108 protein-coding genes, 3 tRNA genes and 2 pseudogenes (1 of these 113 running past the window's edge) are annotated in these 115,343 nt (G+C 55.6%); 69 read left to right on the forward strand and 44 right to left on the reverse strand.

The annotated features are described in order from the left end of the window. Nucleotides 1-260 precede the first annotated feature (260 nt). A pseudogene (locus DK510_RS09670) lies at nt 261-560 on the forward strand (DDE-type integrase/transposase/recombinase); the annotation flags it as partial. Between the two features lie 220 nt (nt 561-780). Here the strand turns inward: DK510_RS09670 and DK510_RS09675 are convergent. After that, a complete protein-coding gene (locus DK510_RS09675; protein WP_109311902.1) occupies nt 781-1,668 on the reverse strand; it encodes a LysR family transcriptional regulator in 888 nt (295 codons plus the stop codon). A gap of 122 nt (nt 1,669-1,790) precedes the next feature. Here DK510_RS09675 and DK510_RS09680 point away from each other — a divergent pair, with 122 nt between their 5' ends. Both DK510_RS09680 and DK510_RS09685 read left to right on the forward strand, forming a co-directional pair. Then, nucleotides 1,791-2,804 (forward strand): D-cysteine desulfhydrase, encoded by a 1,014-nt coding sequence (locus DK510_RS09680; protein WP_109311903.1) that lies wholly within the window; start codon nt 1,791-1,793, stop codon nt 2,802-2,804. 3 nt (nt 2,805-2,807) lie between these two features. After that, nucleotides 2,808-3,509, forward strand: a complete 702-nt coding sequence (locus tag DK510_RS09685; RefSeq protein WP_109311904.1) for an aspartate/glutamate racemase family protein — start codon at nt 2,808-2,810, stop codon at nt 3,507-3,509. Nucleotides 3,510-3,570: 61 nt separating this feature from the next. Here the strand turns inward: DK510_RS09685 and DK510_RS09690 are convergent, their stop codons facing one another. Beyond that, nucleotides 3,571-4,455 (reverse strand): LysR family transcriptional regulator, encoded by an 885-nt coding sequence (locus DK510_RS09690; RefSeq protein WP_109311905.1) that lies wholly within the window; start codon nt 4,453-4,455, stop codon nt 3,571-3,573. A gap of 269 nt (nt 4,456-4,724) precedes the next feature. Here DK510_RS09690 and DK510_RS09695 point away from each other — a divergent pair, with 269 nt between their 5' ends. From DK510_RS09695 to DK510_RS09735, 9 genes are all read left to right on the forward strand, one after another. Further along, complete coding sequence (locus DK510_RS09695; protein ID WP_200833228.1) at nt 4,725-5,690, forward strand: glycine betaine ABC transporter substrate-binding protein; 966 nt, start codon at nt 4,725-4,727, stop codon at nt 5,688-5,690. A gap of 68 nt (nt 5,691-5,758) precedes the next feature. Further along, nucleotides 5,759-6,814 (forward strand): glycine betaine/L-proline ABC transporter ATP-binding protein, encoded by a 1,056-nt coding sequence (locus tag DK510_RS09700; RefSeq protein ID WP_109312172.1) that lies wholly within the window; start codon nt 5,759-5,761, stop codon nt 6,812-6,814. Continuing rightward, nucleotides 6,811-8,352 carry a proline/glycine betaine ABC transporter permease gene (locus DK510_RS09705; protein WP_109311906.1) on the forward strand — a complete coding sequence of 514 codons (1,542 nt, stop codon included), beginning with the start codon at nt 6,811-6,813 and terminating at the stop codon, nt 8,350-8,352. Before DK510_RS09700 ends, DK510_RS09705 begins: the two co-directional genes overlap by 4 nt. After that, a complete protein-coding gene (locus DK510_RS09710; RefSeq protein ID WP_109311907.1) occupies nt 8,349-9,068 on the forward strand; it encodes an alpha/beta fold hydrolase in 720 nt (239 codons plus the stop codon). Before DK510_RS09705 ends, DK510_RS09710 begins: the two co-directional genes overlap by 4 nt. 295 nt (nt 9,069-9,363) lie before the next feature. Then, nucleotides 9,364-9,798, forward strand: coding sequence for a DDE-type integrase/transposase/recombinase (locus DK510_RS09715; RefSeq protein WP_370246288.1), 435 nt, complete (start codon nt 9,364-9,366; stop codon nt 9,796-9,798). Between the two features lie 102 nt (nt 9,799-9,900). Beyond that, nucleotides 9,901-10,878 carry a transporter gene (locus DK510_RS09720; RefSeq protein WP_160116493.1) on the forward strand — a complete coding sequence of 326 codons (978 nt, stop codon included), beginning with the start codon at nt 9,901-9,903 and terminating at the stop codon, nt 10,876-10,878. Then, a complete protein-coding gene (locus tag DK510_RS09725; RefSeq protein WP_234999011.1) occupies nt 10,878-11,642 on the forward strand; it encodes a hypothetical protein in 765 nt (254 codons plus the stop codon). The genes DK510_RS09720 and DK510_RS09725 overlap by 1 nt, the downstream gene beginning before the upstream one ends. Before the next feature lie 39 nt (nt 11,643-11,681). Then, the gene (locus tag DK510_RS09730; RefSeq protein ID WP_234999013.1) at nt 11,682-13,592 is read left to right on the forward strand and encodes a DUF3604 domain-containing protein; all 1,911 of its coding nucleotides are present in this window, start codon (nt 11,682-11,684) and stop codon (nt 13,590-13,592) included. Between the two features lie 5 nt (nt 13,593-13,597). Then, the gene (locus DK510_RS09735; protein ID WP_200833229.1) at nt 13,598-15,385 is read left to right on the forward strand and encodes a DUF3604 domain-containing protein; all 1,788 of its coding nucleotides are present in this window, start codon (nt 13,598-13,600) and stop codon (nt 15,383-15,385) included. 251 nt (nt 15,386-15,636) lie between these two features. Here the strand turns inward: DK510_RS09735 and DK510_RS23620 are convergent, their stop codons facing one another. From DK510_RS23620 to DK510_RS09760, 5 genes are all read right to left on the reverse strand, one after another. Continuing rightward, nucleotides 15,637-15,738 carry a DUF2474 family protein gene (locus DK510_RS23620; protein WP_109311912.1) on the reverse strand — a complete coding sequence of 34 codons (102 nt, stop codon included), beginning with the start codon at nt 15,736-15,738 and terminating at the stop codon, nt 15,637-15,639. After that, on the reverse strand, nt 15,735-16,736 hold the full coding sequence (cydB, locus tag DK510_RS09745; RefSeq protein ID WP_109311913.1) for a cytochrome d ubiquinol oxidase subunit II: 1,002 nt from the start codon (nt 16,734-16,736) through the stop codon (nt 15,735-15,737). The genes DK510_RS23620 and cydB overlap by 4 nt, the downstream gene beginning before the upstream one ends. After that, nucleotides 16,736-18,118 carry a cytochrome ubiquinol oxidase subunit I gene (locus DK510_RS09750; protein WP_109312173.1) on the reverse strand — a complete coding sequence of 461 codons (1,383 nt, stop codon included), beginning with the start codon at nt 18,116-18,118 and terminating at the stop codon, nt 16,736-16,738. Before DK510_RS09750 ends, cydB begins: the two co-directional genes overlap by 1 nt. 421 nt (nt 18,119-18,539) lie before the next feature. Next, on the reverse strand, nt 18,540-18,833 hold the full coding sequence (locus DK510_RS09755) for a glycine zipper domain-containing protein (RefSeq protein WP_145975873.1): 294 nt from the start codon (nt 18,831-18,833) through the stop codon (nt 18,540-18,542). A gap of 152 nt (nt 18,834-18,985) precedes the next feature. Further along, nucleotides 18,986-19,993: an AraC family transcriptional regulator gene (locus DK510_RS09760; RefSeq protein ID WP_109311915.1), complete on the reverse strand. Its 1,008-nt coding sequence runs from the start codon at nt 19,991-19,993 to the stop codon at nt 18,986-18,988. 137 nt (nt 19,994-20,130) lie between these two features. Between DK510_RS09760 and DK510_RS09765 the strand changes: the two genes are divergently transcribed. From DK510_RS09765 to DK510_RS23285, 5 genes and pseudogenes are all read left to right on the forward strand, one after another. Then, nucleotides 20,131-20,328, forward strand: coding sequence for a hypothetical protein (locus tag DK510_RS09765; protein WP_109311916.1), 198 nt, complete (start codon nt 20,131-20,133; stop codon nt 20,326-20,328). Between the two features lie 62 nt (nt 20,329-20,390). Continuing rightward, a complete protein-coding gene (locus tag DK510_RS09770) occupies nt 20,391-20,768 on the forward strand; it encodes a hypothetical protein (protein WP_058273728.1) in 378 nt (125 codons plus the stop codon). After that, entirely contained in the window at nt 20,768-21,985 is a 1,218-nt protein-coding gene (locus DK510_RS09775; RefSeq protein WP_109311917.1) for an HlyD family secretion protein, read from the forward strand. Before DK510_RS09770 ends, DK510_RS09775 begins: the two co-directional genes overlap by 1 nt. A gap of 415 nt (nt 21,986-22,400) precedes the next feature. Further along, on the forward strand, nt 22,401-24,296 hold the full coding sequence (locus DK510_RS09780; RefSeq protein WP_109312174.1) for an amidohydrolase: 1,896 nt from the start codon (nt 22,401-22,403) through the stop codon (nt 24,294-24,296). Nucleotides 24,297-24,501: 205 nt separating this feature from the next. After that, nucleotides 24,502-24,690 (forward strand): annotated as a pseudogene (locus tag DK510_RS23285) (hypothetical protein); the annotation flags it as partial. On the opposite strand, the gene DK510_RS09785 reads toward DK510_RS23285, so the two are convergent. The 9 genes from DK510_RS09785 to DK510_RS09825 all read right to left on the reverse strand — a co-directional run bounded on the left by DK510_RS09785 (nt 24,683) and on the right by DK510_RS09825 (nt 34,287). Then, a complete protein-coding gene (locus DK510_RS09785) occupies nt 24,683-25,798 on the reverse strand; it encodes a Gfo/Idh/MocA family protein (RefSeq protein WP_109311918.1) in 1,116 nt (371 codons plus the stop codon). The pseudogene DK510_RS23285 and the gene DK510_RS09785 sit on opposite strands and share 8 nt — an antisense overlap. Further along, nucleotides 25,795-26,871: a Gfo/Idh/MocA family protein gene (locus DK510_RS09790; RefSeq protein WP_109311919.1), complete on the reverse strand. Its 1,077-nt coding sequence runs from the start codon at nt 26,869-26,871 to the stop codon at nt 25,795-25,797. The genes DK510_RS09785 and DK510_RS09790 overlap by 4 nt, the downstream gene beginning before the upstream one ends. 12 nt (nt 26,872-26,883) lie before the next feature. Next, on the reverse strand, nt 26,884-27,891 hold the full coding sequence (locus tag DK510_RS09795; protein WP_109311920.1) for an ABC transporter permease: 1,008 nt from the start codon (nt 27,889-27,891) through the stop codon (nt 26,884-26,886). Further along, nucleotides 27,888-28,829 (reverse strand): ABC transporter permease, encoded by a 942-nt coding sequence (locus DK510_RS09800; protein ID WP_109311921.1) that lies wholly within the window; start codon nt 28,827-28,829, stop codon nt 27,888-27,890. The genes DK510_RS09795 and DK510_RS09800 overlap by 4 nt, the downstream gene beginning before the upstream one ends. Then, entirely contained in the window at nt 28,826-30,310 is a 1,485-nt protein-coding gene (locus DK510_RS09805; RefSeq protein WP_109311922.1) for a sugar ABC transporter ATP-binding protein, read from the reverse strand. The genes DK510_RS09800 and DK510_RS09805 overlap by 4 nt, the downstream gene beginning before the upstream one ends. Before the next feature lie 73 nt (nt 30,311-30,383). Continuing rightward, complete coding sequence (locus tag DK510_RS09810; protein ID WP_109311923.1) at nt 30,384-31,421, reverse strand: ABC transporter substrate-binding protein; 1,038 nt, start codon at nt 31,419-31,421, stop codon at nt 30,384-30,386. 45 nt (nt 31,422-31,466) lie between these two features. Next, nucleotides 31,467-32,381: a sugar phosphate isomerase/epimerase gene (locus DK510_RS09815; RefSeq protein ID WP_109311924.1), complete on the reverse strand. Its 915-nt coding sequence runs from the start codon at nt 32,379-32,381 to the stop codon at nt 31,467-31,469. Between the two features lie 10 nt (nt 32,382-32,391). After that, nucleotides 32,392-33,546, reverse strand: coding sequence for a Gfo/Idh/MocA family protein (locus DK510_RS09820; RefSeq protein WP_109311925.1), 1,155 nt, complete (start codon nt 33,544-33,546; stop codon nt 32,392-32,394). A 12-nt stretch (nt 33,547-33,558) separates the two neighbouring features. Continuing rightward, complete coding sequence (locus tag DK510_RS09825) at nt 33,559-34,287, reverse strand: SDR family NAD(P)-dependent oxidoreductase (RefSeq protein ID WP_109311926.1); 729 nt, start codon at nt 34,285-34,287, stop codon at nt 33,559-33,561. 177 nt (nt 34,288-34,464) lie between these two features. On the opposite strand from DK510_RS09825, the gene DK510_RS09835 reads away from it, so the two are divergent. The 20 genes from DK510_RS09835 (at nt 34,465) to DK510_RS09930 (ending at nt 56,133) form a co-directional block, all read left to right on the forward strand. Beyond that, complete coding sequence (locus DK510_RS09835; protein WP_109311928.1) at nt 34,465-35,493, forward strand: LacI family DNA-binding transcriptional regulator; 1,029 nt, start codon at nt 34,465-34,467, stop codon at nt 35,491-35,493. A gap of 63 nt (nt 35,494-35,556) precedes the next feature. Continuing rightward, a complete protein-coding gene (locus DK510_RS09840) occupies nt 35,557-36,732 on the forward strand; it encodes a fatty acid desaturase family protein (protein WP_234999015.1) in 1,176 nt (391 codons plus the stop codon). Next, nucleotides 36,732-37,043, forward strand: coding sequence for a MocE family 2Fe-2S type ferredoxin (locus DK510_RS09845; protein ID WP_109311930.1), 312 nt, complete (start codon nt 36,732-36,734; stop codon nt 37,041-37,043). The genes DK510_RS09840 and DK510_RS09845 overlap by 1 nt, the downstream gene beginning before the upstream one ends. A 22-nt stretch (nt 37,044-37,065) precedes the next feature. After that, nucleotides 37,066-38,115, forward strand: coding sequence for a hypothetical protein (locus DK510_RS09850; RefSeq protein ID WP_109311931.1), 1,050 nt, complete (start codon nt 37,066-37,068; stop codon nt 38,113-38,115). A 247-nt stretch (nt 38,116-38,362) separates the two neighbouring features. Further along, on the forward strand, nt 38,363-38,572 hold the full coding sequence (locus DK510_RS23625; protein ID WP_370246270.1) for a DDE-type integrase/transposase/recombinase: 210 nt from the start codon (nt 38,363-38,365) through the stop codon (nt 38,570-38,572). Nucleotides 38,573-39,380: 808 nt separating this feature from the next. Continuing rightward, nucleotides 39,381-40,727 carry a substrate-binding protein gene (locus tag DK510_RS09860; protein WP_058274871.1) on the forward strand — a complete coding sequence of 449 codons (1,347 nt, stop codon included), beginning with the start codon at nt 39,381-39,383 and terminating at the stop codon, nt 40,725-40,727. A 113-nt stretch (nt 40,728-40,840) separates the two neighbouring features. Next, nucleotides 40,841-41,872, forward strand: coding sequence for a branched-chain amino acid ABC transporter permease (locus DK510_RS09865; RefSeq protein ID WP_109311932.1), 1,032 nt, complete (start codon nt 40,841-40,843; stop codon nt 41,870-41,872). 3 nt (nt 41,873-41,875) lie between these two features. Further along, nucleotides 41,876-43,081, forward strand: coding sequence for a branched-chain amino acid ABC transporter permease (locus tag DK510_RS09870; protein ID WP_058274759.1), 1,206 nt, complete (start codon nt 41,876-41,878; stop codon nt 43,079-43,081). 10 nt (nt 43,082-43,091) lie between these two features. Then, nucleotides 43,092-43,847 (forward strand): ABC transporter ATP-binding protein, encoded by a 756-nt coding sequence (locus DK510_RS09875; protein WP_109311933.1) that lies wholly within the window; start codon nt 43,092-43,094, stop codon nt 43,845-43,847. A gap of 9 nt (nt 43,848-43,856) precedes the next feature. Beyond that, nucleotides 43,857-44,612 (forward strand): ABC transporter ATP-binding protein, encoded by a 756-nt coding sequence (locus DK510_RS09880; RefSeq protein ID WP_058274761.1) that lies wholly within the window; start codon nt 43,857-43,859, stop codon nt 44,610-44,612. Nucleotides 44,613-44,721: 109 nt separating this feature from the next. Further along, the gene (locus DK510_RS23290; RefSeq protein ID WP_234999017.1) at nt 44,722-44,937 is read left to right on the forward strand and encodes a Dabb family protein; all 216 of its coding nucleotides are present in this window, start codon (nt 44,722-44,724) and stop codon (nt 44,935-44,937) included. Nucleotides 44,938-45,367: 430 nt separating this feature from the next. Continuing rightward, the gene (locus DK510_RS09890; RefSeq protein ID WP_160116494.1) at nt 45,368-47,449 is read left to right on the forward strand and encodes a hypothetical protein; all 2,082 of its coding nucleotides are present in this window, start codon (nt 45,368-45,370) and stop codon (nt 47,447-47,449) included. A gap of 76 nt (nt 47,450-47,525) precedes the next feature. Further along, nucleotides 47,526-47,846: a hypothetical protein gene (locus DK510_RS09895; protein ID WP_109311935.1), complete on the forward strand. Its 321-nt coding sequence runs from the start codon at nt 47,526-47,528 to the stop codon at nt 47,844-47,846. Nucleotides 47,847-47,860: 14 nt separating this feature from the next. After that, a complete protein-coding gene (locus DK510_RS09900) occupies nt 47,861-48,934 on the forward strand; it encodes a hypothetical protein (protein WP_160116495.1) in 1,074 nt (357 codons plus the stop codon). Continuing rightward, a complete protein-coding gene (locus tag DK510_RS09905) occupies nt 48,931-50,997 on the forward strand; it encodes a glycosyltransferase (RefSeq protein ID WP_109311937.1) in 2,067 nt (688 codons plus the stop codon). The genes DK510_RS09900 and DK510_RS09905 overlap by 4 nt, the downstream gene beginning before the upstream one ends. Next, a complete protein-coding gene (locus DK510_RS09910; protein ID WP_058274767.1) occupies nt 50,994-51,428 on the forward strand; it encodes a hypothetical protein in 435 nt (144 codons plus the stop codon). The genes DK510_RS09905 and DK510_RS09910 overlap by 4 nt, the downstream gene beginning before the upstream one ends. Nucleotides 51,429-51,459: 31 nt before the next feature. Then, a complete protein-coding gene (locus tag DK510_RS09915; protein WP_160116496.1) occupies nt 51,460-51,930 on the forward strand; it encodes a putative molybdenum carrier protein in 471 nt (156 codons plus the stop codon). A gap of 96 nt (nt 51,931-52,026) precedes the next feature. Then, nucleotides 52,027-52,704 carry a response regulator transcription factor gene (locus DK510_RS09920; RefSeq protein ID WP_109311939.1) on the forward strand — a complete coding sequence of 226 codons (678 nt, stop codon included), beginning with the start codon at nt 52,027-52,029 and terminating at the stop codon, nt 52,702-52,704. Nucleotides 52,705-52,755: 51 nt separating this feature from the next. Further along, nucleotides 52,756-53,925, forward strand: a complete 1,170-nt coding sequence (locus DK510_RS09925; RefSeq protein WP_109311940.1) for an FIST N-terminal domain-containing protein — start codon at nt 52,756-52,758, stop codon at nt 53,923-53,925. Between the two features lie 3 nt (nt 53,926-53,928). Next, on the forward strand, nt 53,929-56,133 hold the full coding sequence (locus DK510_RS09930) for a PAS-domain containing protein (protein WP_109311941.1): 2,205 nt from the start codon (nt 53,929-53,931) through the stop codon (nt 56,131-56,133). A gap of 4 nt (nt 56,134-56,137) precedes the next feature. Here the strand turns inward: DK510_RS09930 and DK510_RS09935 are convergent, their stop codons facing one another. The 4 genes from DK510_RS09935 to DK510_RS09950 are packed head-to-tail and all read right to left on the reverse strand — an operon-like array spanning nt 56,138 to nt 60,103. Next, on the reverse strand, nt 56,138-56,917 hold the full coding sequence (locus DK510_RS09935) for an SDR family oxidoreductase (protein ID WP_109311942.1): 780 nt from the start codon (nt 56,915-56,917) through the stop codon (nt 56,138-56,140). After that, nucleotides 56,914-57,852, reverse strand: coding sequence for an SDR family oxidoreductase (locus tag DK510_RS09940; protein ID WP_109311943.1), 939 nt, complete (start codon nt 57,850-57,852; stop codon nt 56,914-56,916). Before DK510_RS09940 ends, DK510_RS09935 begins: the two co-directional genes overlap by 4 nt. Continuing rightward, a complete protein-coding gene (locus tag DK510_RS09945) occupies nt 57,837-58,751 on the reverse strand; it encodes a bile acid:sodium symporter family protein (protein ID WP_109311944.1) in 915 nt (304 codons plus the stop codon). Before DK510_RS09945 ends, DK510_RS09940 begins: the two co-directional genes overlap by 16 nt. Beyond that, nucleotides 58,748-60,103 (reverse strand): NAD(P)/FAD-dependent oxidoreductase, encoded by a 1,356-nt coding sequence (locus DK510_RS09950; RefSeq protein ID WP_109311945.1) that lies wholly within the window; start codon nt 60,101-60,103, stop codon nt 58,748-58,750. Before DK510_RS09950 ends, DK510_RS09945 begins: the two co-directional genes overlap by 4 nt. A 68-nt stretch (nt 60,104-60,171) precedes the next feature. Between DK510_RS09950 and DK510_RS09955 the strand changes: the two genes are divergently transcribed. From DK510_RS09955 to DK510_RS09965, 3 genes are all read left to right on the forward strand, one after another. Further along, nucleotides 60,172-60,840, forward strand: coding sequence for a TetR/AcrR family transcriptional regulator (locus DK510_RS09955; protein WP_109311946.1), 669 nt, complete (start codon nt 60,172-60,174; stop codon nt 60,838-60,840). Nucleotides 60,841-60,969: 129 nt separating this feature from the next. Beyond that, nucleotides 60,970-62,250, forward strand: a complete 1,281-nt coding sequence (locus DK510_RS09960; protein WP_109311947.1) for a hypothetical protein — start codon at nt 60,970-60,972, stop codon at nt 62,248-62,250. After that, complete coding sequence (locus tag DK510_RS09965) at nt 62,247-63,029, forward strand: hypothetical protein (RefSeq protein ID WP_160116497.1); 783 nt, start codon at nt 62,247-62,249, stop codon at nt 63,027-63,029. The genes DK510_RS09960 and DK510_RS09965 overlap by 4 nt, the downstream gene beginning before the upstream one ends. Before the next feature lie 30 nt (nt 63,030-63,059). Here DK510_RS09965 and DK510_RS09970 read toward each other — a convergent pair whose 3' ends face one another. Then, nucleotides 63,060-64,397 (reverse strand): serine hydrolase, encoded by a 1,338-nt coding sequence (locus DK510_RS09970; RefSeq protein ID WP_109311949.1) that lies wholly within the window; start codon nt 64,395-64,397, stop codon nt 63,060-63,062. A 291-nt stretch (nt 64,398-64,688) separates the two neighbouring features. Here DK510_RS09970 and DK510_RS09980 point away from each other — a divergent pair, with 291 nt between their 5' ends. Next, entirely contained in the window at nt 64,689-67,796 is a 3,108-nt protein-coding gene (locus tag DK510_RS09980; protein WP_109311951.1) for an adenylate/guanylate cyclase domain-containing protein, read from the forward strand. Between the two features lie 12 nt (nt 67,797-67,808). On the opposite strand, the gene DK510_RS09985 is transcribed toward DK510_RS09980, so the two are convergent. The 3 genes from DK510_RS09985 to DK510_RS09995 all read right to left on the reverse strand — a co-directional run bounded on the left by DK510_RS09985 (nt 67,809) and on the right by DK510_RS09995 (nt 71,636). Continuing rightward, nucleotides 67,809-68,810, reverse strand: coding sequence for a HupE/UreJ family protein (locus DK510_RS09985; RefSeq protein WP_109311952.1), 1,002 nt, complete (start codon nt 68,808-68,810; stop codon nt 67,809-67,811). Beyond that, nucleotides 68,807-69,637 carry a peptidyl-prolyl cis-trans isomerase gene (locus DK510_RS09990; RefSeq protein WP_109311953.1) on the reverse strand — a complete coding sequence of 277 codons (831 nt, stop codon included), beginning with the start codon at nt 69,635-69,637 and terminating at the stop codon, nt 68,807-68,809. The genes DK510_RS09985 and DK510_RS09990 overlap by 4 nt, the downstream gene beginning before the upstream one ends. Nucleotides 69,638-69,713: 76 nt before the next feature. Further along, complete coding sequence (locus DK510_RS09995; RefSeq protein ID WP_109311954.1) at nt 69,714-71,636, reverse strand: DUF3604 domain-containing protein; 1,923 nt, start codon at nt 71,634-71,636, stop codon at nt 69,714-69,716. Nucleotides 71,637-72,185: 549 nt separating this feature from the next. Between DK510_RS09995 and DK510_RS10000 the strand changes: the two genes are divergently transcribed. The 8 genes from DK510_RS10000 (at nt 72,186) to DK510_RS10035 (ending at nt 81,166) form a co-directional block, all read left to right on the forward strand. After that, nucleotides 72,186-73,589, forward strand: a complete 1,404-nt coding sequence (locus DK510_RS10000) for an MATE family efflux transporter (protein WP_234999019.1) — start codon at nt 72,186-72,188, stop codon at nt 73,587-73,589. Between the two features lie 190 nt (nt 73,590-73,779). Continuing rightward, on the forward strand, nt 73,780-75,141 hold the full coding sequence (locus DK510_RS10005) for a V-type ATP synthase subunit B (protein WP_109311955.1): 1,362 nt from the start codon (nt 73,780-73,782) through the stop codon (nt 75,139-75,141). Further along, complete coding sequence (locus tag DK510_RS10010) at nt 75,119-75,724, forward strand: V-type ATP synthase subunit D (protein WP_109312176.1); 606 nt, start codon at nt 75,119-75,121, stop codon at nt 75,722-75,724. The genes DK510_RS10005 and DK510_RS10010 overlap by 23 nt, the downstream gene beginning before the upstream one ends. After that, nucleotides 75,721-77,517 (forward strand): V-type ATP synthase subunit I, encoded by a 1,797-nt coding sequence (locus DK510_RS10015; RefSeq protein WP_109311956.1) that lies wholly within the window; start codon nt 75,721-75,723, stop codon nt 77,515-77,517. Before DK510_RS10010 ends, DK510_RS10015 begins: the two co-directional genes overlap by 4 nt. Next, nucleotides 77,514-77,957: an ATP synthase subunit C gene (locus DK510_RS10020; protein WP_108858997.1), complete on the forward strand. Its 444-nt coding sequence runs from the start codon at nt 77,514-77,516 to the stop codon at nt 77,955-77,957. Before DK510_RS10015 ends, DK510_RS10020 begins: the two co-directional genes overlap by 4 nt. Continuing rightward, complete coding sequence (locus tag DK510_RS10025) at nt 77,957-78,634, forward strand: hypothetical protein (protein WP_109311957.1); 678 nt, start codon at nt 77,957-77,959, stop codon at nt 78,632-78,634. The genes DK510_RS10020 and DK510_RS10025 overlap by 1 nt, the downstream gene beginning before the upstream one ends. A gap of 1 nt (nt 78,635) precedes the next feature. Then, nucleotides 78,636-79,328, forward strand: a complete 693-nt coding sequence (locus tag DK510_RS10030; RefSeq protein ID WP_109311958.1) for a hypothetical protein — start codon at nt 78,636-78,638, stop codon at nt 79,326-79,328. Further along, nucleotides 79,325-81,166 carry a V-type ATP synthase subunit A gene (locus tag DK510_RS10035; protein WP_109311959.1) on the forward strand — a complete coding sequence of 614 codons (1,842 nt, stop codon included), beginning with the start codon at nt 79,325-79,327 and terminating at the stop codon, nt 81,164-81,166. The genes DK510_RS10030 and DK510_RS10035 overlap by 4 nt, the downstream gene beginning before the upstream one ends. A 10-nt stretch (nt 81,167-81,176) precedes the next feature. On the opposite strand, the gene DK510_RS10040 is transcribed toward DK510_RS10035, so the two are convergent. The 6 genes from DK510_RS10040 to DK510_RS10065 form a co-directional block, all read right to left on the reverse strand. After that, nucleotides 81,177-81,251, reverse strand: a tRNA-Glu gene (locus DK510_RS10040). A gap of 24 nt (nt 81,252-81,275) precedes the next feature. Beyond that, nucleotides 81,276-81,350: transfer RNA gene (locus tag DK510_RS10045), tRNA-Glu, on the reverse strand. 98 nt (nt 81,351-81,448) lie between these two features. After that, nucleotides 81,449-83,191: a single-stranded-DNA-specific exonuclease RecJ gene (recJ, locus tag DK510_RS10050; RefSeq protein WP_109311960.1), complete on the reverse strand. Its 1,743-nt coding sequence runs from the start codon at nt 83,189-83,191 to the stop codon at nt 81,449-81,451. A gap of 89 nt (nt 83,192-83,280) precedes the next feature. Beyond that, on the reverse strand, nt 83,281-84,264 hold the full coding sequence (glpX, locus tag DK510_RS10055; protein WP_109311961.1) for a class II fructose-bisphosphatase: 984 nt from the start codon (nt 84,262-84,264) through the stop codon (nt 83,281-83,283). Between the two features lie 70 nt (nt 84,265-84,334). Continuing rightward, on the reverse strand, nt 84,335-85,621 hold the full coding sequence (locus tag DK510_RS10060) for a homoserine dehydrogenase (protein WP_109311962.1): 1,287 nt from the start codon (nt 85,619-85,621) through the stop codon (nt 84,335-84,337). A 127-nt stretch (nt 85,622-85,748) separates the two neighbouring features. Then, entirely contained in the window at nt 85,749-85,997 is a 249-nt protein-coding gene (locus tag DK510_RS10065; RefSeq protein ID WP_109311963.1) for a hypothetical protein, read from the reverse strand. 99 nt (nt 85,998-86,096) lie between these two features. Between DK510_RS10065 and DK510_RS10070 the strand changes: the two genes are divergently transcribed. After that, the gene (locus DK510_RS10070) at nt 86,097-86,684 is read left to right on the forward strand and encodes a TetR/AcrR family transcriptional regulator (RefSeq protein ID WP_109311964.1); all 588 of its coding nucleotides are present in this window, start codon (nt 86,097-86,099) and stop codon (nt 86,682-86,684) included. Nucleotides 86,685-86,698: 14 nt separating this feature from the next. On the opposite strand, the gene DK510_RS10075 is transcribed toward DK510_RS10070, so the two are convergent. Next, nucleotides 86,699-87,610, reverse strand: coding sequence for a pirin family protein (locus DK510_RS10075; protein WP_109311965.1), 912 nt, complete (start codon nt 87,608-87,610; stop codon nt 86,699-86,701). 158 nt (nt 87,611-87,768) lie between these two features. Between DK510_RS10075 and DK510_RS10080 the strand changes: the two genes are divergently transcribed. Next, entirely contained in the window at nt 87,769-88,260 is a 492-nt protein-coding gene (locus DK510_RS10080; RefSeq protein ID WP_109311966.1) for a hypothetical protein, read from the forward strand. Here DK510_RS10080 and DK510_RS10085 read toward each other — a convergent pair. From DK510_RS10085 to DK510_RS10095, 3 genes are read right to left on the reverse strand one after another with little or no spacing between them, the layout of a single operon-like run. Further along, the gene (locus DK510_RS10085) at nt 88,196-88,828 is read right to left on the reverse strand and encodes a TadE/TadG family type IV pilus assembly protein (RefSeq protein ID WP_109311967.1); all 633 of its coding nucleotides are present in this window, start codon (nt 88,826-88,828) and stop codon (nt 88,196-88,198) included. The two genes, DK510_RS10080 and DK510_RS10085, sit on opposite strands and share 65 nt — an antisense overlap. 1 nt (nt 88,829) lies before the next feature. Then, the gene (locus tag DK510_RS10090) at nt 88,830-89,363 is read right to left on the reverse strand and encodes a TadE/TadG family type IV pilus assembly protein (protein WP_109311968.1); all 534 of its coding nucleotides are present in this window, start codon (nt 89,361-89,363) and stop codon (nt 88,830-88,832) included. Continuing rightward, on the reverse strand, nt 89,360-91,141 hold the full coding sequence (locus DK510_RS10095; RefSeq protein WP_109311969.1) for a TadE/TadG family type IV pilus assembly protein: 1,782 nt from the start codon (nt 91,139-91,141) through the stop codon (nt 89,360-89,362). Before DK510_RS10095 ends, DK510_RS10090 begins: the two co-directional genes overlap by 4 nt. A gap of 325 nt (nt 91,142-91,466) precedes the next feature. Between DK510_RS10095 and DK510_RS10100 the strand changes: the two genes are divergently transcribed. The 4 genes from DK510_RS10100 to rpoD all read left to right on the forward strand — a co-directional run bounded on the left by DK510_RS10100 (nt 91,467) and on the right by rpoD (nt 97,480). Beyond that, entirely contained in the window at nt 91,467-92,897 is a 1,431-nt protein-coding gene (locus DK510_RS10100; RefSeq protein WP_109311970.1) for a Glu/Leu/Phe/Val dehydrogenase, read from the forward strand. Between the two features lie 153 nt (nt 92,898-93,050). Continuing rightward, the gene (locus DK510_RS10105) at nt 93,051-93,347 is read left to right on the forward strand and encodes a hypothetical protein (RefSeq protein ID WP_109311971.1); all 297 of its coding nucleotides are present in this window, start codon (nt 93,051-93,053) and stop codon (nt 93,345-93,347) included. Between the two features lie 80 nt (nt 93,348-93,427). Continuing rightward, a complete protein-coding gene (gene dnaG, locus DK510_RS10110; protein WP_109311972.1) occupies nt 93,428-95,377 on the forward strand; it encodes a DNA primase in 1,950 nt (649 codons plus the stop codon). 114 nt (nt 95,378-95,491) lie between these two features. Next, complete coding sequence (rpoD, locus tag DK510_RS10115; RefSeq protein WP_058277324.1) at nt 95,492-97,480, forward strand: RNA polymerase sigma factor RpoD; 1,989 nt, start codon at nt 95,492-95,494, stop codon at nt 97,478-97,480. Between the two features lie 193 nt (nt 97,481-97,673). Here rpoD and DK510_RS10120 read toward each other — a convergent pair whose 3' ends face one another. Continuing rightward, nucleotides 97,674-98,711, reverse strand: coding sequence for an AraC family transcriptional regulator (locus DK510_RS10120; RefSeq protein WP_234999021.1), 1,038 nt, complete (start codon nt 98,709-98,711; stop codon nt 97,674-97,676). Between the two features lie 264 nt (nt 98,712-98,975). Between DK510_RS10120 and DK510_RS10125 the strand changes: the two genes are divergently transcribed. From DK510_RS10125 to ribD, 6 genes are all read left to right on the forward strand, one after another. Beyond that, nucleotides 98,976-99,410 carry a thiol-disulfide oxidoreductase DCC family protein gene (locus DK510_RS10125; protein WP_109311973.1) on the forward strand — a complete coding sequence of 145 codons (435 nt, stop codon included), beginning with the start codon at nt 98,976-98,978 and terminating at the stop codon, nt 99,408-99,410. Beyond that, nucleotides 99,411-99,959, forward strand: a complete 549-nt coding sequence (locus tag DK510_RS10130; RefSeq protein WP_109311974.1) for a DUF4166 domain-containing protein — start codon at nt 99,411-99,413, stop codon at nt 99,957-99,959. A gap of 78 nt (nt 99,960-100,037) precedes the next feature. Beyond that, nucleotides 100,038-100,439, forward strand: a complete 402-nt coding sequence (locus DK510_RS10135; RefSeq protein ID WP_109312178.1) for a hypothetical protein — start codon at nt 100,038-100,040, stop codon at nt 100,437-100,439. An 18-nt stretch (nt 100,440-100,457) separates the two neighbouring features. Next, complete coding sequence (locus tag DK510_RS10140; RefSeq protein WP_109311975.1) at nt 100,458-100,871, forward strand: secondary thiamine-phosphate synthase enzyme YjbQ; 414 nt, start codon at nt 100,458-100,460, stop codon at nt 100,869-100,871. Between the two features lie 121 nt (nt 100,872-100,992). Further along, a complete protein-coding gene (gene nrdR, locus DK510_RS10145; protein WP_058274803.1) occupies nt 100,993-101,463 on the forward strand; it encodes a transcriptional regulator NrdR in 471 nt (156 codons plus the stop codon). After that, entirely contained in the window at nt 101,460-102,560 is a 1,101-nt protein-coding gene (gene ribD / locus DK510_RS10150) for a bifunctional diaminohydroxyphosphoribosylaminopyrimidine deaminase/5-amino-6-(5-phosphoribosylamino)uracil reductase RibD (protein ID WP_109311976.1), read from the forward strand. The genes nrdR and ribD overlap by 4 nt, the downstream gene beginning before the upstream one ends. Here the strand turns inward: ribD and DK510_RS10155 are convergent. From DK510_RS10155 to DK510_RS10165, 3 genes are all read right to left on the reverse strand, one after another. Then, complete coding sequence (locus DK510_RS10155; RefSeq protein ID WP_109311977.1) at nt 102,557-104,554, reverse strand: capsular polysaccharide biosynthesis protein; 1,998 nt, start codon at nt 104,552-104,554, stop codon at nt 102,557-102,559. The two genes, ribD and DK510_RS10155, sit on opposite strands and share 4 nt — an antisense overlap. Further along, nucleotides 104,554-105,705: a polysaccharide biosynthesis/export family protein gene (locus DK510_RS10160; RefSeq protein WP_109311978.1), complete on the reverse strand. Its 1,152-nt coding sequence runs from the start codon at nt 105,703-105,705 to the stop codon at nt 104,554-104,556. The genes DK510_RS10155 and DK510_RS10160 overlap by 1 nt, the downstream gene beginning before the upstream one ends. A gap of 80 nt (nt 105,706-105,785) precedes the next feature. Continuing rightward, nucleotides 105,786-107,084 carry a capsule biosynthesis protein gene (locus DK510_RS10165; RefSeq protein WP_109312179.1) on the reverse strand — a complete coding sequence of 433 codons (1,299 nt, stop codon included), beginning with the start codon at nt 107,082-107,084 and terminating at the stop codon, nt 105,786-105,788. Nucleotides 107,085-107,225: 141 nt separating this feature from the next. Here DK510_RS10165 and DK510_RS10170 point away from each other — a divergent pair, with 141 nt between their 5' ends. After that, the gene (locus DK510_RS10170; protein WP_109311979.1) at nt 107,226-107,828 is read left to right on the forward strand and encodes a riboflavin synthase; all 603 of its coding nucleotides are present in this window, start codon (nt 107,226-107,228) and stop codon (nt 107,826-107,828) included. On the opposite strand, the gene DK510_RS10175 is transcribed toward DK510_RS10170, so the two are convergent. Beyond that, nucleotides 107,821-108,897, reverse strand: coding sequence for a phosphatase PAP2 family protein (locus DK510_RS10175; protein ID WP_234999023.1), 1,077 nt, complete (start codon nt 108,895-108,897; stop codon nt 107,821-107,823). The genes DK510_RS10170 and DK510_RS10175 overlap by 8 nt on opposite strands. Nucleotides 108,898-109,157: 260 nt before the next feature. On the opposite strand from DK510_RS10175, the gene ribB reads away from it, so the two are divergent. From ribB to nusB, 3 genes are read left to right on the forward strand one after another with little or no spacing between them, the layout of a single operon-like run. Then, the gene (gene ribB / locus DK510_RS10180) at nt 109,158-110,279 is read left to right on the forward strand and encodes a 3,4-dihydroxy-2-butanone-4-phosphate synthase (protein WP_109311980.1); all 1,122 of its coding nucleotides are present in this window, start codon (nt 109,158-109,160) and stop codon (nt 110,277-110,279) included. Between the two features lie 2 nt (nt 110,280-110,281). Beyond that, entirely contained in the window at nt 110,282-110,833 is a 552-nt protein-coding gene (locus DK510_RS10185) for a 6,7-dimethyl-8-ribityllumazine synthase (RefSeq protein ID WP_109312181.1), read from the forward strand. After that, complete coding sequence (nusB, locus tag DK510_RS10190; RefSeq protein ID WP_108858974.1) at nt 110,830-111,312, forward strand: transcription antitermination factor NusB; 483 nt, start codon at nt 110,830-110,832, stop codon at nt 111,310-111,312. Before DK510_RS10185 ends, nusB begins: the two co-directional genes overlap by 4 nt. A gap of 154 nt (nt 111,313-111,466) precedes the next feature. On the opposite strand, the gene DK510_RS10195 is transcribed toward nusB, so the two are convergent. After that, nucleotides 111,467-112,246: a response regulator transcription factor gene (locus DK510_RS10195; protein WP_109311981.1), complete on the reverse strand. Its 780-nt coding sequence runs from the start codon at nt 112,244-112,246 to the stop codon at nt 111,467-111,469. 94 nt (nt 112,247-112,340) lie between these two features. Here DK510_RS10195 and DK510_RS10200 point away from each other — a divergent pair, with 94 nt between their 5' ends. Continuing rightward, nucleotides 112,341-112,637, forward strand: a complete 297-nt coding sequence (locus DK510_RS10200) for a hypothetical protein (RefSeq protein ID WP_109311982.1) — start codon at nt 112,341-112,343, stop codon at nt 112,635-112,637. Between the two features lie 255 nt (nt 112,638-112,892). Here the strand turns inward: DK510_RS10200 and DK510_RS10205 are convergent, their stop codons facing one another. Then, nucleotides 112,893-113,318: an SRPBCC domain-containing protein gene (locus DK510_RS10205; protein ID WP_058277311.1), complete on the reverse strand. Its 426-nt coding sequence runs from the start codon at nt 113,316-113,318 to the stop codon at nt 112,893-112,895. Continuing rightward, a complete protein-coding gene (locus DK510_RS10210; protein ID WP_109311983.1) occupies nt 113,315-113,635 on the reverse strand; it encodes a helix-turn-helix transcriptional regulator in 321 nt (106 codons plus the stop codon). The genes DK510_RS10205 and DK510_RS10210 overlap by 4 nt, the downstream gene beginning before the upstream one ends. A 116-nt stretch (nt 113,636-113,751) precedes the next feature. On the opposite strand from DK510_RS10210, the gene DK510_RS10215 reads away from it, so the two are divergent. After that, nucleotides 113,752-114,183, forward strand: coding sequence for an MmcB family DNA repair protein (locus tag DK510_RS10215; protein WP_058274815.1), 432 nt, complete (start codon nt 113,752-113,754; stop codon nt 114,181-114,183). A gap of 4 nt (nt 114,184-114,187) precedes the next feature. On the opposite strand, the gene DK510_RS10220 is transcribed toward DK510_RS10215, so the two are convergent. Further along, entirely contained in the window at nt 114,188-114,376 is a 189-nt protein-coding gene (locus tag DK510_RS10220) for a DUF6324 family protein (RefSeq protein ID WP_058274816.1), read from the reverse strand. A 77-nt stretch (nt 114,377-114,453) separates the two neighbouring features. Between DK510_RS10220 and DK510_RS10225 the strand changes: the two genes are divergently transcribed. Together DK510_RS10225 and DK510_RS10230 are read left to right on the forward strand one after the other, a co-directional pair. Next, the gene (locus DK510_RS10225) at nt 114,454-114,936 is read left to right on the forward strand and encodes a GNAT family N-acetyltransferase (protein WP_109311984.1); all 483 of its coding nucleotides are present in this window, start codon (nt 114,454-114,456) and stop codon (nt 114,934-114,936) included. Between the two features lie 47 nt (nt 114,937-114,983). Continuing rightward, nucleotides 114,984-115,060, forward strand: a tRNA-His gene (locus DK510_RS10230). A gap of 104 nt (nt 115,061-115,164) precedes the next feature. Here DK510_RS10230 and DK510_RS10235 read toward each other — a convergent pair. Further along, on the reverse strand, nt 115,165-115,343 hold the final stretch of the coding sequence (locus DK510_RS10235; RefSeq protein WP_109311985.1) for an ABC transporter permease. Its footprint extends 628 nt past the window's final position; only the last 179 of its 807 coding nucleotides appear in the window; the start codon falls outside the window, past its right edge — the gene reads right to left on this strand; it ends in the stop codon at nt 115,165-115,167.

A 115,343-nucleotide genomic window follows, 5' to 3' on the forward strand; every position in this document is an offset into this window, starting at 1 on the left:
TCGGTAGCACCGGGAGATCTCCTGCTAGAATGTCCTCGGAGCCAGTCTACCACAGTTCCTACACGTGAGGATGCCAGCCAAGTGTACAAACAAAGCTTCCTGATGCCTCAAAGCCCACTTTACGTTTTTTTGGGGGGGATGTTTCGAACGGTCTTGGCAGAAGACGTTGGGTTGATGTGAGCAGGGGGCTTTCCTAATCTCCGGGCATGAAAAATTGATCGCCGTTCAAGTACTTCAAAACCAGTCCCGAGAATGTCCTTTTGTCGGTGATGCTTTATGTTCGGTTCCCATTGTCGCCTCGAAATGTGGAAGACCTGCTACATGAGCGCGGTATCGAAGTAGGTCATGAATCTGTCCGCTATTGGCGGAACCGTTTCGGCCCGGTCTTCGCGTTGGAAATCCGGGGATAAAGGGTCCAGAAGTTGACGGCATACTCAAATTCCAAGTGGCATGTCGACGAGGTGTTTGTGAAGATTGATGGCATACGGCACTATCTCCGACGCGCCGCTGATCGCGAGGGCGAGGTGTTGGAAACCGTTGTTACCAAGGGTCGGACCAAATCCAAATCCGTGGATACATGATTTCCTAGTTCACCGATTCTAGTCGTCGACAGTCTGTCACTTTATGGTTTGCCAATACCTGGAATTCCACATCGCCGATCCTACCGACGTTAGTCGGTAGTTGTTCTGTTTTTCGCCCAACCGAACAGTGTGCAATGGAAGCAAAGTCCTTGTAATCACGTATGGCTTGCCATTTGGATTGGAGAGTGTTGCGGCGAAGCTAGAAAATGAAAATGTCTTCAAGCTTATTCCATATTTGCTCCGCATGATCTGACTGAGATTCTGCCAAGCGGACCACCCTGATTGCCAGAAGCTGTGTGGGCAGCACATCGTCAATGCACACAAGCGTGCCCTCTGAAAGGTGGGGCGCCACTAGAGAGTGGGGCAACCACGCGATGCCGATTTCATTCAAGGCGTATTGTAGTATGGCCAACGTAAGTGCGGTTTCAGCTCTGGGCACTGCGGTTTTACCTTCAGGTAATCGCGGCGCAATCGTCCTGGAATAGACCTGCCCGAGAAAGACTTCGGGTGGGTAGCTGATTGTAGGAATTACGGCTTCCGTCACTTGGGTGCGTATAGTAGGCGCACAGACTGGAACCAAAGTATCCATCCCGAGTGTTTTGGTTTCAAACGCGTTAACGGGTTCTTGAATACTGTCATCAGGCACCGCGTACATGATGGCAAAATCAACTTCTTTTGAAATCAGGTGCATCAGGCACTCGTCTTGATTTCCTGAACGCACGCGAACCGAGATTTCACCGCCTTCAGTTAAAACACGAACAATTTCGGGTGAGATTGTCGTGGTGAGCGCGTGTTGGCAAACAAAAGACAGCGATTTGCCTATCTGATCACTCGCAGTTTTTAAGGTGTGCCGAATCCTATGCAGCCGGGCGCTGAGTTCACGTAATTCAAATTCCAGTTCCCGCACCCCTGGCATCAAAGAGACTGGCTTTCGGCGACGGTCAAACAACGTGGCGCCAGTGTTTTCTTCGATAAGCCGCACCCGCCGTGTAAACGCGGATTGCGTCAGTAATCGCTTTTCAGCCGCGCGGGCGAGAGAGCCGCTATCAAGCACGGCCAATATATCGTCGATCCACTCAAGACGCATGGCGGATCGATAGTGCAGTTCGTGTCAATATGCAATTCCTGCAATTTATGTACCGAAGTTCGAATTAGGAAAGCGCTTCTGTGCACAGTAAGTTGACAAAAACAAATATTAGGAACCACGACATGCACCTTGCCCGTTTTCCCCGCCTGCATCTTGCCCATCTTCCAACGCCGCTTGAACCTATGACTCGAATGTCAAAAGAACTGGGGGTCGAAATATGGATCAAGCGCGATGATTGCACCGGTATGTCGACCGGTGGCAACAAGACCCGCAAGCTTGAATTTCTAATGGCTGAGGCCGAGGCGCAGGGCGCCGACTTCGTGATGACCCAAGGGGCCACGCAAACCAACCACGGTCGGCAGACGGCTGCATTTGCCGCCAAGCTGGGGCTTGATTGTCACATCCTTTTGGAGGATCGCACCGGTTACCAAAATGGAAACTACAATACGAACGGCAACGTCCTGCTAGATCATTTGCATGGTGCAACCACCGAGAAGTTCCCCGGCGGCCACGACATGTCGGGTGAGATGGAAAAGGCAGCTGAAAAGAAGCGCGCGGAAGGGCACAATGTCTATGTCATTCCTGGCGGCGGATCGAACCCGACCGGCGCACTTGGCTATGTTAACGCGGCCTTTGAACTGTTGACACAAGCAAACAACAATGGTTTGCAAATTGACAGATTGGTGCATGCAACCGGTTCTTCAGGAACGCAGGCCGGGTTGGTGACGGGCATGTGTGCGATGAATGCGCAGGTGCCCGTGCTGGGCATCGGCACAAGGGCGCCTCAGCCCAAGCAAGAACAGATGGTTTTTGACCTCGCCTGCAAAACCGCTGAAAAACTAGGCTGCGCAGGCGTGGTCAAGCGCGAAGACGTGAAGGCCAATACTGACTATGTCGGCGAGGGCTATGGCCTGCTAACGGCAAGTGGCATAGAGGCGATCCAGATGTTTGCAGAGCTCGAAGGCATCCTTCTCGATCCGTGCTATTCAGCCAAGGGCGCAGCCGGTCTGATTGATCTTGCCCGCAAAGGTGAGTTCAACGGCCAACGGATTGTGTTCCTGCACACCGGGGGTGCCGCAGCCCTTGGGGGGTATGATTTTGCCTTTGATCATCAAAATCGCTGGGTGACTGTCTGAGCCATGACACTGCGCCCGGTTGGAATTCTTGGCGGTATGGGCCCCGAAGCGACTATCCTCCTCCAGCGCAAGCTGGTGGCGGCAGTACCCGCAACTGGTGACCAAGACCACATACCTTTATTGATCGACATGAACCCGCAGGTGCCTTCGCGGGTTAGTCATCTACTCGAGGGCGTCGGCGAGGATCCGGGGCCGACGCTTGCCGCTATGGCGCGTCGGCTTGAAGATGCTGGAGCCTTAGCGCTGGCGATGCCGTGCAACACCGCCCATCACTATGCCAAGGCGATTACGGATTTCGTGGACATCCCCTTGCTGAACTTGATCGAACTGGCAGCTGAATATGCGGCTCGGACGCTTGGTTCAGGGGGATGTATCGGAATGCTTGCCTCGCCAGCCGTACAACGTACTTATCTATTCGAGACAAAGCTGCAAACGCGCGGGCTTTCGGTTGTTTGGCCGGCGGACGATGAAAAAATGCTTGCAGCGGTCCAAAAAATTAAGACTGACGGCCTGTGCAATGAAGGGCGCGAAACACTTAGAGTTGCCTCGAAAGAACTTGTCGCCGCAGGCGCTGACCTGCAGCTTGTGGCTTGCTCAGAGTTCTCGCTCATCGCTGATAGTGTTGCGGCCGAGGTCAATGCCATTGATACGATTGACCTGCTTGTCCAAGCGATTGTCGAATTTTCCCACGCAGGGCAAGCTTAGTCGGTTGAGTAAGTGCGCCACAGCGCTCTGAGGCAATCTGTAAGTCAACAGATACCTTTGTTCATAATTGATCCCAAAGCTGTTGCGCTGTCTGATCAAAGGTCGCCGGATTGGCAAAAGCGGAAATCGTCAAGGTGGCACACCACGCGTTATCGCCGATTGGCACCAGCAATCCTGCATCTAGCTCTGGCGAAATCGCGGTTTCGGGCATCCAGGCAAATCCGCTTCCGGTAATCAGGCGTCTCTTGATTGTCTCAACCAGACTATCAACATAAATCGTCTCGGCGTTCAGGGGTTCGCGGTCTATGGTATTTTCTACAACCATGCCCAAAAACGAAGAACGGTCATATGCCAGATAGGGGATGGGTAGTCCATCCTGCTCTGCGAGGTTCCAACCCATGGCACGCGCTGAATCAGCCTTAGCCACTGGCACCAGACGATCCTTTAACAGGTCTTTTCGCTCAAATGCGGTTTCATCAATCATCGGTGAAACGGAGTGGTGATTGTAACACAAGAGAATGTCCGCCGCGCCCTCTACCAACAGGTCACAGCAGGTGCTTAGGGAATCTGACAGTACACGAGTGCGCAGATCGGGGATCTTCATCTGCAACTCTTCGATGCGACTTGCCAAAAAATTAACCGCGATCGTATGAAGGACCGAAAACCGGATGAAACGGCTATCCCCACGGTCGGCATCCCGCAGCGATTGACGGGATTCTGACAGTTGTGAGATCGCCGCCAGAGCAACCGGCAGGAATTGTTGACCTGCTTCTGTCAATTGAACAGGATAGGTGGCGCGATTGACCAAAGGCAACCCGACCCAACTCTCCAACGCTTTGATTCTACGACTGAATGCGGATTGTGTGATGTTACGTTCATCGGACGACCGGGTGAAATTCAGTGTCCGGGCGAGGCATTCAAAATCACGCAACCAGTTCAAATCCATTGTGTGTACCTGCAGTTAAAAGAGAGCCTAGGTCGAGCATACCCAAAACTATGCAATACAGGAATAGTTTGATGAAATGTTCGAATTGGCCCTCAGAAAACCTCATACTCTAGACTTCAAGCTAGGGCCCGGCGGTTTGTCCCCTTTTCACCCTTCCGCCCGAAGTCACAGCCCGGGGCGACTTGGCACGACACAGCCGAGCGATGGGAAAGAGACTGACTAAAAAATACGACGCCAAAATACGGCGCAAATCAACAGAGGAGATTATCATGAGAAAGAAGCTGAAGGCATTTGGCATGGCGGCGGCGCTGGGTATCTACGCAATGCCCGCGATTGCAGCTGAAGAGGTCAAAATCGGTGTGCCGTCATGGACCGGGGCGCAGGCAATTGCTCATCTTCTGGGCGCAGTTGTCGAAACGCGTATCGGCGGCAAAGTTGAATATGTGCCCGGCAACAACGCCACGATTTTTCAGGCGATGGATCAGGGTAAGGGAGATATCGACGTGCACCCCGATGTTTGGCTGCCCAACCAAGAAAGCTTTACCAAGAAATATGTAGACGAAGCGGGCACAGTAACTCTGTCGTCGAACCCCTATGAAGGCAATCAGGGTTTCTGCGTTAGCAAGGATTTTGGTGAAGCAAACAACATAACCGATATTGCGGATTTAGGCCGCCCCGATGTTGCCGCGCTGATGGACAGTGATGGCAACGGAAAGGGTGAAATGTGGATCGGAGCGCCGGGTTGGGCTTCGGCCAATGTGAACGAAGTCAAAACCCGCGATTACGGTCTGCTTGATTTCATCGAACCGGTCCGCGCTGAGGAAAGCGTGAAGACCGCGCGGATCAAGGATAGCATCGCCAAAGGCGAAGGCTATGCCTTCTACTGCTACAAGCCACATGCGGTCTGGTACATGTTCGACGTGCAAATGCTGAGCGAGCCGACTTTCGACCCGGCAAAATACGTGATGGTTCAGCCCTCGGACGATCCGGATTGGTACAGCAAATCCAGCGTTGCGACCAAAGACGCGCTTAAGAACGTTCAGATCGCGTGGTCCAACACATTGCCGGACCGTTCTCCGGCAGTTGCTGACTTTTTTGCGAATTTCGCCCTGACGGCGGACGATGTTAGCGGTTTTGCCTATGAAATCAGTGGTAAAGGTCGTGATCCGGCAGAAGTTGCCCGCGAATGGGTCGAGGCGAACCCGGATCGCGTGGACGCCTGGCTGGGTCTCTGATCCCACTTCCAGAAAAAAGGGTGGCGCCAATTGGTGGCGCCACCCACGCACAGTTCTCTGGGGGGCACATGAGCGACGATACCGTTATTGAAATCTCGAATGTTTGGAAGATATTCGGGGGCAGGCCCGAGGTGGCGTTGCAGGCGATCCGCGACCGTGGGTTGGACAAGTCCCAAGTGCTGGCCGAATACAACTGTGTTGTCGGCGTCGCTGATGTCAGCCTTTCGGTAAACCGGGGTGAGATTTTTTGCATCATGGGTCTGTCAGGTAGCGGGAAATCCACTCTGGTCCGCCATTTCAACCGACTGCTGGAGCCCACTGCAGGTAAGATCGAAATCGAAGGCACCGATGTCATGGCCTTGGGGCCAAAAGAACTTCAGGAGTTTCGCAACAACAAAATCGGTATGGTGTTTCAGAACTTTGCACTGATGCCGCATCGGTCGGTGTTGGATAACGTGGCAATGCCACTGGAAATCCGGCAGGTCAGCAAGAATGAACGCATGCGTCAGGCTGCTGCTATTCTCGATATTGTCGAACTGGGTGCCTGGGGATCAAAGTTCGCACACGAGCTGTCCGGTGGCATGCAACAACGTGTGGGCCTGGCTCGCGCGCTGGCAGCCAACCCGGATGTTCTTTTGATGGACGAGCCGTTCTCGGCCCTTGATCCTTTGATCCGGCGGCAATTGCAGGATGAATTTATCCGCCTGAGCAAGATCCTGAAAAAGACCACGATCTTCATTACACACGACCTGGATGAGGCGGTCCGCATCGGCAATCGGATCGCGATCATGCGCGATGGAAAGGTGGTGCAGATCGGAACAGCCGAAGACATCGTCATGAACCCCGCTGATGACTATGTGGCTGATTTCGTTGCGGGTATTTCACGCCTCAAAGTGGTGCGCGCCCATGCGGTCATGCGGCCAATTCCAGAACATATAGCGGCCCATGGGCCGCTATCGGCGGATGCCCCGCGCGTGAATGAAGGCGAAAATCTGAGCACGCTGATAAATCTGGCGATCGACAACAGCAGCGCAATCCTTGTGGAGGACGGCGGCGTGGATGTTGGCGTCATAACCCGTGCCGATCTGTTGCGCACCGTGATCGAAGGGACCGAAGTGTCATGAGCCTTTCTGATGTGAACCCGTTGGAAGATACCGAAAGCGAAGCGGCCATTGCCTACGCCGAAGAGCGGCGTGAAAACATTCGCACCTTTGTGCGCACCAGCCCTGACTACTACATCCGTAATTTCGACAAGATTGGTGCGTCGTCCCGCTTTACGCCAACTTTCAATCTGATGGCCGGATTGTTTGGCCCGGTCTGGTTCGGCGCGCGGGGTCTGTGGTCATGGGCGTTACCATTTCTGATCCTCGAAACAATAGCATTTGTGCAGATTGCGCGAGGACTGTTCGGCGATCTGGCAGCCGAGGCAATGGAGCGTATTGCATCGATTGAAGGGACGCTTGAACTGCGTCGTCAGCAATTGGCGGCGGCTATCGAAAACAACTCGGACAAGATCGATGTCTATCAGCGAACGGTGGACTCGCTTGAAGAAAACATAGGGGGTATCCGTGCCGAGGCCGAGGCGATGGCCGCTGAAGGTCCTTACATCATTCTGACCGGCCTGATCATACTGATCATCGTCAAACTGATACAGTCTCAGGTGGCAAACTGGGCGCTTGAGGCACGTTTCTCGGAATGGTTATCAGACCGTTCGATACGCTCGGCCATGCCGGTGTCGCAGATCGTGTTCAGCGCGATCTTCATGGCGCTGATCGTCACCGCAGCGATGATGCACTACAGTTTCCCCGGGCGCTTTTCGCTGCTTAGCCATTTCCCGACAGACCCAAACATCCGCCTGACCAGTATCACGTGGGTGGAAGATTTCATCGCCTGGTGCGTACGCAACAGCGAGGCTTTTTTTGACGGGCTGACATTCGGCATCCGCACTTTGCTGGATGCGCTAGAAGTCATACTGGTCCAGACGCCATGGATCGTGATCGCGAGCCTGATCATTCTGCTGACCTGGCTGACCGCTGGCATTAGCACGGCGATCTATTCAGGCGCATTTCTGGCCTATATGGGCCTCTTGGGTTTCTGGGAAGGTGCCATGACCACGCTGGCCTTGTTGGGGACAGCGGCGTGTTTGTCTATTGTCATTGGAATTCCGCTTGGCATGTTTGCTGCCCGTCGCCCACGGTTCTACGCGTTTATCCAGCCGATCATGGATTTTATGCAAACCATGCCAGCCTTCGTCTTCATGGTACCCGTGATTGCGTTCTTCGGCGTTGGAAAGCCAGCGGCGGTTGTGGTCACGATGATTTTTGGCGGCACACCGGTGGTGCGATTGACCGTTCTTGGTCTGCGTGGTGTGCCAGAAAGCGTGCGCGAAGCAGCTATTAGTTTCGGTGCCAATAAGTGGTACTTGCTCACTAAGGTAGATCTTCCATTAGCAAGCCCATCGATCCGCGCGGGGATCAACCAGACGATTATGTTGTCGCTGGCGATGGTCGTCGTGGCCTCGCTGATCGGCGCCAAGGGGCTGGGTGAGGACGTTCTGGAAGCGTTGCAATACGCCAATGTGGGCCAAGGTATCCTCGCCGGGTTTGCGATCCTTTTCTGCGCTATGATCCTTGATCGCATTGTACAGGGTGGGCGCAAATGACACCTGTCGTATTCGTCCATGGATTTTTGGGCGGCAGTCGACAATGGTTAGGGCAAGTCGAAGCCCTGGCCGGTTTCAACGTCGTGGCCCTGGACTTACCGGGATTTGGAGAGAATGCGCATCTCAATGCCCCCGACAGCATCGCGGGCTTTGCCGAGTGGGCGCTGAGGGAATTAAGCGTGCGGGGAATTGAGCGATTTATCCTGATCGGCCATTCAATGGGTGGGATGATCGTTCAGGAAATGGTTGCCCGTGCGCCCGAACGTATCGACCGGTTGGTGCTTTACGGCACCGGAACAATTGGCATCTTACCCGGCCGGTTTGAGACAATCGGCACTTCAAAGCACCGGGCGAATATAGAAGGACCAAGAGCTACGGCCAGACGTATCGCGGCAACCTGGTTTCTCGATCGGGGAAATGCTGCGGCCTTTGAGGACTGTGCTGTGATTGCAGAACAATGCAGCCTGCAAACCATGCTAACTGGGCTCGACGCGATGGAAGGTTGGAGCGGCGCCAAACATTTGGCGGATATCAGGACCCGTACGTTGGTGATTTGGGGTGACCGGGATCGGACCTATCCATGGAGCCAAACCGAGCAATTGTGGCAATCAATTCCCGACGCCAACCTCGCCGTGATACCAGGATGTGCTCACGCGACGCATTTAGAGAAGCCGGAACTCTTTAGTTCGATTCTTCGAGATTTTTGTGCCACCTGACAGGTGGTCTGCAGCCAAAATGTTGGAACGGCCGCTGTCTTGACCATTACCGGTCTTTCCCGGAGAGTGTGGATTTTGCTGAGATTGAGTATGAACGGGCGGCGAACGCCTGTTTGCAACGCTGTATTCCAACAATCCGCTCGGGCGTCTTGTCAGATTAACTTTGCGTGAGCGGGGCAGGGCGGTTTCGTAGCGTTTTGGAATGACCAAACCTGCCTCCTTCTGGTACATTTTGGCTGCACTACCTGTGCGCACTGTCGATCAGGAGGGCGAGGTGTAAGAGGTGTAAGAAGCCATTGTCGCCAAACGTCGATACAAGCACGCAGCATTGAAATTCCTCAGGAAATTGATGAAGCGGCACGGTGTTGCGGACGAAGTTGTAACAGATCGATTCGCGTCATACCGTGCTGGGCTTAGAGATCTTGGAGCGACGGAAAAACAGAAGACGGGCAGGTGGCTCAATAACCGCGTTGAGAACTCGCATCTCCCATTTCGACAAAGAGAGTGTGCCATGCAGCGTTTCAGGCTCATGCGAAGTTTGCAAGAATTCGCCTTCTTTCATTCCTCCGTCTATTACCATTTCAACCAGGAGCGATCTCTCACCAGCCGACACACATTCAACATTCACGCCACAATCTGCATTTTCCAGATCAAAAGCCAGCGGCGCGCCTATTGCTCCAAGTCAAGGATTTGCCGCCAAGAGGGGCGGAATTTCTTTGATTTTGGGTAGTCGTCCAACAACTATCATTTTTTGCAATTTGTGCGTAGATTTCAGATCACAATATTTGAAAGCGTTCGAGCAGGCGCTCCGAATTTTTTTTGGAGAATGACATTGAAATCGATTCTAGGTCTAATCGCGCTATGTGTTTCGGCGCTCTTTTCTGCACACAGGGCGCAAGCAGTAGAGGGTGGTATCGAGACTTACCTGCTTGGTAGCCGCGACAGCATGTCAGGCGTTCTTCCGCCTCCAGGAATTTACCTGAACAATGATTTTGTGTTTTTCAACGGTACAGCTCCCAGCATGGCATCAGGCGGTGTGGTCGTTACCGACCCGGACATTGATGTTTTTACTTACAAGTTCAATTTCACTCATGTTTTTGACACCCAATGGGGCAGTGCGCGGTTGGGCCTCAACTTCAATCTGCCTTACGTTTCAGCGAACGGGCATTATTCCGGAGATCTAAGCTCGGGATTTTCGGGAACCTTGGAAGACGACGGTGAACACGCATTTGGTGACATCGTTTTTACGCCGCTCTTTAATTGGAGCAAGAACAAGCTGCACACCACTTTGGCTCTACAGTTCTTTTTGCCCACAGGCCACTATCAGACCACTCAAATAAACGTGGCAAACCGGTCGATTGACGCCCTGAATGCCGGAAAAAACCGATTTGCATTTGACCCAACCCTGTCGATGACCTGGTTCGATCCGACCACGGGATGGGAGTATTCAGGATCGTTCGGCGTCACCTTCAGCGCCGAGAACGACGCCACCGACTATCAGACCGCGCCCGAGGCGCATTTTGAAGGCACGGTCATGCGGCATTTACCCAACAAGCTTGCCCTTGGTGTGACCGGCTATGCGTATCATCAAATTGGCGATGACAGCGGCAGCGGGGCGGATGGGATCAAACAATTGCTTGGCGCTGATAGTTTGGAGGCCAGTGTTTATGGGCTGGGCCCGATCGTCACCTGGTCAACCCAGGTCGGCCAGACACCGATTTCAATCAAGGCAAAGTACATCAAGGAGTTTGGGGCCAAACGTAGATTTGAAAGCGACAAGGTCTGGATGACCGTTGGATTGGTGTTCTGATGAGGTGTGTTCCGTCTATTGTCCTGATGGCTGTCATTCCAGCCTCTGCGATTGCACAGCAGGACAATCAGACATTGGCCAGCCAAGCCAGCGACCCGACCGCGTCCTTGATGTCGTTTCAACTGCAGAATTTCTATTCACCTTCTTTGCACAATGCGAACGGGGCACTGAACGTTACCCAGTTTCGCGCCGCCATTCCGTTTCAGTTGGGGGGGATCAGTAACATTGCCCGCCTGACACTTCCCTCGGTTACATTTAACTCAAATGGCGACACCGGGATCGGCGAAGCCACCCTATTCAATCTGGCAGCCTTTGACCGTTCGTGGGGTCGTTACGGGATCGGTGTCGTGGCCCTGCTGCCAACGGCTGCTGATGGTGTCGGCGCCGAAAAATGGGGGTTGGGGCCAGCGCTTGGTTTCGTGGCGCGGCCGGGGTGGGGGCTTGCAGGGCTATTCAATCAGAACATTCTGACTGTTGCCGGCGACAACACGCGACCGGACGTTAACATTTCGACTCTGCAACCCATCGTCAGCTACACGCTTGATCAGGGCTGGTCGGTCGGCACATCTGACATGACTGTTGTATACGATTGGGACCGATCAGAATTCACCAGCCTGCCGATTGGGCTAAAAGTCTCGAAGTTGAGCAAACTCGGCGGTGTCCCGGTTCAGTGGCAGCTGAGCTATGAGCGTAATTTCTATGATGCCGGCACCGGGCCGCAAGACACGATTGGCCTGACAGCAAAGCTGTTGGTGCCGAAATGACGATGGGCGGATATTTGAACGAAAGGGTTTGAGATGACCATGCATTTGACTCTGGCAACTGCACTTGCGGTGTCACTTACGTTACCCGCGCTGGCGCAGGATACGGCCTCGGCTGACAATGCGGCTGGGGACCTCAAGGGGCAACCTTATTCTCCCAATGCCAACCGGGGATTTCCGACCAGGGTCCTGTTCGGTGATACGCATGTCCATTCGGCATTGTCCGCGGATGCAGGTGGCGGCGGCACGACTTTGATGCCGCGAGACATGTACCGGTTCGCCCGGGGCGAGCAGGTGACGTCGAACACGGGACAACCCGTCATGCTTGAGCGTCCTTTCGACTTTTACATGCTGACTGAACACACCGATGGCATGGGGGTGATTACCGACATCAAAAAAGGTGCGCCAAACATCATGGCGGATGCACAGGGCAAGAAGTTTCACGAGGCGTTCGCGAAGGGCGGTGACGACGCCAAACAGGCCAGCATCGACCTGATCGCGCAATTCAGTCAGGGCACGCTGAGCCAGGCGTTGCTGTATCAACCCGGGATGCCAGGCTATGACAATACCTGGCGCGATCTGGTACAGGCCGCAGAAGAATTCAACGACCCGCATGTCTTTACTGCGATGATTGCTTATGAATGGACCTCGTTGACCGAAGGCAACAACCTGCATCGCAATGTCATCTTTCGCGATGGACCTGAGAGGGCGTTGCAAGTGGTTCCATTCCTGATGGCACCACCAATGGGCAGCCCGGATCCTCGCGATCTGTGGAAATGGATGCAAAGCTATGAGGGCAAGACCGGAGGGGACGTGCTGGCGATTCCGCACAACCCGAACCTCAGCAACGGCATCATGTTTGCGCTGAATGACACGCTGAACAACAACGCGCCTTTTGACCGAGAGTATCTGCAAACCCGGCAGCAATGGGAAAAACTGGTTGAAATTGGCCAGACTAAAGGAGACAGCGAAACCCATCCGATGCTGTCCCCGACAGATGAGTTTGCAGAATACGAACGGTGGGATTGGGCCAATCTGGATGTCTCCGAAGCCAAAACTCCTGAGATGCTCGCCACGGAAATGGTGCGCAATACGCTAAAAAATGGCCTTGCTTTTGAGCAATCCGATGGGATCAACCCCTTCAAGCTGGGCTTTGTGGGTGGTTCGGATATCCACACCGGGCTGACCACGCAGCTCGACAACAACTTCTTTGGCGCGTTCACTTGGATGGAGCCGTCAAAAACCCGCGCCACCTCGGTGGCCAAAGGGAATGCGGATTTGGGAATTTCCTATAAGGGTTGGCAATATGCCACTCCGGGTCCGACGGCCGTCTGGGCCACTGAAAACACCCGAGCGGGTATCTTTGACGCGATGGAACGGCGCGAGGTCTATGCGACGACGGGCCCTCGCATCACAGTGCGGTTCTTCGGCGGAGACTTCGCGGCCGACGACATCAAACACCGCGAGTTGGCCCGGATCGGCTATTCCAAGGGTGTCCCGATGGGGGGCGATCTGGCGGGTACCGATGCACCGTCTTTCCTTGTTTACGCCTTGCGTGATCCGATTGGTGCTAACCTGGACCGCATCCAGGTTATCAAGGGCTGGGTTGATGCAAACGGCGAGACCCATGAAAAAATCCACGACGTGGTTTGGGCCGGTGATCGCACGCCCGGTGATGACGGTAAATTACCACCCGTCGGAAATACCGTCGATCTGAGCATTCCAAGCTGGACCAATGATATTGGCCGGGCTGAACTGGGTACCGTGTGGACTGATCCGGAGTTCGACCCCTCGCAGCACGCATTCTACTATGCTCGTGTTGTCGAAATACCGACGCCACGCTGGACCGCCTATGATGCGGTTCGCTTTGATATCGACATGCCCGATGAGGTCAAGATGATCACGCAAGAGCGCGCCTACACCTCGCCGATCTGGTACACACCTGAAGGATGAAGCCGATGAAAACACTTATTATTGCGACATCCATCTTGGCGCTTTCGACTATGGCGTCGGCGGAACCCAACCCAATGCGTAACGCGTACTTTGGCGAGACCCATATGCATACGGCACTGTCGCTGGATGCATATATAGGTGGTGCACGGCTGATGCCGTCTGACAGCCTGCGTTTTGCCAAGGGCAAGTCAGTCTTGGTAAATGGGCGTCACAAACAATTGTCGCGCCCGCTCGATTTTGCAGCGGTCAGCGATCACGTGGAATATCTGGGCGAGATGTATTCGACGATATTCCCCGAGGCACCAGGATACGAGCAGGAAGATCTGCAACAACTACGCAGCTTGGAAACGCTGAAGGACAAACAGGATTGGTTCTACAAGTACGTCATCGCCAACAATCGCGGTGAAAATCCTACCCACCCACCTTTCTATCAGGGGCCTGAGACCACCAAATCCGGTTGGCAGATCATCATCGATGCCGCCGAGGAACACAATGATCCGGGCAGTTTTACCGCCTTGATTGCCTTTGAATGGTCCGCAGCGCCAAACGGTGGCAACATGCATCGCAACGTGATCTTCCGCGATAGCGTGGTCCCAGAACTTCCGATGTCCAGCTATGATTCCAACAAGGTCGAAGACCTCTGGGACTGGCTGCAAAACGCACAAGACAACGGATCAACACTTTTGGCGATCCCGCATAATTCGAACGCGTCAAAGCAGCAGATGTTTCCCGAACTCAATAGTTTTGGCGAAGCTCCGGACAAGGACTGGGCCAGCACACGGCAAGCTTGGGAGCCGCTGATCGAAATGATGCAGATCAAGGGTAATTCTGAAGTACACGAAGCATTCTGGCAGGCGGATGAGTTCGCCGGTTTCGAAAACGCAAATTCCATCCAGAAGAACTCAAACCGGTATTTCCACAAGCGCGACTTTGTGCGCGAAGGGTTGAAATTAGGATTGGCCGCTCAGCAGGAGCTTGGTGTGAATCCCTATAAATACGGGTTCATCGGCGGTACAGACAATCACAACGGTCTGATGTCGGATGTGGCCGAAGACGACTTTATCGGTGGTCACGGTCCCGAAGATGGTAGTGTTGATCGACGTCGCAAGGGCGGGGTTGGCGGTTGGATCGACGGGATCGACCTTTCGATTGGTTCACTTGCTGGTGTCTGGGCCGAAGAAAACACCCGAGCCTCGATCTGGGACGCGATGAAACGGCGTGAAACTTTCGCTACATCCGGGCCTCGGGTCAAAGTGCGGATGTTCGGTGGCTCGGATCTTGCGGACAATCCGACCGATCCCGTTGCAATGGTGGAAGATGGCTATGAAAACGGCGTACCGATGGGTGATGACTTGATTGGAGACAAAGCGCCCACTTTTACCGTATATGCGCAAAAAGACCCGGACGGCGCCAATCTGGATCGCATCCAGATCATCAAGGGCTGGGTCGACTCAGCGGGGGAGATCCACGAAGAGATCATCGACGTGGCCTGGTCCGGTGATCGCGAGATCGCCGCAGATGGCAAACTTCCTTCGGTGGGCAATACTGTCGATCTGAAAACTGCACTGTATACGAACGACATTGGCGCCCCAACATTGATGGGCAGTTGGACTGACCCCGGTTTCGACCCAGAGCAAGGAGCGTTCTATTATGCACGTGCGATCGAGATTCCGACGCCTAGGTGGTCGACGTATGATGCCGTTCGTTCCGGCCTTCCTTTGTTGGAAGAAGTCCCTGCCACAATTCAGGAACGCGCCTGGGGCTCGCCGATCTGGTACACGCCCGCCGGGTAAAGGCGCTTCTTGAACCTCAGATAAATCCGCGTATGAAAATTGCGCAACAGGCGCAATGCACTGGTAAGTATATATCTTGAAGAAGTGGACCGGCGCTGAGGCAGACAACGTTCTTAGTTCGCAACTTACGGCAGCATTGTCCGGAGAGCTGTCATTCACGATATTCCGCTGATCGCCAGCACCGAGCCTAAAGTGGACTGCAGGGTAGGGTTGCGTTCAGAAAAGACGAAAATTTGACCCTAGGCGTGGCTTCAGGTGATGAACAACCTGATCACGTACGCGACAATGGCCAAGCACAAAACACTGCCGAACCAGATCGCGCCGAACCAGAAAACTTGTTTTAGCGTTTTCAATGGTAGTTCTCCTCCGGATCAATCTTCCCGCGGAAAACCCAGTAGGTGTAGGCGGTGTAAGCCAGGATCACCGGCAGCAGAATGACTGCTCCGACCAGAGCGAAAGCCAAACTGCTGTCTGGCGCGGCGGCTTCAGCAATCGTAAGGCTTGGAGGCAGCATATAGGGATAGAAGCTGATCCCGATACTAATGAAGCACACGACGAACAGGGCAATGGCGCAGACAAAGGGCTGATAGTCGCGCTGTTCCTTCAGGCCACGATCGAGCTTCCTTGCAATGGCAGTAACAAAAGCCGGCACAAGCACAGTGAAAACGACGCCGGGCCCCGAAAACCATCTGACCATATAGATCGGGTCTTGGAATGGGGTCAAAAGACTGACAAGACCGATTAGCCCGAGTGTCATAAGCATCAACGGACGGACACAGGAGCGCATCTGACGCTGAATCCTTCCAGTGGTTTTCATGTTGAGCCACGTCGCGCCCAGCAAGGCATACCCGATCACAAGGGCCACACCTGTCAGGACAGAGAACGGCGTCAGCCAATCCCACCATCCACCGGCATAATGCCGACCTTCGACCGGGATGCCCTGAACCAGCGCGCCAAGCGCGATGCCCTGGCAAAGCGCGGCCACGGTTGAACCACCGTGAAACGCAACATCCCAAAGCCAGCGCCCGCGTACCGTTCGCCATCGGTATTCGAAGGCAACACCACGAAAAACAAGCGCAAGAAGCATGATGATGACAGGCACATAAAGCGCGGGCATCACTACAGAATAGGCCAACGGGAAAACAGCAAACAAACCTCCGCCGCCCATGACCAGCCACGTCTCGTTTCCATCCCAAACCGGTGTGACCGAGTTCATCATGACATCACGGTCCTTTTCGGTTTTTGCGAATGGAAAGAGGATCCCAATTCCAAGATCGAAACCGTCCAGGATCACATAGGTCAGAACGGCAAAGGCAATGATGCCTGCCCAGATTGTCGAGAGTTCAAGCATCACGCTGCCTCCGCCAAGGTAAAGATTTCAATGAGTTTTTGAGCTTTCTGGAAGTCTTCGACAGGCGGTTTTCCCATGAGACGCAGCATGTAGAACGTGCCTGCTCCGAACACCGCGAAATACACGACGATGAAGGCAATCAGAGACGCCGCAACTGCAGGCGCATCCACTTGGGAAAGGGAGTCCGATGTCCGCATCAGCCCGTACACCGTGTAAGGTTGGCGCCCCACTTCGGTGGTGATCCAACCGGCCAGTACCGCCACAAATCCGCTGGGCGCCAACAGGACGGATGCGCGGTGCAACCAGCGATCTTCGTTGAGGCGGCCCCGAACCCGCTGAACAAGCGACCACAACCCGACGCCCAGCATGGCAAAGCCGATGGCAAGCATGACGCGGAAGCTGTAGAAAACGATCGCGACCGGGGGTTCTTCGTCGTCGGGAATGGTATCCAGCCCATCAAGCGGCGCGTTCAGATCATGCTTCAGGATCAGCGACGATAGTTTCGGAATTTCGATGGCATAGTCCACGCGCTTCTCATCCTCGTTTGGAATGCCAAACAGGATCAGTGGCGCGCCTTCGGGATGGCTATCGAAGTGACCCTCCATCGCCATCACTTTCTGCGGTTGATGTTCCAGCGTGTTCAAACCATGAAGGTCGCCGGCAACGATCTGCAGAGGAGTAACCAGAACGGCCATCCACATTGCCATCGAGAACATGCGCGTGACCTCGGCTGTGCGATTGCGGCGTAATAAGTGCCAAGCTGCAACCCCGGCCACCACAAAGGCAGTGGTGAGATATGCCGCCAGCACCATGTGTGTCAGGCGGTACGGGAAAGACGGGTTAAAGACGATCGACCACCAATCCACTGGGATGAATTGCCCCAGCTCGTTGACGTCAAATCCGGCCGGGGTCTGCATCCAGGAATTGACCGAAAGAATCCACGTGGCCGATATCAGAGTGCCAAGGGCAACCATCGCCGTGGCCATCATGTGCAAGCCGGGACCCACGCGTTCGCGACCGAAAAGCATGATGCCTAGGAAACCTGCCTCAAGGAAGAAGGCCGTCATCACCTCGTATGCCATCAAGGGCCCGATCACTGGCCCGGCGGTGTCCGAGAATGTGCTCCAATTCGTGCCAAATTGGTAAGACATCACGATGCCGGACACGACACCCATCGCGAAGCCGACAGCAAATATCTTTTTCCAGTAGTTGAAGAGATTGAGGTAAGCCTTGTCCTTGCGCCAAAGCCAAAGGCCATTGAGGACGGCCAGGAAGCTTGCCAGGCCGATGGAAAAGGCCGGGAAGATGATGTGGAACGACACAGTAAAGGCAAACTGGATGCGTGCCAGGGTCTCTGCGTCAAAGTTTGCTAGTAGGTTCATTGCCGTTTCCTTTGGCGTCGGATTGGAAAGAGCGGCAGTCACCTGGGTTGCCTCGGTTGCCAGCTCGTCGATGTTATTCAGATGAGCAGGATTTGGGGCGGAGCCCGTTTCAGTTCGTTTGGGTTCTGGACGGTTGTTTTTGGATTTTGGACAAAACCAAGTCGAGAAGGGCAAGAACGGAAGCGGAATTTGAAACGCGAAGTCGGGGAACGGCTGGTGTTCAAGCGCCCCAAACAAAGTTGCCACCCGGCTCTTTTGTGAGCCGGATGGCAACCTATCAGAAACTGTGCGAGTTCTGTTCGGGGTGGTCAGTCACGTTGCGTCTGGATGCTAACAGCGCAGGGCCGATGGTCCTTATGCTGACCGGTCAGTTTTGTTCGGCTGTGTTTCCTCCTTTTTTCGGCGCGTTTGGGATGGCCTTTCAGTCTTCGTTCCAGTCCTTATGGTCATCTTTGAAGTCGTCGCGGCGTTCTTGTGCCTCGTCCTGTGCGTCTTCGAAATTGTCTTTCTGGATCGCACCGCCCACGGCACCAACCGCAGCGCCGGCGGCCGCGCCGCCTACGATGCTTTCGCCGGCAATGCCCGCGACAGTAGCGCCGACAACTGCGCCTTTGATGGCTTTATCAGTGACATAATCAGCATGAGCTGTGGCTGCCATGGTGATCAGAAGTGCGCCGGAGATCGGGGCGATAAAGAATTTCTTCGAGGTTTTCATAGGGTTCATCCTTGTTCTGGGTCAGCAACCACCGCGGCTGCTGTGTGCCATTGAACTAGGTGACCCCATGGCCTGCTTTCTTTTGGGGACAGGACAAGGTTTTGTGGATCTTGGACATCTTACGGCCCCGCGCGCTGCAGCGGTCAGCAGACTTAGCGGCCAGCTTTACGAAACCTGGCTGGCGTTTCACCTGTCCATCGCTTGAATGCCACTGAAAAAGCCGCCTGATCCGCAAATCCAAGCATGAAGGCAACGCGGGCAACACCCTCACCACTACGAAGCATCCGTTTGGACAGGTCGCACAACACCCCCTCTAAAAGTGCTTTAAAGCTTGTTCCCTCGGCTGACAGGTGCCGGGTCATTGTGCGTCGCGTCAATCCAAGCTCTCCGGCTATTTGATCGCCGTTTGGAATTGGACCAGGAAGACGCTCCCCGAGCATGTCTACAATTCGATCGGACAGACTTCGGACCGCATCAGGTTGAGCCTTTAGCTGTTCTTCCCCATGCCGACGCAAATGCCCCAACAAAGTAGGGTCTGCAGTCGGGATCCGAAAACTCATACCGTTTGGGGGCAGAGCCAACGCGTATCCGGACTTGAACCCTTCTACGGTGCACCCGGCCAACTCGGCTAACAGCTTACAATGCTCGACGTCGTCCGTTTCCAACTCGATTGAGATAGGGGCAAATCCGCCCGAGGTGATCTGTTGAACGCGCTTATAGAGACCGAAAACCAGCATTTCGCGATGGCGAGGATATTGATGCGCCGGGATCACGCTACTTTCCAGCGTGATCTTGGGTTCATCTGGCGCCCCTACAACATCCAGATGCAGGTCAGGGTCTTGCATTGCATAAAAGCGCTGTGTCAATGCCAGTGCGTCTTCGACCGTTTCTGCTGCCCGCACAATGTAAGCCAAAAGCGTTCCGGGACCTTGCGCCGAAAGCCCCACCCGCGCGGCAAAGGTCTTGTCTTCCAAAACACGACACACAGTTTCAACGGCGCCCGCTTCATGAAGCAGTTCGACAGTGGCGTCTGGGCTGTTGACGATATCCGAAGGTGCCCCCGCCATTTCCAGAATTTCAGGAAACGGTATGCGCGCACCGGGCTCTTGCGAATAACGCAACCCGACACTTTGCAGTCTGTATGCACTGATCCGTGGCACTTTCGCTTCCTCCCCTGACGGGCACAAACGGCCCTGTAATTCCCGCAATTGTCCAAAAGCCAACAACAAATGTCCAGAACCCTAAGGATCGCGGGGGCGATGACGGTTAGGTCCCAATCATCAGAAAGGACAAGGCAATGATCTACTTCGCAAGGTACTACCGCGTTTTTAAGGCAATCAACGACTCTGCCAGACAGGAATTGTCCGGAGGCAACATTTACGGCCTGCATGCTTCGTCGCTTGGCGAGAAAACACCGAGCGGGCGTCGCTGGGATCCCCCCTACGCGCCGCCGGAACAACCCTCAGAACCATCACAACAACCAACCGAGAACTGACGTTCTCAAGACACCGAAAATCTTCACGCACCGCGTGACTGCGTAAATCAAGGACCTGAAACATGAAACCACCCGCGTTCCTGATGGCGCCTGTACTTGGCATCATCTCAACTCCTGCCTTCGCCGCCGGCGGCGACCCCAGATGGTGGGTCGCGCCCAATCAAACTGACACCTATGCTTGGGTCGGCCTGATTGTCCTCTTCCTTGCGATCCTACTGGTCGTACACCTCTATGCGCGCTTTGAACGCTATACGGAGCGCAAATCAATCGGCACTCCGCTGCGCACAACCATTCCGGTGATGCTTACCATAGCCTTGGCATACGAATTGATGCCCGCGCTCAGCCACTTCAGCATTCTGCTGCCAGGCGCGTTGATCCTGACTGCAATCGCCCGCGACTTCATGTTGTGGTGGCGGCCTTCGAAAGAGGAGTTGGTATAATGATCGAATTGCTCGTCACTTCTTTTCCGTTTGTCCTGCGCGTGATCTACCTTAAATGGCGCGGGATTCCAGTCACCCTCTACAACGTTCACCGGGCGCTATTCATGTGGTTCGTCCTGGCCCTGATCGTGTTCTTTGCTGTGTTCTATTACTACCCCAAATCCTACACGGGTCTTGTTCCCTTCAGAACCGTTCCTGTCGTCGCCGAGAACGGCGGAACAGTGACCGATATCTATGTAAAAGGTGGAGATCGTGTCGAACCGGGGGATCCTCTTTTTGCAGTTGAGAATTCGTCCGAACAAGCCGCTGTCAAATTCGCAACGAGAAAAGTCGAAGAGATTGAAAGCGCAAAACTTGCCGCTGAGCTGCAAGTCGAAACCGCCGAGGCTGTTCTGGATGCAGCGATAACATCAAGAGAGCAAGCTGAGCTCAGCCTGATGGATCATCGCGCACTTCAAGCCAAAAACTCTGCTGCGTTCCAAGTGAGCCAGCTGGAACGCGCACAGGCCACCCTGGATACCCGATCAGCAGAAGTTGAAGCCGCGGAAACTCAATTGGGTGTGGCCCAAGTTCAAGCGACTGCCGTATTGCCCGCGCAGCTTGCATCGGCGCGTGCGTCGCTGGAACAAGCGCAGGTGGAGTTGTCCAAGACTCTGACGCTAAGCTCCGTAGACGGAGTGGTAGAACAGGTCACTCTCAACGTCGGATCACGCGCCGCACAAGCTGCAATGAGCCCCGCAATGCTCATCGTGCCAGACAGGGAAGATGTTGAACGTGGACGTATCGTTGCCGGGTTCTCGCAGGTTTCACGAACGGAATTGTACGAGGGAATGGCGGCAGAAGTGGCATGCGAAAGCAATTTCAACATCTCGATGCGCAATACCGTTCTTCCCGCAAGGATCGTACGCATTCAGGAGTCGATTTCTTCCGGTCAGCTTGCGCCCAGCGGTCGCCTGATCGAGCCGAGTGAAAAGGCAAAACGGGGTCAGATCGTTGTTCATCTTGACCTGGTACACCCAGAGCACCGCGATCTTTTGGTACCAGGCAGTGGTTGCATCGTCCAATCCTACACCACCAATTTTGAAGGTGATATGGAAGGCACAATTGTCGCTCACGGGATCCAGGCCATGGGCATCATCAAGGCCGTTGGTCTGCGGGTGAAAGCTTGGTTCGGTCTGACTTCGGGTATCGGCTTGATCGGCGGTGGGCACGCCTGATATTCTAAATACCCTCATTTTCAATAACACGGCTTCCGGCAAAAGTTGGGAGCCGTTTCGAATTTTTTCGGACAGAGAACACACCAAATAAAATGAGATCTTTGTTGCAAATTTCCGCTTCACGGCAAAAGGATCGGTCGGTTCGCTCAAACAGCTTTTTCGCAAGAATATGACGAACACATGCTGTAGCCCTGAACGTCAGTTTTGTTTGCGAAGTAATCGTTGGATGGTATTTTATCCAATGTCCGCATTCATCCGGAAGCAGTAATTAAGAAAAACTTGTCGAAAGTCTCCTTCGCGGACTTGGCGGATGTTCGCAAAGAAGCAACTTCAGAATACAAACCTAATCGAAAACTTTTGGCTGCCGCCGCGTTTCTCCGGCATAGTGCAAAAAAATGACGTCAGGAGGTCAGAAATGCCTAGGATTAGCCGACGCGGATTTCTTAGATCAGGGCTTGCCGGTGCAACTGCCTTAACGCCACTCAGCACTGCGTTTGGACAGTCCGGTTCGCTCTCTGAATTGGGAACGGCAATCGTACCACTTCCTGAGGTGACGGTATATACGGCTAAGGAAATTGTTACACTTGATCCGGCAAGGCCCTCGGCTGACGCCGTCGCCGTCGTAGATGGCCGCATCCTTTTGGTTGGTAGTCTTGAAGACGTTGAAGGCATCCTGAAAGGGCAGCGCCATAAAGTCGATACAACATTTGCTGACCACGTCATTGTGCCTGGTTTTCTTGCCCAGCACGATCACCCGCTCTTGGCGGCTCTCACGATGTCTTCGGAAATCCTTTCGATTGAAGATTGGATTTTGCCCACGGGCACGATTCCTGCCGTAAAGGACAAAAAAGACTTCACCGACCGGCTAACAAAAGCAGTTGAACAACGCAGCGACCCATCTGAGCCAGTCGTTTCATGGGGGTATCACCCAGCATTTTATGGCCCGCTTACACGGGAGGATCTTGACGCCGTAAGTTCGACCCAACCAATACTGGTTTGGGCGCGGTCGTGTCATGAGATGATCCTGAACAGTGCCGCACTAGAAATGGGAAATGTCACGCAGGACGTCGTCAATGGGTTTGCAGCTACGGAGCAGGCACAGTCCAAATTTTCGGAGGGACGATTTTGGGAACAGGGATTGTTTGCGGTGCTGCCCTTCATCGCCTCAATTGCTGCAACCCCAGAGCGGTTGCAGTCCGGTTTGGAACTGGCTCGTGACTACATGCACACCAAGGGCATCACGTTTGGAAACGAACCCGGCGGCATTCTGGCCAAGCCGGTTCAGGACGGTATCAACGCGGTTATGTCCAGTCCTGACATGCCCTTCCGTTGGTCTTTCATGCCGGACGCCAAAACTTTGGTCGACACCTATTCCGATGATGCTCAGGTGATCGCCGAGACCGAAAAACTGGAAAGCTGGTATGGGGGCATGACCAGCCTAGCACCCAAGCAAGCCAAGCTGTTTGCGGATGGGGCAATCTACTCGTTGCTCATGCAAGTGCGCGATCCATATCTGGACGGCCACACAGGCGAATGGATGATGGACAAGAGCCTATTTGATAGAGCATTCCGCATTTACTGGGATGCTGGTTACCAAATTCATGTGCATGTGAACGGAGACGCTGGACTTGATCGCGTTCTGGACGCTCTTGAAATGAATCTGAGACGCAATCCGCGCTATGACCATCGGACCGTTCTGGTTCATTTCGCAGTCAGCGCGGAAGAACAGGTGCAGAGAATTTCGGAACTTGGAGCCATTGTCAGTGGCAATCCATACTACGTCACCGCCCTGTCAGACCAGTATTCCTTTGTCGGCCTCGGGCCAAACAGAGCGGATGCGATGGTACGTCTGGGCGATGTTTCAAGGGCGGGAATCTCCTGGTCATTGCATTCCGATATGCCAATGGCACCGGCCGACCCTCTTTTCCTGATGTGGTGTGCTGTAAACAGGGTGACCGCGTCAGGTCGCGTCGCGGGGCCGGATCAACGGGTCAGTGTAGAGGAAGCCCTTCGTGGAGTAACGATCGAAGCCGCTTACTCATTGAAACTTGAAAATGAGATCGGCAGCATCGAACCAGGTAAGCGTGCCAACTTTACTGTTCTCGACGACAACCCTCTTGCTGTGGACCCCGTGAAAATCAAAGATGTTAAAGTTTGGGGTACTGTGATGGAGGGGCAGGTTCTTCCTGTTGCGAAAGAAAATAGGAAAGCGTCGGTGACGCCTCCGATCGATGGAGTTGGCAACATAGATGCTGACTTTGCGCGAGCAACACTTGAGCATGCTCTCAAAGTTGTTCACACACATCTTTAGCATTTGTTTTTTCGTTATGAGTTTTAGGACGAGGTTGGTCGGCTTGGGCCTCGTTGCTGTCATCTGACTCTTTTTGTCGGATGACGGGGTCTCAGTGCTCAGCGGATATTGTGATGACAGATTCAACTTATATTGGCACCGTGATGCAAAGGCGGCAGGAAGATATTCCATGTCGCATCTGAACTAGTTCGACCACCAGTGCCTTAACCGCATCGAGCACCTGTTCCTGAAGCCGCTTGCCCGGCTGAAGGACTAGCGTCTTATTGCGCCCCACCATGACCGATGTGATAAACTGTTCCTGTCGGCAATCTGCATCGCCGCGACTGTCATCTTTTGGTCAGGAATCGAGACGCTAGACAGTATCGCCTTTGTTAATGAAGGCCGATTTAGATGATGGCAGCCCTAATGCTTCCAATCTCGACCTCTCTTTTGCGTTTAGACGAAGCAATCGCGGCAAGAACTATGGCCAAAGATTTTAGGTTGGTTCTTGCAGATGTTGAGGGCTCTCTGTCGTCTTCAATTGAACAAAGAAGCTCCCCCATGGCGCCACGAAACCCGTCGTTGAACCATTGTCCTTCGAGTGCAGGCCGCGCAATGCCATGCGCTGTCTCAAGTGTCACAGATTGCGTCGACAGATCCGACCCAACTGATGTCAGGCTACCGGTCCTACCTGCAACGTATGTTGTATCGCGAGGCCCATAGGGAACGCCCCCGTCAAAAACCAGGCTCGCTTGGCCGTGGTCCAAACGAACCAGCGCCTGCGACATCAGAGGCACTTTGTTGGCCTGGCCGCGTACAGATGTAGCGGTTGCAAAAACGCTTTCCGCCCTATCTCCGACAAGAGATGCAAGAAAGTCGAACCAATGCACGCCGAAATCGTAAAGTATCAGCTGGTCGATTTCGTCAAACGGGGTACCTGCAGTCCAGCTGTGATCCCAGTGAATTGAGATATGGGCCGACAGAACTTCACCGATTAATCCGGCTGAAACCGCCTCACGCATCCAGGACAGGTACGGGGCCCAACGACCGTTCTGGTTTACCGCTAGTTTAACGCCTTGATCATCCGCCAGCTTCACAAGGTCATTACCCAGATCGAGGTCGGTAACAAAAGGCTTCTGGCTGAGCACGTGTTTGCCCGATTGCAAGGCAGCCTTGATGATTGGCACACGATGTTCGGGGTGCAGCGTGACATCGACAACGTCGATCTCGCTATCGGCAAGAAGTGCCTCCCAGTCATCTTCGATGCGGGCAGACGGGCAGTATACAGCAGCTTTCTCCTCAGCCTTCACGCGCGTACGGTTCCAGATTGCGGCGACGTCCCAGCCTGCCGTTCGGTAGGCATCAAGATGGCTTGCAGAAATCCCGCCCGTACCAATAACCCCGATCCGGGGCTTATAGCGTCGAGGCATTGGTGGAAGATACTGCAAATCCGGCGCATCGCTATCGCGCAGCTGCGCAGATTTTAGTGCGTAATGGTCCGTATTGGCACTGTCTGCGGTCATGCGAGTAACGGAAGTGTTCGTTTTTCATGTGCCGAGCGGAGCGCGGTATCGACGATCCGTTGCGCTGTCAGGCAAAGTGCTGGATCCAGCGGCCCTTTGACCGGGATTTCTCTGGATATGCAGTCAAGGACGTACTCAATCGCATTTCGTTCACCCAACGGTAGCGCAGTCACTGGTATTTCGTGCCGGTCAGGTCGTGTGCGGGTTTGAACCGTTATGTGATCGGCATAATCGGGCGATGAAACGGTTCCATCTGTGCCCACAAAGACAAATCCGCATGTTGGTTGAGGTTGCGTTGTCCACGGGTCGGTGAAGGTGCCCCAGCGCGTTTCCATTTTTGAAAGCCCGGTTTCATAACGGCAAATGGCAATGGCATGTTGGTCGACTTCGATCCCCGGCGTCTCATCGACTGTGCATGTCACCTCAATTGGCTCCTTGCCCCCCAAAAACCAGGTTCCAAGCGTCGCTCCGTAGCCAAGGTAATCCAACAGTGACCCACCACCCGATGCCTGCTTATACCACCATGAGTTCAGTTTCTGACGCTTAACCTCGTCCGGGGTGACTTCGACCTTGTCGGCCAGATGGAACAGAGGCCCGCGATTCCCGTCATAGAAATGCACTTCGCGCAGGTCCCCGATCATCCCGTCATCAATCAACCGTTTGGCCGTCACATGGCTTTCGACCCATCGTAATGGCCAGTTGATGATCAACTGCTTGTCGGTTCTATTCATCGCAGTCATCATACGGCGCGCATCGTCAGCAGATGCAGCGAAGGGCTTTTCGACAAAAACATGCAGGTCGTAAGAGGCCAGACGTTCGGTATATTCCGCATGCTGAGCCGTTGCCACACAAAGAATAGCCATGTCGTAGGGTCCCGCAGCTATGCATGCGTCGAAATCGGTAAAGATCCGATCTTCGGGAATGCCGAATGTCGTTGCAGCAGCTTGCATCCTGTCCCGATCCGGATCGAATATCCCAGCGATTTCAGCGTTGGGATGATCGTGAACCATCCTAAGCAAATCACCCATATGCATGTGATCGAAACTGATGCCGACGATCCGGAATTTTGCCATTGGAAACCTCCCTTAGCGCGTGCCGGTAATTCTGACGTAGAGCGCGGTAACTGCGAGGATGATCAACCCAAACAGGGCCGTACGTGCACCTTCCGGCATCTGCATTAAGGTTAGCATAGTATCGAGTACACGCAGTATTAGCGCGCCCACAATCGCACCTGCGAAACTGCCACGACCTCCGAAGATTGATGTTCCGCCAATCACCGCAGCAGCGACAGAGGGTAACAATAAGGGGTTAGCAAGGCTCAGCGAGGTTTGGCGGATCATGCCGAGATAGAGCAAGCCAGCCAGCGCGGCGATCAAACTTGAAAGCACGTAGAGCCCCAGATAGACCTGCCAAGCTCGGACCCCGGACAGCTTAGCGGCCTGTTCATTGGAACCCAGGGCGAACAGCAGCCGACCAAATCCTGTATAGCGCGTGAGCCACAGGATAAAGAGGACAAACGGGATGAATACAAAAAGGCCGTTCGGCATACCGGCCGTACGGCCGGTTCCGAGCCAGGCAAGGAAGGCGGGAATTTCGGTGCCAGCATTGATGACGAGGCGTTGATAAACCTGCAGGCATCCGGTGGCGATTAACCCTGTTCCTAGGGTCATGATCAATGGATGGACCCGGACCAATCCCACGCCAATACCATTTACAACGCCCACAACTAGGCCAGCTGACAGCGCGATCAATACTGCAGGTGTCACGCCCCAAATTGCACTAAGTGTTGCGCAGACGAAGGCTGAAACAGTGGCAACTACCCCGACCGAGAGGTCAATTCCTGCAGTTAGCATTGTCAGCACCTGACAAGCCGCAAGCATCGCCAACGGAATCGCAAACTTGATCAGGTTGCCAACCCAAAAGGTTGAAATCAGCCCATCCCGACCTGCACGGAAAGGGGTGACGATACCCGGCCGCAATACTTCGAGCACAGTGATCATCAGGATAAGGAAAACCAATAGCGGGATGATCGGGTTGTCTCGCAGATAACGGCCAAAGCGGACCATCGGCGGATCTGTAGTGTCCATGCTCATCGGCGGGCTCCCTTTAATGAAGCCGCCGTGCCCAGCATAACGACGAGAACCATAATTGTGCCTTCGATAATCGTGGTCACGTTTGGATCGACGGCAAGCAATGTCAGGATCGTTCGAATTATCCGCAAAATCAACACCGCGATGATCGGCCCAAGCAAGCCGCCTTTGCCACCGCCCAGCACGACACCGCCCAGAACCACGGCCGCAACCGAGGCCATAAGATATGGCCCCGGAACCGGCTCTCCAATCCCGGTTAGCGCAGCGAGGCTTAGACCGCCCATGGCACAAAACAGCCCGCATAGTGCATAGGCCGTTATCTTTGTTCTTCCCACTGAAACGCCAGAGCGGAAGGCAGCAAGCTCGTCTGATCCGGTGGCGTAGATCGATAGTCCGAGTTTGGAGCGCCGGATTGGCATCCAGACTACAGCGATGCCCAAGGCAATGACAAGCAGTGCCTTGGGCAGCCCGGCGAATAGAAAGTGACCGCGTATTGCCTGTTCCAGCCAATCTGCAGTCGCGCCGCCCGGGGTCTCAAGGATCAACAGCGCGACGCCTTCCCAGACAAACAGCATGGCGAGTGTCACAACGATGTCAGGCACGCGCGTTACAACGATCAAAAGACCATTGATCAACCCCATCAAAAACCCGACCCCCAACACGATAAACAAGGCCGGTACACCGGCCATGCGCTCCATCAGAACGGCTGCAGTCACAGCACAGACCGCCATCATAGACGCAACAGACAGGTCGATACCGCCTACGATTACCACGATGGCCATTCCGGCGGTTGCGAAAGCAAAGGGCAGGGCGGCGCGGGCAATACTCTCCAGTCCGGACGCACCGAAAGTTGGCTGTATCAATTTTGTGATAGTCAAAAGGACCATGAGAAGAACCGCTAACCCCATGACCCATGCGTGTTTTCGGATGGCCACGCTCACGCCGCGCCCTCCGTCTCGGTCAGGCCATAGGCCGCACGCATCAGTGTTTGTTCATCCGCGTCAGCGGCATCAATCACATCAACCACGCGACCGTTGAAGATTACGACCGCGCGGTCACAGGCAAGTGGGATTTCTTCCAACTCGGACGTGTAGAATAGAACCGCCGCTCCTTGATCTGCCAACTCACGGACAAGCGGGTAAATCTGGCGTTTTGTGCGCACATCGATGCCACGGGTCGGATCGAATAGAAGCAGGGTTTCGACACCAGTCGCCAGCCAGCGACCAATGGTGACTTTCTGTTGGTTGCCACCTGAAAGCCTTTGCACCTCGCCCTGCGCGCGTGTGTCGATCTGCAGCTTCTCGACCGCATAAGCGACCCGATCGCGCTCATGCCGCAATTTTATTGGCCCCCAGTTCTTGAGCCGGGCTGAAAATGGCAGAGCGATGTTTTCTTTAACTGACCTTTGCGCCAGCAGAGCGTCTGAACGATCGCCCGGAACGAAGGTTATCCCGACTGCAATGGCGTCGGCGGGGTGGGCGAAGTTTACGGGCTTTCCATCAACTTCCATCGATCCTGAAGATGGGCGATCAAAGCCCGCCAGAACCTCAAACAGTTCATCTTGCCCCTGACCCTCAAGCGCGACCACGCCTAGGACCTCGCCGGGGAATAAGTCGAACGAAACATCCGAAAAACTGGGCTCAAAAGCCAGCGACTTAATGCTCAGGCGCGGTGTCTTAGCCCGTGGTTCATTTGCTTGAAGGATCTGACGTGTTCCAATGTCAATCTTCTGACCTAGCATCAATTCGACCACGCGTTCTTCTACGCCGGGTTCAATGTCAAGATCTCCGACAGACATGCCATCCCGCAACACAGTGGCCCGATCGCACAGTTCCGAAATCTCGGTGAAACGGTGAGAAACATAGATCACACCCATCCCGTCATTTGCTTTGCGCCTTACGGTCTTCAATACGCGTTCAACCAAATCCGTCGGCAGCGCTGCGGTCATTTCGTCCAGCAAGAGGACATCAGGTTCAACGGCCAAAGCGCGTGCCAGATCGAGGATGCGCAGCGTAGCAAGTGGCAGGTCGCCAATCATTGCCGATAGTTTCAGGCCTTCGATGCCAAGTTCTTTAACCCAGTTTTCAAACTGATCGACAGGTGTGTCTGTCAGCCGAAGATTGTCGGATACGTCGAGATCAGGAATGAGTGAGGGTTCTTGATAAACCGGCACCAAACCGGAACGGCGCGCCTCGGCGGGGCTTCCGACAAACGCTTGTTTGCCTCTGATCAATACCTGTCCAGCGTCGGGTTTAAGGGCACCGGTAATGATCTTGACGAAAGTGGACTTGCCAGCACCATTTGCGCCCATCAGGGCGACGATCTCGCCTTCGGCAACCGTGAGGTGCGCATTGGTCAACGCACGTACGGCGCCAAAAATTTTGGCCACGTCAGACGCGTCGAGAAGTGGTGTGCTGCTCATGAAAGTCCTTGAATGCCGAGTGGGTTGGATTTGCCTTCCGCCCAGCTAAAGGCGGAAGGCCAGTCAATTCGGATCATCCCTCGCCGGGTCCCTTACAGTCGATGATTTGTTCCATCGTGTAGTCGGTCCAACCGGGAACGGTCACTGAGACGGGCCACTCTGGGTCAAGGTTAGGATTCTGAGCCGCTGTGATTGTTTCACGGCCTGCGTCAGTTGCATTCTCCCAAAGCACAGGATCTACAAGAACGGTTTTGTTCTCAGGTGCGTTGCCGTTCAGAATGTCAACAGCCAGAGCAATGCCTGCGCCGCCAACTGAGCCAGGATTTGTCACTGCCGCGCCGTTCAATCCCTCAACCTCGGTCAAGTATTGGACAAATCCTGCGTTGTCTGCGCCGACGATCGGAACCAGGGGAGCGCCGGATTCAGTGAAAGCGTCGACGATTACATTGTCGATACCGCTGGTCCAGACACCGTCAAACGGGATTCCGGTGGCCAGGTAATCGAAGATCTGTTGCTTGCCCTGATCCTGCTGCCAGCCGGTGAAAACCTCGTGCACCACATTGATATCGGAGTGTTCAGCTAATGCTCGTTTGAAGCCGTTGTCGCGGTCAGTATCGGCTGAGACGCCAGCAATGCCTCGCATGTAGACAACGTCACCTTTGCCACCGAGCTGTTCAAATAACCATTTTGCACCGAGGTAGGCGTATTCTTCCTGATTGTTCGAAAGAATGTAGGCACCTTCAGCCGAAACGCCGGCATCCACGGCAACAACGACGATATCTTGCGCCATTGCTTTTTCCAGTGCTGAATTCAAAGCATCCGGGTTGGAGGGGTTCAGGACAATTGCGTCAACGCCTGCTTCGATGAGGTTGTTGATGTCTTCCAGTTGCCCGGCTGAATCGGTGTTGCGATGCGCGACGATCAGGTTTGTCACATCGGCTTCGACCAGAGCTTGGGCACGCATGGCGCAAATCATCTGTTCGCGCCAGCCATTACCTTGAACGGTATTGGACACTCCGATTGTGTATTGCTTGTGCCCGTCAGCCATCGCCACAGTTGAAAGAGACGCTGAAACTGCAAGAGCAGCAACACCATAAAGTAGGTTCTTCATTTTATCTTCCTCCCAGATTTAGTCATTTCAAATTTGATAGTTTCTTCACTTGATGAATGGTGACAGGACATCCCGGGCTAGCAGAAAACCCCGCTTGACCTTTTCGTCAGTCCCTTCAAACAATCTGTCTTCATGTTCGATAATGATCGGACCGTCGTATCCGACGCGGTACAGACCGGAAAAGAAATCGGACCAGTCCACATCACCCAGCCCGCAAAGCCGCGGGATCTGCCACCCCATTCCAGTCGACATCACCCCGTTTTCATAAAGTCCATCCTGATCGACCATCACGTCCTTGGCATGGACATGAGCCATGTGAGGGCCGAATTCCTTGATGAAACGTGTTTGATCGATGAATTGCCAAATCAAATGCGAGGGGTCGAAATTCATGCCGACCGCGTCACCCCATTTCTCAAAAATCCGTCGCCAGATTCTTGGTGAGTAGGCGATGTTGTGCCCCCCGGGCCATTCGTCATAGCTGAAGATCATCGGGCAGTTCTCAAAGCACAGACGCACACCAGAGTTTTGAGCGTGCTTCACGATCGGATCGAAAATTTCGGTGGCACGCTCCCAGTTCGCGTCGAGATGCAGAGTGCGATCTCCGCCGACGAATGTGTTGACAACTTTGATGCCCATCACGCCAGCGGCTGTGATTACCTTGTTAAGATGCCCAATGACTTCGGCCCGGTGCTCTGCATCGGCGTGGAGCGGGTTGGGATAGTACCCCAGACCCGAAATCTCGATACCCTGATCGCCGAGCTGCCCAACAATTTCAGTGCCCTGACCCGCAGAAAGGCCATCGACGTTGATGTGGCTGGTTCCCGCATAGCGCCGTTGTTCGCCACCTGACGATGGCCAGCAGGCGACCTCCATCGCCGAAAACCCATTGGAACCGGCCCAGGCCGCCACCTCAGTCAATTGAGAGTTTTCGAATGGGGCAGTCAGTAAGCCCAGTTTCATGTCATCGCCCTCAAATCTCGCTCAAATCGACCCAGCGGCTCTCACTCGCCGATTTCACGACGGCATCGCAGAACTGCATCTCGTAATGGCCATCCTCAAATGTGGCCCATGTGCTGCCTTGTTGCCGCCCACCTGCGATGACGTCGGCATAGACCGCCCGGAAAAAGTTGAAGAATGAATCTGCGAACCCTTCGACATGCCCGGGCGGCAATGTGGCGGCTGCGACCCCCGGACCGTTCATCAAGGTGAAGTCACGCATCAGGGTCTGGTTGGGCGCGTCACGATGCCCAATGAACAGGTGGTCGGGTGTTTCGCTGTCCCAAGCCACACTGGCATTTGCTCCGGCGATGTCCCATTGCAATGAGTTCTTTCGGCCCATGTTCACCTGAGATGTGCTCATCACGGCCCGCGCGCCGTTCTCATATCGGATAAGGATCATGGCAGCATCGTCGGTATCGATGTGCACAGTCTCGGTTTCGCCGGTTCCGCTGGTAAATGTCTCAACCGGGCCGAGGGGTTTCTGGCGTTCTGGGATGAAGGTTGTCAGCTCGGCAAGGACGGAGGTTGCTTTCAACCCGGTGACGAAGCTGGTCAGGTCAACCCAGTGCGTTCCGATGTCACCAACTGATCGCAGCGCGCCGCCCATTTCGCTTTCTAGCCGCCAGTTCCAGTCGCTAGGTTTGGCCAGCCAGTCCTGGTGGTAGTGCCCGGTAACAAAACGGATATCACCCAGATCCCCGGCCATGACCATGCCTCGGGCTTGTTGGTTCAGCGGATAAAAGCGAATATTGTAACAAACCGCTGCAATCTTGCCAGAAGCGTTGGCAAGGTCGACCATTTCGGCGCTTTCAGCGGATGTCATTGCAAGGGGTTTCTCGCAGATGACGTGTTTGCCCGCAGCCAGGATCGATTTCACCTGCGGATAATGTGCGTGATTAGGGGTCGTTACATGTACGACATCGACACTTTTATCCTCCAATAAGTCGTCCAGTGTGTTAAAGGCGCGTGGAACGCTCATTTCGCGCGCCCGTTCTCGGCCACGCTCTGGCGATGATCCAAGAAGACCTCTTACATCTACACCCAGACGCCGAAGGGCCTGAACATGCACCGTTCCTATGAATCCGGTCCCGATCACCGCAGCGCGGATTTTTGCGATGTCACTCACTGTGCGCTCCTGTCAAACAACCGAATACCCTCCGTCCACGATCACGCAGGCACCTGTCACAAAGGCTGCCGCATCGGATGCGAGAAACAAGGCTGTTCCAGCGATGTCTTCGGGATGACCCCAACGTGCCAATGGAGTGCGGTCTTCGATAGCAGTTGTGAAAATAGAATCTTCTCGAGCCCGGGCAGATTGCTCTGTCACGACAAACCCAGGCGCGATTGCATTCACCCGAATACCATCCTTGGCCCACGCAATCGCCAATGATTTCGTCAGTTGTTCTACACCGGCCTTTGACGCGCCATAGGCTGGGTTTCGTGGCGAACCAAAGCGCGCATACATTGAGGCCACATTGATGACGCGGCCTTTTGCGCCCGAAAGGGCAGGGTGCAGCGCTTCGGCGCAGCGAAAAGACCCTGTTAGATTTACGTCCAACACGTGGGAGAAGAATTCGGGCGCCATTTCCTTGCCACGCTGTGTGACCGCAGCGCAATTGACTAAAACGTCAATATGGTCGCGTGTGCTTGCGAAATTGTAGACTTCGTCGGTGTCGGTCACATCCAGTTGAATGTAGTCAAACCGGGCGGCGTCCTCTTCGACGCATTGCGGTTCCACACCGGTAATCTCCACTGTGGCACCCGAGTCCTGGAATTCTCTTGCAATAGCGGCACCAATGCCGGCTCGACTGGCGCCGATCACCAGGACCTTTGCCCCGGCAAAGTCGAATGTGACCTTCGAAACCATCAAAGAACCCGGCTTTTGTTGCGTTTGAATTCAGATGCCATCAGTTTCCCTCGTTTGGTGAAATCGTTACTGCAATCGATTACATTTTGAGAAAAACCCACTTTCCAAAAGGTGTAATCGATTACATAATCGGCATCACATGAGATTCGAGTCAAGCCAGAAATCGACTGCCAAGCAATGAGCAAGATACCCAAACCCGCCACTATACAGGACGTCGCACGTGTTTCGCAGGTGTCGACAGCCACTGTAAGTCGTGTTCTGTCCAATCCCGATCTGGTGTCAAAATCAACACGTGGTGCTGTTTTGGATGCTATTCGCGAGACGGGATATCGTGTTAATCAAGCTGCCCGAAACCTGCGGATGAAAAGGGCGGGGGCGGTACTGATCCTGGTTCCCAACCTCGGCAAACCTTTCTATTCGGGCATACTTGCCGGTATCAGCGAAGGGTTTGCGGGCTCGGACTATGCAGTTCTGATCGCCGATACCGAAAGTAATCCGCTGCAGGAAGAAACTCTTGCCGGGTACTTTCGGGACGGCCGGATAGATGGCGCAATCTCTTTGGATGGTGGCATTCCTTCGTCCGCGCTTCAGCAATGCGTCACATACGGCGCGGGCGACCGCATAGTATTTTTGTGTGAGTGGGTGGAAGGCGAGGCCTTTCCAGTGATTTCCAGCGACAACGCCGAAGGTGCGCGGTTGGCGATCAGGCACCTGAATGATTTGGGTCACAAAAAGATCGCGCATGTTACCGGTCCCGACGGGAATGTTCTGACGACCGCTCGGCGTGAGGGTGTGGTCGAAGAACGGACGCGCTTGGGGCTTCCGGCGCGGCCTGAGTGGATCATCAGGGGTGACTTCTCGCTGGAGTCCGGACATGAGGCCGCCAGACGAATACTCGAGATGGATGAGCGCCCAACGGCGGTGTTCTGCGCCGCGGATATGGTTGCTTTTGGATTGATTTCCGGGCTGGTCGCGGGTGGGTTGAGGGTTCCCGGTGATATTTCGGTTGTTGGTTTCGACGACATCGAAATGTCTGGGTCTTACGTTCCCGCGCTGACAACAATCCGACAGGACCGGCACCAACTGGGGCGCCGTGCGGCTGAGGTTTTGCTGGGCCAATTGGCGAACACTGGCAAATCGCTCTCAATGAAATCAGCGCTTCCCGTAGAGCTTGTAACGCGGGCGAGCTCTGCACCGCCCAATTAGCGAAGTCAAAATTCAGGCGCCTTTGCTATAGTCAACGAAGACGCGCGTGACGCGCTGTGAGCGATGGAGAAAGGGGAAATGAGTAAGTCGACCACACCCATTGGCTCTGAACTCACTGTTCGAGATTACTCCCTGACTGGTGCGAATACGCGTCAAGCGATAGAAAACGGTCTGTCGGCCGCAGAGTGGTACCACAGCGATGTTCCTCGTAAGAAGTTGAAATCGCTTATGAAGCGCAGGGATGCGCCGGCCATTCGTGACACAGTAATTTGGATCGCTCTGCACTTTGTTCTTGCGGCTGGTGGTCTGTACTTCTGGGGCAGCTGGCTTTGCGTGCCTTTCTGGTTTGCATACGGCGTCGTATATGGTTCTGCCTGCGACAGCCGTTGGCACGAATGCGGACACGGAACAGCCTTTCGAACCCGCTGGATGAACGACGTCGTGTACCACATCGCGTCCTTCCAGATCATGCGAAACCCGGTCAACTGGCGCTGGAGCCACGCACGGCATCACACAGATACACTCATTGTTGGCCGCGATCCGGAAATAGCGTGGATGCACCCGATCAGCCTCGTCCTGAAAGCGCTTGCGTTTGTGGGGATTGTTGAAACGTGGACTTCGCTCATAGTTCTGAGGCGAAATGCGATGGGAAACTTGTCGCAGGAAGAGCGGGATTACATTCCGGAAATCCAATGGTCCAAGGCGGTCTTTTGGGCGCAAGTTCACATTGCGATCTACACCGCTGTATTGCTGATTTCATTTGTATTATTTGTCTTTGGTGCGGCATGGATATCCCTGATCCCCATACTCTTGATAGGTGGGCCGCGGGTCTATGGTTGCTGGCATTTCGTAATGACGGGACTGCTTCAGCATGGAGGGCTTGCGGAGAATGTTCTTGATCACCGTTTGAATTCCCGAACGCTCTATATGAACCCGATCAGCCGATGGGTATACTGGAACATGAATTACCACATCGAACATCATATGTTCCCGATGGTTCCATACTATTCTCTTCCAGCGCTTCATGAACTGATCAAGGATGATCTGCCGCCGCCGAACACTTCGATTTGGGATGGCTACAGGGAAATGATGGGCTCCATCATGAAGCAGCGAGTAGATCCGAACCATGCCATTCGAAAGTCGCTCCCGCCGACGGCCCGCCCATATCGGGAACATTTGCACTTGGCAATTCCGGAGAGAAACACGGGTTTAGAAATCAGTGATCAAGGAGGAACGTAATGCCTTGGGTTGACGCATGCGCCGTAGACGATGTTGAGGAAGAAGATCTCATTCGTTGGGATCACGACGGTAGAACCTACGTGATTGTTCGTAGTTTGGACAATGAGTTCTATTGCGCCGATGGTCTCTGTACACACGAACAAGTGCACTTGTCGGACGGGTTGGTGATGGAAAATGAGATAGAGTGCCCCAAGCATAATGGGCTATTCGACTATCGCACGGGCAAAGCTTTGAGGGCGCCCGTATGTGAAGATCTCCGCACCTACGAAACCCGAGTAGGAAATGGTCGCATCATGGTATTGGTAGAATGATTTATTGGGTTAGGAGTGGTTTGTGATCGAACTGTCCGCAACGGGCATCCGGCTTTCATTCGATTTGCAGTTGGGGTTGATTGAGAGTTTCAGTGTGTACGACGGTGACGCTGAGATTTCACCACTGCATCGCGCCCCTTGGGTCGGCACAAACGAAGTTATGCCCGAAGGTATAGCACCTCATTTGGAAAAACTCGGCGGTGATTTCTTCTGCGCCCCATTCGGGTCAACTGAGGGGACATCGCCGTTGCATGGGTGGCCAGCTAACTCTCGTTGGAGACTAGAAGAAAAGACCGACAGCTATTTGCGCGCTGAGCTCGACAGAACGGTCTATGGAGCTAGGCTGCAAAAAGAGATTACACTGCATCCTGAGCATCCATTCGTCTACCAGCGTCACACTTTCATTGGTGGCGACGGCGTGGTACCAGTTGCAAATCACGCAAATGTATCCTTGCCCAATGGCGGGATCGTTCAAACCTCTCGAAAGCAGTGTTGGAGAACGCCGAAGGTCGCACAGGAAGTTGATCCGGCATTAGGCTATTCAGCGCTTAGATATCCGGCTGAAAGCCAAACGTTGGCGTCTTTTCCCGGGAAAGACGGCGAAGTGAATCTGTCAAACTACCCATGGTCTCCGCAGAGTGAAGACTTTGTTGTTGGATTGGATTCGCCTGAAGAGAAATTGGGGTGGACCGCGGTAACTCGCCCCGTGGAGGGCGACATGTTCCTATCGCTTAAATCGGCTCAGGCTTTGCCGGTGACGATGCTGTGGCATTCGAACGGTGGTCGATATTATGCTCCTTGGTCGAGCCGCCACTTCGCCTGCCTTGGGGTTGAGGAAGGGGCCGCGTCGTTCATCCTGGGAAATGTCGAAAACAGTTTCCCGAACGATCACGGCGTCATTCATCTAAACCCCGATCGCCAAGTTGAGGTTAAACATGTAATCGGGGCGCTTCGTTGGCGTAGTGGAGCCAGGGTGATTGCAATTGAAACTCTGGGAAACCAACTCTTGATCCGAAGTACAGAAAATCAGGAGTTTCTTGTGCCATTCGATCCGCAAGCCCTGAACATTTGAACGGGTGGTGCAGGGAAAATTGGCTTGAGACAGGCAGGGCAGTTTTGTAGCTTTGCTTGATGACAAAAACGCTCACTTTTTCACTGCTTCAAAACCAACCCTTAGATCATCCGTCTAGCAGTGATGGTGTACGTTCGATTCTGGTTGAGTAGGTTTGGCCATATCTGTGCCACAGAAAATGGCCGAAAACACATAAATAGGATGCGATGTTCCGCGAACTGGTAGCGGCATCTAAATAAGGTTGTTGTTGAAGATCAACAGCAAGCAATATTACTTGTGGCGGGCAGCCGACCATGAAGGCGAGGTGCTGGAAAGCTATGTCACGAAGCGCCGGGATCGTGTTGCGGCTCTTATACACTCGAAGAAAGCGATGAAAAGATACGGCCAGCCAGATTTCGTTGTCACTGACAAATTGCACTCTTACGCCGCGGCGATGAAAGTCATAGGTAATGCCTAAAGGCAAGAAACTGGCCGGTGGAAGAACAATCTTGCTGAGTATTCACATCTTCCGTCGGCGAAAAGAACGTGCGATGCTCTGCTTCCGGTAAATTTGATAATTGCAAAAGTTTGCCGCAGACGACTCATCCGTCCATAGTCACTTTAGTCATGAACAGCAGCTTTACTCACGCTACAAGTTCAAACTCAGTTGAACCGCCGCTCTTTCTGCGTGGAGCCAACTTAGTTCCGCCTTATTTCCGGCTTTCTGAAGTAGACTGAGGCTAGTTCTAATTTGTCTGACAGCACCGCCACTCGTACCCGCCTCAATTCAAATGTGTTTTCTGCCGCAACGCCTTACCCAAATATCGGGGCGCTCCAACTGCCACGTTTCGGGTGGCGGCAAAATCACTGCGGTTCGGTTTCGCGCAACCCATTCCCGTTTGCCGATTGGCTTGAGTGCCCAGTCTACATCAGGATCAATCGAAGCAGACAGCGAGCCGCATAGCATTGATGCAGTGCCGCAGGGTGGCCAGTTCCCAGTCTCATGCTCAGCTTGTACCCAACTGCTAGTGCGCTCCGGCTGCCATGTTGGAGGCACAAGATAAGTCCCCCACGATGATTTGCGCGTCAATTACGGAGCAGGGTTGGCAGTCACTTTCTTTACAGAAATTCCCGAATCTCGTGAAAAAATTTACAAAATTTTGTTTCAATACTAATAATTTATTGAGAAATTTTCTGTCCGATTTCCATTATTGGAATGCACAAAAGTGCGCTTTCGTCTGCTGGAAGAGGAGCCAAAGGACGAAAAATGGAAATGGGAGGAATACATGACTAAGAAAAATGTCACGCGCCGCGGCGTGCTAAAGTCTGGTGCCGTTGCAGGAACCGGTCTGGCCCTGCCTACGATCTTTACGGCTTCGTCAGCCGCTGCCTTTACGAATGAGCCGACAGGGTCATCCGTCACTCTGGGCTTCAATGTTCCGCAAACCGGACCTTATGCCGACGAAGGCAATGACGAATTGCTGGCGCAACAGCTGGCGGTTGAACATCTGAACGGCGAAGGCGACGGTGGTTGCTTGAACACATTCTCGTCGAAGGCGCTTCAGGGGAACGGTATCCTCGGCAAGAAGGTCGGGTTCGTCACCGGCGACACCCAGACCAAATCGGACGCAGCCCGCGCATCGGCCAAATCGATGATCGAAAAAGACGGCGCAATCATGATCAATGGTGGTTCGTCCTCGGGCGTGGCCGTTGCGGTTCAGGGCCTGTGCCAAGAGGCGGGAGTCATTTTCATGGCTGGCCTGACACATGCAAACGACACCACGGGCAAGGACAAGAAGGCCAACGGTTTCCGTCACTTCTTCAATGCCTACATGTCGGGTGCCGCTTTGGCGCCGGTGCTGGCGGCTGAGATGGGTAAAGAACGTCGCGCCTATCACCTGACGGCCGACTACAACTGGGGCTGGACCCAGGAAGAGTCGATCGTTGCCTCGACCGAAGCCCTGGGCTGGGAGACGGTCAACACAGTTAAGACGCCACTGGCGTCGACCGACTTCTCGTCCTACATCGCACCGGTTCTGAACTCTGGCGCGGACGTGCTGGTTCTGAACCACTATGGCGGGAACATGGTGAACTCGCTGACCAACGCGATCCAGTTCGGTCTGCTCGACAAGGTTGCAAACGGCAAGGACTTCAAGATCGTCGTGCCGCTGTATTCCGAGCTGATGGCCGCTGGTGCGGGCGAGAACATCAAAGGTGTGCTCGGGTCGATGAACTGGAACTGGCAGCTGCAGGATGAGGGCACAAAGGCCTTCGTTAAGTCCTTTGGTGAGAAATACGGTAAGCCGCCGTCCAACTCCGCACAGACCTGTTATGCACAAGTGCTGCTTTATGCGGATGCGTGCGAGCGTGCGGGCACCTTCAATCCCTGTGGTGTTGCCGAAGCTCTGGAAGACTTTGAGTTCGACGGGCTGGGCAATGGTCCCACCTGGTATCGCGGTGCCGATCACCAGTGCTTCAAGGACGTGCTGGTTGTACGTGGCAACGAGAACCCGACCAACGCGTATGACACGCTTGAAATCGTCGAGATCACGCCGCGTTCGCAGGTCGAGTACGATCCCGAGCACCCAATGTTCGCCGGTGGCGAACTGGGCAAGTGCAATCCGGGCGCGTAAGCCTTTTGGCGAATGTCTGACCGTCGTTCTCGGCGGTCAGACGACTTACGGCCAGGCCTGTGGGCCTGGTCCCAACCACTCAATCCACACTGACCAACCCTGAGGTGGGCCCAATGGACGCCATCCTACTGCAAATACTTAACGGTCTGGACAAGGGCTCGGCTTATGCGCTGATCGCGCTGGGTCTTACCCTGATCTTCGGGACGCTCGGCGTCGTGAACTTTGCCCACGGGGCTTTGTTCATGATTGGCGCGTTCTGCGCCGTTACTTTGCAAAAGCTGCTGAACCTGAGTTTCGTGACCCTGGATGAAACGCAAAAAGACTTTCTGGGTAATCCGCTGAAGGTCGAAACCCCTTACATCGAGGCCTGGTTCGGCCCCGAAGTCGGCGCAACGATTATCGACTGGTCCGTTCCGCTGGCCATCCTGTTTGCGATCCCGATCATGCTGCTGGTTGGCTATGTGATGGAACGCGGGCTGATCAAACATTTCTACAAGCGCCCGCATGCAGACCAGATCCTGGTGACCTTTGGTCTTGCGATCGTTCTGCAGGAAATCGTCAAGTATTTCTTCGGCGCCAACCCGATCCAGACCCCTCCGCCCGATGTGCTGAGCGGATCTGTCGATCTGGGTACCATGGTTGGTTTTGATCCCAATGCAATCATCTACCCGATTTGGCGATTGGTCTATTTTGGCTTTGCCGTAGGCATTATCGGCGCAGTGTTTTCCTTCCTGCAGTTCACCACCTTCGGGATGGTTGTTCGTGCTGGGATGGCTGACCGGGAAACGGTGGGCCTGCTGGGCATCAATATTGACCGCCGGTTTACCATTATGTTTGGCATTGCTGCCGGTGTCGCCGGACTGGCCGGTGTGATGTACGGGCCGCTCAACCCGCCGAACTACCACATGGGAATGGACTTTCTGGTCCTTAGCTTCGTCGTGGTTGTTGTTGGCGGAATGGGGTCATTGCCAGGCGCCGTTCTGGCAGGCTTTTTGCTGGGCATTCTGGAAAGCTTTGCCTCGACCACCTGGGCCACCACAACGATCCCAGGCATCAATCAGATCATCATCTACCTTGTCGCCATCATCGTGCTGCTGACGCGTCCGCGCGGGCTGATGGGGCGCAAAGGCGTGATGGAGGAATAATCAATGTTGGGACTGAATAAAAAAGACACCAGCCTGCTGATCGTCGTCGCACTCCTGACTTTGCTGGCGCCTTTCATCCTGAACCCGTTTCCAGAGGGCAGCGCCATGGCGCAGTTCAACGCGGGTTACCCGGATTTGATGCAGAGGTTCGTGATTTTCGGGATCTTTGCCATCGGGTTCAACATTCTGTTTGGCCTGACCGGGTACTTGTCCTTCGGTCACGCGGCCTTTCTGGGCGTAGGATCATACTCGGCAGTTTGGATGTTCAAACTGCTCAGCTACAATGTCATTCCAGCCATCGCGCTGAGTGTCGTCGTCGCGGGCCTGTTCTCGCTACTTATCGGGTTCATCAGCCTGCGGCGGTCGGGGATCTATTTCTCGATCCTGACGCTGGCCTTTGCACAAATGAGCTTTGCGCTGGCCTACTCGGTACTGTCAAATCCCAAGTTTAACCTGACGAACGGGGAAACCGGCCTGCAGGTCTATGCGGACGATCCGCAGATCCTGCAGGGCGCTAACGCGCCGGATCTACCGCATCTATTCGGATTGCCAATGCGCGCGACGTACACGATGGATGTGGGCGCGTGGAGCTTTGACTTCAACGCGGGTTACTACTTGTGCGCAATCATAATGATGGCCGTGTTCTACCTGTCTATCCGTATCTTCCGGTCGCCTTTTGGCATGATGCTGCGGGCGGTAAAATCGAACCAGCAGCGGATGAACTATACGGGTCTGAACTCCAAGCCATATACGCTCGCGGCCTTTGTGATCTCGGGCATGTATGCCGGTTTGGCCGGCGGCTTGATGGCCGCCATGGACCCATTGGCAGGTGCCGAGCGGATGCAATGGACCGCTTCAGGCGAGGTGGTTCTGATGACGATCCTCGGTGGCACGGGCACGTTGATCGGGCCGGTTCTGGGCGCAGGTTTCATCAAGTATTTCGAGAACATCTTCTCGAAGATCAACGACAACGTCCTGCATAGCTGGTTCGCATTCCTGCCTGATGGGTTGGAGGACGCCGTGGTGTTCGTGATCCATCCGTTCATCGGCAAAGGCTGGCACCTGACGCTGGGCATCCTGTTCATGCTGGTTGTCATCTATCTGCCGGGTGGTCTTGTCGAAGGTGGGCAACGTTTGCTCAAGCGCTTCAAGCGTAAGAAAAAAGACACCGACGATGCGCCGTCGGGAAAAACAGAACCGGCGGAATAAGGGGCGAGAAATGGCAATTCTAAGAGTCAAAGACGTCAGCAAACGCTTCGGTGGCCTCAAGGCGCTGACAGATGTGAACCTCAATATCGAAGAGAACTCGGTTCATGCGATCATCGGCCCCAATGGCGCGGGAAAATCGACGCTGCTGAACTGTCTGGTGGGCAAGCTGATGCCGGACACCGGATCGGTGTTGTTCAACAACAACTCGGTTCTGGGACTCGAGCCGTTCCAGATCAACCAGATGGGCATCAGCCGCGTGTTCCAAACGCCTGAGATCTTTGGCGAGCTGACCGTGATGGAGAACATGCTGATCCCGATCTTCGCGATGCGGGATGGGGCATTCCGGATGCATGCCTATGAGACCATCGCTAGCGAACGTGAGGTCGTCGAACAGGCCGAAGTCATGCTGGAAGAAATGAACATGGCCGACAAACGCGAAATGCACGCGGCATCGCTGTCTCGCGGCGACAAGCGGCGACTTGAGATTGGCATGTGCCTCAGTCAAAATCCGCGGCTGTTGTTGCTGGACGAACCTACGGCTGGCATGGCGCGGGCGGACACCAACAACACCATCGATTTACTAAAACAGATCAAGGATGATCGCGACATAACCATCGCCATTATCGAGCATGACATGCATGTGGTCTTCAGCCTTGCGGAACGCATCACAGTTCTGGCGCAAGGGACGCCGTTGGTCGAAGATACTCCAGAAAAAATCCGTGGACATCCCAAGGTTCGTGAAGCCTATCTGGGCGAGGCGGCGTAAGGAAAAGCTATGAACGAGAAACCCGACTTTTCGAAAAACGCCAATAGGGCAAGCACCGCGCCCGCGTTCTTGTCTGTATGGGACATGCATTCGTATTACGGAGAAAGCTATATCGTGCAGGGCGTCAGCTTTAACGTGCACGAAGGCGAGATTCTGGCCCTGCTTGGACGGAACGGCGCTGGCAAAACCTCGACACTCCGGTCGATTGCGCGGGTAGGCGATCCCGAAGTAAGGCACGGTGAAATCTGGCTGGATCATCAGCCGCTACACAATATGACAAGCTACGAAGCGGCGTCTGTTGGCCTTGGCCTTGTGCCGGAAGACAGACGAATTATCCCAGGGCTGACCGTTGAGGAAAACCTGCAGCTTGCCCAGATTGCCCCGCCTGTCGGATGGTCTCTGGAGCGGCTGTATGAGTTGTTCCCGCGCCTAGGCGAACGCAGAAAGCAAGAGGGGATTACCTTGTCGGGTGGCGAACAGCAAATGCTGTCAATCGCCAGAGCCCTTGCTCGGGATATCAAGGTCCTGCTTCTGGATGAGCCTTACGAAGGTCTGGCCCCGGTCATTGTCGACGAGATTGAAAAAACACTGGCTCATGTCAAGCAACAGGGCATGACCACGATCATCGTCGAACAGAACGCCGTCCGAGCATTGGAGTTAGCCGATCGCGCGATCATTCTGGACACCGGCACTATCGTATTTGATGGGACGGCGAACGAGGTGCTTCAAGACACCGGCCTTCGCGAGGAGTATTTGGCGATCTAGGGCAGGCTCGAAGTCTTAGGTACATTGTGGTTGCAAACGCCCTAGTTATGGTGACGCTCGAATTCTTCGGACGCTTGCGCTCTTACACTTATGATCAAGGTACCTGACTATGATCCGGCATATCGTTCTGGCAAAATTCCGGTCCGACGTGACCGAAGAGACCATCTGGAAGATTTACAGAGGCCTGTCGGACCTGACCGACGCCCTGCCGGGTGTAGGCGGGTTTACCGGTGGTCGCAGTGAAAGCCCTGGACAGATCGAACTCGGTTACAAGCATGGGTTTGTGATTGATTTCGATGATTGGGCCGCATTGGCCAGCTATTAAAACAACGAGAGGCACAAAGCGCTGGGCGCGCAGATAATGGAAAACACCGTGGGCGGCATCGACGGAATTCTGGCTCTAGATTTGCATGTCTTAGAAAGTGGGACTGGTTTAGACAAATCCCTAGGAACAGTCTGAATCCTTTGCGTTCACCCGTGTTTCTTGGTGCCGGGCTGAAAGGTTACCGAGTCGCGCAAGTGTCTATGCGGCCAGCGTCCCTGTGCTGTTCCTGTTCAACGAGATCCTGGCCAAAATGGAACTGTGGGAATGGATGAGCATGCACGACGGGGGCGTTTTGGGGACGTGTAGCTGCGTATTCTTCTGTTGTTGGAAAGGCTGAAAATGTAAGTCGGACGCCGGATTACTTGTCTTCCAAAGGTCAATTTTATATACTGTTTTGTAAATTGTTTCTTTATTCTTTTGACGTTCACGAGTGTATTTGGTTCGCCCGAGTCTCAACAGCGAAGAGCGTGTTCCGGCGACCAGTTCGGGGGTATTGATGACAAAGGCCAGTGATCCTAAAGCTCGCCCTAAAGCTGCCAAAAAAGACGCAGACGAAGTGTCGAATGTATATGATTTTTTGCAATCTTCTGAATGGCAGGAGATGCTTGAAAAAGCTCGGAAACAGAGGGCGATTAACCTCGCAGCCCGCAAGGCAAAGCGTGCTGCTTCGCAATTGTCTGATACTGACCCCAAAAAAGACATCCGCTCAACCGATGGTGATCGACTGAGACAAGCTTTAAACAAAGCGGCGGGGCGGCCTGAAACCGCTAGTAAGCCGACCCAGGCACCAAATTCTCACCAACCTTTTGAGTCGGTTCAAAAAGCAACTGCAGGGCGAGCTGATAGCCAAACCGTCAAAAATGACAGTCGTGCGGCCGAAAACGAGGCGCGCGATAAGCGAGTTGAAGCAAGCGTTGTGCCGCCTGATGGCGGGTCCGCGCAGGGTATCAATCCCGACGTGGTATCAGAGAATCCAATCGACCCGGAGCCTGGCCTAAAGCTACCCCAGGATCGGGTGGCGGATCGTATGCGTAATAGTCTTCTTGGACAGACGGATGATCAGAGCCGTTCTCGCCACAGTACGCGGCTGGGTTCGGTTGCAATAGGATGCGGCATCGGTTTTGTTGCGTCGTCTTCTGTTTTTTTGACCTTGTCTGGGCTGAACGCCTCCGGCCCAACACATAACGCGGGTTTAGTAAGCCAAGAGACCGTGGCTGCAATTGCGATCACGCAACAAGTTGGGGAATTGGCCGAGCGCTCGGTGCCGCCACCCAACGTTACAAGCGGCGGGGCGGACATGGCAGTAACTTCTACTTCCGTGTTTGATATGTCATCTGAATCGATCTCGGCTGTCGGTGACACAGACGCGTCACCTGATTTGGCGTTGCTGTCACCGCCTGAGTCGGATTCGTCCGAGCAATCGGGCGGTATCAAACCAGAATTGTCACGGTTGGCTCCCAGTGTTCGGTCTTTCGTGCCGACCCTTGTCCAACCACCACTACCGATAACCATGCTGAGCTATCGACCTCGGGAAGAGTTGAATCTGGGGTTCGTCCAGTTTCAATCGACACCCGAGATTTTCAGCACTTCTGTCGCCTTGCTCGAAACAACTGTGACAGTAGCAAAACCCGAGGAACTTTTGAAAGGTGTAACCGTAACGGGGACCCCAACAACAATGCGCCCGCCTGTGGTTCCGGTCCAGCCCGGCGCACTGGATCGCACGGTGCCTCAAGTGCCTTTGTCTTTTCTACTGACAGTGCCTGAGCCCGAGAGTGGGTATCAGCCGGAACAGGGTGCCCAGACAGGCAAAGCATCTGGTTCGGACCTTGCCGTGCGGCCGGAGGGCACAGGCCTTGCCGCCGAGATTGGGCAGCCGTTGCCATACAAACCCCTGCCAGAGCCAATCGAATTGGCGGCACAGCCAAACGCGCCGAAGCTATTCGATGCACCGGCCCCTTTGGTGACACCGTCCACCTACGAGACATCATTAGCTTTGCGGGCAAAAGCCCTTTCGGCGACACCAAGTTCGCTAGAAACACCAGTACCGCCTCGGATGCCGGCTCCTCCTAATGATGTAATCACCCTCCCGGAACCAGAGCCTGCCCCGACAAATGTGGTGGTTGCCTTCCGGCTCTTTTCACCAACCAACGTGCCTCAGAGCATTGTTGATTCTGTAGTGACCAACCTGACGTCGACTGGACATGAGCTTAGTGGGCAGGCGCGCGTGGGGTTAAAGATCACCCAGTCGAACGTTCGATTCTATCATAAACAGGACGAGGAAAGGGCAGCCGCTCTTGCCAGAGACTCCGGTGCTGTGTTGCGGGATTTCACGGGGTCCAACTCCAAAACTCCTATTGGAATCATTGAGCTATGGTTGGCCGGACAAAGCGGTGACATCGCTAGGGTCAAGCGGACCACCACGCGTTCTACGGCTACAGCCCTAGGCCCGAACCGCGTCAATCGCCTGAAAAGTCAGGTCCTGAGCAAACTTAAGAAAGCGACGACCCAATGACTGTATTTTTAAGCTATACTGAGAAGGACTGATTCAATTTTGTGTACTGTTAATAGTTTCCGACGAGGTATCCACAATGACGGATAGACGACTTATCGGCATCGTAACTGCTCTGCTATTTTTGTCGACGACCCAAAACGCGCGTGCCGAGATTACGCTTGAGCACCTGCTGGTCATCGACCAAATGCTGTCCACCAATGACATTCAGGCACTGTATTCCTACCTCGACAAAAACCCCCAGCTATTGAGCGGCGATGATGAACTGTCGCTGGAGCTGCGGAGCTTTCACGAGGTCGCCTCGGTTGGAGATCTGGATTTCAGCTATGCCTCCAGCGCACCGGCCAGCGACGAGAACCGTTCGACTGAGAGTGCATTCGCCGCGTCGCTGCAACACTGAGCCGGATGTCGGAAATGCTTGCCCTTGAGCGATCGAACATTCCTACGATCGCTTATGTCATCGAGCCGCGGTTTTCTGGCGGGACTTCTGCGGCTGTGGCCGCCGAATTGCCTGTGGCCGCCGAATTCGGGCAGGTGGTCGTCCACGCGATCACATCCAAAACATTTGGCACCAAGCAGCAAGTCTCGCCGGTTTTACGGCGGGTGCTGGACGAATTGAATATTCCGATCATTTGGGACGCGCCGCGGATCAGCGCGGATTTCGTATTTTTGCACAACCCGTCTTTTCTGAAATTTCAGGACACGCTTGGCACAAGGATCATTGCGCGCGAGCTGTACGTGATCACGCATGAGAATTTTCTGCGTCCAGGCGGGGCAGAGGGGTTTGATGTTTCAAACTGTCTAAGCCAGATCGAAGCCTCAACAATTTCTCTCAGGAAAACACTCGCACCGATATCACCGTATAACCGAAACGGTGTCGTTGACTGGTTGGCAACGTCTCGCGTGGCGCGGCAATGGGACGTTTTGGGCTCTGACTGGTTCAACATTTGCGAGACCGAGATGAGCGCCCCGTGTGAAACGCCACAGGACCGCCGTGGGCGTCATTCACGACCCGGATTCGAGAAGTTCCCGGTTATTGCTGATTTGGACAGCTGTTTTCCAAGCCACTCTCAGTGCAATGTAATTCTTGGAGCCGATGCCTTGTTGAATGCCCGTGTTCTTCGCGCGCATTGGACCTTGCTTCCCTTTGACGCCATAACTGTGCAAGAGTTCTTTGGAATGATTGACTTTTTTGTATATTTCACGGCACCGACCTGGCAAGAAAGTTTTGGTCGCGTTGTGGCCGAGGCGGTTGCCGCAGGTAAGGTTGTTCTGACCAACCCCGATACTGGTGCCACGTTCGGAAATGCCGTCTTGACTTGCCAGCCATCTCAGGTGGACACAATCATTGCCGACCTGATCGCCCAACCGCAAAAATACCATGATCAGGTGGCCAGATCGCAATCGGCGCTGCAGAACTACTCTGCAGGTAAATTCAAGGCGATGCTGTCGGGGGTTTTGTCCGCCGACAGCGAGGTGAATAAATGATCTATGTCGAAGTCGGCACACGCTCATTGCGGTCGTTTGACACGCAGTTGATCTTTGCCGAGCAGCTTGCCGCACGTGGCTTCAATGTGTGCATTGATGCCGATTATCTGCCCGAGGATGCAGGGCGTGGCAGGATTTACGAGGCAGCCAAGTTCCTTGTCGACCCGGGCGAGAACAAGGCGCAGACCGTATTCGTGCTGGGTGCCGAAGAGATCGACGATTTTCTTCTTGCTTCGCTGCGGAACAAACAGCTCGACCCGAGTGTTCCGGTTGTTGCGACGGGCCGCTTTTTGACCCAGCAAAGCTATATCGCGGCCAAGGCCCGGCTGGCCTATGCGCTTGGGCGCGAAGCCCACGTGATTGACCTGACAGATTTTCAACCGCGCCCGGTGTTGCCATCGACCTCAAGTCCTTTGGTGGCGGATGTTCGGCCCGTATTGCGGCGGTCTAAACGGGTGGTGCCGAACGTGACTCTTGTGTTGGGTTCGATGGAGTTGGACAACCCCGAGACGCTGTCTTGTTTTTCCCGGATGAGCAGCCAGAGTGGCTATAACCTGAAACTCATTGTCAGCGGCGCACAGAATGAGGCGATCAAGGCGTCGCCGTTTCACGATTTGCCGACCTACCTGTATACCGGACTGTCGCCGCTGACTTTGGCGATTTCGACGGATATTCTGGCGATGTTCGGCAATGGAATTGCCGGAGTTCGCATGGCTGCTTTTGCGGTTGAGCTGATTGCAACTGGCGGCGTTGCCATTGACTGTACCGACGATGAGGTTCTGATGTCCTCGGGCGCACCTGCATTGCTGGGGCCTAAGACTCCTTTCGCATTGGATGGGTATCTGATCGGCAATGTGATCGGGAACGTGCCGCAAATTGTCGAACAGGCCTCGAAATCTCAATGGTTGCACACAGTTGATATTTCTCGTCTGGAAACGGCTGCAGGTCTGAAGCCGAAACAGCGTCAGACAGAACAGGAAAAGCCTAAGACCCTGTTTTTCCCGACAAATGGGGTGGGGTTGGGCCACGCGCAGCGGTGTAGCATTATTGCCCGTGAAATGCCGGACTCCATGACAAAAATGTTCGCGGCCTTTCCCAGCTGCGTTCCGCTTGTTCGCCGTGAAAGTATCGACTGTATCCCGCTGGTTCAGCGCACCGATACAAAGACCAATTCAGATGGCAATGACGTGCTGACTTATCGGCGTCTTGGTGCCGTGCTTCAGGAAAACGACACGCTGGTTTTTGACGGCGGCTACGTGTTTGACTCCGTCTACCGGGTTATCCGTGAACGCAAGTTGTCGGCGGCTTGGATCCGGCGCGGGTTGTGGCCTGAAGGCCGGTCAAGGCAGACTATGCTGCGCCGCGAAAGCGTGTTTGACCGTGTCATCGTGCCTTCCGAGGCATTTGACGAGCTGAACGACGCCTACAGCTATGGTGATCATGTTCATTATGTCGGGCCAATCGTGCGTCAGGTGGAACAGTCCGCCGCGGAAAAAGAACAGCTCAGGACACGGCTGGCGGAACGTTTCGGGCGCGACTTCAAGCAACTGGTTGTCAGCATGCTGGGCGGCGGCGTCGCATCGGACAGGTCTGCGCAATTGCAGGCGATCTCGGGCATCCTTGAGGCGCGTGATGATTGCCTGCACCTTGTTGTAACATGGCCCGGAAGCACGGTTCAGCCTGCCACATTCGGTTGGAAAAACACCCGCGTGGTTCAGACACTGGAGGCGACCAAGCTTAGCCTCGCCGCAGACGTGGTCATATCTGCGGCCGGATACAACTCGGTCCTTGAGATGCTGTACCATCGCATCCCGGCGATATTTATTCCGCAGTCAGCCCCCTATCTGGACGATCAGGAACGGCGCGCCGCAGGTATGGCCGACCGAGACCTGTGCGCCGCCATCACCGAACGCGAATTCATGACGCTCGAGCGCACAGTGGCAGATTGGCTGGATCACGACGGAGCCGAATTTTACCGATCTGCATTGAATGGTTTTGAGCTGCCCAAAACGGGGGCAGTCAAGGCCGCCGAATTGCTAACCGAATTGGGGGCGCGGATATGACCAGTGATCTATGGTTCGAAATCCTCAGCAGAGCGTCGCCAAATCGACCCGAGCCGCTGGACGATCTGATCAATGAGGATCGTGACGCCAAGCCGCTTGGCAAGGTTATCTTTCCGAATATGCGGCTGGCCCCCTCGCTCATGCTGTGGGACCGGGAGCCCGGCGGCCCGGTGCATATCGGCGTGCGGGTGCATGAACCACCAGAAACGCCATATCGTATCGCAAGGCTGTTGGCCGCCGCCGCGATGGAGCGGGAGGTTTTTCCCGTCATTCTCAGCCGAGTGGACTATTGCGGGCTTGAACGGTTCGGGTTTCGGGTCGAACGCGTTCCCGAAGAGGCTGCTGCAGCCCAGGCCGCCGAGGAAGAAATCAGAAAATACTGGGATCTGGCGATTATCATTGACGGGCATGAAATCGGTCTGTTGGGCTAGCAAGGCGCTAATTTAGGGTAAGGAGCGTCTTGTGAAAATCATAACCGGCGGACAAACAGGCGTTGATATGGCGGCTTTCCAGTTCGCTTTGGAAAACGACATTCCCTATGGCGGCTGGGTTCCGAAAGGCCGCTTGAATGAGGCGGGCCGCATTCCGGATCGCTTCTTTGGTTTGAATGAAACACAGTCCGCGGATGTCGCCGAACGCACTAAGCTGAACGTTTTGGCCTGTGACGCTTTGCTGGTGTTTGTGGATGGATCGACCAGTCCGGGAACGCAGTTGACGATCGATTTTGCGCAAGAGATCGGAAAGCCTTATCTGGTCGTTGATCTAGGGCAGGGGCTTGAGGCGTGTGCGCGCCAAGTAAAGCAATGGGTCATGGCGAGGCCTAATACGATATTGAACATCGCTGGCCCCAGAGAAAGTGAAGCCCCCCAGATCGGAGCCAAAGTGACAGCGATCTTACGTCAATCGATTTTGCCCCAAAGCCCCGAGGCATAGCCAAACTTTGGTTCCGGCTATACGACGTTTCGCCAGTAGGCGAGGCACCCGACGGTTGCTAGGGTTGGGACAACCAGATTGCGAAGGCCAAGTTTCATGTTTGCAAAAACCGCCGGACAGATTGATTTTGACAAGGTCCTGATCGTCGATGACCATCCACTGTTTTGTGATGCTTTGTCGATGACGCTGCAAAGTGTCACTCGTATCGGTGAAATCCACACCGCAGATCGATTGGAAAACGCGATTGCTCTGATTGCCGGTGGGTTGCGACCAGATGCGGTCATACTGGACCTCAACCTGCCGGATGTGGACGGGCTTGAAGGTTTGGTGCGTGTCAAAGCGGCCACCGATGCACCGGTCATCGTGGTGTCGTCGATTTCAGAGAACCGCGTGATCAGTCAGGTGATCCGTGCGGGTGCCTCAGGTTATGTCCCCAAGCACAGCCAGCGAGACGTATTTCGTACAGCTTTCGAGACAGTTCATTCCGGAGACGTCTTCGTGCCAGACGGTTTTGCACTGATTGATGACGATGCGGATTCCGAACACAGCGACGCCGCCAATCGGCTTGCCACATTGACCAATCAGCAATCGCGCATTCTGCAGCTTATTTGTGAAGGCAAACTGAACAAGCAGATTGCGTTTGATCTGTCCATTGCCGAAACCACGGTCAAGGCGCATGTAACTGCAATCATGCGTAAACTCGGCGTGCAAAGCCGTACGCAGGCCGTACTGCTTGCCAAGAAGGCTTCTATTGCCAGCGTCTTGCAAGAATAAGCCCTCGCGCCATATCATATCAAAACGTTGCGCTTCAGGGAGGAGGGCAGGATGAACCAAGCAGTCGGGTGGACGACAGCTGCTGCCCGTGCGCCAGGTATCGTCAAAACGGGCTTTGTACATCGCAACACGGATCAGGCGATTGAAAAACTCGCGGGATCCTTAGGCGATGATCTTTTGTCCTTGGTTATTCTGTTCGTGAGCTCCGGCGCGGATGCGGCGGCGGTTATTTCCGAGGCAGTCGATGCTTTTGCGCCAACGCCTGTGATCGGATGCACCACAGCGGGCGAGCTTGCAGGTTGCGGCTATGGCGAAGATCAGATTGTCGCCATCGGATTACCGTCTTCGCATTTCGAGGTGCGCACCCTGTTGGTGCCCGACCTTGGGAATTTCTCAGCGCAGGACATCATCGACCAGATGATCCGCAACCGTAACGAAATGGCGGCGTCCGCACCGGATTGGAAACACGAGTTTTCCTTTTTGATGATCGACGGGTTGTCGACGAAAGAGGATGCGCTAACGTCGGAACTCGCCGTTGGACTGGGGCCGGTGCCCTTGTTTGGCGGGTCCGCAGGGGATGGAACCCATTTCGGCGCGACCTATGTGTTGACGGACGGTCAGGCCATGCAGAACGCGGCGATCCTGACGCAGGTTCGCACGCGCTGCCCGATCAAAGTGTTCAAGACGGATCACCTGTTGCCAACGGCGCGGCGTATGGTCGTCACCAAGGCCGATCCGGCAAACCGCATCGTGCAGGAAATCAACGCCGAGCCAGCCGCGCGCGAATATGCCCGTCTGCTTGGAAAAGACCCTGAGCAGCTGACGACCTTTACCTTCGCGGCCCACCCGCTGGTTGTGCAGATTGGCGGCCAGCATCATGTACGGGCCATCCAGCGCGTCGCGGGCAATGGTGATCTTGTGTTTTTTTCCGCGATTGATGAGGGGCTGGTGCTGACGCTGGCCGAACCTCGCGACATGGTTTCGCATCTCGAGGAAGAAATCGCTGCGCTGACACAGACCACCCATCCGGACACGATCCTGGGCTGCGATTGCATCCTGCGCCGGATGGAGGCACAGGAAAAGCAAAAGACGGGCGAGATTTCGCGACTGCTTGCTGAGAACCATGTCGTAGGGTTTTCGACCTATGGCGAGCAATTCAATTCGATCCATGTGAACCAGACGCTGACCGGCGTCGCGATTTACCCCCCGGAAGACGGGTAGGCGATGATTGAATCTCTGACCGACCCCAATGATCCGCTTGATCGGCAAAATGAAAAGCTGCTGAAAATCGTCGCGGCCCTGATGCGGCGGGTTGAAGAATCCACTGACGCCTCGGGCGCGGCTTACGCACAGTTTCAGCGGGCTGCCATGCTTGAACAGGAAGTGCGAGCGCGGACGGATGACCTTGAGCGGGCGTTGGACTTGCTCAACGACTCGAACGCGCGCCTCGCGCAGGCCAATCGGGAAACCGAAGCCGCCCGCGCAAACCTCGCCAATGCGATCGAGGCGGTGCAGGAAGGGTTTGCGCTGTTCAACCGGGATGAAGAAATGGTTCTGTGCAATAGCCGCTTTGGCCTGCATATGCCTGACATCCAAACCAAGCTGACACCGGGGCTGCGGTTCACCGATTATGTCGAGTTGGTCAGCCAGTCCAGGTTTCTGTCCCTGCCTGGAGTAGTTTCCCCAAAAGACTGGGTGCAACGGCGCATGGCGCGCCATGCTGAAGATCACGTTGTCTTTAACATCCGCCTTAGCGGCAACCGCTGGATGCAGGTGTCGGAACATCGGACGCCGGATGGCGGTACCGTTATTTTGCAGACGGATGTAACCGACATCATGCGGGTCGAACGGCAGGAGAGGGACCGTATCCTAGATGACAAGGCCCGGCTGATCCGCGCGACACTGGAACATATCGATCAGGGGGTCTGTATCTTTGATAGCAAGCTGCGTCTGGTCGGGTGGAACAACCGCGCCAGCGAGTTGTTGGCCATCCCCAACGCGCAATTTCAGATGGGGGCACCGTTCCAGGCGTTGTTTCACCGGTTAAGCGCGACCATCAGTTTTGAGGGCGGCGTGAGCGACGCTGACCTGCTGGCCTGGGTCAATCGCTCGACCGAGCGCCCGCCGTTGCAATTCCAGATGCACAGCGGTCGTGCCAAGATATTGTCAGTCTTCGCGCAGGAAATGCCGGATCGGGGTTTCGTGATTTCCTTCACCGATGTGACGGCTGAAAGAAAATCCGCACAAGCCCTGGTCGAGGCCAAGGAACTGTTGGAACAGCGCGTTGCATCGCGAACAATGGAGCTTGCTGACGCGCTGAACGAAGCAGAGCGTGCGAACGCATCAAAATCGCGCTTTGTCGCGGCCGCCAGCCATGATCTGCTGCAACCTCTGTCGGCTGCAAAACTCTACGTCTCGACATTGGGCAGTGGATTGGACAAGGCCGATGCGCGCGCTGTCGCGGTGAAAGCAGAGAGCGCCCTAAACAGTGTCGAACACATTCTTGACGCGCTGCTGGATATATCGAAACTGGATTCCGGACGGGCATCGGTTCACTTATCCTCGGTCCCGGTCGGTGAGCTTTTTTCCCAGATGGAGGACGCCTTTAGGCCCATGGCGCAAGCCAAGGGGCTTGGATTGCGATTTGTCGGTACCGATGCGGTTGTCAGAAGTGATGCCAGTTACCTGCGGCGTGTCCTGCAAAACCTGCTGTCAAATGCGATCCGGTACACGGAAACGGGTAGGGTTCTGGTTGGTGTAAGACGACTGGGGAAGACCGTTTCGATGCAGGTTTGGGATACAGGCATTGGGATCGCGCCTGACCAGAGAGACGTTGTTTTTCAAGAGTTTAAACGTGTTCATTCAGACGCCAGTGCGGCCGAAGGGATGGGTTTGGGCCTTGCCATTGTGGAACGCGCCTGTGGTTTGCTGAAACATCCGATAAATTTGCGGTCCGAACTGGGGCGCGGAACCGTTTTTTCAATCACGGTTCCATCAGCAGGCCAGGCACGCGATGCGCTGAATAGTGGTGAGCCGTCGATACAATCGCGCTCGGACGTGCTGCACAGGACGGTTGCCTTGCTGATTGAAAACGATGACAACCTGCGCGGGGCGCTGTGCATGACGATGGAAAACTGGGGCGTTCAGGTATTGGAAGCGGCCAGCAAAGATGAGGCGGCAAACCTGCTGCACGAGATCGGGATTTTACCGGATGTCATTGTCGCCGATTTTCAACTGGACGGCGGCAAGACCGGGACCGAAGCCATTGCCGAACTGACACGCGAATTCGGGCAACTGCCCGGTTGCATCATTTCCGCTGATCGTTCGACCGAATTGGCGGCCTCTTGCAAGACGGCAGGCTACCTTTTGCTGCACAAGCCGATTGATGCACAAAAGCTAAAATCAGCGTTAGAGGCTTCGGTCAGTTGACAGGTCAGGGCGTTGGTCGCTTGCCGACGGTGCGCATCATCTGACGGACGTAGAAATTTGGCGCCAGACGGTTCACCAAATTGGCGATCCGTGCGATCCGCCCGACTGGGATGTAGTCTTTACGTCGCCGATAACCTTGCAAAATCACCTGCGCCGCCGCTTCCGGCTCCATGTAGTCGATACCATCCGAGGCTGAGCCGGGACGAACGAACCCAGCGTCAGCAGTTTCGGGTCGCCCGATATTGGTCGCAACAAAGGATGGCGCGGCGATGGAAACGCGAACCCCGTGGGCGGATTCCTCGGCGCGAAGGGACTTAAAGAACCCCTCCATCGCGTGTTTGCTGGCTGCATAGGCGGTTCGATGGATGAGCGGTGCAAAACCCGCGACGGAAGAGATCGCAAGGTGCGTACCCTTGGCCTGCCTGATCGCATCCAGAAAATTCTGAGCGCAAGTAACTGCAGCGAAATAGTTGATTTCGAACATGTTTCGGTGTGAGGTCAAATCGCTGTCAGAAAAGGCAGAAATCTGCGAGACGCCCGCGTTGTAGATAACCAGATCTATGGAATCTCTTGCCGCAATGATCCGGGCGCAAGTGTCTTTGCACTGGTCCGCGTTGGTCAGATCACAGGCATAGGTGCTGACGTCATCCTGATTGGCAAGCGCGTCAAGTTCTTGCCCCGGTAAATCAATCAATGCGGTATGCCAACCGTCGGCCCTTAGCGCGGCGGACAACGCTCGGCCCAAGCCACCGGCGCCTCCGGTAATGACAGCGGTTCGTTTCATTGGGCAGCCTCCCACCAGCGATTGAACGCCTCGGCACTTGTGAATTTGGGGTTATAGCCGAATTCGCCTTTCAGCGCGGCATTGTTCAACACGGGGCGGTACAGAAGGAAACGCACTTGTTCTGGCCCATAGCGCGACAGACCCAGCGGGCGGGCAATAGACAGGGCAATTTTGACCACCGCAGGGGGCAACCAACGCACCGATTTGCCCATATGTGACGCGATCTGTGAGATGGTCAGCGCGCCGTCGCCGGCAACGTTGAAAACGCCGGCTGGCCCTTCTGTGGCCGCACGCACCAGTATATCGGCCAAGTCTTCATCCCAGATGAACACAAATGGGCTGTCGGACCCTTTCAAGCCCAGCAGACTGGGTTTGTGAAACAGAGCCGTTATCTGGTTTTCGACCTTGGGTCCCAGTACTGTGCCTACGCGCAGAACAACCTGTTCGAGGTCGGGCGTGGTTTGTCTGGCTTCGGCCAGCATTTCTTCGACCAGCCGCTTGTGCCAGGAATAGGCAAACTCCTGATTGCCTCGTATCGCATCCGTTTCGCGCAATGGAACCGGGTTATCGGCATGATACCCATAAGCGGCCCCCGAAGAGGTAACCACCAGACGCTTGACCCCGGCGGCAATCGCCGCATTCAGCACATTTCGGGTACCTTCGACATCAACCTGATATTCATGGTCTCGGGTCGAACTCGGACCGGGGGTCACGATGGATGCCAGATGAACGATGGTGTCCGGATCTTCAGCCAGAATGACGTTGAGAGGCGCGTTGCCGGTGACATCCATCCGTACGAACCGTGTATTTTTCGGCAAGTTGGCGGGCTCTTGAATATCGGTTGCGGTGATCGTGATGTCGGCACGACCGCCCAACCGATGCAGCAGGGCAGCTCCCACCGCGCCTGCGGCTCCGGTGATCAGGATGTGGCGCATTCGGGCACCTCTCGTCTTGCGAAGAAGGCGGCCAGAGCCAACCCCGAGATTGCGTGCCAGATGCCCCAAAGTGCGGCGGCCACCGCCATTCCGCCAAGCCCTCCGAAAAAGGCGAAAATCAGGATAAGGCCAAGGCCCGAGTTCTGTATCCCAGTTTCGATTGTGACAGACCGGCGGTCGCGTTCCGACAGATTAGCGGCCGTCGCGGTCAGATAACCGCCCATAAAAGCCAGCGCGTTATGCAGGATAACAATCCCGATGATCGCGGTCGCAAAATGCTGGAAAATTGCCCAGTTCGCGGCGAGCGCAACCATGATGAATGTGATGAAGATCGCCATCGAGAGCCACTGCATCGGGCGGCGGATTTTATCGGCGGCGGCTGTGAAGCGCGCATTGACCAGCATGCCAAGGATCAGGGGCAGGATCAGCATGAAACCGACCGTAATGGCCACTGCGACCGGGTCGATTTCTGTCCTTTGCAGGATTTCTCGTGTTGGGGTGTAAAAATTCCCCCACAGCGCAACATTAGCGGGCGTGATGATGATCGCGCCGACGGTCGCAAAGGCGGTCATCGACACCGAAAGCGCCACGTTTCCGCCAGCACGGTGCGTCATGAAATTCGAGATGTTCCCTCCCGGGCAGGCCGCTACAAGGATCAGCCCCATCGCGACCGACGGTAGTGGATTGACCACCAGCAGCATCAGAAACGTGATTGCGGGTAGAACCAAAAACTGGGACGCCAGCCCAATAAGCAACGGTTTCGGTCCGCGCAGGATCCGGCGAAAGTCATCCATCCTAAGATCCAGCGCGATTGAGAACATCACGACGGCAAGGATGACGTTCAGCAGCTTTAGGTTGCCTGCATCGAAGTTCAGCGCGACGTCGTCGATCCCGTTCATGACTGGGCCGCTTTCAACGCCGCGATCTGTCGGGTCACTTCACCGCGGTAGGTCGCTTTGTCGACGTAGTAAGCCATCCGGGGCAGGTCGATATAGTTCATGCCGCCGGTCGCACGTTCGAATTTTTCGGATTTCGTCGCGTGAATGGCCTTTGCGGCTGAGTTGCCGGATCTTAGCCCTGCGATATAGCGCGCCACCATTTCGGCCTGTTCGTGCCGTCCTTGCCACCCTAGGCCCGACGCCTCGATCATACCCAGGACGAACAGATCATCGCGGGTCGGGTGCATGCAGTTCAGGTACAAGTGCGGGGCGTCGCCCTGCCAGTTCAAGTGCGACTTGTCGATGAACGGGTAGTGCAACTTGTACCCGGTTGCGGCCAGAATCATGTCGTAGTCAGCACTGGTGCCATCACCGAAATGAACGGATTTGCCGTCAAATCTTTCAATGTCAGGGCGCACTTTCAAATCGCCATGCCCGGCGTGGAATAGGATCAGCGAATTGACGACGGGGTGGGACTCGTACAGGGCATAATCTGGCTTGGGAAAGCCATATTTCTGCGGATCACCCACGAACCATTTCAGGATTGCACCGTCGACTTTTCGTTTCAGCCACATGGGCAGTTTGATCTTCCCGCCCATCGTGTCGGCCGGAACACCGAAGACGTATTTGGGTACAAAATAGTACCCCCGGCGCATCGAGATATCGCAGGACTGCCCGTGGTGAATTGCGTCAACCGCGATATCGCAGCCCGAGTTTCCGGCCCCGATGACTAGAACCCGCTTGCCTGTGAATTGCGTCGGATAACGATAGTCCGAGGCGTGGATCAGCTCGCCTGAAAACTCTCCCTCAAACTTGGGTAGGTTGGGTTCGGACAAAGTGCCGTTGGCGATCAGGATACCCGCAAAGATCTGGCAGTGCTCAGTGCCTGCCTTGTCACGCCATTTCACCTCCCATCCGCCTGCGTCCAGCGGTGTGGTACTCAGGACCTCGGCACCAAAGAGATAGTGCTGGTACAGGTCAAATGCGTTTGCGAAATCGTGGAAATACGTCTTGAGCTCGCGATGTGATGGATACTCCGCCGTTTCTTCCTGCATAGGGAAGTCGGTGAATTCGGTCATCTTCTTTGACGATATGAGGTGGGCGGTCTCGTACATTGTAGACCGAGGGGCATCGATGTTCCACAGACCACCCACATCATCAGCCAGTTCAAATCCCTGAAATGGCACTCCCTGCTCGACAAGTGTCTTGGCCATTGCCAGACCCATGGGCCCAGCTCCGATCAGAGCAAAACACTCTTCCGGACGGGCCTTCACCGTGACCGGCTGGCCCGCTCCGACTTGCACCTGTTCCATCTGTATCTCCTCCTGCGACACTATTTATCTTGAACGAACGTTCGAAATAAGGCAAACTAGTTTTTGAAATGGCACAACACGCTATAAAAGAAAGAAAAAGGGCGCCCTCGCAGCGATCCATTGCGGCACGAGAACGTATTCTTGACGCCGCGGAACTGGTCTTTGCCGAGCAGGGATTCGACGGTGCCTCGATTCGCGACATCGCCGAACGGGCGCAGGTTCAGAAGGCCAACGTGAACTTTCACGGTGGTCCAAAGGACGAGCTTTTTGAACGCATCGTGACACGCCGCGCCAGCGAGCTATCGCAAGAGCGTCGTGAAGCCATCAGCCGATTGGAGGAGAGCGGCGATTGGGACGCCGCGGACCTGATGTCAGCCTTCATGAGGCCGCTGTTGACCCGCGCATTCAGCCATGACCCGCAGTGGCTGGCCTATGCGCGCATTGTGGCGATTGTTTCCGCTGATGCGCGCTGGCATACGCTGGCCAAAACCCATTTTGATCCCGTCGCCTCGCTGGTCGTTCAAAAGCTGTGCACAAAATACCCCAAGGCCGACCCGGCGAACGTTGCTGGGGCGCTGGTCTTTTCAGTGTCGTCCATGCTGGCGTTGTGCACGTCGGAATGGCGGATCGGGGCACTTTCCGACCCTGACCAAAAACGCGACGCCGAGGGCGCAATCTGGAACCTGTTGCAGTTCTGTCATGCTGGGCTCGCCGGTGTTTTGAATCCGTCAGGGTAATCCTGGAACGATCAAAAAACTTCGCCCCAACCCGCTCAACTTGAAGTTACGCATGGGACCATATCAAATGGTGCCGTGCGTTATTATCTAGTGATTAACCAAGATTAACGATTTGGAGCGTGGGCTGACATGACAGAGAAAAGGGACCGCCTGACTGCAGAGGAGGCGAGGGGGCTTCGGACGGCCAAAGAGCTTGAGGCGCATCTGGCTTGGTTGGACACGTTCACGCCCGCCGCTTTGGGTGTTTTGGCGATCGCTTCGGGAATTTACACTTACCTTGGTGTTTCGTCACTGTTGGAAGACAACGGCGCGGTGACCTTCTTCGCAGCGGTCGCATACTCGATCGCGGTGTCAGTCGGCATCTTTGTGTTCTGGAGCTATATGCTGCGCTTACTGCCGTCGATGCGCACGGCTAGCGGATTCATTGGCCTGACAATTTCGACGATTGTTGGATCCGTTGCAATCATCGCCATGTCCAGCTGGCTGAACGCCGCTGCCCTGGCCGGCGCGGCTGCGGTCGAACAGCACCTTGAAAACACTGTGCGCGACTACCAGGCGGCGCTTGAGCAAGCGCATGACATCGCACTCAGCGGACAGGCGCTGGGGCGCGAGGTCGAACGCGCGCGTCAAAGTTTCGAAGAACTGGCCGAGCTGGAGCAATCCGGTGATCTTTCGGGCACGGCAGGTCGCGGGGCTGTGTTTCGCGTGCTGACCCAAAAGGCCGAAGAGCTGCGCAATCTTGAAGAGCAGATCGCCAATCAACAGCCGCTGATCGAAGATGCGTTCCAGCAGGGCAACGAAATCCTTGCTCGAATGCGAGAGCTTACCGTTGCCCCGGGGCCGGTTGATCGCCGGTCAGTGCAGTTTTCCGAAGAAAGCGTCAAGCTGGCCGGCGTGATTTCGCGTCTGAACCAGTACAATGTGGCACCGCTTGTTGCGCGCGCAGCCGGAGATTTGCCGTCCTCGGTCGTGCTGCCCGAACTTGATGGGCGCAGTTCCGAGGTGCGCGATGCCCAGTCATCGACCATCAACTCGGTCCTGAACGCACTTGATCAGCGTGGCAAAACCCTTCGGACCGCCGCTGAAGAGGTTCTAGAGATCGAGCCGCCAATTGAGACGGCCTATAATCCCATTTCCAGTGCAGATGCGGTGATCAAGTATGCGCACAACTTTGTGCCGTCCTGGGCCGGAGCCATCGCAATCGACCTGCTGCCCGCCGTTCTTGTGTTCGTGTTGGCGATCACCCAGGCCGCTATCCGAAGCGGTAAGGACGGCATGAGCATTGAGGACACATTAACGCTGTCTGACCTTCGCGCGGCCATGAATGCGATGAAAGATGTCGAGGCGACGATGGGCGTCGCAGATGCCGCAATTCTTGATCGCGCCACACCGAAAAAAGACGGAACATGATGGGCTTCCTGTCCCGAATTGATGTGCGCAGGGGGCTGCGATACGTGCTGGTGTTCCAACTGGTGATCGCAGGTATTCTGATCATGTCCGACGTGGCCGACGTTGTCTCCAACCCATTCACGCCAAGGGTTGAACTGCCGACCGGCCCCATCTCACCTGGGGATCAGCGGCGCGAGTACCGCACCGATCGCACCGATCCGTCGCTGTTGCCGCAGGACCAACCGCTGGATGTGCCGTTGCCTCAGAACTTTCCCACGCGGTTGGAATTTACTGAAAAGCAAGCCGGTGATCTGGGGCGGGTCCTTCTGGTGAGTGGTCAGATCGAAACCGGCGATGCAGATCGGTTCGAAACCTATCTGACCGAAATGCAGGAACAACCCGACATGGTCGCGCTGCACAGCCCGGGCGGCCAAGTGTCCGAATCCTTGTTGATCGGCGCGCAGATACGCGAGGCCGGGTTGTCATCGGCCGTACTGCCCGGCGCGGTCTGCATGTCCGCCTGTCCGTATATACTGGCCGGTGGGGTCGCGCGGCTCGTGTCACTGCAGGGCATTGTCGGACTTCATCAGCATTACTATGACCAACCGCGCCTGATCCCCGTGGTCTTTGCCGTTGAAAGCATCCAAAAGGGGCAGGGCGAGACGATGCAGCATCTGATCGACATGGGCGTCGATCCTGCATTGATGTTGTATTCTCTGAACACGCCGCCGGATCAGATCTATGCCCTGGTAGAAGATGAGCTGACAAGCACCAGTATTGCAACGCAAATTCTGGAATGACAAAAGGACCCGACGCGCGGGCCCTTCTTATCAATTCTGCAAGGCAGAGATGAGCGCCTCGGCCAGCGGCAACGAGGAATAACCGTGTCGGGAGGGCGTCAGACCCAGCCGTACAACGACCAAGTCCTGGGTTGGAAACACGCCGATAAATTGCCCGTCATGCCCCTGAAGCCAGACGGCATCTGCATAGGGTGGTAACCCTCCCGGAGAATCCAGCCACAGATGACCTTTGGCGTACATTCCGTCAGATGCGGCAACGGGCTCAAACATCCAGTCCGTATAGCCCTCGGGCAGGATTTGTTGGTCGTTCCATTCGCCTTTCTGCAATAGCAGTTGCCCAAAGCGCGCCCAGTCACGTGCAGAGGCATACATATAGCTGGACCCGACAAACGTGTCTGCCGCGTCGGTCTCGAGTACGACGGATGTCATGCCCAATGGTTCGAACAGAGCCTTTTGCGGATAGGTCAGACTGCCATCCGGCAGCTTGTCCTGCCAGACGCGCGACAGGGCTGTGGTCGTCCCTGAAGAGTAGTTGAAATCCGCCCCAATCTCACTTTCCGCCGGGCGGCCCGAGACAAAACCTGCCATGTCATCATTGAGATACAGCATCTTGGTCACGTCCGAGACGTCGCCATATTCCTCATTCCATTGCAGGCCACTGGACATGGCCAGCATGTCCTTAAGGGTGATGTTTTTGCGTCCGTCCTGTGCCCAGTCCGGATAGCTGTCGGTCAGCGTATCCTCCAGCGACATCTGGCCGGATTTGATCAGGGTACCGATCAGGCCCGCAGTAACTGTCTTGGTCATCGACCACCCAAGCAAAGGCGTGTTTTCGTCAAACCCGTCCGCATAGGTCTCGCCAACGATACGCCCACCCCGCACGACAACCACGGCGCGGTATCCTTCGCCCAGAAGGGTGCTATCCGCCAGGATACGCGCGATTTCAGGGTCTTGTGACAGTTGTACTTCGTTACCGACGGGCCAGATTCCAGTGGGCCAGGGCTCAATCGCGGTCAGGGTCGCGTCGCTGAGCGTCGCGTTATGGACATTGGTGCAGCCAAGCCCCTCGCGATATTGCGAGGTCGCGGGGGCAAAGAACCGGAAAATCCGTGCCGTCACGGTTTGGGCTTCGGCGTCCACGTCGATCGAGATCTGCTTAAGCAGTGGATGCCCCGGGGCCTGAACATCGACGGTCAGAACTTCTTCCGCGTCGCGCCCGGCAATGAAGACGTTGGAACAGACGATCTTGGCCGAATAGTTCGTCCCAACCTTCAAGAGGTCAGGCGGGGCGATCAGCAGATAGCCCACAATAGCGACGACACCCAGAATAAGCGTGCCTGTGACGATTTTCAGCGCTTTGATGATCAATGGATTTTCGAACCGGTCGTACCGGCCCCCTCCCGTTTGTCTCCGGATGTCGTCCGAGTTAAGAGCGTATCGCCTTTGGTTGCCACCATTCCGTCGCGTTCGTTCTGCCCAATTTCGACTGTGGACCCGCCTTTTCGTTTCACTTGACCAAAGCCATGGGGTCGTCCTTGATGGTGACAAGCCCCGTCGGACACGCTGGCAACTGCACCGGCAAATCCGATTTTCTGGGCGCGATCAGGGAAGGTTCGCTTGAATGAGCCCTGTTTGGATGGACGCAAATGAAACGATTGCATGTCTGAAATCGAGATCTGGCTGGAAAAAAACGGCCTGTCAAAATACGCCGAGGCCTTCGCCCGTCATGAAATAGTGGTGGGTGATCTGCCTGAGCTGACAGAAGACGATCTTGTCGCAATTGGACTGCCGCTTGGGCCAAGGCGACGGTTTGCAAAAGCCTTGCGCGAACAATCCGGGGCTGGCGTTCCGTCGCTACATTCGACCCTCAGCCCGACAATCGTTGCCGAACGGCGGCAGTTGACTGTCATGTTCATCGACCTCGTCGGATCCACTGAGATCGCGCAGCGCTTGGACCCCGAGGATCTGGCCGAGGTTCTGCGCCTTTTCAAGGAATCCTGCGCGGCGGCTGTGGCTGCGTATGACGGCCATATCGCAAGTTATTACGGCGATGGCATTATGGTCTTTTTCGGCTTTCCGCATGCGCATGAGGATGACCCCGAACGCGCGATACGTGCGGGGCTGAGGATCATTCAGGAAATGCCGGAAGTTCGGACCCACGCAAAGCTCGAAGTGCGGATAGGGATCGCGACGGGGTTGGTCGTTGTCGGTGACCTGCGCGGTGAAAACATGTTCGAAGACGGCACCGCCATGGGCGAAACGCCAAACCTGGCAGCGCGCCTTCAGGCTATGGCCGATCCGGGCACTCTGATCGTCGCTCCGACCACGCACCAACTGGCAGGCGACGCGTTCGAGTATGTTTTGCGCGGTGCGTTCAAACTCAAAGGCTTCGCGAAAGAGGTCGAGGCCTGGCAGGTCACCGGAACACGAGAGACGATCAGCCGGTTCATGACGACGGACAGTACCGCGTTGCGCCCGTTGATTGGACGCGACCCGGAGTTTGACATTCTGCGCAGCAAATTGGCGCTGGCCCGGGCAGGCCAGGGGCAGGTCGCATTGGTATCCGGCGAAGCAGGTATCGGTAAATCCCGCTTAATCGAAGAACTGCGGTTGGGTGTTGCCAAGGCAGAAGCGTTGCAAGTGCGGTTTCAGTGCTCACCATATCATGAGACAAGTGCGCTCTACCCTGTGATCCGTCAGATTGAAAACGCTGCGGACCTGCGTGTTGAAGATACAGGAAGTGTCCGGCTCAGGAAAATTGCCAAACATCTGGAAGATCCGCCTGACCACAGTGTGAAGCTGGCAGCGGCGCTTCTGTCTGTTCCATTCGAAGACCAACTTGGTTCGCTTGATCTGACGCCACAGCAAGTCATGGATCAGACCTTGGACATGTTAGCCGGTCAGCTTATTGCACGGGCCGCGCGAAAGCCCATACTGTGCCTCATTGAAGACGCGCATTGGATTGATCCGACGACGAAAACCTTGCTTGACCGGATCGTGTACAGAATTCAGGAAGTACCGGTTCTGATCGTCATGACGTACCGGACGGCTTTTGATCCGGATTGGGCCGCCAAGCCCAACGTCACTCATGTCCCTCTCCGGCAGTTGGATTTCGCGCAGGTCCGCGAGATTGTTCATCAGGTGGCTGGGGATAAGCCGATCTCGCCCGAAATGTTCGGCGTGATCGCGGGGCGGACGAACGGTATTCCCCTCTATGTTGAAGAGGTGACAAAAGATTTGCTGGAATCCGGTCAATTGGCCGATCGGGCAGATGCACTTGGATTGGATGGCGCGCCCGGTCCTGCCCCTTTGGTCCCCAGCACGTTACAGGATGCGTTGATGGCGCGATTGGACCGTTTGAGTTCGGCGAAGGAAGTCGCACAAATCGGTTCCGTGATCGGTCCGCATTTCACCTATCAATTGATTTCCGGCGTGTCCGGGTTTGGGGATAAGGCGTTGCGCGCGGGTCTGGATCTGCTGGTCGACGCGGGCATTGTCACTGTGACGCAGAAAAAGGCAGAAGAGACATTTGCCTACCGTCACGCTCTTATTCGTGACACGGCCTATAACAGCCTCCTGAAAAGCGAACGCCGCGGGTTGCATGCGCGCGTAGCAGAGGCCTTGCATCACGGAACGCATAGTCACGCAGATGCAGGCCCCGAAGTTCTGGCGCACCACTACACCATGGCGAAAATGCCCCGCGAGGCCATCGAACAGTGGCACCTTGCAGGCCAACGCGCAGCCGAGCGCTCTGCGAATGTCGAAGCGGTGACCCAGCTGGGACATGCGATACAGCAGTTGCACGAATTGGAAAGCAGCGTTGAACGTGACCGCAAAGAGGTCGAGATACAAGTGCTTCGCGCGGGTGTGACCCGTTCGACGGCTGGCATTGCCGCCGACGAAACGGGCGCTGTCTATGCCCGAATTCGAAAGCTGTGCAATCGCTTGGACGAGACCGAGAACCTGTTTCCTGTTCTCAATGGCCTTTATTCGTTCCATTTGGTGCGGGCCGAATATGATTTGGCAAAGGACGCAGCGCGGCAAATCCTCGATCTGGCAGGTCAGTCTGACGAGGCGCATCATGTCATGATTGCCCATCGCGCGATGGGGGCGGTTTTGCTGCATATCGGTGATCTGGGCGCGGCGCATGAACACCTACAGTTGGCGCTGGACCTTTATCAACCCGACCTGCATGGACGGCTTGCTTATGTCTACGGATCCGACCACGCAGCGATAACGTCGTGTTTTTTAAGCATGGCGCTGTGGTTGAAAGGCGATCCTGACCGAGCCGTTGATATCCAGCGAAGGGCCGTCGATGCCGCCAAGGACCTAAAGCATGCCCACAGTATCGCCCAGGCGCTGACCTATCTTTGCATGTTGCATACTTTGCGTCGTGAACCGGATCATGTTTTGAAAGCCGCTCAACAGCTTGAAGAGGTGTCCGAGAGGCACTCGTTTACCTTCATGACTGTTACTGCCAATCTGTGGCGCAGTTGGGCGACTGCTTATGATGTGCCGACCTTTAACAACATCAGCGCGGTACGTCAGGCGGCCGAGGCCTGGTGGGACAGCGGTGCGGGGAACTACAAACCGTTCCTTTTGACTTTGATCGCCGAGCTGATTTTGAAAGCCGGTGATCCCGAGGGTGCCCAGCAGGTATTGTTCGAGGCACGCAAGCACCAGAAACTAACCAACGAAGGCTGGGCTCAGGTGGAAACGGACCGGGTTCAGGCGCGTTTACTGCAGCAGCAAGAGGCCGCGAAGTAGCGGTCGATCCAATCAAAACCCGCTGACGCGTTCAACCAACCAGTACATCGACACGCAGCCGATGGCATATCCTGTAACGGGTACGGCGACTACGCCAGCCCTTTGGGAAATTGCGGGCAGCGTAAGGCGCCACACCAAGATCAGGGCCGACAGTACGGCAATAAACAAAAGTTGACCGGCCTCGACCCCAATGTTGAAGGACAGCAGTGCGGCGAAGATATCCTCAGTTGGAACTCCAATATCGGCCAGCGCGCCGGCAAATCCCAGCCCGTGCAACAGCCCGAAGCAAAAGCAGACGATCCAGGGATATTGTTCGGACAGGCGCAGCTCACCATCTTTTCGGTTGAGGATTTCCAGAGCGAGGAACACGATTGACAAGGCGATCACGGCTTCGACCGGTGGGCCGGGCACGTTCAACACCCCCAGCGTGGCAAGCGCCAGCGTAATGGAATGCGCGACGGTAAAGGCTGTGACCGCCCCGACCAACCGCCATGGGTCGCGCACCAAGACAAACAGGGCGAAAACAAACAGAAGGTGATCCCAACCTTCCAGAATATGTTCGAACCCAAGGCGAAAGTAACTGCTCAGAACCGTCCAGGTCGTTGGCTTTTCTGGTATGACCAAAGCAGGCGTCTCGGGTGTGAACCGCAAAGTGGATGGTTCCGACGAGATGGGTTGGATGCGCAGCAGAACGTCGTTTCGTTGTTGCTCCAGCCCTTCAATGGTGATGGTGTGACCGGCGATAACGTCCTCGCATTCAAGAACCCAGGTCGCGATCCAAGCTGTTCCGTCGGACCGTGGCTCGGGTCCTCGGTTTTGGGCACAGTGAGCGGGTAGTATGGCATCGATACCCATGGGGCGGCCATTCACATCAGGCTTGCGCCATAGCACTTGCCAGGTGTTGCTGGCCAATTGCCGCAGGTCCAAATAACCGGGGTCAAGTGCATGTGCATGTCCCGCTTGTGCGGCGAACATCAGCCAGCCCGAGAATAACAGGCAAAAGAGCCGCTTCATTCGACCGCTTTGTCCATGTCGGGTGTTTCGACCTTGTAATTCGACGCCAGGCTTTCATATTGCGCCTGCGCTAGGTTCGACCCGGCTTCGCGGCGCCATTCCAGTAAAACGGTATCGCGGATATCTTCCAGCTTTGGCAATATGGGATCTTGTTTGTCTGTAACGCGAACGACGTGGATGCCATATGCGGATCGGACTGGGCCGAACCAGTTGCCTGGCTCCAACGATCTCAGGGCCGCCGAAAAGCCAGTGCCAAAGTTTGCGTCCACCGCGCGCACTACTGTCAGAGGCATCGACTTTGGAAGCAAAGTTGTCGATCCGATGCTGCTCCAGTCCTGCTGTGTGTTTGCGGCCTCGATCGTGCTTTCGATTGCATCCAGATCGGCGTTCTCGCTCAGGTAGATCTGATCAAAAGCGATCTGTGCCGATTTGGTGAACCGTTCCGGGTTTTCGTTCAGAAAGGTCTGCAACACTTCGGGCTCGGGTTCGATCGAAGCTGCGATTGCGTCAGTCAGAAAATCCATCTTCTGCGCCAGGCGAGCACGGATGACCTGATCACCTTGATCCAGCCCTAGCTTGCGTGCTTCGCGCACAAGAACTTCTTCGCGGATCGCCCCGTCAATCAGGGCCTGTAACTCTTCTTCCGTCGGTGGGCGGTTCCAGTTGTTTTGGAAACGTGTTTTCAGAAGGGCGACATCGTTACCATCGACTGTGATCGTGTCGGTTTCTTCAACTACGTCCTGTTGCGGGGAAACCCATGCAAACCAGCCGAAAATGGCAACCCCGATCAAAATGAAATGGAATAAAGGCTGTTTTAGAATTTGCATGCGGGTTCTCAATGTCGTGTCGCAATATTGCCGGGCGGGGTTGACCGCCCGGCAATGTCATTAGTGTATTGTTCGGTTATTCGCTAGGTGTGTACCAGATTGGCGACGAATACGCGCGCTCTTGATGGATCAGCTGCGCCTCTTCCGGCAATTCAATACCGAACCGGACCTTGTCGTACAGGACCCAACGGGGTGTGGGAATTTCAAGCGCCCGGACATAGTAGAAGGCCCGCGCATTTGGATCAAAGTCTGGATCGGCCCAAACCGACACAAGCTCGGCGGTGCCAATCGTGTTACTCCAGCTGGCGGTTTCGATATCGACGGTGTTGCCAACAGCCGGGACTTTGCCGTTTTCATCAGCAGCCCGGTCATCCGACCATGCAACGTCGTAGACTTTCTCATGCAACTCTCCTTCGCCATCGAGCCACCCTTTTACGACCTGTACCCGGTCCAGATTGGCCCCAACCGGATCGCGTAGCGCTGCGATCAGGAATGAAGGCGCTCCATCACCTTCGTTAGGGCGTAAGTCCGAGCCCATCGGAACGCCTTTGGTGTAGCCAACGTCCGCAAGGAACCGGGTCTCAAGATCTGCTTCGTCAAATTCCCATCCACCAAAGAACCGCAGACCGATCCGAGGACCAGTCGTGGCATAGGTTTCACGCCGTTTGAAAGCATCAAAGATCGCCGAACGCGTGTTCTCGGTGGCCCAGACGGCAGTGTAACCAGATGCGACAAGAAGGTCGCCGGGGATTTCGCCAAGATCATTGGCGATGAAGGGGTGCTGGATTCTTGTGGCCGACGGTTCAACGCTGACGGATTTTCCGAAAAAGTTGTCCTCTTCAGCTGTTGCCAGCGATGTGTGGCTGTCTGTTGCCCCACCCATTCCGAACTTATAAGGGTTCACCCCGAATTTTTCTTCCAGCATCAGGCCACGTTTCAAGGCTTCTCTGGCATATTCACCGGCCAGCATGTCCTCTGTTTTCAGCTCGGTAATGTCGAGGTTGCCGACGTCCCAGTTTTCATAGTCCGCAAATTCGTCTTCCGGGCTTAGGAAGGGGTGTGCTTCTCCGTCGCCTTTGATTTGGGTGACCTCATAATGCGGCTCCCACTTGGCGCGGTTCTGCACGTATTCTTCGTCTACCTTGCCGCCGTGATAAGTATCCTCAGTGGGGAACATCCAGCCATTTGACAGGTTGCCGTTATGTGCAAAAGCAACCGCGCGACCGCCGGTTTTACCCTGATATTCTTCAAGCCACGCATAAAGCGCCTTGGGGTCGGTGTCGCCGTAAGGAGGCTGAGTCACGGGTGGCACCATTTGCAGTGCCCGAATTGGTCCGTCACGTAGCATGACATTGCGGTGCAGGTTGAACCCCTTGGGAACGGACGTCCATTCAAACCCAATAAAGGCGGTGAAATTGCCGGGGTCGTTGTGCCGTTCCGCTGCCATAACGATGTTTTCCCATGTAAATGCGAATGCGTCCGCGCCTGGGCTGTATGACTCAAGTAGGATTTCCGGCAGGGTCATTTGAGAGAAATTTGTAATAATGTCGAAGGCCGCTTTCCCGGCTTCTTCACCGCCTGCTTTGTATCCCTCGTACCACTCCAAGCCTTTTGGGTCACCAATAACGCCAGGTTTACCGGCCTGCAGGTCCGGGGCGAAACCCATCAAATCAGTATGATCCGTCAGCACCATCCAATCCAGGGGCCGCGCCAGCCTGACGGCCTGACCGGTTGACGAAATAACTTGTTCCCCCTTTGCGAACCGCCATGCCTCATCAGGAAGCAAGGTGTTTCCGAATGCGCCCGCATCCAGCGACAAACCGGTGTGCAGGTGTGTGTCACCCCAGAGTGGCCGTTCAGGAAATGATCGGTTGGCGTAAGGCGAATATGGGCGGTCGGCAAAGGTGCCTTCGGCCGCCTCTTTGCTGGGGACCGCGTCTGCCCATACAAGTGATGGTAATGTCAGCAAAGAGATCAAACAGGTTGTAAGTCGAAGCATTGAATCCTCCCCAGGTCGTCGCGCAAATCGAATATCGTAAATTCAGTATATTCATTTCTTATAATGTATTGAGCGAGTTTTGGTACTGATTTTTCTACCTTGGGACCTGCGTCCAGTGAAGGCTGGTGCCTCGCTTGGCAGTACTCGCGCTCTGAGTACCTCACCACCATCGACCGTTTCGCACGGCCGCCACTTGCGTGCCCGCCCTCGATATACACAGCGCGAACTTCGGTGTCGAAAAGGCCGTACACGCCGGGATGGGTGAGTTTGCCCAGTTCGTTGAGAACGGTGACCTGCGCATCGATCAGGCATTTCCGGCGAAACCCGTTGACGTAGAATGCCTAGTGCGAGCCACCATTGCACGCAACGCTGGATGCCGATATCCAAAACGGCAAGGATTTTCGTACTGCAACATCATCGCAGCGGTGCAAATTGCGGATTGCCAAAAATGGTAGGGCTGTATTCGTCGCGCATGGCACCAGTTTGAGGTTGCTGACTGGTGCCCATCACGGGCAGATTGATTTCCAGGACAAAGGGACGGACCAGCCAATGACACAACAACCCAAGGGCATGGCTGTCTTTTTGACCGGCAGTCTGATGCGGCATGTGACCCGAATGTCGCTGACCTCCAGTATTGGCCTTATGGCGATCTTTGCCGTGGATTTCGTAGACATGGTGTTCATCTCGATGTTGGGCAATGACGCCTTGGCCGCAGCGGTCGGCTATGCGGGCACGCTTTTGTTTTTCACCAACTCAATCAATGTGGGACTGTCGATTGCCGCCGGCGCCCTTGTCGCCCGCGAGCTGGGGGCGGGGCGGCCCGAAAAAGCCCGGCAATTCGGAACCAGCGTCGCCCTTCTTGGTATTTTGATGGGATTGATTGTGTCTGCCATGGTCATGATTAATATCAAGTTTCTGCTGTCTTTTATGGGCGCGCAGGGTGAGGTTCTGCAATTGGCCGCACGGTATGTCAGCATCATTCTGCCGACCATGTGGGTGATGGCTGCGGCAATGACGGGTATGGCTGTGTTGCGTGCGCACGGTGATGCGCGCCGGTCCATGCAGGCTACGATTTACGGCGGGCTGGCCAACGCGATATTGGATCCGATCCTGATCTTCGCTGTTGGTCTTGGCCTGGACGGGGCGGCGATTGCCTCGGTTATTGCGCGTATCTGTATGCTGATAGCAGCGGTCCGGCCCGCCGTGCGCGTGCATCGTGGTTTTGCGCGACCGTCGCTGAATCAAGTGATGGAAGACCTCCAACCGGTGCGGGCGATTGCAATACCGGCAGTTCTGACCAATGTCGCCACGCCTGTCGGCAACGCCATCGTGATCCGTGAGGTTGCGCAGTTTGGCACCGATGCCGTGGCAGGCATGGCCGTAATAGGACGGCTGATGCCTGTTGCCTTTTCCGTCGTGTTTGCGCTGTCCGGGGCCATAGGCCCGATCGTGGGGCAGAACTTTGGGGCAGGGCAGTATGATCGGGTGAAGGGCGCATTCCTGGCGGGTGTGAAATTTACTGCCGTCTATGTGGTTCTGATGGCGGCGGTGCTGTTCGTCCTGCGTGCCCCCATCGCCGATTTGTTTCAGGCCCAAGGCGAGACGCGGGCGCTGATCTATCTGTTCTGCGGGCCGTTGGCCCTGGCGTCGTTCTTCAACGGTGTGATCTTTGTTGCGAATGCAAGCTTCAACAACCTTGGCTATCCCATTTATTCCACGTGGGTTAACTGGGGGAGACATACGCTGGGCACGTGGCCCTTTGCGGTCGCCGGGGCCTATTTGGCTGGCGCTCCAGGTGTGTTGTTGGGGCAGACGCTGGGCGGTGTGATATTTGCTGCAATCTGCTGGGTAATGGTGCGCGGCGTTGTCTCGGGCCTGACTGCGCCAACAGAGATTGACCCATTTGCCGGGCAAAGCCGGCTGCAATCCCTGTTTGGGCGCAGGGGGTGGTGAACTGTCCCGGGCGCTGGAACACCAATGATTTTTGGTCACCAGAAGCGACTTTTGTCTCCTTTTTTGCAGCCAAGGCATCCTCATTTGCCAATTCATGAATTCGTTGTAAGCTGAACTTATGATTGCAAAAAACGCCAAGTTGTTTCGGGGCGTTGATTTAAATAGCACCTTTAACGACCGAGGATGAGCAATGTCCGGAAGTCTTTTGAAGTACACGCGTGTTCTTGAGATTGTCGGAGACACGATCAAAGTCAGGGTGCCTCTGGACGGATCGACTGACGCAGCAGTGCGTTTCAATGATCTGGCCGTAATCGAAACCGTGGACGGCCACAAGACACTGGCGCAGGCCATTTTTATTGACCGGGATGTTGTCACCCTGCAGGTGTTTTCCGGCACCAAGGGCATCTCGACCGAGGCGACGGCGACGTTCCTGGGCCACCCGATGCAGACGCCATATTCCCAGAACATACTGGGCCGCGTTTTTGACGGCGCGGGTGTATCTATTGATGGTGGACCTGACCTGTCGTCTGAGCCGCGCGTGGATATTGGCGGGCCAACCGTGAACCCGGCGGAACGCGCCGTGCCCAACAAGATGATCCGGACGGACGTGCCGATGATCGACGTGTTCAACACACTGGTCGAAAGTCAGAAAATCCCGATTTTTTCCGTCTCGGGTGAGCCGTTCAACGCGTTCCTCAGCAGAATTGGTGTTCAGGCGGACGCGGATATCGTGGTGTTCGGCGGGCTAGGGTTGATCTTTGACGACTACTTTACCTTTAGGACGTCCTTCGAGGATGCGGGCGTGTTTTCCCGAACGGTGATGTTCGTCAATCAGGCGATGGATCCGCTGGTCGAACGGCTGCTGGTACCCGATATGGCACTGGCCGTGGCCGAAAAATTCGCGGTAGAAGAAGGCAAGCGCGTTCTGGTCCTGCTGACCGATATGACCGCCTACGCCGATGCGATGAAAGAGGTCGGGATCAGCCAGGAACGCGTACCCTCGCAGCGTGGATACATGGGGGACCTCTATTCCCAACTGGCCCGCCGGTACGAAAAAGCCTGTGACTATGCCAAGGGCGGATCGGTCACTGTGCTGACCGTGACAACGATGCCGGGCAATGACGTGACCCATCCAGTGCCGGATAACACGGGCTATATCACCGAAGGGCAGATCTATCTGCATTCGGGCGTGATTGACCCCTTCGGCAGTCTCTCGCGCCTCAAGCAGAACGTGATTGGCAAGACAACGCGCGAGGATCACGGGCAGATCATGAACACCATGATCCGGTTCTATTCCGAAAGCCGAGACGCCGCGCAGAAACAGGCGATGGCCTTTGACCTGTCGGATTATGACCATCAGCTGCTGAAGTTTGGCGACCTGTTCAAGACCCGTTTCATGGACATCAACGTTTCAATCCCGCTGGAAGATGCGCTGGATTTGGGGTGGAAAACTCTGGCCGAGTGTTTCGCACCTGGGCAGCTACTGATGAAGCAGGCCCTGATCGACAAGTATTTTCCAAAGGATGCCGATGGCGCGGTTGCAGCTGAATAAATCGTCGCTCGCGCGCGAGCAGACGCAGCTGAAAAGCTATGAGCGGTTCCTGCCATCGCTGGACCTTAAGCGTCAGCAATTGATGGCAGAGCGCGCGAAGGCGCGCGAAGATGTGCAGCGCCTTCAGGATGAGGTGCAGGAACTGGCGCAAAAGGTTGGAGAAAAACTGCCGATGCTGGGACAGCAAGGCGTTGATCTGGACGGGTTGGTCGAGCTGAAAGACTACAAAGTCAAAGAGGTCAACGTCGTGGGGGTCAAGATGCCTGCGCTGGACCGGATTGAGGTTGCGGTGCGTCCGTATTCCTATCTGGCCAAACCTCATTGGGTCGATGCGGCGGCCCGGTTGCTGCACGATATGATCGAGGCGCGTCTACGGGTCAAAGTGGCCGAAGAGCGGGTGAAGAAATTCGATAGGGCTGTGGCCACCATCACCCAGCGTGTCAATCTGTTCGAAAAGGTTCTGATCCCGCGCGCCAATGCCAACATCAAGAAAATCCGCATCTATCTGAGTGATGAGCAGATGCAGGCCGTCGTGCGCTCGAAAATCTCGAAACGCAAACATGCGCAGGAGGCTGTGTCGTGAGTGTTGCGAGGCTCAAAAAACTGTCGCTGGTCGGGCAAGCAGGCCAGAAGGCTGCGACCCTTGAGGCGCTGCAGAATCTGGGCTGCATGCACGTCCTGCCGCTGGCTTTGCCACCCGCTGAGCCGGAAAAGATCAGTGAGCGCGGCGCGCGGGATGCCTATAAGGCGCTGCGGTTCCTGAATGACGTGTCCGAGCCGCGCCGACAGATTCAGCGCGATCCCGGTTTTGACATGGACCAATTCGTCGGGGATGTGCTGGACTTGATGCAGCGCACTCGTGACATGACGGATCACAGGGATTTTCTTGCCAACCGAATTGCACAGGTGCGCCCTTGGGGGGACTTGGATTTTCCACCCGACGATGTTTTAGCGGGGAACCGGTTGTGGTTTTATCAACTGCCACTGAAGTATCGCGATGCGTTGGAGGCCTTGGATATACCCTGGGCCATACTCGAGCAGGACCATAGGTTCATCTACGCCGTACTGATTGTGCCAGATGAGCCGGATGACGATATCCTTCCGGTTCCGCGCACGCACACCGGATCATTGCCCATTCACGAGCTTGAGGCACAACTGGAAGAAGCCGAGATCGCGATCGAAGCGCTTGAGGCTGAACGCGTTGCGCAAACCCGATACCTAACACTGATGCGCCGGAACCTTTCGGTTGCCGAAAGCGCGGCCGAGCTGGCCCATGCCACGCAAAAGGTTCGCGACGAAGAGGCGATGTTTGCCCTTCAGGGCTGGGTGCCCGAGGATCGTATAGATGCGGTTCTGGACATGGCAATCGCCAAGGACGCTGCCGTACTGATCGAAGAACCCGGCCCCGAAGACAGCCCGCCTACTTTGTTGGAACAACCAGAAAAGCGCAGTGCTGCCGTGGACTTGGCGCTGTTTTATCAAGTGCCGGGTTACAAGGACTGGGACCCCAGTGTCATCGTCGCCGTTTCATTTGCGGTCTTCTTCGCAATGATCGTAGCCGACGCGGGATACGGCGCGATTATCCTGTTGGGCCTTTTACTATTCTGGAAGCGGCTTGATGCAACACCAGGTGAACGATCCTGGCGACGCTTTGGGGTGATCATTTCCAGCGCAACAATCCTATATGGCGTCCTCGTCGGCAGTTATTTCGGCGTGTCGCCAGCCGAGGGGTCGTTCTGGTCCAAGCTCAAATTGCTCGACCTGAACAATTTCGGTGCGATGATGATGGTCTCGATTGTCGTTGGCGTTTTGCATTTGGTATTGGCCAATGCGCTTGCCGCACGGGCGGCATGGGGGCACCGAAAGGCCATCGCCAATCTGGGCTGGATCGCTGCGCTGATTGGCGGGTTCGTTCTGTGGCTCAGCTACATGAAAGGTAATTCTCCGGTGCCGGGCGCTGCATTTATGGGGATCGGTGTGCTGGCCATCGTCTGGTTCTCAAGCGAGCGGGTCATTAATAAGTCCACCGACTGGGTTTGGCGTCTGATCGAAGGGCTGCAAAGCCTTGCCGGGGCCATGGGCGCATTCGGCGATGTGCTAAGCTACATGCGCCTGTTCGCGTTGGGTCTGGCCTCGGCCTCACTGGCGATCACGTTCAACGATTTGGCGGTTTCAGTCATGCATTCGCTCAAGGGGGTGGGCGTTCTGTTCGCCCTGCTGATCCTGATCATCGGCCATATTCTCAACTTCGCGCTCGCCATGATGAGCGGCGTCGTCCACGGCTTACGTCTTAATTACATCGAATTCTTTAAATGGGGTCTGCCGGATGAAGGCATTGTCTTTCGCCCGTTCGCCCGCAAGGAGGTTCAGGAATGAATGAGCTTGTATTGACATTGGGTTGGCTTGGCATCTACGCGCCAATGGCGCTGGGCGCAGCCGCCAGCGCCGTCGGATGCTCGATCGCGGGCATGGCCAGTATTGGGGCCATGACGGAAACCGACGGCGGCTATGGCCGCTTTGTCGGCGTTTCGGCCTTTCCTTCGACGATGGTGATTTATGGCATCGTCATCATGTTTACCCTGAACCGCGAGGTGACACCCGAAAACGCGGGCGGCTTGTTCGGGATCGGTATCCTGTCCGGTATCGCATTGATGTATTGCGGGATCTGGCAGGGTCGGGCCTGTGCTGCGGCGATCAACGCCACCAAGGAAAAGCCTGAGATCTTTGGCCTGGCGCTTGCCCCGGCAGCGATCATCGAAGGGTTTGGCGTGTTCGCCTTTGTCTTTGCCCTTGTCATCAGTGCGGGGATCAGTTGATGGCACAGGATGGCATGATTTCTCATGGCGTGGATGCCTTGATCGATAAGCTGCGCAATGATGGCGTGGCTGCTGGTCAGGCCGACGCCGAAAAACTGCGCACTGCAGCCAAGGCCGAAGCCGCCAAAATTCTGGCGGATGCCAAACGCGAGGCGGACGACTATCAAAAAAAGGCACGCACCGATTCCGACAAATATCGCGCTGCTGGAGAAGAGGCGCTTAACACCGCCATGCGTGATGCGGTTTTGACCATGAAGGGTGGATTGACCGACCGCTTTCGCGAAGATGTCGAACGTCTGGTGACCAAGGAAATGGCTGAGCCGGGCCTGCTGAAACAGATGATTTTGGAGGTCGTCGGCCGCGAATCCGAAGGCGTCAATCTGGATGGCAAGGTGCAGGTCATTCTGCCCGCCAAAGTCGCAACGCAAGAAGACATCAAGCAGAACGCCGATGACATTCAATCCGGTAAGCTGACTAAATACGTCCTCGGCCTGACAGCCGACATGTTGCGTGAACAGGTAGAGTTGCATGCATCGGATGACGCGCAGGGCGGTATCCGCGTGCGGGCCGAAGATCAGGGCGTTGTACTTGATCTAACAGACAAGGCGGTCGCCTCGTTGCTGATGGAGCATCTGCAGCCCCGGTTTCGCGCCGTGCTGGAAGGTGTGATCCGCTGAGATGTCTGATCAAGACGCCTATATCGCCCTGATCAGCAGCCTGCCAGGCTCTGAGCGGTTGTTCGTGGCCAAACAACCTCCGCTGTCGCGGCTGCGTCTGGATCGTCGCCTTAAGGCGCTGACGCCCGAGGACGCTAAGGTTCTGAAGGTTATGGAACATGCTCTGAATTGGAGCGCATATGACATGGATGTCACTGACGCGCAGGCTGTATTGAGGTGCAAACAAGCGTTGGCCGAAATCCCGCAATCGTCTTTGCGCCGCCTTTTCCTTGAACGGATGGACCTGCGTACTGTTGTTGCAGCACTGCGCCTGCGCGGGCAGGGTGGCAATCCGCCGTCCGGTGCGTATGGGTGTGGACGTTGGAACCGTCACATCCCCGCCAATTGGGGTGACCCGGATTTCCGTCTGTCCACGGCGATGCCGTGGATCAAGGAAGCACGCCAGCTGCTTGAGGCCGAGGACCCCTTGGGTCTGGAACGACTGCTGCTGTCAGTCAGTCATAAGCAACTGAAACGACACGCCGCCCGTCACCTGTTCGATTTTGAGGCCGTGGCCATCTATGTCTTGATCTGGAACATTTTCGATCGCTGGGCGCAAAGCAACCCGCAGAATGCGGCCGCAAGATTTGAGAAGCTAGCCCAGCAAGCCATGAGCAATGTCGCAGATTTCGATTTTGAGAGAGTAAGCGCATGACTGCCCAAACATCTTCGGTTCAAACCGCAACCGCCCGCGTTGTCTCTGTCCAGGAAGGGCTTGTGAAAATTCAGGCCAACCAAGACGCCGCCGGCGTTCCGGGACAACTGGTCAAGAACGAGGTCGTGTTCATCCTTCCTACCCGTCCGGGCCCGGGCGGGCGTCAGGAACACCTAAAGGCTGAGGTGCTGCGCGTGCGCGGCGATACTGCCGACGTTCAGGTCTACGAAAGCACGGACGGCGTAGCGGTTGGTGATCCGGTTGAACAGTCAGGACAGCTGCTTTCGGTCGAACTTGGGCCGGGGCTTTTGGGGCAGGTCTTTGACGGCCTGCAATCGCCTTTGACCAAGGTTGCGGCCGAGTTCGGGACTTTCCTGCCGCGCGGGGCGGATGTGGCGCCGCTGGATGATCAGGCAAAATGGTCTTTCACTCCCACAGTCAAAGTTGGCGATATGGTCAAGGGCGGCGACAGCATCGGTACTGTTCCCGAAGGCCGGTTTACCCACAAAATCATGCTGCCTTTCAACTGGGTCGGCGACTACAATGTTGTGTGGGTACAGAAAGGTGCAGCCTCGATCCACGAGATTGTCGCGCGTCTTGAAGACGAGCAGGGTGGGGAGCACACGCTGACCCTGTGCCAAAAGTGGCCGGTACGACGACCGTTACCTGAAACCATCCTGAAACGCGCCCTGTCGGAACGGTTGTACCCAACGGAACCCGTGCTGACCTCGCAACGCCTGATCGACACGTTCTTCCCCATAGCGCGCGGTGGCACGGCCTGTATTCCCGGCCCGTTCGGTGCGGGCAAAACCGTGCTGCAAAACCTGATCGCGCGGAACTCCAAAGTGGATATCGTGATCGTGGTGGCCTGCGGTGAGCGTGCGGGCGAGGTGGTGGAAACGATCCACGAATTCCCCAAGATGACCGACCCGATGTCGGGCGGCAGTCTGATGGACCGGACAATCATCATCTGTAACACCTCTTCCATGCCTGTAGCGGCACGTGAGGCTTCGATCTTCACCGGCATCACCCTGGGCGAGTATTACCGCCAGATGGGCTATGACGTGCTGTTGATCGCTGACAGCACCAGCCGTTGGGCTCAAGCCATGCGCGAGACCTCCGGCAAGCTGGAGGAAATCCCCGGGGAAGAGGGCTTCCCTGCCTATCTGGAAAGCTCGATCAAGGGCCTGTACGAGCGCGCAGGAGCGATGAAGACCAATGATGGCGATCTGGGTAGTCTGACGCTGATTGGAACGGTTTCACCAGCGGGTGGCAATTTTGACGAGCCTGTGACGCAGTCCACGTTGTCTACCGTGAAGTGCTTTCTGGGGCTGTCCTCGGAACGGGCTTATAAACGGTTCTATCCTGCGGTTGACCCAATGCTTAGCTGGTCGCGATACACCGATCAGCTCTCGGATTGGTACGACAAGAACGCTGAGCCCGGTTGGACAGGCAAGGTGCGCGATCTGCTGGCCCTGATTGAAAAAGGCGAACAGGTCGACCAGATGATGCAGGTGACCGGCGAAGAAGGTGTCACCATCGAGGACTTCGTCACGCAGCAAAAAGCGCTGTTCGTGGACATGGTGTACCTACAGCAGGATGCCTTTGACAAAGTCGACGCAACCGTCCCGCTGGAGCGTCAGAAGATGACGTTCAAGCTGATCTATGATGTTACGCAATCAACTGCGGAATTCGAAGATAAGGGTGAAGTGCGTCAGGTGTTCACCCAGCTCACAGGTCTTATGAAGAACTTCCACTACGCCGCGGAAAACACGCCGGAATTCAAGTCGCTGTGGGGACAGATACAGGACCTGAGCCGTGAAAAATTTGGAGTGTAGGTCAGGGAAATGGTAGCCCGTAGGGGAATCGAACCCCTCTTTCCAGGTTGAAAACCTGGCGTCCTAACCGATAGACGAACGGGCCATCTGGTAGTGGCATTAGCACAAGTGGTAGCCCGTAGGGGAATCGAACCCCTCTTTCCAGGTTGAAAACCTGGCGTCCTAACCGATAGACGAACGGGCCACGCTGGCTTGTGGAGGGCCTTTTACGGTTTACCTCTGACCCCCGCAAGCCGAAAAATGCAGGGATGCGAAACTTTTTTGGCAAGGCTGGAAATGGGCTCAGTTTGCCTCTGCCGCGTCCTCCAGTCTCAGCTGAACGCTTTGCCGTCCACCCCATGTGTTCACCTCAAGCCGCCCGGCGAAATGAAAGCGCGCGCCGCCATGGTTGGACAGCTTTTCCCCCATCGGCCCGTCAAAAGCTCCAAAGGCAATGGCATCAAGGCCACCACCAACCCCGTCGGACAGCGACAGTTTCAGATGGGAGTCGCCGACGCGCTTGGCAAAGCGCACCTGCAGGTCCGGCAACGCATAGCGTGGGGCAGGGGCGCTGGCCCCGAAAGGACCGGCTTTTTCTATCTGTTCGATCAGACCGACCGAAGCTGCGCCCGGCATAAGTGCTCCGTCTAGCTTCATGTCTGCAGGACCGCCTTTGCCCGCGCCTTGCTTGGCCAACAACTCGCTGAGGCGTTCCATGGCCGGTTCCAACTGATCCCGCATAACGGTCAGCCCTGCGGCCATCTTGTGCCCGCCGCCTTTGACCAAAAGTCCCTCAGCCGCCAATCGTTGGATTGATGCCCCCAGATCAACGCCAGAAACCGACCGCCCTGAACCCTTGCCTTCATCACCGTCAAAGCCGATGACAATGGCGGGTCTGTTGGCGTTTTCCTTGAGGCGGGATGCCACGATGCCGACAACGCCGGGATGCCACCCTTCGCCCGCCGCCCAAACCAGAGGAGCTTCCAATCCGCGTTCCTCGGCCTGTTCCAGTGCTGCCGCACGTACTGCGTTTTCGATATCACGACGCTCGGTGTTCAACTCATCCAACCTTTGAGACAGCGCTTCAGCTTCGGTCATCGAATCCGTGCTCAGCAGTCGCGCGCCCAGATCGGCCTGACCGATCCGCCCGCCCGCATTGACGCGCGGGCCCAGCAGAAAACCCAGGTGATAGCTGGTAGGGGCTGAATCCATGCGCGCCACATCCGACAGCGCCACTAACCCGGGCCGTTGCCGCTGTGCCATGACCTTAAGGCCTTGCCGCACCAGCGCCCGGTTCGCGTCGATCAGCGGGGCCACGTCTGCAACGGTTGCCAATGCCACAAGATCCAGCAGCCCGATCAGGTTGGGACCCTTAACCTCAGCCTCTCGCAGTTGCCGCCCGGCCTCAATCAGCATCAGAAACACCACGCCAGCGGCGCAGAAATACCCCAAATCTCCGCTTTCATCCTGCCGGTTCGGGTTCACTACAGCCACGCAATCCGGCAGCGTTTCACCGCCAAGGTGGTGGTCCAGCACAATAACATCCGCGCCTTTTGCCGCCGCGATAGGTTCGTGGCTGAGCGTTCCGCAGTCCACGCAGATAATCAAGTCATGCGCGGCCGCCAGTTCCTGCATTGCAGGCACGTTCGGCCCATAACCTTCATCAATTCGGTCTGGCACATACAGCGTGGCTTGCAGCCCCATCTGACGCATCCAGACAAGCAACAAAGCCGCCGAACTGCCCCCATCGACGTCGTAATCGGCAAAAACCGCGATCCGCTGCTTGTTTCGGACAGCTTCCAAAAACCGCGTTGCGGCGGTCTCCATATCCTTCATGGACCGGGGATCGGGTAGCAATTCCTTCAGCTTTGGTTCAAGAAAGCTTTCGGCTTCCACGGGGGGCACGCCGCGCCGCGCCAGAACCTGACAAACCGCACGTGGCAGCCCGGACTGTTGCACCAGCATTTCCGTGGCCCGTTCGACCTCGGCCTCCGGTCCGATCCAACGCCGCCCGGTCAGTGACTGCTCAACCCCTAAAAAGCTCATGCCTGCCCTCATATGCCAAGGCCGGACCCTCTCGGACCCGGCCTCATTCTATCTATCGATACCTCTGCCACGGGCAAAGGTTCAAGCCATCAGGCGTTGTCATGCGGCCAGGTCGGTGTGCGATAGGACATACGGCGCACCGAACCAGTCTTCGACCGCATCAGCAAGGTTGTGGTTTCTACCCAGCCTGGTTGGCGTTTGATGCGCGGCAACAGCGAACCACCAGTCACGCCTGTCGCGGCAAAGATCACGTCGGCAGTCACCATCTCATCGCGCGCGTAAACGCGGTCTAGATCGGTGATGCCCGCCTTGGCAGCGCGGCCGCGTTCGTCATCGTTGCGGAACAGCAGGCGGCCAAAGATCTGACCACCCATGCATTTCAGTGCAGCGGCGGCCAGAACGCCCTCGGGCGCTCCACCTTGACCCATGTACATATCGATGCCGGTCTCTTCGCTTTCGGCACAGTGCATGACGCCGGCCACGTCACCATCGGTGATCAGGCGGATCGAGGCGCCGGTTTCGCGCACTTCAGCGATCATCGCTTCGTGGCGGGGACGCTCCAGAATGCAGACGGTGATGTCGGCAGGCTTGCAGCCTTTGGCATTGGCCAACGCTTCAACGCGCTCGCGTGGGCTCATGTCCAGGTTCACGACGCCCTCGGGAAAGCCCGGACCGATGGCCAGCTTGTCCATGTAGACGTCTGGCGCGTGCAGCATCGAACCGCGCGGGCCCATCGCGATCACGGTCAACGCGTTCGGCATGTCCTTGGCGGTCAGCGTGGTGCCCTCAAGCGGGTCCAGCGCGATGTCCACGCCGGGGCCGTTTCCGGTGCCCACTTCTTCGCCGATGTACAACATCGGTGCCTCGTCGCGTTCACCTTCGCCGATTACAACGACGCCTGCGATGTCCAGAAGGTTCAGCTGTTCGCGCATCGCGTTCACAGCAGCCTGATCCGCAGCCTTTTCGTCACCGCGTCCGACCAGCGAGGCCGAGGCCAGAGCGGCCTGTTCTGCGACCCGCGCAAGGCCCAGAGACAAAAGGCGGTCGTTGAAATCGATTTTGGCAGCGCTCATTTTTTCGTATCCTCAGGTCAATAAAGGCGTTTCATCGGGCATAGCCTGCGTTTTGTACAGGCCGCAAGGGTCAAACCTCTTCAATCCGCAGTGCAACGGGCTCTCCCGACACGACATCGGTCGTCCGGAGGCCTTCCAAAGCGACATCCAGCGTGGCACGTGTGGTCTTGTGCGTAACAATCAGAACCGGCGCGGTGGCTTCGGTGTGCCCGTACTGGCGCATTCGATCGATTGAGACACCTGCATCACCCAGAATAGCCGCCACTTTCGCCAGCGCACCGGGTTTGTCGAATAGTGCAAGGCGTAGGTAGTAGGGGGCGGGCAGGCCGGTTATGGCAGGTTTTGCCTCTTCCAGTGTCGTGGCGGGGCGGCCAAAAGTTGGGATTTGCAGCCCCCGCGCCAGATCGCAGACGTCGCCCATCACTGCGCTGGCCGTCGGACCTTCGCCTGCGCCAGGGCCGCGCAGAACAACCTGTTCGACGGCGTCGCCTTCGATAACCACCATATTGGTGCCACCTTCTAGCTGACCCAGAGGCGAGCCGCTGGGGACAAGGCAGGGCTGCATCCGCTGTTCCAGACCGCGCGCCGAGCGCTGAGCGACGCCCAGCAGCTTGATACGATAGCCCATGTCGGCGGCCTGATGAATATCGTCCAGACTGATATGCTGGATACCTTCGATCTGGATGCCATCAAAATTCGGTTTGGTGCCAAAGGCGATCGAAGACAATAGCGCCAACTTGTGTGCCGCGTCGATACCGCCAACGTCCAGGTTCGGATCGGCTTCGAGATAGCCCAGTTCCGCGCATTCTTCGAATAGTGCGTTATAGCCCAACTCCTGCGATTGCATCCGCGTCAGGATATAGTTGCAGGTGCCGTTCATCACGCCCATGACGCGGGTGATCTCGTTCCCGGCCAGCCCCTCGGTCAGGGATTTGATCACGGGGATACCGCCTGCAACGGCCGCTTCGAAACGGATAACACGGCCTGCGGCCTCGGCTTGCTCAGCCAGTTCCTGACCGTGAATGGCGAGCAGTGCCTTGTTCGCAGTCACCACATCCTTATCAGCGGCCAGCGCGGCCTCGACTGACGCTTTGGCAGCGCCGTTTTCGCCGCCCATCAGTTCAACAAAGACATCCACATCGTCACGTTGCGCCAGTGCGACCGGATCCGTCTCCCAAGCATATTCCGAAAGGTTCACGCCACGGTCTTTGTTGGCATCACGTGCGGAAACAGCGGTGATTTCGATGGCGCGACCTGTACGCGCCTGCAGCAGGTCCGCATGGCGGCGCACGATCCGCACGACACCCACGCCAACCGTTCCCAAGCCCGCAATTCCCAGCCGCAGCGCCTGTGTCATCCCGTGGGTTCCTTTCCGCTCGAATGTCCTTGGTATCGGGCTGTTTGCCCGTTCATTGGTGCCTTAACGGGTTCGGCGTCGGGGCGCAATCCGAGACAGCGGTAACAAGCGTTTGAAATGTGAAAGGTCAGTTGATCTTTGCGTTCTGTAGTGCTTCGGCCTTTTTGGCCAGTGCCTCGCTGCGCGCGGTCAGATCTTCTTCAACCTCGGCGGCCTCGCTGACGGGATCTATCGGCGGGCCAAGAATGTCCTGAAGTGGGACCAGCTTCGGATACGCTGCCGAGCGCACATTCGGCTGTTCGCGTCCTTCCAATTCCGGGAAGTCCGTGCAGGCTGCGCAAGTCAGAAGCAGAACCAAAAGTGGCAGGGGCTTCATGCCGAACCCTTTCAATGGAGACTGACCCCGTGATGCACCTTTTGCGGCGGTCGTTCAAGCGGGGTTCTATATGAACGCTTGTTCATATACGGTGGCGGTATGGCACGTACCCAAGGCTCACACTCCGATATCACCGGCCCGCGCATTCGAAAAGCAGCGCTGGGGCTGTTTGCCCGACATGGCTATGCAGCCGTGTCCATGCGCCAGATCGCAAAAGACGTTGGTGTGCAGGCGGGGGCGCTGTACAACTACACGCCCGACAAGCAAAGCCTGCTGTTTCGCCTGATGCAGGATCACATGCAGGATCTGTTGGCCGCTTATGGTGAACTTGAAAAACCCACCGATGCCGAGACCGCGCTACGCCGCTTTGTCGGCTTTCACATTCGGTTTCATATGGAGCGACCGGATGAAGTCTTTATCGCCTATATGGAGCTGCGCAACCTCACGCCAGAAAACTTCTCGGAAATCGAAGGCCTGCGCCGCGCTTATGAGGATTCGCTTGAAGCCATCTTGCAGGATGGGCAGATGTCTGGGCTCTTCTCGGTTGCCGATACCAAAATCGCGACCTTGGCCGTGATCGCGATGCTGAACGGTGTGATGACCTGGTACCGTTCAGGCGGACGCTTGTCGCTGGACGAAGTAGAGCAGGTTTATTGGGATATGGTCAGACGCGCCGTAACCGCCTGACCAACTTTGCTTAATCAGTGCGCGGCGCGGATGAATGTGCCATTGCGGAGTTCTTTGAACGCCAGTTCCAGTTCGGCACGCGTGTTCATAACAATTGGACCATGCCATGCGACAGGCTCATCAATCGGCGCGCCCGAGATCAACAGAAACCGGACACCTTCCGGACCAGCTTGAACCGTGACCTCATCACCGGTGCCGAACCGAACCAGAGTGCGGTCACCGGACAGATCACGGATGTTGACCTCTTGTCCCGCGACCTCTTTTTCCAAAAGCACGCCGGTAGGTTGTGATGCATCGGCAAAGGCCGCCTGTCCTTGGAACACATAGGCAAACGCCCGGCGGTAGGTGTCGATGCGAAAGGTCTTTCTCACACCGGCCGGAACCTGAATATCCAAGTACTGCGGGTCGGCGGCAATACCGTCTACCGGGCCGGTTTTGCCCCAGAACTCACCAACAATAACGCGCACGGTGGTGCCATCATCATCAATGACCTCGGGGATCTCTTTGCTTTGAACATCCTGATAGCGGGGCGCTGTCATCTTTTGATCCGACGGAAGATTGCCCCACAGCTGGAACCCGTGCATTTGGCCCGCACCGTTTCCCTTGGGCATTTCCTGATGCAGGATTCCGGACCCCGCGGTCATCCACTGAACGTCGCCTTCGCCCAAAGTGCCGGTGTTGCCCAGCGAATCCGAATGCTCGACCGAGCCGGACAAGACATAGGTGATGGTTTCGATACCGCGATGCGGATGCCAGGGGAAGCCTGCCTGATAATCCTCGGGGCGTTCATTTCGGAAGTCGTCGAACAACAGAAACGGGTCAAGCTCGGACGGGTCCTGAAATCCGAAGGCCCGGTGCAATTTGACGCCTGCGCCTTCCATGGTCGGCACAGCCTGGCGGGTTTCCAATGTTGGTCTAAGGGACATGATGGCCTCCTGAATTTGTGGGCATCATGTATGCTGTTGGCGATATGCGTCAATTTGCGTGCAAACACGGGTGCTGTGCGCAATTCCATAGTCGGCTTCCCTCTGTTTTTCGGCACACAAAGCGGATAAACCCGGACAGAGCAGAGCAGGGGACGTCAATGCAACAAGAAATTCTGGCCACGGTCCGGCCTTCATCATCCAGACGTTGGATAGGGGTGGGGATGCTATCGACCGTGGGTGTGCTGGTCATCTATGTCGCTTTGACCACGCCACCGGAACCGGCCTGGCTGGTCTTTTTACTTGTCGTTGGTGTGGCGGCGTTCTGGCTGGCCTATCGCATGTGGCGAGCCACCAGTGACTGGATCGAGCTGACCGAGACTGAATTGCGGACCGGTTCAGGGCAAGTGATTGCGCGTGTCGAAGATATCGAGTCGATCGATCAGGGGGTGTTTGCGTTCAAGCCGTCAAATGGATTTTTGTTGAAGACTACGGAACGCGCAGGAAACAGCTGGGCACCGGGACTGTGGTGGCGATTGGGGCGCCGTGTTGGCATCGGCGGTCTGACCACAGCCGCCGAAACCAAATTTATGCTTCAGGTGCTACACCCACTACATCCTGCTGACAGAAGTGATCAGAAACGTTCCCTTTGACGATGGGAACAAAACGCGGGCGCGTGAAAATGAAATTGTTGAAAATGTGATCTCTGCTCAGCCATTCGGTGTTCAGAATTGGAACATAGGGTTTAGACGTTTCAACAATGATCAGTGTGTCCAAATCTGCCATTCGCGGCAGCCTTTCAATCAACGGATCGAGGTTGTCCGCGGTCCAATTGCTCTCAAACCCGCAAGTTGTAGACCACTCTACTCTATATCTCTCTTCTGTACCCTCATCATCATCCGCGGCAATATACTGGATCGCCGACAAACGCATTTTTAGCGGGGAATTGTCTGTTACCATACGATTGTAAACCAAATACATGGATTCCGCATAGGTATCGGTAATTTCATTCTCTCCCTCACGTGAAATCAAGTCACTTACTGTATACGCCGCTTTGAGATTCGACGTGTTTTCAAGAAAACCATCAAAAAATGTATAGGTAAGCGTGACAGTCCAAACGAGGACAGGAAAAATAAGAGCTGTTTCAATGGACAGGCTGCCGTTTTCCTTGCTCGCGAAAGTGCCAAGAAGGTTACGGATGCGTGAAGGAATACGCTTCATTTTAAGGCTCCTGAACAAAGGTAGTCGTCGCCGTAAGTCGGACCAGCCCATCTTCGCCGGATACAGAGCGCCCCATTGCGGTCGTTGGAAAAAGTGGATCGACCTTGGCGCAGGCACGCAAAATCATCAATTCGTTTGATCCGCCATTTTGGAAATCGGTGACAGGTTGAACCTCTTCTGCTCTGTCTACACAGGTTGGTTCGATTGGAAAATTCACACCGCCATATGGGTCCTGAATAATCATCTCCAATAACATGTTGTCGGAACAGTCCCGCATCACTGCCATGTTATCGCAGATGGCATCCTTGATCGTATCGTGATCGGTATCCGTCAAATTGATCCCAAGTCGAATGTCGCGCACGACCAGATCCATAGAGCGATTTAGCATCGCTTTTTGAATCGAGACCATTGAGTATTCAATGACGCCCAGAATAAAGAATATGTACAAAGGGAACAGTATGACGAACTCGACGGTAAACGAACCGTCTTCCGTTCGCTTAAACCGAACAACTTTGCTTAGAGCTTTTTGGATCATTGCGTCAGTCTCAACTGTTTGATTGCCGTAGCAATAGAGTCAAAGACTTGCGGAAGCGTCAGATCACCCAATTTGCCGTCGGCTTTAACTTCGTAAAAGAATCCGGCGCCGCTGGAGCAGTTTCTGATCGCTGTTACACCTACTGAAGGTGCCTCAAAGGCGATCCCATAGACATCAACATCCTTACCTTTCACCTTCTCGCAGATATTCTGCAGCCGCGTATCCTTTTTGGTCCTGTAAATCTCGGTAAAAGCGTTGTCATACCAAGTTTGATTGTGGTTGGACTGCCAAGCATAGTTATACTCGGCATTCCAGTCCAAGGTGACGCGGTTCCACAATTCCGGATAGGTCAGGCGCACTGATTGATCTGCCGCCTCACCGCCAAAGGGTTCGGACTGACCTTCCAGCTCCTGTCTTGTCCAGTAGTACTCAGGTGTGTCGCCAGGAGCTGAGGTCCGGACGCTGTATTCGCCGCTGTACCTGTCGGTCCTACAGCGGCGTTGACCCCACCTGTTATACCAACAACTTGTGACCTCTTGCTCATAATTGGGGTTGTACCAAACATCCGAAGGCCCATCGCGGTATGCCTCGTTCAGAATCCAGTTTTCGGTGTTCTCGCCGTCGGTCATGACGATCATAATCTTTTTGACATTGGATTCGTATGCCATGGGACGATTGTCAAAAGTCACCGGAACAATTTTCCTTGGTGCCAGGCCCGTGTTTACGTCTAACCCTGTGTCCGGATTAATTGCTTCAGGGTCAGCGTTCTGTTTCGAAAGCTTGTTTATCACAGGCTGGAACTGAGGATCCAACAGTGCGGCCCCCCATTTCACACCGATATCAATCGACGTGTTTCCGCCGGGTGACATGGCCGCGATCTGATTGTGCAGGTCGGAAATGACGTTCGTTACTGCTGTAATATCGCTGCCCGCGCGGGTTGTGCAGACCGAGCGCGAGATATAGTGAATTTCATCATTGTAATCGTCGTTATAGTTTCTGCGGTCGAAATGGGCCGTGCGATTGAGCTTTTTGTTTGGATCGATCCAGTATTCCGTGAAATCATTATCGACAAAGTCTACGCAGTGCGAATAGCTGTGTTCGGTAGTAACACCCGGCATGTTGCCCAGGATGTTCGCGCCCGCATTCACTTGGTTGTTGTAAGGTATGATTGAGATCGAAATCTTGTCCGGGTTCTCTTTCGTGTACATCGTAGTCACGAACTGCGTGGCCGCTTCCTGAAGCACTTCCATTTTTGATTTATCGTCGGTTGCGGAATCCCAGCTCATTGAGCCGGAGATATCCAGAACCATCGTGATTTCGAGCGACCCAATGGCCTCTTCCGCGACGCTCGTGACCGAAGCCGTCAGTTGGGGATACCCGAAGAACCACATAAAATGTGTGGGAACGTCGACTTCAGCTTTTGCTGTGACTTTTCTTGATCCAACTCTGGGATCATCCTCTACTTCAGGTTCTTCCGAAAGCTTGCCGCGGACGTCGGACTTCTCAATATATGATTTGACCACATCCGCGGGGGGGAGCTTTTGTTTAACGTTGGCCGCCGCAAGAACCGCGCGATCCAACGTACCTTGGAGGCTGGCTCTGTCACGTTCAAAGTTCATTATGTCGACGCCGATACCCGCTGTCGCAAATATGAGCAAAAACCCAAGGGTCACAAAGATCGTGAACACGCCACCATCCTCGTCGTGTGAAAAACGACGAGCAGCCGTGGCCGCGTTCTTAAAATTCTTGGTGTTGCACTTAAATATGCGCATTTTCATCTGGCCGACCTCGCTGAGCAGACATCCGGCGCTGCTAAGGAAAAGTTAACGTTTGAAAACTAACGGCGAATCGTGGCGTGAATTGGGCGGAAGTGCCGAAGATATGGCAACTTTGGGCGCGAACCGTAGATAATTGAACGGCTTTTTTGCCTCTGTTTTCGGTCAGGCGACAATTCTTCCAAAGTTAAGCGCCGTGCGCGACTCAGCCCGGTCCGAGAGCTTTCGTGACGATTTCGGGTTTTATTGTTGCTTAATTATTGATCGTTTAGCCAATGGGTGCGACAAAACGTCAGAACGCTCGTCGTTCGTCGGCACGGAGGATTACATGACGGCCATTAATGAACCCAGCTTTCGCGAAAGTGTAGATTTGATGTTTAACAGGGCGGCGTCCCTTATGGACCTGCCGCCGGGGCTTGAGGAAAAGATCCGGGTCTGCAACGCCACCTACACCGTTCGGTTTGGCGTCCGCCTGCGCGGCGATATTCATACTTTCACCGGCTACCGCTCGGTTCATTCCGAGCATATGGAGCCTGTAAAGGGCGGTATTCGTTACGCCCTTGCTGTGAACCAGGACGAGGTCGAGGCGCTTGCCGCCCTGATGACTTATAAATGTGCTCTGGTTGAAACGCCCTTTGGCGGATCAAAAGGGGGATTGTGCATCGATCCCCGCAAATACGAAGAGCACGAGTTGGAGCAGATCACCCGCCGCTTTGCCTATGAGCTGGCCAAGCGCGATCTGATCAACCCTTCGCAAAACGTGCCAGCCCCCGACATGGGAACGGGTGAGCGTGAGATGGCCTGGATGGCGGATCAATACGCCAGGATGAACACGACGGACATCAATGCACGCGCCTGTGTTACAGGAAAGCCGCTGAACGCGGGCGGTATCGCAGGCCGGGTTGAAGCAACAGGTCGCGGCATCCAATACGCCCTGCGTGAATTCTTCCGCCACCCGGAAGACATGCAAAAGGCGGGGCTGACCGGCAAGCTGGATGGAAAACGTGTCATCGTTCAGGGGCTGGGCAATGTGGGTTATCACGCCGCGAAATTCCTGAGTGAGGAGGACGGATCCAGAATTGTCGGCATCATCGAATGGGATGGCGCGCTTTATAATCCCGACGGGATCGACGTGGAATCCGTGCGGCAATGGATCGTCAAGCATGGCGGTGTCAGTGACTATCCGGATGCGACGCACTCGGCCGAGGGTGGTGCAGTTCTTGAAGAAGAATGCGATATCCTCATCCCTGCTGCTCTGGAGGCGGTCATCAACCTGGCAAACGCAGACCGGATCAAGGCGCCTTTGATCATCGAGGCTGCGAATGGTCCTGTGACTGCAGGTGCGGATGAGATTCTGCGCAAGAAGGGCACGGTGATCATTCCGGACATGTATGCAAACGCGGGCGGTGTGACCGTTTCCTATTTCGAATGGGTCAAGAACCTCAGCCATATTCGTTTCGGTCGCATGCAGCGCCGACAGGAAGAGGCGCGGCACGAACTGATTGTCAGTGAGCTGGAGCGGCTGGATCGTTACCTTGGCGATGCCTGGTCGATGTCTCCGGACTTTAAGGCCAAGTACCTTCGCGGCGCGGACGAGCTGGAACTGGTGCGCTCGGGCCTCGATGACACGATGCGCATTGCTTATCAATCCATGCGCGAAGTCTGGCACAGTCGCGATGATGTCGAGGATCTGCGGACAGCGGCCTATATTGTGGCTATCGACCGTGTGTCCAAAAGCTATCGCGCCAAAGGGCTGTGATGTTTTGAAATCAGGGGCAGCCTGGCTTTGTCAGGCCGCCCCAACGGTAAGGGCTGGCCGACCTAACCATGGTAGACACGCCAAAAACGGCAATGGCAGGCCGTGCCTGCGACAGGTAAGCTGCAGCGACAGAATCGATTACCGGAGTTCCCTATGTTGCGTATCGCCATTGCAGCCGCTTTGCTGGCCACCCCATTAGTTGCGGAAGAAACCAAAGAGCAAAGCTGCCAATACCAGGCTGAAGTTGTTGCGGCGATCCAGAAGGCACGGCTAGACCGTGTAAAAGAGCGTGACGTGCCCCAGGCAGTTGCCGATACCAGCCCGACCTGGCCCGAAAATTATAATGCTGCCATCCCGTTGATCGCGCCTTGGGTCTACGAACAAAAGATGCGCGATGTACGCAAAAAGGATCTGGGCGCCGCGTGGCTTGAGCTGTGTTTGCTGCAATAATCCACAGCCCCATCATTTCCCTGTGGACAAACGCGCGTCATACCCTTGGCGCGCGTTCTTGTTTCTGTCAGGTTTGACCCATGTCTCTGCCCCCCGGATTTCTGGATGAACTACGCACCCGCCTGAGCCTGTCTCAGGTTGTCGGGCGTAAAGTAATGTGGGATCCGCGCAAGTCCAACCAGGGTAAGGGCGACATGTGGGCACCATGCCCGTTTCACCACGAAAAGACCGCGTCCTTCCACGTAGATGACCAAAAGGGGTTCTACTACTGTTTCGGGTGCCATGCCAAAGGCGATGCGATCAGCTTTGTGAAAGAGACCGAAAATGTCTCGTTCATCGAAGCGGTTGAAATTCTCGCACGCGAAGCCGGGATGCCCATGCCAGCACGTGATCCAAGGGCACAGGAAAAACAGGACCGCCGGTCGCAACTGGCCGACGCCATGGAGCAGGCCGCTCAATTCTTCCGCTTGCAACTCAAGACCGGGGCAGGGGGCGCTGCGCGAGACTATCTGACGCGTCGAGGATTGGATGCACAGGCGTTGGACCGGTGGGAGATCGGGTTTGCGCCGGATGGCTGGCAAGGTTTGTGGGATCACCTGCGCGGCAAGAACGTGGCCGAGGACCTGATCCTTGGGGCCGGGCTGGCCAAACCTTCGAACAAGGGCAAAAAGCCTTATGATACGTTCCGCAATCGGATCATGTACCCTATCCGCGATCCGCGCGGGCGGTGCATCGCGTTTGGCGGTCGGGCAATGGACCCCAATGACAATGCGAAATACCTGAACTCGCCCGAAACGGAATTGTTCGACAAGGGGCGCAGTCTTTATAACCACGGCCCTGCGCGTCAGGCCGCAGGCAAAGGGCAACCTCTGATCGTGGCCGAAGGGTACATGGATGTGATCGCACTGGCCGAAGCTGGATTCGGGGCGTCGGTCGCCCCGTTAGGCACGGCAATCACCGAGCATCAATTGCAACTCCTTTGGCGTGTCTCGGATGAGCCGATCATCGCATTGGATGGCGACACGGCCGGTCTGCGTGCCGCGATGCGGGCCGTTGATCTGGCGTTGCCACTGTTAGAGGCCGGGAAATCCCTACGCTTTGCTCTGATGCCCGAGGGCAAGGATCCCGATGATCTGCTGCGGGCTGAGGGTCCGGCAGCTGTGAAATCAGTGCTTGAAGGCGCGATCCCGATGGTCAAACTGCTGTGGCAGCGTGAGACAGAGGGCAAGGTGTTCGACAGCCCTGAACGCAAAGCTGCGTTGGATAAGTCACTGAGGGACAAGATCAAACTGATCCGCGACCCCTCGATCCGGGCGCATTACGGGCAAGAGATCAAAGACCTGCGCTGGCAACTGTTCCGCCCGCAACGTCAGCCGCAAAATCGCCAATGGCAGCCACGCGGCAAATGGCAACCTCCGAAACAACCAGCAACCCCAGGTGCGCGTTCATCTTTTCTGGCGTCTTCAGAAACCGCGGATATCCAGATGCGCGAGGCTGCAATTCTGGCAATCGCCATCCTGAATCCCACCGTTGTGGTTCAATTCGAACATCAGCTTGAAGAAATGGAGTGCCATGATCCCGATCATGCCGCCTTGCGCGCCGCCATCCTTCGGCATGCGATCGACGACCCAGAGCATCTGAAAGACCACATTTTTGAAACTTTGGGCGGCGAAATCCTTGAAAACCTGCTGGCCCTTCGCCATGTCGCAGTAATCCCTTGTGTGTTCAAACCAGGCGACGTCGAAAAGGCCGAGATGACTCTGGCCGAGGAACTCGCGAAAATCAAAGCGCTCCGGGGATTGGATGCCGAGATTGCCGAAGCTGCAGAGGAACTGTCTGATCTGGCTGATGAAGCGCTGACATACCGGCTGGCCCAGGCCGCCGAAGAGCGTAACCGCACAAGCCGCAGTCAGAACGAGGATAGGGCGGTTTTTGACATCGCCGATAACGGCGCACGAATCAACCGCGACGAGAAAGACGCGTTTCAGGCGATCATGTCTGGCATCAATTTTGAACGGAAACGTCGCTAAAGTGGTGTTTTCGTAAGGCACTGGAAAAGAAAAAAGGGTAAACGGGTGGCCGAATCACTTCTACGCGCTAATGATTCGGTACAAACGAATCACCCATCCCTGCAGGAGCATTGAATGGCCGCCAAGGATACAAACGAAGACCGCAAATCCGACGAGCAGGAACAGGAAATCTCGCTGGACATGAGCCAGGCCAACGTCAAGAAAATGATCGCCGAGGCCCGCGAGAAAGGTTACATCACCTACGACCAGCTCAATCAGGTTCTGCCGCCTGATCAGGTCAGCTCGGAACAGATCGAAGACGTTATGTCGATGCTGTCCGAGATGGGCATCAACATCATTGAAGATGAAGAGGCCGAGGAAGAAGAGAACAAAGGCTCGACCGAACTGGTTGCTGCAGAAAGCAACCGAGAGGTTGCGCTGGCGGGTGCTGGTGCTGAAAAGCTGGATCGCACAGATGACCCGGTCCGCATGTATTTGCGCGAGATGGGCAGCGTCGAACTGCTGAGCCGCGAAGGCGAGATTGCCATCGCCAAACGGATCGAAGCCGGTCGCAACACCATGATTGCCGGTCTGTGCGAAAGCCCGCTGACCTTCCAGGCGATCACCATCTGGCACGACGAATTGTTGTCCGAAGACATTCTGTTGCGCGACGTCATTGATCTGGAGGCCACGTTTGGCAACCAGTTAGACGAAGACGGGGATGTTGAAGAGCCGGTTGTCGACACGTCTGCGGTTCAGGCGGCAAAACCCGCCAAGGACACCGGCCCCGAGCTGGACGCCGATGGCAACCCGCTGAATAACGATGACGATGATGACGACGACGAGCAGGCCAACATGTCGTTGGCCGCGATGGAAGCCGCGCTGAAAGATCAGGTTCTGACCACACTGGAACGGATCTCGACCGACTTCTCGATGCTGTCGGAAATGCAGGATAGCCGGATCTCGGCGACCCTGAACGAAGACGACACCTTCTCGGAAAAACAAGAGGCGACCTATCAACAGCTGCGATCTGAGATCGTCGAATTGGTGAACGGTCTGCATCTGCATAACAACCGTATCGAAGCGCTGATCGACCAGCTGTACGGCATTAACCGTCGCATCATGTCTCTGGACAGCTCGATGGTGAAACTGGCGGATCAGGCGCGCATCAATCGTCGTGAGTTTATCGACGCCTATCGTGGACGCGAACTGGACCCGAACTGGCTGACCGAGATGGCAGAAAAGCCGGGCCGGGGTTGGCAGATGTTCATCGAACGCTCGACCGCCAAGGTCGAGGAACTGCGCAACGATATGGCTCAGGTCGGTCAGTATGTCGGCCTGGACATCCCTGAATTCCGCCGCATCGTGCAGCAAGTTCAAAAGGGTGAAAAAGAGGCGCGTCAGGCCAAGAAGGAAATGGTCGAAGCCAACCTGCGTCTGGTGATCTCGATTGCCAAAAAGTACACGAACCGTGGCCTGCAATTCCTTGATCTTATTCAGGAAGGCAACATCGGCCTGATGAAGGCGGTGGACAAGTTCGAATACCGCCGCGGGTACAAGTTCTCGACCTATGCGACCTGGTGGATCCGTCAGGCGATCACGCGTTCCATCGCGGATCAGGCCCGTACGATCCGTATCCCGGTTCACATGATCGAAACGATCAACAAGCTGGTCCGGACCGGTCGTCAGATGCTTCACGAAATCGGACGTGAGCCGACTCCGGAAGAACTGGCCGAAAAGCTGCAGATGCCGCTTGAGAAGGTTCGCAAGGTGATGAAGATCGCCAAGGAACCGATCAGCCTTGAAACGCCGATTGGCGACGAGGAAGACAGCCAACTGGGCGATTTCATCGAGGATAAGAATGCCGTGCTGCCTTTGGACAGCGCCATTCAGGAAAACCTCAAGGAAACGACCACCCGGGTTCTGGCCTCGCTCACACCGCGTGAGGAACGTGTTCTGCGGATGCGTTTTGGCATCGGTATGAATACCGACCACACTCTGGAAGAGGTTGGTCAACAGTTCAGCGTGACCCGCGAACGTATTCGTCAGATCGAGGCGAAAGCGCTGCGCAAGCTCAAACATCCCAGCCGATCGCGCAAATTGCGGTCCTTCCTGGATCAGTAGTCAAAAAGGCGCCTCAATCGAGGCGCCTTTTTCTTATCCGTTCACGCGTTGATCACGGTGACCGGTTCAAACCTCAAATTGGCGAGAACTCACAAGTCATGCGGCGATGTGGCCCCTATTTCTGCCTTGTCCACTCATGGGACAGGCCGGGGCGAGGCTGTGCCGCTGACGACCCCCGGCCACCCTTTCCGTGTTACGGTCCCAACCGAGTGCGGAACGTGCTGGGTGCCTGACCGGTCCAGCGTTTGAAGGCCGTAGAAAACGCAGGTTGATCCGCATAACCCAGCGAATAGGCGATTTCCGACAAGGGCATCCCGTTGGTGATAAAAGTCTGCGCCAGATCACATCTCAGGTCTTCGACAATCTCACGATAGCTTGTGCCCTCATCATTCAACCGCCTGGCAAACGTGCGCGGGCTCATCCCAAGGTTCGAGGCTGCGTCGTCCGCCTGAATAATCGCGCCGGGCATAGACCGGGTGATCAGCCCCTCGACTTGCGCCCTGAGTTTTTGCGCGGGCTGGTCACTTTCGGCCTGAACCCTGTCGCCATATGACAGAAGATGCTCGCGCAGGGAGGGGTCATATGTCGGCACCGGCAGATCCAATGAGGACAGGGTCAGTACGATTTCCAACCGTTCTGCACCAAAGGACACAGGAAAGCCCGCTAATTTCTGAAACTCTTTTCTGGCTTCGCCGACCTCGTGCTGAAAGCGGATTTCGATAGGAAAAAAACTTGTCTGCGTTAACGAGCGTATGCGGGCGAGGGCCGCGAAAATCAAAAATTCGGTACGACGGTGATATCGGGCAAAACTGGCATCCTTCCAGTCGGCTTCGATTGAAGCAAAATTTCCAGAAACGCGCAGGCTGAAGTACAAAGCCGGGTCTATCATCCCGTGAAACCGCGACGAGTTTTCGATCACCTGCTTCAGATCACGCGAGTATTTGCTGATATACGCCGTCAGGCTGGAGGACGACCTGAAACCAAGCCCAGCACTGGCCGAAAAGGTGATGTCATTCAGCGCGTCGCAGGCGTAGCGGACAAACAACGCCTCTTTGCGCGCGCTATAGGCTGTTGCAGGTGGCGCGATATCGCTGCGGCTCAGACCGGATTTGGCCAGCACGCGATCACCAATCGAAGGATCTTCTGCCCTTTGATCTAGTGTTTTGGACAACACTTGAATGCGGGCAATATCGACGTCCATGTTCAAACCCGAGTTAGCAGCGTATTTCATTTCGCGGCATTTGTTCCGGCCGCTGTCATCTATTCAAATAACAATGGCAAAATTTCGCAAGACTACATTGGGTGTCATACGTATTTTCCGCGTGCTGTCGGGTTAAGCCTTATGGGGATGAGGTCAGAGCCCAGGAAACTTGTCGCGCAGATGACCCGAGGCTCCCCGACACATATCAATTCGCAAAGATGGCCCAGTGTCGCATTGCCCGGAATGTGCAGTGATGCGAATGTGCTTCAAATTGGGTTAGCAGGCGTAACTGATATGACCACACTGGCAACCGATGCGGCAGATGGTCAGGATTTCATCGTCTTTGACGGCGAATGCGTTCTGTGTTCGGGGTTTTTTCGTTTCATGGTCGCCCGGGACAAGGCGCAGCGGTTCAAATTTGCCACCGCGCAGTCGCCATTGGGGCAAAGGCTGTATTCTCACCTCGGACTACCGACGCGGGACTTTGAAACCAATCTCGTCGTTACCGATGGCGTGGTTCATCAACGGTTGGATGCTTTCGCAGCTGCGATGCGCAAGTTGCCGGGGTTTTGGTGGGTTCTTTCGATCTGCAGGTTTCTTCCTCGCATCATCAAAGACCCGCTGTACTACGTAATCGCCAGAAACCGGTATGCAATCTTCGGACGTTCGCCGACCTGCATGATCCCGGACAAAACGCTGCAAGCTCGCTTTCTGCCTGAGGGGTTCTGAGTGCACCCTGATCCCTTTTTGCAAGCCTTGCCCTTGGGCACGAACCTGCCCAAGGCACTACAGGCCTTGCACAGCAAGGGCGGATTCTATTCCGGGCGATGCTCGGTCACGCCGGGCAAGGGGTGGCTGGCCAAACTCGCGTTGCGCTTTGCTGGCATGCCGTCCGGGGGTGACGACATCCCGGTGCGTCTCAGGGTCGAGCAAGAGGGGAACGCTTGGATATGGACGCGCGATTTCGATGGTCACATCACCCGATCGCGGCTGACTTTGGACCAGGACCAGGGATGCGTCTGCGAGCAGTTTGGGCAGGTCTCCGTATGGTTAAAGCCGGTATTTGTACCCGAGAGGTTAGAGATCCAGATCATGCGCCTCAGCCTGTTGCGAGTTCCTTTCCCGAAGGTGCTTCTGCCGCAATCAAAGACCGAGGAATGGCAGGATGATGAAGGGCGGTTCCGGTTTGACGTGTCGGCCCGGATGCCGCTTGTTGGGGCTTTAATCCGGTATAAGGGCTGGCTAACGTTCGATCACGCGGGGACCTGCGTTGACTGAATTGATTGTGAACCAGCTTTGCCCGGTAAGAATGTATACTATTTGAGAAATTACCTCGAAATGAATGAGAGTATGATTATGAAACAGGTTATGACATTGGCGGTTTCTGCCGCGATCTTGCTGTCTGTGCCCCTATCGTCGGCCTCGGCTGCGCGAAACGGATTTCAGACGGTTGCCGTCAACAACAATATGTTCGAAGTGATCCCGCGGGCCCGTCAGGACGTGGACGGGTATTGGTGCGCGGCTGCAGACTTTGCGCGCCGGACTTTGGGTGCAGGTTGGCAGCAACGTATTTATGTGGTGCGCGGCTATGGTCCCAGCGAAGCAACGGGTCGCCGCACGGCCGTTCAATTCTCGCTGCAGCAACCTACAAACGTTGCCCAGCAAAGCAGTTCGATCTCAGTCGGTTTCAAGGCTGGCGAAAGCATGTCGGTTCAGGGGGCAAACGGACGTTGCAACATCCGCCCGTTCCGCGACTGATCGAGGACTGATCGCCATATGCAGACCGAGTTTATTATTTCGACGAACGGACCAGGGTTGTACGAATTCACCCGGGACGTGCGCAACTGGCTTAACTCGGTCTCAGGCGATGGATTACTTACGCTTTTCGTACGACATACGTCCTGTTCGCTGACCATTCAGGAAAATGCTGATCCTGAGGTGCAAACAGATCTGCACGCCTTTTTTGAACGTTTGGTGCCGCCGTCTGATAACCCGGTTATGGCCTATCTGCGCCATACGTACGAAGGCCCCGACGACATGCCCGCCCATATCAAGGCGGCACTTTTACCTGTATCGCTTTCTGTTCCCGTGTCCGCGGGGCAACCGGTGCTGGGAACATGGCAGGGTATTTACCTGTTTGAACACCGCACCGCAGCGCATGTGCGAAAGGTCGCGGCGCATTTCGCCTGACCCCTTTATGTTGCGGTGGAAATTTCCGACTACCCAAATCCTAGCGGCTACCCTATAGTTGTGGATAAGTAAGTCATAGTGCTTACAAAAAGAGGCGGAACCAGGGACGAGGAGACGGTGGATGCGCTGCCCGTTTTGCGGAAATATCGATACTCAAGTCAAAGATTCACGCCCGGCAGAGGACCATGCGGCCATTCGTCGGCGTCGGTTCTGTCCCGCGTGTGGGGGGCGGTTTACGACCTACGAACGCGTCCAGTTGCGTGATCTGGTGGTCATCAAAACCAACGGCAAACGCGAAGATTTCGATCGGGACAAGTTGGAGCGTTCGATCCGCATTTCGATGCAGAAACGCCCGATTGATCCGGAACGTATTGACCAGATGATTTCTGGTATCGTGCGTCGCCTGGAAAGCATGGGCGAGACCGATATCCCGTCCAGCAAAATTGGCGAGATCGTTATGGAAGCTCTGGCGCGGATCGACACCGTCGCCTATGTTCGCTTTGCGAGCGTATACAAGAATTTCCAGGCGGCCGATGACTTCGAGGAGTTTGTCCACGAACTGCGCCCGCCGCAGCCTTCGACGGACGAGTGAGCGAAACAGATAAGCGATACATGGCGCTTGCCCTGTCTTTGGGGCGGCGCGGTCAAGGGACGTGCTGGCCAAACCCAGCCGTCGGTTGCGTGATCGTGCGTGATGAGCGCATTGTGGGACGCGGCTGGACCCAGCCGGGTGGCCGCCCACACGCCGAACCCCAAGCGCTGGCACAAGCCGGAGACGCGGCACGGGGTGCCACGGCCTATGTGACGCTTGAACCCTGCGCCCATCACGGCAAAACACCCCCTTGCGCCGAGGCCCTGATCGCTGCCGGTGTGGCCCGTGTTGTCGCGGCCATCGAAGACAGCGATCCTCGTGTTGCAGGACAAGGCTTTGCCATGCTGCGCGAGGCGGGGATCGAAGTTACCACCGGCGTTCTGGCCGAACAGGCAGCCCAGGATCTTGCGGGTTTCTTCCTGAAAACCGAACAGGGGCGTCCTTTCGTAACCCTGAAACTGGCCAGCAGTTTTGATGGGCGCATCGCCACCGCCACGGGGCATAGCCAATGGATCACTGGCCCAAAAGCGCGGCGTGCGGTGCATGCGATGCGAGCACGTCATGATGCGGTGATGGTCGGGGCAGGTACCGCGCGCGCCGATGACCCATCCTTGACCGTTCGGGATATAGGGGTCGACGCTCAGCCTGTGCGAATTGTGGTCTCGCGCCATTTGGACATTCCCTTGTTGGGGCAGCTGGCGCGCACGGCCGCTGAGATACCCGTATGGCTATGTCACGGCCCATCCCCGGATGCCGAGCGTGCCTGCGCGTGGGACGGGCTTGGGGCGCAACTTCTGCCTTGCGCGCTGGACGATCACCAGATCGATGCAGCGGACTTGTTGCAGCAGTTGGGTAAAGCAGGTCTGACCCGCGTGTTCTGCGAAGGCGGGGCGGCATTGGCGGCGTCGCTGCTTGCTGCGGATTTGGTCGATGAATTGGTCGGGTTCACCGCCGGGCTTGCGATCGGTGCCGAAGGGTTATCAGCCATCGGCACGCTGGGGTTGGCCAAGTTGGACAATGCACCGCGTTTTGAGCTGATCGAGGCCCAGGTCATCGGGCCGGACATCATGCACCGTTGGGCGCGGGCGCTGCGTTAACGACGCCAGATATGTGCATGGGTCGCGAATGCGCCTTGTAGTTTTGATAGAACTCGAAGCAGTGGACCGCCTGCGGGCGCCGCACCTTGTGACAGCCGTTCAACCGCAACTTCTACGGGACAGGGCTCACCTGTCACAGGGTCCAAGTACCGAGGATAGTCGATCAGCGCCGCGTGGACCAAACCTAAAACCGGTGGTCGAGCGCCCCTGCGGACTGGGACGGTTCCCAAATCGTTTGTCAGCCCCCAACCCGCATAAAAAGGCGCGCCCAGGGTGGTCACATTGACACCGCGCATCAAAGCTTCAAACCCCAGCAATGAGGTCATGGTCCAGACTTCTTGGACCTGCGACAGCAGAGCTGCCGGGTCGCAATGGGTGGCGATGACATCGGCGAGGTCTGCGGCCTCGATTGCCCCATCGCGCAAGCCCGCTTCGACATCGGGGTGCGGTTTGTAGACCAGAATGGCGTTTGGGTTTGCCTCGCGCACGGCGCGCAACAGATCGGCATTTTTGCGAACAGTGCTGGTGCCCAACTGGATCGAAGCATCGTCTTCGACCTGACCGGGGACGAGTATGCGATGCCCCTCAGGCAATTCCGGTCCGCCGACCCCAGTGTTGTACTTGGTGATTTGGGCGGACACGATTTGAGCGATCAGCCTTTCGGCACGCAATTCCTGATCTGGCCGCAGAGTTTCCCGGGCGGCAATAAACCCTTCCAGTTGGCTGGGATGCGTCGGGTCGTAGTAAATCCCCTGATTGTCCGTTGCCAATGACAGGGGCGGCACAAGATCTGCGCCCAGCCCGCGCGAGCGCAGAAAACCATCTTCGACCCGGACGGCACTTTCTGTGCCCTTGGCTTTACTTGCCCAGACCATGTGAGGGCGATCTGATTGCGCTGGTCGATCGTCAGTGAAGAGGACCGTTTTCTCGCGCCCAAACATCCGTTGCAGGTGTTTGCGTTTCCACAGGCGCATACCCGAGGCCGTCCAGCCCTTGTGATCCTGCCGCCAGGCGCGGGTTCTCGCCTCAAGCGTGTCCAGAACGGTTTCCAACTCGCACAGCTGGTCCCGGTATGGATCGTACCAGGTCGGATAGAGGATCATCGCTGCAGCGAACAATTGCGCGCGCGTCAGGTTGCGTTGGCGGCGTGGCAGGTGTGCTTCATCCTGCGTTAGTCCCCAGCCTGCATAAAAGGGCTGGCCGAAAACACGCGGTTTATGCCCGGCCAAAATTGCCTCGAACCCCATCTGTGAGGAAAGGGTGTAAACACCAACCGCACCTTCCAACAAAGCCCACGGACTGACCGGTGTGCTGATGACCGAGACGCGATCGGTTTGGTCAGCGGTGGAGAAATAACCTGAACGATGCCCGGCGATGGTGTCGGGATGTGTCTTGATCAGAACTTTGGCGCCGGGATTCTCTTCTTGCGCCATCACCAGCATTTCGCGAAACCGGGCCTCATCCCCGGCGCTGGCCGTCACAGCCGCGTCGTCGCGAACCTGATCGACCACCAGTACATAGCCGGGGTTAGGGGGCGGAGCGGTCAGATCAAAGGCCGAGTATTTGCTAAGATGCAGCTCGCGCATCCGTTCGATCCCGCCTCGTGCGCGGTTTAGCAGGGCGGTGTCATCCAACGGATGAGTGGCCAATAATGTTTCCAGATCGGACGTCTGGGCCGCGTCGAAATGCAGTCCGGACCGATCAAGCAACAGGCCAAGAGGCGGCTCTCCGCTGCGGCCTGGATGCAAAGACCGAAGAAAGGCGTCTTCAACGCGCAGCACTGGGGCATTATGCCGAGCTGCAACAGCAAGGCCGCGATGGGCCGTCGGGCTGTTGCCCCAAACTCCGACGGCATCACCGTTTTTGAGCAGGCCAATCCGGATGTCGTAACGGGACAGGGACAATATTCGGCGAATTCGGCGGGATGTCAGGAAACCACCATTGTAGACAAGCAGCCGGGTACGTTCAGACCCGGCTGTTGTTTCAGGCGACATCAGTTGCCTGTCAGCGTGGCGACATTGGCCAGGGGTGTAAGGCCACCGGAGATCAAGGAAATAGACTTGGTCCACTGTGCATATGGTGCTTCGGTCACGTAAATAGTGTCATCATCGCGAATGACGAAATCCCGTGCAATGAACAGACCGTTTGGTGCCGTCAGGTTCAGCAGGTAAATCATACGCTGATCGCCCTGCAGGTCCGGACGGCCCATCACTGAGCGTGCGATGTCCTGACGTTCGTCACGCAGTATAAATATCCCCGTTGGATCCGAAGACAGCGACAGCAGGCCGCCGACTTGCGCCAAAGCCTCAAGCGCCGAAAGGTCCTGCGTGTCAAACGCCACGCGCGACTGGCCGCCAGTTGCACCAAGGGCAATGTACGACCGGCTGTCCGCTTCGACCAGAATGCGGTCGCCGCCGCGAAGGGCCACATCCAGCTTGGAATTGCTGAATAGGTCATCGTACCAGATGGTCCCTTTTTGGTTTCCGCGGATCAATGTCACGAGCGAAATGTCAGTACCACCTGATGCACCTGCACCAGTTGATACACCTCCGGCTTCTGACAGCATGCCGGTCAACGTGCGGGTCGGGAGTTCGATTGGATAGATTCCCGGCACAGCGACGCTGCCAGTTACCGCGACAGTCGCGCCATCCCCGGCGGACCGGCGGACCTCGACCTGAGGGTCTGGCGTTTGATCCTGTAGTTTTACAGTGATCACCCGACGCAGCTGCTCGGGTGTGTTTCCAGACGCACGCACACGTCCGGCATATGGCACGAAGATGAATCCGTCGGCGTCCACCTGAACTTCACTCAGCGTGGTCGAGGATCCGACTTCACCCGACAGCAAGCCATCATCGACGTTTTCCCAGATCGTCAATCCCAACACGTCTCCAGGACGAACGGTATCCGCTGTCAGGCTCTGCGCGCTGGTGAAGGAAGACGAGAAACCGAATTGGGGGATTTTGGATGTCGCTCGTGCGACCCTGTCATCCACCTCGACGACAAAGGCATTGCCACCATTTTCAACTGAACCCGCCAAAATCTCGGACTTGTTGGGGCCAGATTTAGGGAGCTGGCACGCGGCCAGCACGCCACATACAGCCACAAGGGCGGCCCCTCGCACCCAGCGAATTGGAAAGCACTGCACTGCCGATTATCCTCAGTCGTCTTTTGTTTGCGTCAACTTAGCTTGTTCGGGGTTCAACATCCAGCACCAACCAACCCGGCTTATTCGACGAGATTCAACTGTGGCGTCCACGCCTCGTTGTCAGACAAAACGGACTGATAGGGATCATGCGCCTGCAACAGCATGTCAGTCGCGCGGCGCAGCAGTTGCCGTCGCCCTCGCAGTGAATAAAAGCCGCCGGGTAACTGGCTGGTTTTCAAAAGAAATTGCCGGTAAGTCCGATAGGCTTCGTGATTCGGTACGTCTGGGTCGGCAAAGAACTGGGCAATGGGTTGCTGTGAAACAAACTCGGATTTGTCGTAGACGGACTTTCCAAAACTGCGCAACGGGATTCCGCGCCACAGAACTTGTTGACCGGCTGTAGAGTTGATCGTCACTGCTGTGTTCGCGTCATCCAGCAATCTAGCCAGTTTGCCGCCGGGAACGTAGTGCACGCGATCCTCCACTTGATGCGCGCGAGCTATTTCACGCGCCCTGCGGCGCAGTGGCTCGCGATGGTTTTCCAGCGGATGTTCCTTCAGAACCAGAAGGTGATGGGCCGGGGCGCCTTTGGCAAAACCTGATATGACATGTTCCAAAAAGTCCGACATGCAGGTATAATCTGAATGGGCCTGCACCGAACTGTCATGACCCAGTTGCAACAGGGCCAGGTGATAGGGTGCACCGTTTTGCCGAACGCGCATGGTGGCCCAGCGACGCCTAATTCTGTGGAAAGGCATCAGCGCAAGCCGTTTGAAGTACAGGCGAAACTCTGTTGATACCGGCAATTCCCGGTGCGTCTTGAAGTTGGAGTACCGCTTGTTCAGAAACAGGACAAACCAGTGATAAAGCGCACCGTAGAATATGTGTTGTCGCATATCGCCCCAATGGGACGGTGGCGGTGGAACTGGTGCCTCGGACTGGTCAAGCGCATCTTGCATCTGGGCGACGTCCAAAGACATCAACCGTGAGTGTCCATTTGATCCGTTCCGTTCGTAAGTGACCCACCACGGGCGCAGATATCCCTCTTCGAAGACATGGACAGTCACGCCCATTTCGCGCGCAACATCCGCAGCTTTGGCATGAACTGGGCGGGTGTCGCCGTATAGAACGATATCTGTGACCGACCGTGACCGGATCAGTTCCCTAAGGGTTTCGGGCCATTGCTCGGAATCGTCCAAGAACGGGATGTAGGTGCTGCGATCAAACCAGAACGCTTCATCGCCCGCGTTAAACCCCACGCGCAAAACATCAGCCCCGGCGGCGCGCAAAGCGCGTGCCAGTGCGCTAAAGAAAGGGCCATGCGGTCCCTGCAAAAACAGGAATACACGGCGATGCGAGCGCGAGGCGAGTGGATGCATCCGGGACTGCTCTTTATCGTTTGGTACCAAAATTATGCCTGTATACATCAATCCGGGCAAGGCAGGGCTTGCCCGCAGCGTTTCTTGGGCTTACCTCGGCGGTTACACATACGCACAGATTATAAGCTAAGGGTGAAAGCAATGTTCACAGGGATCGTCACCGATATCGGAATTGTTACCGAGTTGGACCAGCAAGGGGATCTGCGTGCTCGGATCAAAACCGGCTATGACACTGCGGGTATTGATATTGGCGCATCCATCGCCAGTGACGGCGTTTGTCTGACTGTGATTGCCCTTGGGGATGATTGGTACGATGTGCAGATCAGCGCGGAGACAGTGTCAAAAACCAATCTTAACACATGGCAAGTTGGCAAACGCGTGAATCTTGAACGCGCCCTCAAGGTTGGGGACGAACTGGGGGGGCACATCGTTTCCGGCCATATCGACGGCGTGGCCGAGGTTGTTGCCCTGCAGGACGAAGGCGACAGCACCCGTGTAACGTTGCGCGCGCCCAAGGAATTGGCCCGCTTTGTCGCGCCCAAGGGATCAGTTGCGCTGAACGGAACCTCGCTAACGGTCAATGACGTGGACGGTTGCGATTTCGGGATCAATTTCATCCCCCACACCAAAGAGGTGACAACTTGGGGCGATGTCTCGGTCGGTGATCAGGTGAACCTCGAGATTGACACGCTGGCGCGTTATGTAGCTAGGCTTGCTGATTGGAGCCCGACCAACCTCAAATAGAACTTTTTTTGCTCAGGAATTGGGCGACATACCAGCAGACCAGGGCGACCAGCGCGCCAAGGTAACCGTCAACTGCGTAATGCCATGCCAGATGTACAGAACCGATTTGGATTACCACTGCAAAGACGGTGAACGCCCAACCAAGCCAGCGCGAGTAGCGGAATGCGAAGAGTGCCATGAGAACGCTGCTTGCGACGTGCATGCTGGGCATGGCGGAAATACCGCGGATCATGCCTTCGGTGTTGTAGTTGGTCAAAAGAAGATCGTGTACGCTAAGGGCCCAGACGGGGCTGATCTCGTTTAGCATTTCAAGCTTGAGCAACTGTTCTGTAAACGTGTCCCCAAATCCGAACTCTTCGAAATAAACTGGGCCAACTGAAGAAAACAGAGTGGCCAGAACATTCCCGCCAATGATGAAAGTCAGAGCGAAAGCCACAAGATAGGTCATGCCACGTTCCGGATCGCGTCGGTCATAAGCCGCAACAAAGGCCATGGCGTAAATTAATACGAACCAAAAATGGTAGGCTACGTTTATCATCGTAGTGATAAAGGGGTATCCGAACACGGGCCAAAGAAGGGTCCACACATCGACACCTCCATGCAGGATCCGGTCCAGTTCAGCAAAGGTCGGATCCCAGGAAAATGGAACAAAATTCGAGACCAGGTTTTTTAGAAGTGTAAACGTGTTCGCCAGAGCAGCGAGAGCGACAAAGCATATCGTACCATCTACCAATCTGACGTAGCGAGATAAGTATGTTCTGATGTCGGATACCATCCAATGGATCGGCTTTTTCGGCCTTACGCGAAACATGGCGTAGATAAATCGCCACACCATAAAACCTGTCGCGCAAACAATGGTGAAGTTGAGGATCTTATTCAGAATTGTGATGAGATTTTCAATCAGCGGCGACCAAAACGGAATGTGAAATATCGAACAGATCACCGCGCCGGTAAGCATGTGGAGGCCAACGATGAACAAAAACAATCTGTTTCGCCAAAGCGCTGACGCCAACGTACGTTCAGCAGCTGTTAAACCGTTGTAAATGATCCCGTAATTTATCTGGTACATCTAGAGAAATCAGTTTGATTGAAATTGTTTCGAGATAATTAATTTTAGAATTCTGAGTGGGCGTTATTAGGACTTACTAGCCTGCTCGGTTGTTTTGGGCAATAGCCTAACCCTTAAGGGTTGTATCAGGGCAAAAAATACCGGTTTTGTATAAGGTGAGCGGGCAGTCTGGCAGAATTCCGCGGCCGATTGTGCTCTGGCATTTGGCTTTCGGTTGGTCTATCCAGCCGGTCAGAAACGCTCTTGCGAAAGGCAGCCCCATGAGCTTTGAAACCCCCGGTCCCGTCGAGGCCCAGCTGCGCGACGCGATCAGCCCGATCGAAGATATCATCGAAGAGGCACGCAAGGGCCGGATGTATATCCTGGTCGATCATGAAGATCGCGAGAACGAGGGTGATCTTGTCATCGCGGCCGAGTTTGCGGATTCTGAGGCGATCAACTTTATGGCCACCCATGGGCGCGGGTTGATCTGCCTGCCGATGACGGCAGAGCGCGTCGACGCCCTTGGCCTGCCGATGATGGCCGTGAACAACTCATCCCGTCACGAGACTGCATTCACCGTGTCCATCGAGGCGCGCGAAGGCGTATCAACCGGCATCTCGGCAGCAGATCGCGCGCTGACCGTTGAAACGGCGATCAACGAGCAAAATACGATGGCGCAAATCGCGACACCGGGTCATATCTTTCCGCTGCGCGCCAAGCGGGGCGGGGTGCTGGTGCGTGCCGGTCATACAGAGGCGGCGGTCGATATCTCTCGGCTTGCCGGGTTGAACCCCTCAGGGGTGATTTGCGAGATCATGAAGCCTGACGGCACTATGGCGCGCCTGCCTGATCTGGTCGCGTTCGCCAAAGAACATGACATGAAGATCGGCACGATCAGCGACCTGATCACATATCGCTCGCGCAACGACAATCTGGTCGTCGAAACCTCGCGCAGGGCTGTGACGTCAGAATATGGCGGCGAATGGGAAATGCGCCTGTTCACGGATCAGACACATGGCATCGAACATGTCGTCATGATCAAGGGTGACATCGCCACGCCCGAGCCGGTTTTGACCCGAACCCATGCACTGCATGAAGCGCCTGATGTTCTGGGCCTGGGTCCAAAATCGCCGCAGGAACTGCCGCGTGCTATGGAAAAGATCGCCGCCGAAGGACGTGGCGTGGTTTGCCTGTTTCGTGAACCGCGCAATGCGCTTTACGCAACCGATGACGAAGGCCCGCGCACCATCAAGCAAACCGGTCTTGGGGCGCAGATCTTGTCCAAACTAGGCATCCAGGAACTGGTGCTGCTGACCGATACACCGGAAACGAAATATCTGGGGCTCGACGCGTTTGGAATCTCCATTGTCGGAACCCGTTCCATTCTCAAGGATGATTGATCGTGGCTGAACAAGACAAACACGGCGTACTGCCAACGCCGACATTCGACAAGCCTGTGAAACTTTTGATCGTGGTGGCCCCGTTCTATCGCGCCATTGCCGACAATCTGGTTGCTGGTGCCAGGGCCGAGATCGAAGCCGCTGGCGGCACATGCGAAGTTGTTGAGGTTCCGGGCGCGTTGGAAATTCCGACCGCCATCGCCATGGCGGATCGCCAGTGCAACTATGATGGTTACGTTGCGCTGGGCTGTGTCATTCGCGGCGAAACCACGCATTATGAAACGGTGTGCAATGACTCGAGCCGGGCAATCCAGTTGATGGGCCTTCAGGGTCTTCTCATTGGCAACGGCATCCTGACGGTCGAAAATGACGATCAGGCTGAGGTGCGTGCAAATACCAAAAAGATGAATAAAGGCGGTGGTGCGGCCGCTGCGGCCTTGCATCTGATTGCACTCAGCCGTAAGTGGGGCTCTTCCAAAAAGGGCGTCGGGTTCAAGCCGCCGTCCGAGTCCATCCTTGTGGCGGGCGACAACAACGGACCCACAACAGCATGACCCAGACAGACGCGCCGAAACCGGCCAACCAGAAACGCCTGATGAAATCCGCCGCCCGGCTTTATGCCGTGCAGGCGCTGTTCCAGATGGAGCAATCGGGCCAAACGACGGAAGCAGTCGTGAACGAGTTTTTGGATCATCGGTTTGGCGCTGTCTATGAGGGCGAGGAAATGCTGGACGGCGATATCCGCGTGTTCCGCAAGTTGGTTGAAGACGCGGTGAATTATCAGGCACCGATTGACCAGATGACCGACCGCGCTTTGGTCGCCAAATGGCCCATCGCGCGCATTGACCCGACCCTTCGTGCCACCTTCCGTGCAGCCGGGGCCGAACTGACCCAAGGCGATACGCCACCAAAGGTCGTCATTACCGAATTCGTTGACGTGGCGCGCGCGTTCTTCCCGGACGGCAAAGAACCGAAATTCGTCAACGCCGTTCTGGATCACATGGCGCGCGAGGCTCAGCCCGAGGCGTTTTGAGTTAAGCCTTAGTCCAGATGAATAAGGCGCAGCCACACAAAGCGCTGCGCCTGAAATCTAAAAATACACTTGTTCAAACAAGTCTTCGGCCTCCACCACTCACAGTTTTTTCCAAAGACACCAACATTTTATCGGAACGTAGCCGGCGTGCCACCTATCGATTCCGATAGCCCGGCGGATTGATCAGGCCAAGTTGCATCGCTCGGACCAGTGCGGATTCTCGGGTCGGGGCTCTCAATTTTTCGCGCGCATTCTTCAAATGGGTTCGTACCGTAACTTCCGAGAGGTTCAATAGTTCGGCGATTCTATCGTTTCGGTGCCCAAGAGCCAAAAGGTTCAGGACCTGCAGCTCTCGCGGTGTCAGGTCCGGAGTGGTTGGAGCAATGCTGGCGATGTCGTACACACGACCGTGATTGCTGGGGATATCAGATCCCAGATTGGTGGCCAGCACGGTTGCCAGGACACGCATTTCGCGCTGCCGTTCAGTCATCTGAACCTGGGCGTCCGGTCGGTCCGATGACAGAACCACCAGCTTGGCCTCGTTGTCGGGGCAGGGAACAACCAGAGAGTAAAGGTGGATATATCCGGCCTTTTCCAGATCGTGATTCAGACCCAGCGCCTTGATGGAATGGCCGTCCGCGGGCCGGAGGCTTGCGGCCTGCACGTAGAGGCTTTCTTTGCCATTTTGAACCTGCGCCAGCATCGGATCTGCTTCGGCGTAACCTTGGCTGTCATAGCGGTTCAGCCAACCTTTGGACATTGAACTTCGAACCCAATGAATTGCGCCAGTCTCGGGTGTAAAACAAAGCATGTTCAGGGCGTTAAACCCGATCTCATTCAGACGGTCTAACGTGAACTCCCAACGTTCCTGATCATCATGGCGCAATGACAGCTCTTCGAGAAGATCATGCGTGAACAGGCTGAGGGCATTCATAGAGACTCCGAATATAGTGTCGCACCCGTTGAGGCTGCAGTTTACTCAGCACGACCATGCGCTATCATCACGGTATCAGACAAGGAGCTTTGTCGTGCCCAAACTGATCCGCCTTTACATCACGCAAGTTGCATGGGGATTTGTCATCTCGGCCCTGTTTGTCGGGGTGCTGCTGGCGCTGAACGTGGCCAACTTGCGCGGCCTAATTTTCGGATCCGAGATCGGGTTAATCGCTCTGGCAATGATCTGGTTTATGAATGGCATCGTGTTCGCCGGTGTTCAGTTCGCCTACGCGATCATGAGCATGGCGGAAAAGCCGCAGGGCCCTAGGCGCGGTACACCCGTTGCGGCCAAGTTCGAACCCGCCCTCGTTGCGGTGGACAAGGGCTGAGCCAACCTATTTCGGAAAATCAAGACTCTCCCAGACCGGGCGAGGGCTAAGTTTATGTGGCGGGACCGCCAGTCAACCGTGCGGTGTGATTCCCGAGGACCTGTATGTACAGGTGGGCGCCAGGTAATCAGGCCAGGACCTGAACAGAGCCAGCCCCCTCGGAATTGCTTAAGGCCACCAGAATGCTACCAATCACAAGAAGGGCAGAACCCGCCACGGGCCTAAGTAGGGGTTGCGGCGGGTTTGCACAAGGGGTCAGGCGTCAACAGTTTCGTGCAGGGCATTGCGCATCTTGCCCAAATGTTCGTCCCAACCGTCATCGAGTGCAAGGATCAGGCCAAATGCCTCTGCGCCTTGCGGCAGCCCTTCGTGAACCAAGCCTAGCCGGGTTCCGCCCGGTACCGGGTCCAGCGTCCATTTTACGACACTAACAGCGTCTCCCATGGGTTTGATGGTAAATGTATATTCGAGATATTCGGGCGGACGGGCAGCGCGTACCTCACCCCAGATCAGAAGATCGCCACTGGATGTACCGAACATCTCAAGCTTCTGACCGGCGGCCAACGGACGCTCTGGTTTGTGAAACCACTCTGCCAAGCGGGCAGGTTCGGTCAAATAGGCCCATACGGTTTCCGGCGTGGCCCTCAGGAAAATTTGCTTTTGCAGAACTGCATTCGTCATTTTTTATTCCTTTCAATAGCTTCCTTCAGATTATTCAGGCGATCATCCCAGAATTGGTCAAAATAGCTGAACCAGTCGAGGATGGGGGCCAATCCATTCGGCTCCAGTCGGTTAATGCGCTCGCGTCCACGCGCCTCGACGGTGATAAGGCCGCCATCGGAAAGAACGGTCAGGTGCTTTTTGACCGCTGCACGGGTCATATCGAACTGATCGGTCAGCTGAGCGATCGTCATGTCGCCAGAGGCAAGGATTTGGACGATTTCCCGTCGGGTCGGGTCCGCAAGGGCGCGGAATGCGTTTTGAATTTGCGTCTGCATTGGTCACCTCAGTAGTGATACCATTTGGTATTGCAATTTATGGAATACCAAATGGTATCATGTCAAGAGTCTTTCTGGCGCTTGATTTTTGTTCACGAATTGTTCACATTTCAGGAATGACACTGGATTTACAGCCCGGACAAAAACTGGCCCGTGGGGTTTCGCGCCACTTGTTGGCGCATGGCTTTGTATCTGTTGAGGAATTTGTCCCCACCCGCGGTCTGCGCGTCGACGTCATGGGATTGGGCCCCAAGGGGGAACTGTGGGTCATCGAGTGCAAATCCAGCCGCGCAGATTATCTGACGGATTCCAAGTGGCAGGGGTATCTGGATTGGTGTGATCGCTTTTTCTGGGCCGTCGATACCGACTTCCCAACCGATCTGTTGCCCGAGGAGACCGGGCTGATCATCGCAGATGCTTATGACGCCGAAATTATCCGAATGGCACCGGAAGATAAGCTGGCACCTGCGCGGCGCAAGAAGATGATTCAGAAGTTTGCAACAGATACAGCCCGCAGATTGCAGGCATTGCGTGATCCAAGAATTTGAACTGTCAGTCCTTTACGATCCGGGCAGCTTGCACAGCGGCGAGAATTTCGTCCGCGATTTCTTCCGCTTCTTCAGGTTCGAAATCCATCGGAATTTCGACGCCGTCGGCCTCGATGAACAGGCGCACCATGCCGTGGTCGGTCGGGCCGATCTGAAGGTTTGCCTGAATGTCACGTTCGGTGTTGATGCCCATTTGCGCCTCCGGGACTGAGCGTTCCTGCTAGCGCGCAAAGGGTTGAGAATCAAGCCGCCTTTGAGGTCAGGTAAGGTATGAATGATATTCTGATCAGACCATTCCGGCCAGATGATGCGCCCTGGTTGGTAGAACAGCACGGCCGCCTCTATCAGCGGAACGAGGGGTTTGATGACACATTCGCGCCACTAGTTGAAAGGATTCTGGCGGATTTCATGGCATCACACGATCCAACACGTGAGAAGGGCTGGATCGCGGAGCGGGATGGCGTGCGCCTTGGCAGTATCTTTTGTGTCGCGCTGAACGACCACACCGCAAAATTGAGGTTGTTTCTGTTGATGCCAGAGGCCCGGGGACAGGGCTTGGGTAAACGCATGCTCAACACATGCACGGGGTTCGCCCGCGATTCTGGTTATCGTGATATGGCCTTATGGACCCATGAAAGCCATCGGGCAGCTTGTGCACTTTACAGGGCTTCCGGATGGCAATTAACCGGCAGCAAAAAGGTTCATTCCTTTGGCTGTGATCTTGTCGAACAAAGCTGGGAAATTCGTCTTTAATTCTCTTGCATTCCCTGCGCGTGTTCGGTACATCGCCCCTCACGAGTGCCGCCTTAGCTCAGTTGGTTAGAGCGCTGGATTGTGGATCCAGAGGTCGCCGGTTCGAATCCAGCAGGCGGTACCATTTTCCCTTATTCATAACGCTTTCTCAGTACTTTCCTGTGATTCTCGGCAAGAAAAAACCGGGCCAAAAACAAGCCCGGCTGCCGAATTGTTTGGTTGCCTGACTTAGCGCGCCAGGTTCAGACGGAACCTCATCTTGGCCTTTCTAGCCGCTGGCAAGTGGCGGTTCAGCCGTTTGTTGATCAGCCCAAAAATACCAACAACCACCAGTGTCAGCAGGATGAAGTAGAAGGCCAGAATCGGGTAGGGAATGAACGGATTGAATGTCTTGTCGGCGAAATAGC

Source organism: Ruegeria sp. AU67, assembly GCF_900312795.1.
Taxonomy (GTDB): domain Bacteria; phylum Pseudomonadota; class Alphaproteobacteria; order Rhodobacterales; family Rhodobacteraceae; genus Ruegeria; species Ruegeria atlantica.

What these genes read in the sequence shown, in the direction of transcription:
- DK510_RS09675 (WP_109311902.1), bottom strand. Translation starts at nt 1,668, where the DNA reads ATGCGTCTTGAGTGGATCGACGATATATTGGCCGTGCTTGATAGCGGC.
- DK510_RS09680 (WP_109311903.1), top strand. Translation starts at nt 1,791, where the DNA reads ATGCACCTTGCCCGTTTTCCCCGCCTGCATCTTGCCCATCTTCCAACG.
- DK510_RS09685 (WP_109311904.1), top strand. Translation starts at nt 2,808, where the DNA reads ATGACACTGCGCCCGGTTGGAATTCTTGGCGGTATGGGCCCCGAAGCG.
- DK510_RS09690 (WP_109311905.1), bottom strand. Translation starts at nt 4,455, where the DNA reads ATGGATTTGAACTGGTTGCGTGATTTTGAATGCCTCGCCCGGACACTG.
- DK510_RS09695 (WP_200833228.1), top strand. Translation starts at nt 4,725, where the DNA reads ATGAGAAAGAAGCTGAAGGCATTTGGCATGGCGGCGGCGCTGGGTATC.
- DK510_RS09700 (WP_109312172.1), top strand. Translation starts at nt 5,759, where the DNA reads ATGAGCGACGATACCGTTATTGAAATCTCGAATGTTTGGAAGATATTC.
- DK510_RS09705 (WP_109311906.1), top strand. Translation starts at nt 6,811, where the DNA reads ATGAGCCTTTCTGATGTGAACCCGTTGGAAGATACCGAAAGCGAAGCG.
- DK510_RS09710 (WP_109311907.1), top strand. Translation starts at nt 8,349, where the DNA reads ATGACACCTGTCGTATTCGTCCATGGATTTTTGGGCGGCAGTCGACAA.
- DK510_RS09725 (WP_234999011.1), top strand. Translation starts at nt 10,878, where the DNA reads ATGAGGTGTGTTCCGTCTATTGTCCTGATGGCTGTCATTCCAGCCTCT.
- DK510_RS09730 (WP_234999013.1), top strand. Translation starts at nt 11,682, where the DNA reads ATGCATTTGACTCTGGCAACTGCACTTGCGGTGTCACTTACGTTACCC.
- DK510_RS09735 (WP_200833229.1), top strand. Translation starts at nt 13,598, where the DNA reads ATGAAAACACTTATTATTGCGACATCCATCTTGGCGCTTTCGACTATG.
- cydB (WP_109311913.1), bottom strand. Translation starts at nt 16,736, where the DNA reads ATGCTTGAACTCTCGACAATCTGGGCAGGCATCATTGCCTTTGCCGTT.
- DK510_RS09750 (WP_109312173.1), bottom strand. Translation starts at nt 18,118, where the DNA reads ATGAACCTACTAGCAAACTTTGACGCAGAGACCCTGGCACGCATCCAG.
- DK510_RS09755 (WP_145975873.1), bottom strand. Translation starts at nt 18,833, where the DNA reads ATGAAAACCTCGAAGAAATTCTTTATCGCCCCGATCTCCGGCGCACTT.
- DK510_RS09765 (WP_109311916.1), top strand. Translation starts at nt 20,131, where the DNA reads ATGATCTACTTCGCAAGGTACTACCGCGTTTTTAAGGCAATCAACGAC.
- DK510_RS09770 (WP_058273728.1), top strand. Translation starts at nt 20,391, where the DNA reads ATGAAACCACCCGCGTTCCTGATGGCGCCTGTACTTGGCATCATCTCA.
- DK510_RS09775 (WP_109311917.1), top strand. Translation starts at nt 20,768, where the DNA reads ATGATCGAATTGCTCGTCACTTCTTTTCCGTTTGTCCTGCGCGTGATC.
- DK510_RS09780 (WP_109312174.1), top strand. Translation starts at nt 22,401, where the DNA reads ATGCCTAGGATTAGCCGACGCGGATTTCTTAGATCAGGGCTTGCCGGT.
- DK510_RS09785 (WP_109311918.1), bottom strand. Translation starts at nt 25,798, where the DNA reads ATGACCGCAGACAGTGCCAATACGGACCATTACGCACTAAAATCTGCG.
- DK510_RS09790 (WP_109311919.1), bottom strand. Translation starts at nt 26,871, where the DNA reads ATGGCAAAATTCCGGATCGTCGGCATCAGTTTCGATCACATGCATATG.
- DK510_RS09795 (WP_109311920.1), bottom strand. Translation starts at nt 27,891, where the DNA reads ATGAGCATGGACACTACAGATCCGCCGATGGTCCGCTTTGGCCGTTAT.
- DK510_RS09805 (WP_109311922.1), bottom strand. Translation starts at nt 30,310, where the DNA reads ATGAGCAGCACACCACTTCTCGACGCGTCTGACGTGGCCAAAATTTTT.
- DK510_RS09810 (WP_109311923.1), bottom strand. Translation starts at nt 31,421, where the DNA reads ATGAAGAACCTACTTTATGGTGTTGCTGCTCTTGCAGTTTCAGCGTCT.
- DK510_RS09815 (WP_109311924.1), bottom strand. Translation starts at nt 32,381, where the DNA reads ATGAAACTGGGCTTACTGACTGCCCCATTCGAAAACTCTCAATTGACT.
- DK510_RS09825 (WP_109311926.1), bottom strand. Translation starts at nt 34,287, where the DNA reads ATGGTTTCGAAGGTCACATTCGACTTTGCCGGGGCAAAGGTCCTGGTG.
- DK510_RS09835 (WP_109311928.1), top strand. Translation starts at nt 34,465, where the DNA reads ATGAGCAAGATACCCAAACCCGCCACTATACAGGACGTCGCACGTGTT.
- DK510_RS09840 (WP_234999015.1), top strand. Translation starts at nt 35,557, where the DNA reads ATGGAGAAAGGGGAAATGAGTAAGTCGACCACACCCATTGGCTCTGAA.
- DK510_RS09845 (WP_109311930.1), top strand. Translation starts at nt 36,732, where the DNA reads ATGCCTTGGGTTGACGCATGCGCCGTAGACGATGTTGAGGAAGAAGAT.
- DK510_RS09860 (WP_058274871.1), top strand. Translation starts at nt 39,381, where the DNA reads ATGACTAAGAAAAATGTCACGCGCCGCGGCGTGCTAAAGTCTGGTGCC.
- DK510_RS09865 (WP_109311932.1), top strand. Translation starts at nt 40,841, where the DNA reads ATGGACGCCATCCTACTGCAAATACTTAACGGTCTGGACAAGGGCTCG.
- DK510_RS09870 (WP_058274759.1), top strand. Translation starts at nt 41,876, where the DNA reads ATGTTGGGACTGAATAAAAAAGACACCAGCCTGCTGATCGTCGTCGCA.
- DK510_RS09875 (WP_109311933.1), top strand. Translation starts at nt 43,092, where the DNA reads ATGGCAATTCTAAGAGTCAAAGACGTCAGCAAACGCTTCGGTGGCCTC.
- DK510_RS09880 (WP_058274761.1), top strand. Translation starts at nt 43,857, where the DNA reads ATGAACGAGAAACCCGACTTTTCGAAAAACGCCAATAGGGCAAGCACC.
- DK510_RS23290 (WP_234999017.1), top strand. Translation starts at nt 44,722, where the DNA reads ATGATCCGGCATATCGTTCTGGCAAAATTCCGGTCCGACGTGACCGAA.
- DK510_RS09895 (WP_109311935.1), top strand. Translation starts at nt 47,526, where the DNA reads ATGACGGATAGACGACTTATCGGCATCGTAACTGCTCTGCTATTTTTG.
- DK510_RS09900 (WP_160116495.1), top strand. Translation starts at nt 47,861, where the DNA reads ATGCTTGCCCTTGAGCGATCGAACATTCCTACGATCGCTTATGTCATC.
- DK510_RS09905 (WP_109311937.1), top strand. Translation starts at nt 48,931, where the DNA reads ATGATCTATGTCGAAGTCGGCACACGCTCATTGCGGTCGTTTGACACG.
- DK510_RS09910 (WP_058274767.1), top strand. Translation starts at nt 50,994, where the DNA reads ATGACCAGTGATCTATGGTTCGAAATCCTCAGCAGAGCGTCGCCAAAT.
- DK510_RS09920 (WP_109311939.1), top strand. Translation starts at nt 52,027, where the DNA reads ATGTTTGCAAAAACCGCCGGACAGATTGATTTTGACAAGGTCCTGATC.
- DK510_RS09925 (WP_109311940.1), top strand. Translation starts at nt 52,756, where the DNA reads ATGAACCAAGCAGTCGGGTGGACGACAGCTGCTGCCCGTGCGCCAGGT.
- DK510_RS09930 (WP_109311941.1), top strand. Translation starts at nt 53,929, where the DNA reads ATGATTGAATCTCTGACCGACCCCAATGATCCGCTTGATCGGCAAAAT.
- DK510_RS09935 (WP_109311942.1), bottom strand. Translation starts at nt 56,917, where the DNA reads ATGAAACGAACCGCTGTCATTACCGGAGGCGCCGGTGGCTTGGGCCGA.
- DK510_RS09940 (WP_109311943.1), bottom strand. Translation starts at nt 57,852, where the DNA reads ATGCGCCACATCCTGATCACCGGAGCCGCAGGCGCGGTGGGAGCTGCC.
- DK510_RS09945 (WP_109311944.1), bottom strand. Translation starts at nt 58,751, where the DNA reads ATGAACGGGATCGACGACGTCGCGCTGAACTTCGATGCAGGCAACCTA.
- DK510_RS09950 (WP_109311945.1), bottom strand. Translation starts at nt 60,103, where the DNA reads ATGGAACAGGTGCAAGTCGGAGCGGGCCAGCCGGTCACGGTGAAGGCC.
- DK510_RS09955 (WP_109311946.1), top strand. Translation starts at nt 60,172, where the DNA reads ATGGCACAACACGCTATAAAAGAAAGAAAAAGGGCGCCCTCGCAGCGA.
- DK510_RS09960 (WP_109311947.1), top strand. Translation starts at nt 60,970, where the DNA reads ATGACAGAGAAAAGGGACCGCCTGACTGCAGAGGAGGCGAGGGGGCTT.
- DK510_RS09965 (WP_160116497.1), top strand. Translation starts at nt 62,247, where the DNA reads ATGATGGGCTTCCTGTCCCGAATTGATGTGCGCAGGGGGCTGCGATAC.
- DK510_RS09980 (WP_109311951.1), top strand. Translation starts at nt 64,689, where the DNA reads ATGTCTGAAATCGAGATCTGGCTGGAAAAAAACGGCCTGTCAAAATAC.
- DK510_RS09985 (WP_109311952.1), bottom strand. Translation starts at nt 68,810, where the DNA reads ATGAAGCGGCTCTTTTGCCTGTTATTCTCGGGCTGGCTGATGTTCGCC.
- DK510_RS09990 (WP_109311953.1), bottom strand. Translation starts at nt 69,637, where the DNA reads ATGCAAATTCTAAAACAGCCTTTATTCCATTTCATTTTGATCGGGGTT.
- DK510_RS09995 (WP_109311954.1), bottom strand. Translation starts at nt 71,636, where the DNA reads ATGCTTCGACTTACAACCTGTTTGATCTCTTTGCTGACATTACCATCA.
- DK510_RS10000 (WP_234999019.1), top strand. Translation starts at nt 72,186, where the DNA reads ATGACACAACAACCCAAGGGCATGGCTGTCTTTTTGACCGGCAGTCTG.
- DK510_RS10005 (WP_109311955.1), top strand. Translation starts at nt 73,780, where the DNA reads ATGTCCGGAAGTCTTTTGAAGTACACGCGTGTTCTTGAGATTGTCGGA.
- DK510_RS10010 (WP_109312176.1), top strand. Translation starts at nt 75,119, where the DNA reads ATGGCGCGGTTGCAGCTGAATAAATCGTCGCTCGCGCGCGAGCAGACG.
- DK510_RS10020 (WP_108858997.1), top strand. Translation starts at nt 77,514, where the DNA reads ATGAATGAGCTTGTATTGACATTGGGTTGGCTTGGCATCTACGCGCCA.
- DK510_RS10025 (WP_109311957.1), top strand. Translation starts at nt 77,957, where the DNA reads ATGGCACAGGATGGCATGATTTCTCATGGCGTGGATGCCTTGATCGAT.
- DK510_RS10030 (WP_109311958.1), top strand. Translation starts at nt 78,636, where the DNA reads ATGTCTGATCAAGACGCCTATATCGCCCTGATCAGCAGCCTGCCAGGC.
- DK510_RS10035 (WP_109311959.1), top strand. Translation starts at nt 79,325, where the DNA reads ATGACTGCCCAAACATCTTCGGTTCAAACCGCAACCGCCCGCGTTGTC.
- recJ (WP_109311960.1), bottom strand. Translation starts at nt 83,191, where the DNA reads ATGAGCTTTTTAGGGGTTGAGCAGTCACTGACCGGGCGGCGTTGGATC.
- glpX (WP_109311961.1), bottom strand. Translation starts at nt 84,264, where the DNA reads ATGAGCGCTGCCAAAATCGATTTCAACGACCGCCTTTTGTCTCTGGGC.
- DK510_RS10060 (WP_109311962.1), bottom strand. Translation starts at nt 85,621, where the DNA reads ATGACACAGGCGCTGCGGCTGGGAATTGCGGGCTTGGGAACGGTTGGC.
- DK510_RS10065 (WP_109311963.1), bottom strand. Translation starts at nt 85,997, where the DNA reads ATGAAGCCCCTGCCACTTTTGGTTCTGCTTCTGACTTGCGCAGCCTGC.
- DK510_RS10070 (WP_109311964.1), top strand. Translation starts at nt 86,097, where the DNA reads ATGGCACGTACCCAAGGCTCACACTCCGATATCACCGGCCCGCGCATT.
- DK510_RS10075 (WP_109311965.1), bottom strand. Translation starts at nt 87,610, where the DNA reads ATGTCCCTTAGACCAACATTGGAAACCCGCCAGGCTGTGCCGACCATG.
- DK510_RS10080 (WP_109311966.1), top strand. Translation starts at nt 87,769, where the DNA reads ATGCAACAAGAAATTCTGGCCACGGTCCGGCCTTCATCATCCAGACGT.
- DK510_RS10085 (WP_109311967.1), bottom strand. Translation starts at nt 88,828, where the DNA reads ATGAAGCGTATTCCTTCACGCATCCGTAACCTTCTTGGCACTTTCGCG.
- DK510_RS10090 (WP_109311968.1), bottom strand. Translation starts at nt 89,363, where the DNA reads ATGATCCAAAAAGCTCTAAGCAAAGTTGTTCGGTTTAAGCGAACGGAA.
- DK510_RS10095 (WP_109311969.1), bottom strand. Translation starts at nt 91,141, where the DNA reads ATGAAAATGCGCATATTTAAGTGCAACACCAAGAATTTTAAGAACGCG.
- DK510_RS10100 (WP_109311970.1), top strand. Translation starts at nt 91,467, where the DNA reads ATGACGGCCATTAATGAACCCAGCTTTCGCGAAAGTGTAGATTTGATG.
- DK510_RS10105 (WP_109311971.1), top strand. Translation starts at nt 93,051, where the DNA reads ATGTTGCGTATCGCCATTGCAGCCGCTTTGCTGGCCACCCCATTAGTT.
- dnaG (WP_109311972.1), top strand. Translation starts at nt 93,428, where the DNA reads ATGTCTCTGCCCCCCGGATTTCTGGATGAACTACGCACCCGCCTGAGC.
- rpoD (WP_058277324.1), top strand. Translation starts at nt 95,492, where the DNA reads ATGGCCGCCAAGGATACAAACGAAGACCGCAAATCCGACGAGCAGGAA.
- DK510_RS10120 (WP_234999021.1), bottom strand. Translation starts at nt 98,711, where the DNA reads ATGAAATACGCTGCTAACTCGGGTTTGAACATGGACGTCGATATTGCC.
- DK510_RS10125 (WP_109311973.1), top strand. Translation starts at nt 98,976, where the DNA reads ATGACCACACTGGCAACCGATGCGGCAGATGGTCAGGATTTCATCGTC.
- DK510_RS10135 (WP_109312178.1), top strand. Translation starts at nt 100,038, where the DNA reads ATGAAACAGGTTATGACATTGGCGGTTTCTGCCGCGATCTTGCTGTCT.
- DK510_RS10140 (WP_109311975.1), top strand. Translation starts at nt 100,458, where the DNA reads ATGCAGACCGAGTTTATTATTTCGACGAACGGACCAGGGTTGTACGAA.
- nrdR (WP_058274803.1), top strand. Translation starts at nt 100,993, where the DNA reads ATGCGCTGCCCGTTTTGCGGAAATATCGATACTCAAGTCAAAGATTCA.
- DK510_RS10155 (WP_109311977.1), bottom strand. Translation starts at nt 104,554, where the DNA reads ATGTCGCCTGAAACAACAGCCGGGTCTGAACGTACCCGGCTGCTTGTC.
- DK510_RS10165 (WP_109312179.1), bottom strand. Translation starts at nt 107,084, where the DNA reads ATGCATCCACTCGCCTCGCGCTCGCATCGCCGTGTATTCCTGTTTTTG.
- DK510_RS10170 (WP_109311979.1), top strand. Translation starts at nt 107,226, where the DNA reads ATGTTCACAGGGATCGTCACCGATATCGGAATTGTTACCGAGTTGGAC.
- DK510_RS10175 (WP_234999023.1), bottom strand. Translation starts at nt 108,897, where the DNA reads ATGTACCAGATAAATTACGGGATCATTTACAACGGTTTAACAGCTGCT.
- ribB (WP_109311980.1), top strand. Translation starts at nt 109,158, where the DNA reads ATGAGCTTTGAAACCCCCGGTCCCGTCGAGGCCCAGCTGCGCGACGCG.
- nusB (WP_108858974.1), top strand. Translation starts at nt 110,830, where the DNA reads ATGACCCAGACAGACGCGCCGAAACCGGCCAACCAGAAACGCCTGATG.
- DK510_RS10195 (WP_109311981.1), bottom strand. Translation starts at nt 112,246, where the DNA reads ATGAATGCCCTCAGCCTGTTCACGCATGATCTTCTCGAAGAGCTGTCA.
- DK510_RS10205 (WP_058277311.1), bottom strand. Translation starts at nt 113,318, where the DNA reads ATGACGAATGCAGTTCTGCAAAAGCAAATTTTCCTGAGGGCCACGCCG.
- DK510_RS10210 (WP_109311983.1), bottom strand. Translation starts at nt 113,635, where the DNA reads ATGCAGACGCAAATTCAAAACGCATTCCGCGCCCTTGCGGACCCGACC.
- DK510_RS10215 (WP_058274815.1), top strand. Translation starts at nt 113,752, where the DNA reads ATGACACTGGATTTACAGCCCGGACAAAAACTGGCCCGTGGGGTTTCG.
- DK510_RS10220 (WP_058274816.1), bottom strand. Translation starts at nt 114,376, where the DNA reads ATGGGCATCAACACCGAACGTGACATTCAGGCAAACCTTCAGATCGGC.
- DK510_RS10225 (WP_109311984.1), top strand. Translation starts at nt 114,454, where the DNA reads ATGAATGATATTCTGATCAGACCATTCCGGCCAGATGATGCGCCCTGG.